The 114,322-nt window shown below is 61.8% G+C and carries 110 protein-coding genes, 1 tRNA gene and 1 pseudogene (1 of these 112 cut by a window edge); 66 read left to right on the top strand and 46 right to left on the bottom strand.

Annotation, left to right across the window (positions count from 1 at the left end; translation table 11 throughout):
• The 6 genes from PQQ52_RS17500 to PQQ52_RS17475 all read right to left on the bottom strand — a co-directional run.
• Positions 1–274, bottom strand: partial view of a fimbria/pilus outer membrane usher protein gene (locus PQQ52_RS17500; protein WP_408213651.1) — the 5' end (the start) only. 2,177 nt of this gene lie to the left of the window's left edge; 274 of the gene's 2,451 nt are visible here — the first part of the coding sequence; it begins with the start codon at positions 272–274; the stop codon falls past the left edge of the window.
• 181 nt (positions 275–455) lie between these two features.
• Positions 456–1,160 carry a fimbrial biogenesis chaperone gene (locus PQQ52_RS17495; protein WP_408213939.1) on the bottom strand — a complete coding sequence of 235 codons (705 nt, stop codon included), beginning with the start codon at positions 1,158–1,160 and terminating at the stop codon, positions 456–458.
• Positions 1,161–1,273: 113 nt separating this feature from the next.
• The gene (locus PQQ52_RS17490; RefSeq protein ID WP_408213936.1) at positions 1,274–1,759 is read right to left on the bottom strand and encodes a Csu type fimbrial protein; all 486 of its coding nucleotides are present in this window, start codon (positions 1,757–1,759) and stop codon (positions 1,274–1,276) included.
• Positions 1,760–2,283: 524 nt separating this feature from the next.
• Complete coding sequence (locus PQQ52_RS17485) at positions 2,284–3,492, bottom strand: MFS transporter (protein ID WP_408213649.1); 1,209 nt, start codon at positions 3,490–3,492, stop codon at positions 2,284–2,286.
• 128 nt (positions 3,493–3,620) lie between these two features.
• Positions 3,621–4,106, bottom strand: a complete 486-nt coding sequence (locus PQQ52_RS17480; protein ID WP_408213646.1) for a VOC family protein — start codon at positions 4,104–4,106, stop codon at positions 3,621–3,623.
• 192 nt (positions 4,107–4,298) lie between these two features.
• Positions 4,299–5,957 (bottom strand): SH3 domain-containing protein, encoded by a 1,659-nt coding sequence (locus PQQ52_RS17475; RefSeq protein WP_408213643.1) that lies wholly within the window; start codon positions 5,955–5,957, stop codon positions 4,299–4,301.
• A gap of 370 nt (positions 5,958–6,327) precedes the next feature.
• Here PQQ52_RS17475 and PQQ52_RS17470 point away from each other — a divergent pair, with 370 nt between their 5' ends.
• The 5 genes from PQQ52_RS17470 (at position 6,328) to PQQ52_RS17450 (ending at position 10,093) form a co-directional block, all read left to right on the top strand.
• Positions 6,328–6,750, top strand: coding sequence for a TOBE domain-containing protein (locus PQQ52_RS17470; protein ID WP_408213640.1), 423 nt, complete (start codon positions 6,328–6,330; stop codon positions 6,748–6,750).
• A 177-nt stretch (positions 6,751–6,927) separates the two neighbouring features.
• On the top strand, positions 6,928–7,428 hold the full coding sequence (gene msrC / locus PQQ52_RS17465) for a free L-methionine (R)-S-oxide reductase MsrC (protein WP_408213638.1): 501 nt from the start codon (positions 6,928–6,930) through the stop codon (positions 7,426–7,428).
• A 202-nt stretch (positions 7,429–7,630) separates the two neighbouring features.
• Positions 7,631–8,698, top strand: a complete 1,068-nt coding sequence (locus PQQ52_RS17460) for a Rieske 2Fe-2S domain-containing protein (RefSeq protein ID WP_408213636.1) — start codon at positions 7,631–7,633, stop codon at positions 8,696–8,698.
• Between the two features lie 46 nt (positions 8,699–8,744).
• Entirely contained in the window at positions 8,745–8,912 is a 168-nt protein-coding gene (locus PQQ52_RS17455) for a rubredoxin (protein ID WP_408213633.1), read from the top strand.
• On the top strand, positions 8,909–10,093 hold the full coding sequence (locus PQQ52_RS17450) for an NAD(P)/FAD-dependent oxidoreductase (RefSeq protein ID WP_408213630.1): 1,185 nt from the start codon (positions 8,909–8,911) through the stop codon (positions 10,091–10,093). Before PQQ52_RS17455 ends, PQQ52_RS17450 begins: the two co-directional genes overlap by 4 nt.
• 167 nt (positions 10,094–10,260) lie before the next feature.
• On the opposite strand, the gene PQQ52_RS17445 is transcribed toward PQQ52_RS17450, so the two are convergent.
• Complete coding sequence (locus tag PQQ52_RS17445) at positions 10,261–11,181, bottom strand: LysR family transcriptional regulator (RefSeq protein ID WP_408213627.1); 921 nt, start codon at positions 11,179–11,181, stop codon at positions 10,261–10,263.
• Between the two features lie 430 nt (positions 11,182–11,611).
• Between PQQ52_RS17445 and PQQ52_RS17440 the strand changes: the two genes are divergently transcribed.
• Both PQQ52_RS17440 and PQQ52_RS17435 read left to right on the top strand, forming a co-directional pair.
• Positions 11,612–13,321, top strand: coding sequence for a putative bifunctional diguanylate cyclase/phosphodiesterase (locus tag PQQ52_RS17440; RefSeq protein WP_408213625.1), 1,710 nt, complete (start codon positions 11,612–11,614; stop codon positions 13,319–13,321).
• A gap of 141 nt (positions 13,322–13,462) precedes the next feature.
• Positions 13,463–14,272, top strand: a complete 810-nt coding sequence (locus PQQ52_RS17435) for a mechanosensitive ion channel family protein (protein ID WP_408213623.1) — start codon at positions 13,463–13,465, stop codon at positions 14,270–14,272.
• A gap of 188 nt (positions 14,273–14,460) precedes the next feature.
• Here PQQ52_RS17435 and PQQ52_RS17430 read toward each other — a convergent pair whose 3' ends face one another.
• The 3 genes from PQQ52_RS17430 to PQQ52_RS17420 form a co-directional block, all read right to left on the bottom strand.
• Positions 14,461–14,973: a phasin family protein gene (locus PQQ52_RS17430; protein WP_408213621.1), complete on the bottom strand. Its 513-nt coding sequence runs from the start codon at positions 14,971–14,973 to the stop codon at positions 14,461–14,463.
• Between the two features lie 191 nt (positions 14,974–15,164).
• Positions 15,165–16,286, bottom strand: coding sequence for an extracellular catalytic domain type 1 short-chain-length polyhydroxyalkanoate depolymerase (locus PQQ52_RS17425; protein ID WP_408213619.1), 1,122 nt, complete (start codon positions 16,284–16,286; stop codon positions 15,165–15,167).
• Between the two features lie 119 nt (positions 16,287–16,405).
• A complete protein-coding gene (locus tag PQQ52_RS17420) occupies positions 16,406–16,831 on the bottom strand; it encodes a ribbon-helix-helix domain-containing protein (protein WP_408213616.1) in 426 nt (141 codons plus the stop codon).
• A 235-nt stretch (positions 16,832–17,066) separates the two neighbouring features.
• Between PQQ52_RS17420 and araD the strand changes: the two genes are divergently transcribed.
• From araD to PQQ52_RS17400, 4 genes are all read left to right on the top strand, one after another.
• The gene (gene araD / locus PQQ52_RS17415) at positions 17,067–18,872 is read left to right on the top strand and encodes an L-arabinonate dehydratase (RefSeq protein WP_408213614.1); all 1,806 of its coding nucleotides are present in this window, start codon (positions 17,067–17,069) and stop codon (positions 18,870–18,872) included.
• Positions 18,873–18,889: 17 nt separating this feature from the next.
• Positions 18,890–19,624 carry a ribonuclease activity regulator RraA gene (locus PQQ52_RS17410; protein WP_408213611.1) on the top strand — a complete coding sequence of 245 codons (735 nt, stop codon included), beginning with the start codon at positions 18,890–18,892 and terminating at the stop codon, positions 19,622–19,624.
• A gap of 69 nt (positions 19,625–19,693) precedes the next feature.
• Positions 19,694–21,019 (top strand): MFS transporter, encoded by a 1,326-nt coding sequence (locus PQQ52_RS17405; protein WP_408213608.1) that lies wholly within the window; start codon positions 19,694–19,696, stop codon positions 21,017–21,019.
• A gap of 114 nt (positions 21,020–21,133) precedes the next feature.
• Positions 21,134–22,201, top strand: coding sequence for a LacI family DNA-binding transcriptional regulator (locus PQQ52_RS17400; protein ID WP_408213606.1), 1,068 nt, complete (start codon positions 21,134–21,136; stop codon positions 22,199–22,201).
• Between the two features lie 62 nt (positions 22,202–22,263).
• Here PQQ52_RS17400 and rng read toward each other — a convergent pair whose 3' ends face one another.
• The 9 genes from rng to upp form a co-directional block, all read right to left on the bottom strand.
• Entirely contained in the window at positions 22,264–23,733 is a 1,470-nt protein-coding gene (gene rng, locus PQQ52_RS17395) for a ribonuclease G (protein ID WP_325044899.1), read from the bottom strand.
• Between the two features lie 9 nt (positions 23,734–23,742).
• Positions 23,743–24,372 (bottom strand): Maf family protein, encoded by a 630-nt coding sequence (locus tag PQQ52_RS17390; RefSeq protein ID WP_408213602.1) that lies wholly within the window; start codon positions 24,370–24,372, stop codon positions 23,743–23,745.
• A 212-nt stretch (positions 24,373–24,584) separates the two neighbouring features.
• Complete coding sequence (rlmH, locus tag PQQ52_RS17385; protein ID WP_063495252.1) at positions 24,585–25,055, bottom strand: 23S rRNA (pseudouridine(1915)-N(3))-methyltransferase RlmH; 471 nt, start codon at positions 25,053–25,055, stop codon at positions 24,585–24,587.
• A 55-nt stretch (positions 25,056–25,110) separates the two neighbouring features.
• Positions 25,111–25,566, bottom strand: coding sequence for a ribosome silencing factor (rsfS, locus tag PQQ52_RS17380; RefSeq protein ID WP_408213599.1), 456 nt, complete (start codon positions 25,564–25,566; stop codon positions 25,111–25,113).
• Between the two features lie 4 nt (positions 25,567–25,570).
• Positions 25,571–26,323, bottom strand: a complete 753-nt coding sequence (locus PQQ52_RS17375) for a nicotinate-nucleotide adenylyltransferase (RefSeq protein WP_408213596.1) — start codon at positions 26,321–26,323, stop codon at positions 25,571–25,573.
• A gap of 26 nt (positions 26,324–26,349) precedes the next feature.
• Positions 26,350–27,273 carry an oxygen-dependent coproporphyrinogen oxidase gene (gene hemF, locus PQQ52_RS17370; protein ID WP_408213593.1) on the bottom strand — a complete coding sequence of 308 codons (924 nt, stop codon included), beginning with the start codon at positions 27,271–27,273 and terminating at the stop codon, positions 26,350–26,352.
• A gap of 233 nt (positions 27,274–27,506) precedes the next feature.
• A complete protein-coding gene (purD, locus tag PQQ52_RS17365; protein WP_408213590.1) occupies positions 27,507–28,805 on the bottom strand; it encodes a phosphoribosylamine--glycine ligase in 1,299 nt (432 codons plus the stop codon).
• Positions 28,806–29,054: 249 nt separating this feature from the next.
• Entirely contained in the window at positions 29,055–29,783 is a 729-nt protein-coding gene (locus PQQ52_RS17360; RefSeq protein ID WP_408213587.1) for a YebC/PmpR family DNA-binding transcriptional regulator, read from the bottom strand.
• A gap of 436 nt (positions 29,784–30,219) precedes the next feature.
• Positions 30,220–30,870, bottom strand: a complete 651-nt coding sequence (gene upp / locus PQQ52_RS17355; protein ID WP_175052835.1) for a uracil phosphoribosyltransferase — start codon at positions 30,868–30,870, stop codon at positions 30,220–30,222.
• A 233-nt stretch (positions 30,871–31,103) separates the two neighbouring features.
• Between upp and PQQ52_RS17350 the strand changes: the two genes are divergently transcribed.
• The 3 genes from PQQ52_RS17350 (at position 31,104) to PQQ52_RS17340 (ending at position 33,388) form a co-directional block, all read left to right on the top strand.
• A complete protein-coding gene (locus PQQ52_RS17350; RefSeq protein WP_408213584.1) occupies positions 31,104–31,886 on the top strand; it encodes an SDR family oxidoreductase in 783 nt (260 codons plus the stop codon).
• Between the two features lie 88 nt (positions 31,887–31,974).
• The gene (locus PQQ52_RS17345) at positions 31,975–32,364 is read left to right on the top strand and encodes a methylglyoxal synthase (RefSeq protein ID WP_074284944.1); all 390 of its coding nucleotides are present in this window, start codon (positions 31,975–31,977) and stop codon (positions 32,362–32,364) included.
• Between the two features lie 49 nt (positions 32,365–32,413).
• The gene (locus PQQ52_RS17340; RefSeq protein WP_408213933.1) at positions 32,414–33,388 is read left to right on the top strand and encodes a quinone oxidoreductase family protein; all 975 of its coding nucleotides are present in this window, start codon (positions 32,414–32,416) and stop codon (positions 33,386–33,388) included.
• A gap of 82 nt (positions 33,389–33,470) precedes the next feature.
• On the opposite strand, the gene PQQ52_RS17335 is transcribed toward PQQ52_RS17340, so the two are convergent.
• Positions 33,471–34,616 (bottom strand): hypothetical protein, encoded by a 1,146-nt coding sequence (locus tag PQQ52_RS17335; protein ID WP_408213581.1) that lies wholly within the window; start codon positions 34,614–34,616, stop codon positions 33,471–33,473.
• A gap of 371 nt (positions 34,617–34,987) precedes the next feature.
• On the opposite strand from PQQ52_RS17335, the gene PQQ52_RS17330 reads away from it, so the two are divergent.
• The 12 genes from PQQ52_RS17330 to PQQ52_RS17275 all read left to right on the top strand — a co-directional run bounded on the left by PQQ52_RS17330 (position 34,988) and on the right by PQQ52_RS17275 (position 48,475).
• Positions 34,988–35,101, top strand: a complete 114-nt coding sequence (locus PQQ52_RS17330) for a potassium ABC transporter ATPase (RefSeq protein WP_120345708.1) — start codon at positions 34,988–34,990, stop codon at positions 35,099–35,101.
• Complete coding sequence (gene kdpF / locus PQQ52_RS17325) at positions 35,098–35,190, top strand: K(+)-transporting ATPase subunit F (RefSeq protein ID WP_011487462.1); 93 nt, start codon at positions 35,098–35,100, stop codon at positions 35,188–35,190. Before PQQ52_RS17330 ends, kdpF begins: the two co-directional genes overlap by 4 nt.
• Positions 35,187–36,992 (top strand): potassium-transporting ATPase subunit KdpA, encoded by a 1,806-nt coding sequence (gene kdpA, locus PQQ52_RS17320; protein ID WP_408213576.1) that lies wholly within the window; start codon positions 35,187–35,189, stop codon positions 36,990–36,992. Before kdpF ends, kdpA begins: the two co-directional genes overlap by 4 nt.
• 68 nt (positions 36,993–37,060) lie before the next feature.
• The gene (gene kdpB / locus PQQ52_RS17315) at positions 37,061–39,145 is read left to right on the top strand and encodes a potassium-transporting ATPase subunit KdpB (RefSeq protein ID WP_408213573.1); all 2,085 of its coding nucleotides are present in this window, start codon (positions 37,061–37,063) and stop codon (positions 39,143–39,145) included.
• Between the two features lie 30 nt (positions 39,146–39,175).
• The gene (gene kdpC, locus PQQ52_RS17310; protein ID WP_408213570.1) at positions 39,176–39,754 is read left to right on the top strand and encodes a potassium-transporting ATPase subunit KdpC; all 579 of its coding nucleotides are present in this window, start codon (positions 39,176–39,178) and stop codon (positions 39,752–39,754) included.
• 244 nt (positions 39,755–39,998) lie between these two features.
• Entirely contained in the window at positions 39,999–42,833 is a 2,835-nt protein-coding gene (locus PQQ52_RS17305) for a DUF4118 domain-containing protein (RefSeq protein ID WP_408213567.1), read from the top strand.
• Positions 42,826–43,524, top strand: a complete 699-nt coding sequence (gene kdpE, locus PQQ52_RS17300; RefSeq protein ID WP_408213565.1) for a two-component system response regulator KdpE — start codon at positions 42,826–42,828, stop codon at positions 43,522–43,524. Before PQQ52_RS17305 ends, kdpE begins: the two co-directional genes overlap by 8 nt.
• Positions 43,525–43,668: 144 nt before the next feature.
• Entirely contained in the window at positions 43,669–43,989 is a 321-nt protein-coding gene (gene sugE / locus PQQ52_RS17295) for a quaternary ammonium compound efflux SMR transporter SugE (RefSeq protein WP_054034983.1), read from the top strand.
• A gap of 260 nt (positions 43,990–44,249) precedes the next feature.
• Positions 44,250–44,861, top strand: a complete 612-nt coding sequence (locus PQQ52_RS17290) for a DUF4126 domain-containing protein (RefSeq protein WP_325045469.1) — start codon at positions 44,250–44,252, stop codon at positions 44,859–44,861.
• 56 nt (positions 44,862–44,917) lie between these two features.
• A complete protein-coding gene (locus PQQ52_RS17285) occupies positions 44,918–47,434 on the top strand; it encodes an ABC transporter permease (protein ID WP_408213930.1) in 2,517 nt (838 codons plus the stop codon).
• Positions 47,435–47,463: 29 nt separating this feature from the next.
• On the top strand, positions 47,464–47,877 hold the full coding sequence (locus tag PQQ52_RS17280; RefSeq protein ID WP_325043844.1) for a group II truncated hemoglobin: 414 nt from the start codon (positions 47,464–47,466) through the stop codon (positions 47,875–47,877).
• The gene (locus PQQ52_RS17275; RefSeq protein WP_408213561.1) at positions 47,870–48,475 is read left to right on the top strand and encodes a DUF924 family protein; all 606 of its coding nucleotides are present in this window, start codon (positions 47,870–47,872) and stop codon (positions 48,473–48,475) included. Before PQQ52_RS17280 ends, PQQ52_RS17275 begins: the two co-directional genes overlap by 8 nt.
• A gap of 50 nt (positions 48,476–48,525) precedes the next feature.
• Here the strand turns inward: PQQ52_RS17275 and PQQ52_RS17270 are convergent, their stop codons facing one another.
• The 11 genes from PQQ52_RS17270 to PQQ52_RS17220 all read right to left on the bottom strand — a co-directional run bounded on the left by PQQ52_RS17270 (position 48,526) and on the right by PQQ52_RS17220 (position 58,349).
• Positions 48,526–50,517, bottom strand: a complete 1,992-nt coding sequence (locus PQQ52_RS17270; protein WP_408213558.1) for an ArnT family glycosyltransferase — start codon at positions 50,515–50,517, stop codon at positions 48,526–48,528.
• 251 nt (positions 50,518–50,768) lie between these two features.
• Positions 50,769–51,515, bottom strand: a complete 747-nt coding sequence (locus PQQ52_RS17265) for an SDR family oxidoreductase (protein WP_408213556.1) — start codon at positions 51,513–51,515, stop codon at positions 50,769–50,771.
• An 81-nt stretch (positions 51,516–51,596) separates the two neighbouring features.
• Positions 51,597–52,181 carry an LOG family protein gene (locus PQQ52_RS17260; RefSeq protein WP_408213554.1) on the bottom strand — a complete coding sequence of 195 codons (585 nt, stop codon included), beginning with the start codon at positions 52,179–52,181 and terminating at the stop codon, positions 51,597–51,599.
• Between the two features lie 2 nt (positions 52,182–52,183).
• Entirely contained in the window at positions 52,184–52,909 is a 726-nt protein-coding gene (locus PQQ52_RS17255; RefSeq protein WP_325043839.1) for a TetR/AcrR family transcriptional regulator, read from the bottom strand.
• Positions 52,910–53,181: 272 nt separating this feature from the next.
• A complete protein-coding gene (locus PQQ52_RS17250) occupies positions 53,182–53,814 on the bottom strand; it encodes a diacylglycerol kinase (RefSeq protein WP_408213550.1) in 633 nt (210 codons plus the stop codon).
• Between the two features lie 20 nt (positions 53,815–53,834).
• Positions 53,835–54,866, bottom strand: coding sequence for a glycosyltransferase family 4 protein (locus PQQ52_RS17245; RefSeq protein ID WP_408213548.1), 1,032 nt, complete (start codon positions 54,864–54,866; stop codon positions 53,835–53,837).
• Positions 54,867–54,896: 30 nt separating this feature from the next.
• A complete protein-coding gene (locus PQQ52_RS17240) occupies positions 54,897–55,838 on the bottom strand; it encodes a UDP-2,3-diacylglucosamine diphosphatase (RefSeq protein WP_408213545.1) in 942 nt (313 codons plus the stop codon).
• A 212-nt stretch (positions 55,839–56,050) separates the two neighbouring features.
• Entirely contained in the window at positions 56,051–56,572 is a 522-nt protein-coding gene (locus PQQ52_RS17235; protein WP_408213542.1) for an RDD family protein, read from the bottom strand.
• A 13-nt stretch (positions 56,573–56,585) separates the two neighbouring features.
• The gene (locus PQQ52_RS17230; protein WP_408213928.1) at positions 56,586–57,344 is read right to left on the bottom strand and encodes a DUF3106 domain-containing protein; all 759 of its coding nucleotides are present in this window, start codon (positions 57,342–57,344) and stop codon (positions 56,586–56,588) included.
• A 16-nt stretch (positions 57,345–57,360) separates the two neighbouring features.
• Positions 57,361–57,789, bottom strand: a complete 429-nt coding sequence (locus tag PQQ52_RS17225; protein WP_408213539.1) for a DUF3619 family protein — start codon at positions 57,787–57,789, stop codon at positions 57,361–57,363.
• Positions 57,786–58,349, bottom strand: a complete 564-nt coding sequence (locus tag PQQ52_RS17220) for an RNA polymerase sigma factor (RefSeq protein ID WP_408213536.1) — start codon at positions 58,347–58,349, stop codon at positions 57,786–57,788. The genes PQQ52_RS17225 and PQQ52_RS17220 overlap by 4 nt, the downstream gene beginning before the upstream one ends.
• A gap of 351 nt (positions 58,350–58,700) precedes the next feature.
• On the opposite strand from PQQ52_RS17220, the gene PQQ52_RS17215 reads away from it, so the two are divergent.
• From PQQ52_RS17215 to PQQ52_RS17190, 6 genes are all read left to right on the top strand, one after another.
• Entirely contained in the window at positions 58,701–60,464 is a 1,764-nt protein-coding gene (locus tag PQQ52_RS17215) for an acetolactate synthase 3 catalytic subunit (protein ID WP_408213533.1), read from the top strand.
• Between the two features lie 111 nt (positions 60,465–60,575).
• Complete coding sequence (gene ilvN, locus PQQ52_RS17210) at positions 60,576–61,067, top strand: acetolactate synthase small subunit (protein WP_011487482.1); 492 nt, start codon at positions 60,576–60,578, stop codon at positions 61,065–61,067.
• 131 nt (positions 61,068–61,198) lie between these two features.
• The gene (ilvC, locus tag PQQ52_RS17205) at positions 61,199–62,215 is read left to right on the top strand and encodes a ketol-acid reductoisomerase (protein WP_035551801.1); all 1,017 of its coding nucleotides are present in this window, start codon (positions 61,199–61,201) and stop codon (positions 62,213–62,215) included.
• 135 nt (positions 62,216–62,350) lie between these two features.
• Positions 62,351–62,989 (top strand): phosphatidylserine decarboxylase, encoded by a 639-nt coding sequence (locus PQQ52_RS17200; RefSeq protein WP_325043831.1) that lies wholly within the window; start codon positions 62,351–62,353, stop codon positions 62,987–62,989.
• Between the two features lie 24 nt (positions 62,990–63,013).
• Entirely contained in the window at positions 63,014–63,883 is an 870-nt protein-coding gene (gene pssA, locus PQQ52_RS17195; protein WP_408213530.1) for a CDP-diacylglycerol--serine O-phosphatidyltransferase, read from the top strand.
• 359 nt (positions 63,884–64,242) lie between these two features.
• On the top strand, positions 64,243–65,790 hold the full coding sequence (locus PQQ52_RS17190; RefSeq protein WP_408213527.1) for a 2-isopropylmalate synthase: 1,548 nt from the start codon (positions 64,243–64,245) through the stop codon (positions 65,788–65,790).
• 175 nt (positions 65,791–65,965) lie between these two features.
• Here the strand turns inward: PQQ52_RS17190 and PQQ52_RS17185 are convergent, their stop codons facing one another.
• The 3 genes from PQQ52_RS17185 to PQQ52_RS17175 all read right to left on the bottom strand — a co-directional run bounded on the left by PQQ52_RS17185 (position 65,966) and on the right by PQQ52_RS17175 (position 69,042).
• Positions 65,966–67,546, bottom strand: coding sequence for a SulP family inorganic anion transporter (locus PQQ52_RS17185; protein ID WP_408213525.1), 1,581 nt, complete (start codon positions 67,544–67,546; stop codon positions 65,966–65,968).
• A 76-nt stretch (positions 67,547–67,622) separates the two neighbouring features.
• Positions 67,623–68,258 carry a carbonic anhydrase gene (locus PQQ52_RS17180; protein WP_408213522.1) on the bottom strand — a complete coding sequence of 212 codons (636 nt, stop codon included), beginning with the start codon at positions 68,256–68,258 and terminating at the stop codon, positions 67,623–67,625.
• Positions 68,259–68,484: 226 nt separating this feature from the next.
• Positions 68,485–69,042: a hypothetical protein gene (locus PQQ52_RS17175; protein WP_408213520.1), complete on the bottom strand. Its 558-nt coding sequence runs from the start codon at positions 69,040–69,042 to the stop codon at positions 68,485–68,487.
• Positions 69,043–69,226: 184 nt separating this feature from the next.
• Between PQQ52_RS17175 and PQQ52_RS17170 the strand changes: the two genes are divergently transcribed.
• The 30 genes from PQQ52_RS17170 (at position 69,227) to PQQ52_RS17025 (ending at position 97,608) form a co-directional block, all read left to right on the top strand.
• Positions 69,227–70,549 (top strand): branched-chain amino acid ABC transporter substrate-binding protein, encoded by a 1,323-nt coding sequence (locus tag PQQ52_RS17170; RefSeq protein WP_408213925.1) that lies wholly within the window; start codon positions 69,227–69,229, stop codon positions 70,547–70,549.
• Between the two features lie 196 nt (positions 70,550–70,745).
• Positions 70,746–71,018 (top strand): 30S ribosomal protein S15, encoded by a 273-nt coding sequence (gene rpsO / locus PQQ52_RS17165; RefSeq protein ID WP_011487489.1) that lies wholly within the window; start codon positions 70,746–70,748, stop codon positions 71,016–71,018.
• A 330-nt stretch (positions 71,019–71,348) separates the two neighbouring features.
• Complete coding sequence (gene pnp, locus PQQ52_RS17160) at positions 71,349–73,496, top strand: polyribonucleotide nucleotidyltransferase (protein WP_408213518.1); 2,148 nt, start codon at positions 71,349–71,351, stop codon at positions 73,494–73,496.
• Positions 73,497–73,716: 220 nt separating this feature from the next.
• Complete coding sequence (locus PQQ52_RS17155; protein ID WP_408213515.1) at positions 73,717–74,733, top strand: NAD(P)H-quinone oxidoreductase; 1,017 nt, start codon at positions 73,717–73,719, stop codon at positions 74,731–74,733.
• 135 nt (positions 74,734–74,868) lie between these two features.
• Positions 74,869–75,648, top strand: a complete 780-nt coding sequence (gene tpiA / locus PQQ52_RS17150) for a triose-phosphate isomerase (protein ID WP_408213513.1) — start codon at positions 74,869–74,871, stop codon at positions 75,646–75,648.
• 82 nt (positions 75,649–75,730) lie between these two features.
• On the top strand, positions 75,731–76,108 hold the full coding sequence (gene secG, locus PQQ52_RS17145; RefSeq protein ID WP_408213510.1) for a preprotein translocase subunit SecG: 378 nt from the start codon (positions 75,731–75,733) through the stop codon (positions 76,106–76,108).
• Positions 76,109–76,221: 113 nt separating this feature from the next.
• A tRNA-Leu gene (locus PQQ52_RS17140) sits at positions 76,222–76,306 on the top strand.
• Between the two features lie 150 nt (positions 76,307–76,456).
• Positions 76,457–76,816, top strand: coding sequence for an NADH-quinone oxidoreductase subunit A (locus PQQ52_RS17135; RefSeq protein WP_007175615.1), 360 nt, complete (start codon positions 76,457–76,459; stop codon positions 76,814–76,816).
• Positions 76,817–76,879: 63 nt separating this feature from the next.
• Positions 76,880–77,359, top strand: a complete 480-nt coding sequence (locus PQQ52_RS17130; protein ID WP_006052903.1) for a NuoB/complex I 20 kDa subunit family protein — start codon at positions 76,880–76,882, stop codon at positions 77,357–77,359.
• Positions 77,360–77,378: 19 nt separating this feature from the next.
• Positions 77,379–77,981, top strand: a complete 603-nt coding sequence (locus PQQ52_RS17125; RefSeq protein ID WP_154567534.1) for an NADH-quinone oxidoreductase subunit C — start codon at positions 77,379–77,381, stop codon at positions 77,979–77,981.
• 9 nt (positions 77,982–77,990) lie between these two features.
• Positions 77,991–79,244 carry an NADH-quinone oxidoreductase subunit D gene (locus PQQ52_RS17120; protein ID WP_325046509.1) on the top strand — a complete coding sequence of 418 codons (1,254 nt, stop codon included), beginning with the start codon at positions 77,991–77,993 and terminating at the stop codon, positions 79,242–79,244.
• A 131-nt stretch (positions 79,245–79,375) separates the two neighbouring features.
• Positions 79,376–79,861: an NADH-quinone oxidoreductase subunit NuoE gene (gene nuoE / locus PQQ52_RS17115; RefSeq protein WP_054034960.1), complete on the top strand. Its 486-nt coding sequence runs from the start codon at positions 79,376–79,378 to the stop codon at positions 79,859–79,861.
• A complete protein-coding gene (gene nuoF / locus PQQ52_RS17110; protein WP_408213508.1) occupies positions 79,858–81,186 on the top strand; it encodes an NADH-quinone oxidoreductase subunit NuoF in 1,329 nt (442 codons plus the stop codon). Before nuoE ends, nuoF begins: the two co-directional genes overlap by 4 nt.
• Before the next feature lie 110 nt (positions 81,187–81,296).
• The gene (gene nuoG, locus PQQ52_RS17105; protein ID WP_408213505.1) at positions 81,297–83,630 is read left to right on the top strand and encodes an NADH-quinone oxidoreductase subunit NuoG; all 2,334 of its coding nucleotides are present in this window, start codon (positions 81,297–81,299) and stop codon (positions 83,628–83,630) included.
• On the top strand, positions 83,631–84,695 hold the full coding sequence (gene nuoH / locus PQQ52_RS17100; protein ID WP_408213502.1) for an NADH-quinone oxidoreductase subunit NuoH: 1,065 nt from the start codon (positions 83,631–83,633) through the stop codon (positions 84,693–84,695). It begins immediately after the preceding gene.
• 15 nt (positions 84,696–84,710) lie between these two features.
• The gene (gene nuoI / locus PQQ52_RS17095) at positions 84,711–85,199 is read left to right on the top strand and encodes an NADH-quinone oxidoreductase subunit NuoI (RefSeq protein WP_408213499.1); all 489 of its coding nucleotides are present in this window, start codon (positions 84,711–84,713) and stop codon (positions 85,197–85,199) included.
• Between the two features lie 181 nt (positions 85,200–85,380).
• Positions 85,381–86,073 carry an NADH-quinone oxidoreductase subunit J gene (locus tag PQQ52_RS17090; protein ID WP_408213496.1) on the top strand — a complete coding sequence of 231 codons (693 nt, stop codon included), beginning with the start codon at positions 85,381–85,383 and terminating at the stop codon, positions 86,071–86,073.
• Between the two features lie 20 nt (positions 86,074–86,093).
• Positions 86,094–86,399 carry an NADH-quinone oxidoreductase subunit NuoK gene (nuoK, locus tag PQQ52_RS17085; RefSeq protein ID WP_027795463.1) on the top strand — a complete coding sequence of 102 codons (306 nt, stop codon included), beginning with the start codon at positions 86,094–86,096 and terminating at the stop codon, positions 86,397–86,399.
• 17 nt (positions 86,400–86,416) lie between these two features.
• Entirely contained in the window at positions 86,417–88,489 is a 2,073-nt protein-coding gene (gene nuoL, locus PQQ52_RS17080) for an NADH-quinone oxidoreductase subunit L (RefSeq protein WP_408213493.1), read from the top strand.
• A 14-nt stretch (positions 88,490–88,503) separates the two neighbouring features.
• Complete coding sequence (locus PQQ52_RS17075) at positions 88,504–89,994, top strand: NADH-quinone oxidoreductase subunit M (RefSeq protein ID WP_408213491.1); 1,491 nt, start codon at positions 88,504–88,506, stop codon at positions 89,992–89,994.
• Between the two features lie 25 nt (positions 89,995–90,019).
• A complete protein-coding gene (gene nuoN / locus PQQ52_RS17070) occupies positions 90,020–91,492 on the top strand; it encodes an NADH-quinone oxidoreductase subunit NuoN (RefSeq protein ID WP_408213488.1) in 1,473 nt (490 codons plus the stop codon).
• On the top strand, positions 91,492–91,788 hold the full coding sequence (locus PQQ52_RS17065; RefSeq protein WP_408213485.1) for a DUF2818 family protein: 297 nt from the start codon (positions 91,492–91,494) through the stop codon (positions 91,786–91,788). Before nuoN ends, PQQ52_RS17065 begins: the two co-directional genes overlap by 1 nt.
• 42 nt (positions 91,789–91,830) lie before the next feature.
• Entirely contained in the window at positions 91,831–92,415 is a 585-nt protein-coding gene (locus PQQ52_RS17060; RefSeq protein WP_408213482.1) for an NUDIX domain-containing protein, read from the top strand.
• Positions 92,416–92,754: 339 nt separating this feature from the next.
• Entirely contained in the window at positions 92,755–93,003 is a 249-nt protein-coding gene (locus PQQ52_RS17055) for a hypothetical protein (protein WP_408213480.1), read from the top strand.
• A gap of 50 nt (positions 93,004–93,053) precedes the next feature.
• Positions 93,054–93,578, top strand: a complete 525-nt coding sequence (locus PQQ52_RS17050; protein WP_408213477.1) for a helix-turn-helix transcriptional regulator — start codon at positions 93,054–93,056, stop codon at positions 93,576–93,578.
• A gap of 250 nt (positions 93,579–93,828) precedes the next feature.
• On the top strand, positions 93,829–94,254 hold the full coding sequence (locus tag PQQ52_RS17045) for a DUF1178 family protein (protein WP_408213474.1): 426 nt from the start codon (positions 93,829–93,831) through the stop codon (positions 94,252–94,254).
• A gap of 48 nt (positions 94,255–94,302) precedes the next feature.
• Positions 94,303–95,499 carry an acyl-CoA dehydrogenase family protein gene (locus tag PQQ52_RS17040; protein ID WP_408213471.1) on the top strand — a complete coding sequence of 399 codons (1,197 nt, stop codon included), beginning with the start codon at positions 94,303–94,305 and terminating at the stop codon, positions 95,497–95,499.
• Positions 95,500–95,509: 10 nt separating this feature from the next.
• On the top strand, positions 95,510–96,637 hold the full coding sequence (locus PQQ52_RS17035; protein WP_408213468.1) for an acyl-CoA dehydrogenase family protein: 1,128 nt from the start codon (positions 95,510–95,512) through the stop codon (positions 96,635–96,637).
• Positions 96,638–96,673: 36 nt separating this feature from the next.
• Positions 96,674–97,132 (top strand): MaoC family dehydratase, encoded by a 459-nt coding sequence (locus tag PQQ52_RS17030; RefSeq protein WP_408213465.1) that lies wholly within the window; start codon positions 96,674–96,676, stop codon positions 97,130–97,132.
• Complete coding sequence (locus tag PQQ52_RS17025) at positions 97,129–97,608, top strand: MaoC family dehydratase (RefSeq protein ID WP_408213462.1); 480 nt, start codon at positions 97,129–97,131, stop codon at positions 97,606–97,608. Before PQQ52_RS17030 ends, PQQ52_RS17025 begins: the two co-directional genes overlap by 4 nt.
• 145 nt (positions 97,609–97,753) lie before the next feature.
• On the opposite strand, the gene PQQ52_RS17020 is transcribed toward PQQ52_RS17025, so the two are convergent.
• From PQQ52_RS17020 to PQQ52_RS16995, 6 genes are all read right to left on the bottom strand, one after another.
• Positions 97,754–98,455, bottom strand: a complete 702-nt coding sequence (locus PQQ52_RS17020; protein WP_408213459.1) for a glutathione binding-like protein — start codon at positions 98,453–98,455, stop codon at positions 97,754–97,756.
• 183 nt (positions 98,456–98,638) lie between these two features.
• On the bottom strand, positions 98,639–99,898 hold the full coding sequence (locus PQQ52_RS17015) for an acyl-CoA dehydrogenase family protein (RefSeq protein WP_408213456.1): 1,260 nt from the start codon (positions 99,896–99,898) through the stop codon (positions 98,639–98,641).
• A gap of 62 nt (positions 99,899–99,960) precedes the next feature.
• Entirely contained in the window at positions 99,961–101,067 is a 1,107-nt protein-coding gene (locus tag PQQ52_RS17010; protein WP_408213453.1) for a phosphotransferase, read from the bottom strand.
• A gap of 20 nt (positions 101,068–101,087) precedes the next feature.
• Positions 101,088–101,804, bottom strand: coding sequence for a histidine phosphatase family protein (locus PQQ52_RS17005; RefSeq protein WP_408213450.1), 717 nt, complete (start codon positions 101,802–101,804; stop codon positions 101,088–101,090).
• A gap of 21 nt (positions 101,805–101,825) precedes the next feature.
• A complete protein-coding gene (locus PQQ52_RS17000; RefSeq protein ID WP_408213447.1) occupies positions 101,826–102,614 on the bottom strand; it encodes an oxepin-CoA hydrolase, alternative type in 789 nt (262 codons plus the stop codon).
• Positions 102,611–104,167, bottom strand: coding sequence for a 3-hydroxyacyl-CoA dehydrogenase (locus PQQ52_RS16995; protein WP_408213444.1), 1,557 nt, complete (start codon positions 104,165–104,167; stop codon positions 102,611–102,613). The genes PQQ52_RS17000 and PQQ52_RS16995 overlap by 4 nt, the downstream gene beginning before the upstream one ends.
• Before the next feature lie 126 nt (positions 104,168–104,293).
• On the opposite strand from PQQ52_RS16995, the gene PQQ52_RS16990 reads away from it, so the two are divergent.
• Positions 104,294–104,941, top strand: coding sequence for a glutathione S-transferase family protein (locus PQQ52_RS16990; RefSeq protein WP_408213442.1), 648 nt, complete (start codon positions 104,294–104,296; stop codon positions 104,939–104,941).
• A gap of 109 nt (positions 104,942–105,050) precedes the next feature.
• Here PQQ52_RS16990 and PQQ52_RS16985 read toward each other — a convergent pair whose 3' ends face one another.
• The gene (locus PQQ52_RS16985) at positions 105,051–106,223 is read right to left on the bottom strand and encodes a pyridoxal phosphate-dependent aminotransferase (RefSeq protein WP_408213440.1); all 1,173 of its coding nucleotides are present in this window, start codon (positions 106,221–106,223) and stop codon (positions 105,051–105,053) included.
• Positions 106,224–106,359: 136 nt separating this feature from the next.
• Positions 106,360–106,848, bottom strand: a complete 489-nt coding sequence (locus PQQ52_RS16980) for a putative toxin-antitoxin system toxin component, PIN family (RefSeq protein ID WP_408213437.1) — start codon at positions 106,846–106,848, stop codon at positions 106,360–106,362.
• A 57-nt stretch (positions 106,849–106,905) separates the two neighbouring features.
• Here PQQ52_RS16980 and yaaA point away from each other — a divergent pair, with 57 nt between their 5' ends.
• Both yaaA and PQQ52_RS16970 read left to right on the top strand, forming a co-directional pair.
• Entirely contained in the window at positions 106,906–107,688 is a 783-nt protein-coding gene (gene yaaA, locus PQQ52_RS16975) for a peroxide stress protein YaaA (RefSeq protein WP_408213434.1), read from the top strand.
• A gap of 34 nt (positions 107,689–107,722) precedes the next feature.
• Positions 107,723–108,877 carry a M14 family metallopeptidase gene (locus tag PQQ52_RS16970; protein WP_408213431.1) on the top strand — a complete coding sequence of 385 codons (1,155 nt, stop codon included), beginning with the start codon at positions 107,723–107,725 and terminating at the stop codon, positions 108,875–108,877.
• Positions 108,878–108,990: 113 nt separating this feature from the next.
• Here PQQ52_RS16970 and PQQ52_RS16965 read toward each other — a convergent pair whose 3' ends face one another.
• The 4 genes and pseudogenes from PQQ52_RS16965 to PQQ52_RS16950 form a co-directional block, all read right to left on the bottom strand.
• Complete coding sequence (locus PQQ52_RS16965; protein ID WP_408213428.1) at positions 108,991–109,656, bottom strand: BspC domain-containing protein; 666 nt, start codon at positions 109,654–109,656, stop codon at positions 108,991–108,993.
• Positions 109,657–109,823: 167 nt separating this feature from the next.
• Positions 109,824–110,498, bottom strand: coding sequence for an energy-coupling factor ABC transporter permease (locus tag PQQ52_RS16960; RefSeq protein ID WP_408213425.1), 675 nt, complete (start codon positions 110,496–110,498; stop codon positions 109,824–109,826).
• A 112-nt stretch (positions 110,499–110,610) separates the two neighbouring features.
• Positions 110,611–111,485, bottom strand: a pseudogene (locus tag PQQ52_RS16955) (LuxR C-terminal-related transcriptional regulator).
• A gap of 218 nt (positions 111,486–111,703) precedes the next feature.
• Positions 111,704–112,918 (bottom strand): DUF2863 family protein, encoded by a 1,215-nt coding sequence (locus PQQ52_RS16950; protein WP_408213422.1) that lies wholly within the window; start codon positions 112,916–112,918, stop codon positions 111,704–111,706.
• 271 nt (positions 112,919–113,189) lie between these two features.
• On the opposite strand from PQQ52_RS16950, the gene PQQ52_RS16945 reads away from it, so the two are divergent.
• The gene (locus tag PQQ52_RS16945) at positions 113,190–114,305 is read left to right on the top strand and encodes an AI-2E family transporter (protein WP_408213419.1); all 1,116 of its coding nucleotides are present in this window, start codon (positions 113,190–113,192) and stop codon (positions 114,303–114,305) included.
• Positions 114,306–114,322: the final 17 nt, after the last annotated feature.

Here is a 114,322-nt window from a genome sequence, read left to right as displayed (position 1 = left end):
CCTCGCGAAAGTGCGTGATCAACGAAGTGCGCTGGCCGTTGAGCATGACTTCCAGATAGAGATCACGGCCGGCGGCGATGGCCGGCGCGGGCTTCGCCGCAGCGCGCGGGCTGGACTCCAGCGCGGCGCTCGAACCGGTGCCCGAATCCGCACCCATGTTGACGCCTGGGCTGACACGCCTGTCGACGGGTGAATCGGCAGGCGCAGGCGTATCGACGCCTGTATCGGCGAACCGCAGCGGCGTCTGCGCGTCAGCCTGAGTCACGCTCAGCATGGCCAGCGTTGCCGTGAGCGCAATGATCTGCGGCCTCCATCCATGACGTTTTCGCCGTCGTGTCATTCTCATCGATTGCTTGGCGGTCCATCGTGTCCGTTCCCATTGACCCTGGCGCAATCACGGCCGGCTTTGCGTGCCTAAGGTCTGCACGTGTGGTGGCTCTTGTGCCCTCGTGTGCTCAATTGACATTCACGGTGGCTTCGGCCGGCAGCGAATTGACCGCGGCGCGCACTTTCAGCGGACCGTTCTGGGCGGCGTTGTCCGGCAACGTCACCGGCCACTGCCGTTCGCGCCCGGCCAGCGCGTAGCCAAGGAGTCCTTTGTTGACCACGTAGGCGTTACCTGCGTTGTCGATCAATTGCACAGCCGCGATTTGCGCGCGTTTTTTGCCCGCGTTGTCGACGCGCAGCAGCCAGCTTTGCGGGCCGCGTGACAGATGCCAGGACAGCTTCGGCAGGCCAATGTCGACAGGCGGCTCGACGAACACCGGCACCGAGTAGCGCAGACGGATTGTCACGCCGCTGGTGGGCGCGGCATCGGGCTCGGGCAACTCGTCGATCAGCACGCGATAGCCCTGCTCGGCGGCCGACGGCTGCGCAATCGTGCGCACCAGTCGCACCAGCTGATCGGCATGCGCGGCGATCTGGATCAGCGGTGGGCTTGCCACCAGGTCCTGAGTGGGCGTGAGCGTGTCTTCGCCGTTTGCCTGGTCCCAGCGGAACACGCGTACCTGGCCGAACAGCGGCTTCTCGCCGGGGTTCTTCAGCGTGATGCCGGTCGCATTGGCGTCCGCGGACATATCGACCATGACCGGCGAAATTTGCAGCGTCGCGGCTTGCGCGAGCGGCGCTGTCAGACACCACGCGAATGCGCTTGCCGTCAGTAGCCGGCGAGGTGCGCCGATAGCGTTCGCGACGCGCGCGCTTGCAGACCGCGTCCTCGTAGATTGCGTCCTTGCAGACCGCGCGCTTGCACGCCGCGTCCCTACAGACCGTCTCAAAAGTAGACCGTAGCAGTGACGGTGGTCTGATACGTATCAGGTTTCGGGGTAGTCTGCGCCGGCACCTGGCCGTACACGACAATCGATTGCGCCGAGCCAGTGCCTGTGCCGCTCGCCGTGTTGGTGCCCTGCGTGTTGCCCCACGGGGTAGTGTGGCCGGCGTCCTGATACAGCTGGAATCCGACTGTGGTGGCGGTATTGCCGGTGGCCGTGCCGGCCATCAGGCGGCTCGTTACGGTGGAGCCGGTAACCGTGCCTGCATCGAGCCCGACGTTATACGGCGTGGTGTTGGTGCAGGTCACAGCGACCGTGCTCTGCTGGTTGATCGCCGTGGCCAGCACGCCATTGCTGCCGAAGTTCAGCGGATTGGCGCTGATCGAGCAATTGGCGTTCAGCGTAAGCGTGACGGTGAACGTGGTGGTGGCGGTGCCATTCGAATAGGTGGCTGCGCTCGCGAGCTGTAGAGGCAAGCCGAACATCATGGCGACGATGAGGCTGGACGACAGCAGTTTTTGTTTCATCATGAGACCTCGCAAGCCGACGGGACGCGGATTTTTCAATTGCGCAGGCAGTTTGAAATTGTACCGGCCAGATAGTGAATCAATTCACTGGATATTCCGGGACGGCGTATTACGTTATGTAAAGGCGTTCGCAATTGATGAAATTCAGTCTACACCAGACTTTCTTCGTAATACAAATTCTTACGCCGAGAAATTTATTTTGAATACTGGCGCAGACGGCGTGACGTGGCGCGACAAAAACGAAAAAGTTGGGAAACTATTTCTATCTTCGGGTTCGGGAAAATACCTAATTCAGGTAGTTTTTTCTAATAAAATTGATTATTTTTTTAATTTTTATTGAAGTATGGATGTGCATGATTATGCTTGCCGAATAGGTCGAATAACGCCAATTGGTCCGTTTGAAATTCGTGTGTTTAAGTGTCAGGCCGATGTGAGTGTTGCAAACTCGCAATGTTAATCACGGCTTTCAGGCGTGGCGCGTGCCGTCATTCCCCAAGCGCAAACGGGCCCTTGCGCCGCGATAGCGCCGAGCCGATCGACACCGCCGCGCCAGTGCAGCCCATCGCCAGCGAGAGAACCACGATCAGCAAGCCGGTTTGAGTCCTTGCCGAAAACACGCTGACCAGCAAACCGGCGAGTGGTTGCGTCATGTTGTTCAACAGGATCACCACGCCGGTCGTCTTGCCATAGTCCTCCGGCGGAATGATTTTTTGCCGTGCACTGCGGATGTAGACATTGAACATCTTGTCGAAGCCGACGATCAGCAGAAAGCCGACCGCATAGCCCCAGGGCGCCGCACTCACACCGGCGATCACGCCACCGGCACAGATTGAAATGAACGCGACCCGGCCGAGTGTTTGCGCAGGCCAGGCGTTACGCGCGATCGTCAAAAGAATCAGCACCGTGGCCACGGCTCCGGCAGTCTGCAGACCTGCGTAGTAGCGGCTCGATTGCGCGTGAAAGCCGATCACCATCGCGGCGGAAGTAGCGAGGGTCACGCCGATCACCAGATTCTCGGCGGCGGCGAGCAGCACGATTTTTTTCAGGCCGGGCAGCATCAGCACATGGCGCAGCGCGATGCGCATGGGCATCGTCCAGTGACCCGGTGTAGCGGGAGAGGGATCGCCGGCGCGGAAGCCGCGGGTGCGTTGCCACAGCAGCAGCGCCGCATCGGCAAGCAGAAACAGCACACCGGTTGCGCCGACCACCCACTCCCAGTGCCACACGCCGAGCAGCAGTGCGGCCAGCATTGGGCCGAGGACGAGGCCCAACTGGTCGGCCAACTGCGAGTAGGCGAGCACACGCTGGAATTGCTGCGTGCTGAAGATTTGCGGCAACATCACTTCGCGCGCGACCAGGCCTTGGCTCGTCAGCACACCGCACAAAGCCGATAGCGCGATCAGCCAGCCGATGCCGCCGAACAGCGCATACGCCAGCACGCCGCCGAAACACACGAGTGCCCGCACGGTCTGGCTCACCCGCATCAGCTTGAGCGGTGAGATGCGGTCGCACAAGGCGCCGAAGAAGGGGAAGACCAGGTAGCGTGGCAGCGTTTCGATAAAGAACGCGAGACCTGACCACGATACCTGGTGTGTCGTCTGAAACACGACGAGCGGCACGAGGAACAGCAGGACCTGATCGGCGAGGCGCGCGACAAACAGCGAGCAAAAGAAAGCCTGATGGTTGACACGCACCGTTCATGTCCCGCCGTGTATGGGTCGAGACCGATCCTATCAAAGATTGCGTCAGCCGCCCCGATAAGCCTGTTCGAGCAGCGCGATATCGAGCATGACCATTTTCATCATAGCTTGCATCACCCGGCTTACTTCTTGCTGCACTCCGTCCCTTGCATCGCTTGCATTCCCTGTTGAATCTCTTCAGGACTCAGATCGCGCGTGTGCGTGGCGAGCGACCAGCTGTGGCCGAACGGGTCCTTCAACTGGCCGTAGCGGTCGCCCCAGAACATGTCGGCAAGCGGCATGACGACGGTCGCGCCGGCCTCGACGGCCTGCTTGAAACTGGCGTCGACGTCTTCCACGTAGTGGTGAATCGTGACCGGTGTGCCTTTTAGCGCGTTCGGTCCCAGCGCATTGTGATCAGGCCATTCATCGGTCAGCATCAGCATGGAGTCGCCGATCTTGAGGCAAGCGTGCATCACTTTGCCGCCCGGGCCGGGCATGCGGAACTGCTCGACCGCGTTGAAAGCCTTGCCGTAGAACGCGATGGCGTCTGCGGCGTTGGCGCAAATCAGATACGGGGTGAGCGAGTGCATCCCGTCGGGGATCGGTTTGACAGCGGGGCTGGACATGACGGCGACTCCTTGAAGTAACAGGTTCGTGATTTGAAAGACCCACTGCGTGAGTCAGGCCTTCAACGTTACGACGAGTGCAGCGCCTTTGAATCGACACTCCGGGAAAAATATTTTTTAAGCACGGGCGTGCGGTGCGAGTGCAGGCGCAGCGGTGACCGTGACCGTGCGACGCGAGCTCGGCTCGCGGGTTCAACCGGCCGGATTGTCGTCGTCCGCTGGCGTGGAAGGCGCCGCATCGCCGCCCGGCGCGCCGAGAATGCTGATCTGGAACGTCGGGGTCGCCGCGAGCGACTGTAACGTCGCGTCTTCCGGGATGTGTTCGAACAGCGGCAGGATTACCGAGCCGCCGATCACCGCGCGCCGGCTATTGTCGGTCGGACGCAAGCCCCACACGTCCTGGTAGACCACCGGCACCGCGCTGCCGTTGCGGGTCGTGTTGCCGATGTACAGCATCACATGGCCACCGATGTAGATCAGCGTGCGCAACGGTTGACCATGCTGGGCCAGGTAGTCGAGCCGTTGCGCCGGCGTCGACGCGGACAGATCGATCAGGCGTCCCGCGCTCATCTGCGTCGACGAATGGCGCGGCAGCCACACGCCGAACGCCGCGAAGATGCTTTGCAGTTCCGACGAACAGTCGTTGTAGAGGCCGCTATTGCCCCAGCCGTATGGCCGCCCGATCAGCGTTTTCATCAGCATCGCCAGATGTCGCGGGGTAGCCGCGAGCGGCATCGGGGCAATCTGCGCATCGCTTAGTTGCGCGCTACGAATGAGCGCCCGGCCGTCCACGTCGCGAGCCGGGACGAAGAGCTTGCGGGCGGCGGGTGCGTCAACTTCGGCAGCCCCACTTGCTTCACCCGCAAGTTTATTTGCCTGTGTTGCGGGCTGCGTGGCCTTGTCCGGGGCGAGCGGCAGCAGCGTGCCGGCGGGCGCATCGAAGCGGAACACGCCGCGGCTGTCGCGCACCGGCGCCGAGGCTACCGTCACCGCGCCTAGCGATTTTGCGGTGGCGGCGCGCCATGTGTCGACGAAAGTGTCGTCGGTCAGGCCGACGCCATCGCTGCGCACCCAGCCTTGCACGTCGGGCGTCTGCACGTAGCGCCACGCGCCGTCGACGCTGCTGCCCAGCACATACAGCGGCGTGCCGGGGCGGACGGCGGAAATCTGCAGGTTGTCGAACGGGTAGCCTTCGCCGGCCAGGTGGTGATCGTAGAACGATGGGTCCGTGGTCGGCAGTTCGCGCACCATCAGGTTGCTGGTGGCGATCGCGCGACGGTCGGGCTTGTAGACGGGCTCCTGCGCAAACTGGCCGACGTCCATGTTTTGCGCGATGGCGTCGATCCACGCCTTGTCGTGCGGCCGGAAATTCTCGCCGTAACCGACCGCCGCGCCGCGCTTGCCGGTGTTGTCGAATTTGCCGACGCGCCGCTGCTGGAGCGCGACAATGTCGGCGCCTTGCTGACGATAGACACGCATTGTCACGTAAGCGGAATTCCACGGCGACGGCGCGGTCGTGCCGGTGCCGAAATAGCGTGCGTACAGCGCTCTAAATTGCGCCTGCTGATCCGCGGGGCTCAGGAACGGCCGATCGTAGCCGGGGCTGTCCGGTTCGAGCCAGTGGTCGACATTCTGGTCGTAATTGGCGATCGGGAACAGCGTGACCGTATCGACGCTCGCGTGGCCATCGTGCGAGGGCGACGGATTGCTGCAGGCGGCGAAGGTAGCGGCCGCTGCGAGGGCGACGCATAACGTGGTGGCGCGGCGGCTCCGCGGCAATCGGCCGGCGAGGCGGATGGCAATACGCGTGACAAAACGCGTGGCAAAGCGGGGCAGGACGGCGACGGGCATGGAATTCGACGGTGATGGTCCAAGGGCACGATGATACGGTGTCGCGCGACGTGCAGGGCGGCGCATGCCTGCTGCACCGACGCGGAACGGACGAGCGTCGCTTTCTCACGCGTACGGCGCTCCTTGCGGGCATGAGCGCGACGTGTCACGACATGGCGGCAACATGAAGCCAACCGCGTGCGTTGTGTTTCGCAGCGTTATGAGTGTATTTACACAACGCTTATGTGTTTTCATTGGAGCTCGAATCGTCAATAGCGGCTGTGCCATACCGCGCTTCAGGCGCACACGACCGCGCACGGATAGCGTTTCGATACACTCGACACATCGCCTCGAATCGTCTTTCGCGAGGTTCAACAACCAGGAGAACACCATGCAAACCAGCGCACGCAATCAATTCGCCGGCGAAGTCGCCGAAGTCAAACACGGTGCCGTGAACGACGAAGTCACGTTGCGCACACCGGACGGCCTCGAGATCGTGGCGATCATCACGCACGGCAGCGCGAAGTCGCTCGGCCTCGCTGCCGGTAAGAAGGCGTTCGCACTGGTCAAGGCGTCGTCGGTGATCGTGATGGTCGACGTGGCGAAGAGCCAGGTGTCGGCGCGCAATTGCATCGCCGGTACGGTGTCGGCCGTCACCAAGGGCGCGGTGAATTCGGAAGTGACGATCAGCGCGGGTGGCGCGCAGATCGCCGCGATCATCACCAATGAAAGCGTCGACCGTCTCGGCCTCGCGAGCGGCAAAGCAGCGACGGCGATCTTCAAGGCATCGAGCGTGATCATCGGCGTCGAATAACGCTTGACGCATGGCGTTGTCCGCAGGCTTAGCGTCTGGATAAAGCCACCGGGCCGTACGCAGATCGGACGGAAAGAGGGCGGCACGCGCAGCAGGGCGTGCCGTGAAGGAAACGGCGGCTTGCTTTACACTGCACACCTCGCTGTTTCTCTTTCCGCTTTCATCACGGACGCCGTCATGTTCGAAGTCTCCTCCGCCTCGCATCTGCCCAAAGCCGCACACTACGAAGAACTGGCCGCCCAGGCCCGTTCGCTGCTCGCCGGCGAAACCGACTGGATCGCCAACGCCGCGAATTTCTCCGCGTTTGTGTTCCATTCGCTGAGCGATCTGAACTGGGCCGGTTTCTATTTCCACGACGGCCGCGAACTGGTGGTCGGGCCGTTCCAGGGCAAACCTGCTTGCGTGCGCATCGCGCTCGGCAAGGGCGTGTGCGGCACGGCAGCGCAAACCCGTCAGACGCAAGTGGTGCGCGACGTGCATGAATTTCCTGGCCATATCGCCTGTGATTCGGCATCGCAATCGGAAATAGTCGTGCCGCTCGTCGCACCGGACGGCACGCTGATCGGCGTGTGGGATGTGGATAGCCCGATCGCCGCGCGCTTCGACGAAGAAGACGCGAAGGGCATGGAAGCGCTGTGCGCGGTGTTTATCGAAGCCGCGCTGCCGCGTGCATCGTAGGCGTTTCAAGACGACGGGTCCAGCGGTGCGGCGGCACCCTATGCTTTTTCGTACATAGACTAGATGCGCTTCAGGGGATGGGTCGGCGGACCGCATCCCGCTATCGTTCTCTCCACGCGCTCATGACGCCCCGAAGGAAGTCCTCCTGGGGGACAGTACATGCATGAGCGCGACGAACCCCCATCAGGTTTTGGAGACATGCATGAGTTCCGCCACCGCTACTGCTACCGCTGCCCCGCTGACATTCCAACGCTCCCCCGCTTTACCCCGCAATTGCACTTTCGATAGCCACGACTGGGACATTCTCAGCCTCTACTGGCATCCGGTGGCGTTCGCCGCCGAGGTGACCGACAAACCCATCAGTGTGACGCTGCTCGACGAGCCGCTGGTCGTGTTCCGCTCGAACGATCAGCTGGTGAGCGCGCGCGATATCTGTCCTCATCGCGGGGCGCCGCTCAGCCAGGGGTGGGTCGATAACGGCAACATCGTGTGTCCGTATCACGGCCTCGCGTACGGTAGCGACGGCAAGTGCAAGCACATTCCGTCGCAAGCGGACGGGACCATTCCGGATCGTTTGCGCCTTGTCACGTACGCCACGCAGGAGGCCTACGGCCTCGTGTGGGTCTCGCTGGGTGGCGGCACCGAAGCGTTGCCCGCGTTTCCCAACTGGGACGATCCCGATTTCCAGCAGATCCTGCCGCCTTCGATCGACATTAATGCTTCGGCGGGACGTCAGACCGAAGGCTTCATCGACGTCGCGCATTTCGCGTGGATTCATCACGACAGCTTCGCCGACCGGCATAACCCGGTGGTGCCGCAGTATTCAGTTGAGCGGCGCGAACGCGGCATGCATGCGGAGTATGTGAGCACGGTCAGCAACTTCCCGAAATCGATGCAGCATCGCGCGCCGGAAGGTTATCTGTGGCGCCGCTTCTTCGACGTCGACGTGCCGTTCTTTGCGCGTCTGACGGTGCACTTTCCCGACAACGGCCGCCTGTCGATCCTGAATGCCGCGAGCCCCGTGTCCGCGCGCAAGACGCGTCTGTTCGTGCCGATCGTGCGCAACTTCGATAAGGATTTGCCGCTCGAGGACGTCTACGCGTTCAATCGTCAGGTGTTCGAAGAAGATCGCGCGATCGTCGAACTGCAGTGTCCGGAGGATTTGCCGATCGACCGCGCGGCGGAAGCGCCGATTCTCGCTGACCGTTCGTCGGGTGCCTATCGTCGAGCGTTGGCCGAGATCGGTCTCGGCCAGGCGTATGTGCGCTAGTTCGCGACGCGATGCGATGCGTGATTCGTGATTCGGGAGAGAAGCGATGAAAGTATGGGAATGCGTGATCTGCGGCTTTCGCTATGACGAAGCACTGGGTCTGCCGGAAGCTGGGATTGCACCGGGCACACGCTGGGAAGAGGTACCGGACGACTGGCTGTGCCCGGACTGCGCAACCGGTAAACACGATTTTGAAATGCAGGTGATCGCATGACGGCTGCTCAGCATGAGGACAAGGGACAACCGGTGGTGATCGTCGGCACCGGCATGGCGGGTTATACGGTCGCGCGTGAATTGCGCAAGCTCGATAGCACGGTGCCGATCGTCATGATCAGTCGCGACGACGGCAGCTTCTATTCGAAGCCGATGTTGTCGAATGCACTGGCGATGAAGAAAGAGCCGCAGACGCTGGCGAGTTTCGACGCCATAGCAATGGCGGCGCAACTGGGTGCGTGGATACGCGTGCATCAGCATGTCGAGCGCATTTTGCCGGCCGAGCGCACGCTCGTTGTCGACAACGCGTTGCTCGGCTACAGCAAGCTGGTGCTGGCCACGGGCGCGGACCCACGCCGCCTGAAAGTAGCGGGCGACGGCGCGGGCGACGTGATGTCGATCAACGATCTCGGCGACTACGCGCGTTTCAGGTTGGCGCTCACGCGTTGCCGTTCAGTGGCGATTCTGGGTGCGGGTCTGATCGGCTGCGAGTTTGCCAACGATCTGGCTGCCGCCGGTTATGCGGTCAGTCTGATCGATCCTGCTCCGACACCGCTGGCCCGCCTGCTTCCTCGGGACGTGGGCGAAATCTTCGCTCGCGCGCTTGACGATGGCGGCATCCGTTTTCATCCTGGCCGCAGTGTGAATCGTATCGACCGCTTGTCGGACGGGTATCGGTTGACGTTCGCCGAAGGTGAGCCGATCGACACGAATCTGGTCGTGTCGGCGGTTGGCCTCGCGCCGCGTACGACGCTCGCAGCCGCAGCGGGTCTCGAAATCGATCAGGGCATTCGAACTGATGCGTGGTGCCGCACCAGTGCGCCGGATATCTACGCACTCGGCGACTGTGCCGCGATAGACGGCAAAGTGCAGCCGTATGTTCTGCCGATCATGCACGCCGCGCGGGCGCTCGCGCGTACCCTGACCGGTCAGCCGACGCGTGTCGCTTTCCCGGTGATGCCGATTACCGTGAAGACGCCCGCGAGTCCCGCCGTCGTCGTGACGCCGGACGGCGAGGGCGCCTGGTCGAACGAAACCGCAGGCGATGCACCGAAACACGCAGCGCGCGCCGTGTGCCGGCATGCCACCAGCGAACGTCCGGTGGGCTTCGCACTGCTCGGCGCGGCGATCGAGGGCAAAGCCGCGCTGATCAAGGCCATTACCGAGGGGGCCATTAGCTGACCCTTAACCCATAACAATCTTCCGTCTGACCGACCTCACTTTGTGATCGCTTGGTGTTTTAAAGGGCCTGTCACCTGGAACACATCCGATGATCGCATTCGCGCCGCAAGCTCTGCTTGCGGCGTTTTTTTATCCGCTGAAATGATGGATGTGCGGGTGGCGAATGCTTAGGAAACCAGATCTTTGGCGACATTGGCGATCAACCGCCGCAGCCATACCGCCGCCACGCTGCGATGCGTGCGATCGTGCCAGAGTTGATAGTAGGTGAGCGCCTGCGGTTCGCCAGGCACCGGCTCGATGCGCAACGGCAGCATCCTGGCGTAGTGCGTGGCGAGTGCGCGGGTGGTGGTGAACAGCAGATTGGAACGCGCCAGAACGTAGGGCGCCATGCCGAAGTAAGGCAGTGTCGTGGTAACGGTGCGCGATAGGCCATTGCGGGCGAGTTCGACGTCGACGGTGCCCCATGCCGTCGTGTTGTAGGTCATCACGGCCAGGTGTTCCGCTTCTTCGTAGACGGGCTTGCTAAGCCGCCCCGGTTTGATCGGGTGGCCATTGCGCATCAGGCACACCAGTTCGTCCTTGCACAGCGGCTGCAAATGCAGATGATCCGGCGGCGTGCGCCAGTTACCGATCACCAGATCGAGAAAGCCGCTTTCCAGACCATGTTCATAGCCGCCGTCCACCATCATCAGATGTCTGAACTCGAGCTTCGCACCGGGCGCTTCGCGATGAAACGCATCGACCACGGCGGGGACGAAGAACGCATCGAGATAATCCGGCGAGCCGATCCGAAAAGTCTGGCTAGTGGTGGCCGGATTGAACGACGTAGTGGGATGCAGAATGGCCGCGATATTGTTCAGCGCTTGCGCCGCGGGTTCGATCAGCGTGAGGGCGTGCGCCGTGAGAACCATCCGGCTGCCACTGCGCACCAGCAGAGGATCGCCGGTCATGTCGCGCAGTTTGCGCAGCGCCACGCTAACGGTCGGCTGCGATTGTCCGAGCAACGTTGCCGTGCGCGACACGCTTGATTCGGTCAGAAGCGTGTGTAGCACCTTGAGAAGGTGCGAATCGATGATTTCCTTCGACATGAAAAGCGGGACCCTGTTTCGTGCGGATCCATGCTGTGGGGCGGTGTTTTTTAATGAAGGATCGCGAGCGAAATATATCTATAGATATAACGGTCGTCAATCCGTCGAAGCCCTGTGCGACGGCGTCAAAAGCCGGTGTGCGTTGAGTCATGAGGCGCGGAGCATGTCGGTCATAGCGATCGCTTTATGATGTGCACGATAACGGGCGTGTCGCCACCGGCACTCGGGAATATACCGAGGGAAACGATTGCTACGAAGAATGCGCGGCCGGCGCGGTGGATTCGGCCAGGAAAGCCGTTATCATACGGACGGTTACCCGGCGGATCGGACCCAATCTGCCAGCTTCACCGGTTGCGCCGTACGCGCCAGAAAAACGCTCACCGCTTTCCTCATTCGCTTCCAGTACCCAGGAAATTCAAAGGCCGGCGCGATGCAAGATCACCACTATGCCGAAGCGCGTCCACGCGACGCCGCGCTTGCGGCGGCGCCATACGGCATGTTCATTTGTACAGCCGACGGCACGTTTGACTCCGTCAACGTTGCTTTCGAAAAGCTGACCGGCTTTGGCGCCGAAGAATTGATCGGCCGGCGCACCTTTGAGTCCTTGCACGATCCGGCCGAACTCGCGAGGCGCCGTGCCGAACTGCCGCGGCTGTCGGCGATAAGCTCGCGCTATGAAGGCGAATGGACCTATGTGCGGCGCAACGGCACCCCGATTCGCGTGGTGTTCGCGCTCGCGCCGCTCGCCGCCGAGCCGGCGTATCCCGGCGGGGTCGCCACCGGGCCCGTGCGCTACGTCGGCATTGCCATCGACATGACGCGCTACGCGCAATCCGAGGCCCGGTTGTGGTACGTCGCGCATCACGACGGCGTGACCCGCCTGCCCAATCAGACGCTTTTCACCGAACGCCTCGAACTCACGATCGCGCGTTGCCAGCGAAGCGGCAATGGCTTTACCGTGCTGATTGCCGAACTCGATCATTTGCGCAAACTGCGCGATGCGCTTGGTTTGCATGCGGCCGAACTGGTGCTGCAGATCGTCGGCGAGCGCTTGCGCGGTCTGTTCCCCAACGACGGTACGATCGCCTCGATCGGCGGCACGCAATTCGCGCTGCTGATCAAGGAAACCGGCACGGCGGCCGACGCTTTCGCTGCAGAGGCATTGAGCCGCATCGCAGAGTCGATCGACTACGCGGGCACTGCGCTGAACATCACGGCGAGTATCGGCATCGTCGCCTATCCCGCCGACGGTGCCGATGCGCCGACGCTGATGCGCCGCGCGGGCGTGGCGTTGTCGGCGGCTTCGGCGGTGAACGGCAATGCGGTGCGGCGTTTTTCCACCGCGCTCGAAGGCCTGGCGGCGCGCCGCTTCGAACTGGAGACGATGCTGCGCGAAGCGCTCGAGCGTCAGCAACTGCATCTCGTGTATCAGCCGCAGGTGACGCTGTCCAATGGCCGTATCGCGCAAGTGGAGACGCTATTGCGCTGGAATCATCCGCAACGTGGGTTGATCAGTCCGGTCGAGTTCGTGCCGGTCGCAGAAGAGTCGGGCCTGATCGAACAGATCGGTGAGTGGGTGATCCGTACCGCGTGCCGCGACGCGGGCAAATTGCTGCGGCTGACCGGCACCTTGCCGCGGATCGCGGTGAACGTATCGCCGCAACAGTTCCAGCGCAACACTCTGTTCGAGACAATCCGCGGGGCGCTGGAGGATGCCGCGCTCGACCCTTCATACCTCGAAGTGGAAATTACCGAGGGCGTGCTGCTCGGCGACACGGAACTGGCATTGCAGACGCTGCATGCATTGCGCGAATTAGGCGTTGAAGTCGCGGTGGATGACTTCGGCACGGGCTACTCGAGTCTCGCGTATCTCACGCGTTTTCCGCTGAATCGCCTGAAAATCGATCGCTCGTTTGTGATGCGCATGAGTACGGATCCGCAATGCGAGGCGCTCGTCGGCGCGATTATCGCCATGGCCCACGCACTGAAACTGCGCGTGACGGCCGAAGGCGTAGAGACGGCCGAACAGGCCGCGCAACTGGAAGCACTCGGCTGCGACGAGGCGCAAGGATTCTGGTTCTCGCGACCCGTCACCATCGCGGCGTTGCGCAATTTGCTGAAACCGCTCGGCACCGGTTGATGAACCGGTTGACGCCGGCGATCCCGCTGCTAACCTGGTTTTAGCAAGCTATATGCCTCGGCTCCGGCGGTGCAAAACGCGGGAACGTATCCTGCTTCCTCGCGTCAAGAGAACATATACGCAACGGAGCGCAGGCAAATAATGAACGATCTCCCAACCCGTCTATTGCATTTCCAGCCGTCACTGCTTGTCACATTGACGCACGACGTTCTTCAGATCGTGCTGGCCGCGCTGATCCTGATTGTCGGCTGGTGGCTGTCGAACCGGGTCGGCTCCGTGTTCGAAAAAGCGCTAGCGCGCACGCGTGCTGATCCCACGCTCGCACCAATGTTAGCGGCGATGGGCACCTGGGCTGTGCGCGTGCTCGTCTTCATCGCGGCGCTTGGCGAAGTCGGCATCGCCACGGCGAGCGTACTGGCGGTGCTGGGTGCAGCCGGTCTCGCGATCGGCCTCGCCTTGCAAGGCACGCTGCAGAACATCGCGGCCGGCATGATGCTGCTGATGTTGCGGCCGTTTCGCGTCGGTGACGTGATCGAGGGTAGTGGGGCCGCTGCGGGCATCGTGCGCGAAGTGGGGCTGTTCACTACGCGCATCGAACGTGGCGACGGCAACGCGGTGTTTGTGCCGAACAGCCAGATCTGGAGCAATCCGGTGATCAACTACAGCAGCGGCGGCACGCAACGCATCGAGGTCGAAGTCGGACTCGCGCAGCGTAAAGACGTGGACGCGGCGATCGGCGAATTGAAGAAACTGGTCGCCGACGAACCGCGCGTTTTGAGCGGTTCGACGCTCGCGCCGGTCATCACCGTCGCGGACTATCCCGAGGACGGCGGCGCGACGCTGCGCATCGCCGCATGGGTGCGTTCGCCGGACGCGTCGCTCACGACAGACGATCTGCAGGACCATGCCCAGACCGCGCTCGAACAGGCCGGCTGTCCGGTGGCGGCATAGTGACTGGCTTGCGGCGCGCAGAGTAGGGGTGTGGTGCGGCAGAGGTATGCGTGCGTAGTGGTGCGCGCGGCAGTCGAGCCGGGCCGGATGCACCACACGCCGGACGCGTTTCGTCCCGATACGGAACACGGAAAAGAGAAAAGGGGCCGATTGGCCCCTTTTCGTCTGGTCACATTACTGCGTGGGACTTAGCGTGCTGCGTCGTCCGCGGCAGTGATCGCCGTACCGGCCATGGCACCAGATGCACGCTTGATGCTGTCCTGCATCACGTTGCCGGAATGAATCATCGAAGCCATCACGGATTGCATTGCGCCAAATGCGCTATCCGAACTGAACGGCGTGGTCTGGCCGAAGCCCGAGCCGAACTGCGCCACGCTGGCGCCGAACTCTTCGCGCAGCGATTCACCAGCCTTGGTCAACGCCGCGGTGAATTGCGCGTCGATTTCCTTAACGTGTTGAGCGTACGACAGGGTGCGTTGAACCAGTTGCTGCTGCGCTTCGGACGCGCCGGCGAACGGCGCCGCGGTGAACTGGGCGCCCGACAATGCGTTCTTGCTTTCGGTGACCGTTGCCTTCATTGCCGCGAGATTGAGTTCGCCGAGCTTTTGCAGACACGCCAGCCCATCGAGTTGCAAGGCGGAGAAGATGTTGAAAGTACGTTGGCCAAAGGCGGCGCTATGTTCGATCGCGGGGCTTTGCATGGTGATCTCCAAAGTGACCCGGCGCAGGCGCCCAAAGGATTTCGGAGGCCAGGTCTCACGCGAGACGGCAGGTCGACGCGGCGCAGTGATTTTGCTGCGCTGCAACATTGGCCACTCTATACCTTTACGGAAGGATGTACAGCGTTTTCGTCAAAATGATTCCTCAGTCAAAAGGCACTTGGTGAATGCCCTCAGTGAACGCCTGAAGTACGCGGATGCGCGAGGAAAAAACGCAGCATTTCGGCAGTCGCGTCGGGGCCGGATGGGTCCGTGTACGAGCCGCGCTGACTGCCGCCTGCCCATGCGTGGCCCGCGCCATGAATCGACCAGGACTCGGCTTCGGCGCCATTCGGCGCCGTAAGCCGATGCACCGTGCAATCGCGCCGGCCGCTGGCCGTGCCCGCGGCGTGTGACGGCGCGCTGACTGTCGTGACGCCGGCATCGAAACCCGCTACGAGCGCTGCGGCGTTCGAGGGATGCACTGTCGTGTCCGCATCGCCATGAAACACAATGAGCGGGCGTTGCGGTTCGACGCGTGAGCGGTCGCGATGCGCTTTGCCGCCCCTCATCGCGGCGAGTGCCGAGGGCAGATCCGTCGCGCTTCCGTAGGCAAGGCCGGAATGCACGCAGGCTGCCGCATACAGCTCGGGCGAGGTCTTCAACATGATGTCGGCCATTGCGCCGCCCGCTGACAGTCCCGCCACGTACACCCGAGCCGGATCGAAGCGGTAGCGCGCCATCACCTCATGAGTGATGCCCGCGATCAACGACGGTTCGCCCTGATCGCGCTGCTGGTCGGCAGGCTTGAACCAGTTCCAGCATGTCGAATGATTGGCTGCCTGCGATTGATTCGGATACACGACGAGGAAGCCGTGACGCTCGGCCATTTCGTTCATGCGTGTGCCGGCCGCGAAGTCGTCGGCGTTTTGCGTGCAACCGTGCAGCATCACGATTAGCGGCAACGGTTCGTTGTGGTAGGCAGCGGGCACGTAGAGCTTGTACTGGCGTTGGCCCGCGTTATTGGTGAAGGTGTGGGTGCTGAAGGTGCCGGGTGTGTCCGCGTCGAAAGTGTGCCCGGCAGGCGTATGCGGCGCGGTATCGGCGCGTGATTGCGCCTGACCTTGCGCCTGGGTCCACGCTTGCGCCCATTCGTTGACACTCTGCGGCATGTGCGGTGTTTGCGCATGGCCTGCTTCGGCCGCGTTGCCGGCGAGCGCGCGCTGAACCGCAGCGGTTGCTTCCTTCGGTCCCTTCGTGCGCAGCAAGTCGAAGGCTTCTTTCATCGACTTCAGGAAATCTTCATTTATTTTCATGACGGTAAGCGGTTACGTTGACTTGCATGGAGCGCGGCTGGATCAGGCGATGAGCTTCAGGGGTTCAAACACGGGTTTAAGCACGTGTTCAACCATCGGATCCGCCAGGCCCGGCGTGCCTACCTGATGCGGCCGGCCAGCGCTGCCTTGACTGCGGGCGACGCGTGAAATGCACCGAGTACCGCCACCGACGCGATCGTGGCCGCCGCGAGTTCCGGCGGCACATCCGCTGCAATGCTGGCGAGGCCGAGCACATGAATGTCCAGTCGTTCGTTCGCGGCCTGAATGGCTTCGAGGTCCTGCCTCGAGAAGTGCTGCAAGCCGAGCACCATCGCGCGCCGGGTCACCGTTTCCGTGACGACTTGCGCGTGTACCGCGAGCTGATTGCGGATCGCAGTACGGATCAGATCGGTACGGTTCGAATAAAAACCTTCTTCGACGAGTAAATCGATCTGACCGAGGTCGATTGGGCCGAGGTTGATGGTGATTTTTTCGGTCTCCCCGCCTTTTGGGCGGGAGGTGTCGATAAGTTTGAGGTTGGCCATTTCTATTCCGTGCGGTACCTGGTTTGGAATCCACATACCATCCAAATAACATCCAATGGGATGGTTATACGTGCCTGGCTCGAAGGGCGTCAATGAGGAAAATGAGGGTCGGTAGTGGCGAGGTCGCTTCGCGTCAGTGGAATCCCTTAACGACACGTCGCGATGGTATCGCTACCATCGGCGGCAATGAAGCACTCGACGGCATGCGTTTGTCGAATGTAATGGTAGCGCTACCATGGAGATATCTGTGTCATCGAACCGCAAAACATCTGAGCAGCTTCGCAGCTATCGTTGGTATGGGGTGAACGATCTGCGCTCGTTCGGCCACCGTTCGCGCACGGCGCAAATGGGTTACCACCCGTCGGATTACATGGGCAAGCCGGTGATCGCCGTGGTCAACACGTGGAGCGAGATCAACTCGTGCCACACGCACTTCAAGCAGCGCGTGGAAGAAGTGAAGCGCGGTGTCTGGCAGGCCGGTGGCTTTCCGGTCGAAATGCCGGTAATGACGCTCGCCGAGCCATTCCAGAAGCCGACCACGATGCTGTATCGCAACTTCCTCGCGATGGAAACCGAGGAGTTGCTGAAGTCCTATCCGTTCGACGGCTGCGTGCTGATGGGCGGTTGCGACAAGACCACGCCCGGCCTGCTGATGGGTGCGATCAGCATGAACCTGCCGGCCATCTATCTGCCGGCGGGGCCGATGTTGCGCGGCAACTGGAACGGCCGCACGCTCGGCAGCGGCTCGGACACGTGGAAGTACTGGGCTGAGTTGCGCGCCGGCAAGATCACGGAAGAGGAGTGGAAGGGCATCGAGAGCGGCATCGCTCGCTCGCCGGGCCATTGCATGACGATGGGTACGGCGTCGACCATGACCAGCGCCACCGAAGCGCTCGGTCTGACGCTGTCCGGCTTCTCGTCGATTCCTGCTGTCGACTCACGGCACGCGCAGTTCGCCTCATTGACAGGACAACGCGTCGTCGAGATGGTATGGACCGATCAGAAACCGTCAGACATCCTGACGGCCAGATCTTTCGACAACGCGGTGACCACCGTGCTGGCGATGTCCGGGTCGACGAACGCGATCGTCCACCTCGTTGCCGTGGCGCGCCGCGCCGGCATCGATCTGACGACGGCACGCTTTGACGAACTGGCGCGCATCACACCAGTACTCGCCAATCTGCGCCCTGCGGGCCAGTACCTGATGGAAGATTTTTTCTATGCCGGTGGCCTGCGTGCGCTGCTGGTCGAGTTGGGCGAACTCATTGACGGTTCGCAGATGACGGTCAATGGCGCGACGCTCGGCGAGAACATTGCAGGTGCCGAGACTTTCAACGACGACGTGATCCGCAAGCGCGGCAATCCGCTCGTCGCCAGCGACGGTCTCGCGGTGCTCACCGGCAATCTCGCGCCGGATGGCGCGGTGATCAAACCGGCCGCGATGGAAGCGCATCTGCGGAAACACCGCGGACCGGCGGTGGTGTTCAAGGACTACGCCGACATGGCCGCGCGGATCGACTCGGAAGCGCTGGACGTTACCGCCGATTCGGTGATCGTGCTGCAACACGCGGGGCCGGTGGGCGCGCCCGGCATGCCCGAGTGGGGCCAGCTGCCGATTCCGCAAAAACTGCTGAAGCAGGGTGTACGTGACATGGTGCGCATTTCCGACGCACGCATGAGCGGCACCAGTTACGGCGCGTGCGTGCTGCACGTTGCGCCTGAATCGTTCGTCGGCGGTCCGCTCGCGCTCGTCAAGGATGGCGACATGATCGTGCTGGACGTGCCGGCCCGGCGTTTGCATGTCGAAGTCAGCGATGCTGAACTCGTGGCGCGCAAGGCTGCGTGGCAACCGCCCAAGCGGCCGTTCGAGCGCGGCTTCGGCGTGATGCATCAACTGCACGTGACGCAGGCCAATAAGGGCTGTGACTTCGACTTCCTCGAAGAACCGCTGAGCGCAGGTGCGCAGCAGACCCCGGCGCCCGTCACGCAGACGGAGCAAACCTCGCCGGCCACGGCGCGTACCGAGCCCGACATTCACTAACTCAATCCATGCCTCTCATGACCGCATCCCACATCACCATCAGCGACGCGACACTCGAGCAGTTGCGGCACGTCAGCACGGCAACGCTGACCACACAACTTTTCAAGCGCGGCTTGCGCAACGTGTTCCTGCAAGGCGTCGCGCCGCTCGTCAAACCGGCACCCGGCGCACCGAACCTTGTCGGCCCGGCGTTCACGCTGCGCAACATCCCGGCACGCGAGGATCTCGATCACGTCGGCGTGTTTCAGGACCCGGACCATCCGCAGCGCAAAGCTGTTGAAACGGCACCGCCTGGCAGCGTGCTGGTGCAGGACTGCCGTGGCGAACGCGCGGTTGCGTCGGTCGGTTCGATTCTCGCGCTGCGTCTCGCGAAGCGCGGTGTGGCCGGCATGGTCTCGGATGGCCCGGTGCGCGATAGCGGCACGATCTCGGAACTGGGCTTGCCGCTCTGGTGTGCCGGCGCGAGCGCGCCGCTGAATCTGGCAAAACATCATGCGGTCGATATGAATGTGCCGATCGCCTGTGGCGGTGTGCCGGTCTATCCCGGCGATATCGTCGTCGCCGATGTGGACGGCGTGGTCATCGTGCCGCGCGAAATGGCGACCGAAGTCGCGCACGACGCCACCGAGCAGGAGCAGCTCGAAGTGTTCATCACGCAGCGTATCGAAGAAGGCCGGCCGCTGCGCGGCACGTATCCTCCGAACGAGGAAACGCTCGCTGCTTACGCGCAATGGCGGGCACAAAAACAATAATGCGTTGAGGCTGTTTCGATCCATCGCCTGGCCATTGTTCGCGCGAACGGCGCGAGCGCAGGAGACTCAGTGAATATCACGACCCCGGCGATCGACGAATCGCGTCTGATCAACCGCCTGGCACTCCGTTTGATGCCGCTGCTCGGCTTGCTCTATCTCGTTGCCTACATCGACCGCTCCAATATCAGTTTTGCCAAGCTGCAGATGCTCGGCAGCCTCGGGCTTTCTGAAGTCGCGTACGGGCTCGGTGCGTCGTTGTTCTTTATCGGCTATCTGTTGTTCGAAGTGCCGAGCAACGTGTTGCTGCACAAGTACGGCGCACCACGCTGGATGGCGCGCATCATGTTCACGTGGGGCGTCGTCACTATACTTCTCGCGTTCACGCAGAATGCGACGATGTTTTACGTGCTGCGTTTTCTGCTCGGCGCGTCGGAAGCGGGCTTATATCCGGGCGTGATCTACTACCTGACGTTGTGGTTTCCGTCACGGCACCGCGTGCGGATGCTCGGCTACTTCACCGTCGGCAGCAGTTTGGGAAACATGGTGGGTGCGCCGATCTGCGGGTGGCTGCTCGACAAGGGCGGCCTCGCGGGATTGCACGGCTGGCAGCTCGTGTTCATCGTCACCGGCTTGCCGTCGATTCTGTTGACCTTCGTCGTGCTGTTCCTGCTGCCGGCGTCACCGGCACAGGCAACGTTTCTCTCCGCCGATGAAAAACAATGGCTCACCGGCACGCTCGACGCAGAACGCGCACAGATGAAGCGAAATTACACCGGTCATTCCTCGCTACTGAGCGTGCTGACGGAGCCACGCGTGATCGGCATGGCGCTGTACTACATGATGCTGTCGATATCCGTCTACGGTGTGAGCTACTGGCTGCCAACGCTGGTGAAGGGCTTCGGCGTCAGCAATACGACCAACGGTTTGCTGAACATCATTCCATGGCTGATGGCGACGATCGTACTCGCGTGGCTGCCGTCGAAGCTGCGCGGCGGCAATCGCGCAATCGTCGCGATGCTGGTAGCCGCGTTGCTCGGTGTCGCATGCTTCCTGAGCGCCGTGTTTCTGCCGACCAACACGCTGCGTTTTGCCGCGCTCTGTTTCGGCGCCCCCTGCATGTATTTGCTGATCCCGTGTTTCTGGACGCTGCCGCCGAAGTTCCTGTTCGGCGCGCGTGCCGCAGCCGGGATTGCGGCGATCAATTCGCTCGGCAATATCGGCGGCTTCATTGCGCAGAATCTGGTGCCGTGGGTGCGTCAGACCACGGGCAGCGTGAAGGCGCCGATGCTGATTCCGGCGACTTGCCTGCTGGTATTTGCCGTCGTCACGTTGCTGATCCTGCGCCGCAATCGAAATGCTCACATTGCGCAAAGCCATGTGCCCGTGACCGAGTGAATCTCGTCCTTTTTGCCATGGATTCGGGTCGCTTGAATCGCAGGTCGTCTACCCGCAGCGGATGGCGGGCCGCAGTCTACAATAAGCGCGATACATTACTCCAGCCACCGAGCCATGCCGAATCACAAGCCGACCGCCGCCAGCCCTGACGTGCCGGAAGCGGCGACGGCGCCAGCGAAACGCTTGCGAGGCGGCCCCAAGGGCTTGCGCATCACGGACGTTGCCGCGCAGGCGGGCGTCGCGCCGATTACGGTGTCGCGGGTCTTCAATAGTCCGGAGACGGTTGCGCCTGAGACGCTCGAACGGGTGCGGCAGGTGGTGCGAAAGCTCGGCTATGTGCCCAATCGTCTCGCGGGCGGCTTGTCGTCGTCACGCTCGCGTCTGATTGCCGCGATCGTGCCCACCATCGCTCACTCACTGTTTTCCGAAACGATTCAGGTGTTCAGCGAGACGATGTCGCGTGCCGGTTATCAGGTGCTGCTGGCTCTGAGCGGCTACAGCGATTCGAGCGAGGAGGCGGTGCTCGACGCGGTGCTGAGCCGGCGTCCGGAAGGCGTGCTGCTGACCGGCGTTGCGCACGCCGATTCGTTGCGCGAGCGCTTGCTTAACGTAGGCATGCCGATCGTCGAAACCTGGGACATGACCGAGACGCCGATCGATATGCTGGTGGGTTTTTCGCACTATCAGGTCGGCGTGGCGGTGGCTGAGCATTTTCTGGCGCGTAACGTGCGCGCGCCGGGCCTTGTCTCAGCAAACGACGACCGTGCGCTTGCGCGCCGGGACGGTTTTCGCGAGCGTCTTGCGCAAGCGGGTATCGATAGGATCGCCGAGGTGCTGGTGTCGCCCCCGAGCTCGGTTGCTACCGGCAAGGCTGCATTGCCGACGCTGATCGAACAGGCGCCGAACCTCGACGCGGTGTTCTGCGGCTCGGATCTGCTCGCTATCGGCGTGCTCGGCGCGGCCAAACACATGGGGATGGACGTGCCGTCGCAACTTTCTATTTGCGGTTTCGGCGACCTCGAATTCGCGACTGAAACCACGCCGCAATTGACCACTGTGCGAGTCGACGGTACGCGCATTGGCCTCACGGCCGCGCGATGTCTGCTTGACCGGTTAGCCGGCGTCGACAAGACCAGGGTAACCGACGTTGGGTTTCATATCGTTGAGCGCGAGACGAGCTGACGCTGTTGCCGTTGCTGGATAAACCGGAGCAGGCACGCGGAGAAGGGTAAGTATTCTGCCGATTACATCAACACGATGTCGTACTGCTCCTGGCTCAAATTCGACTCCACCTGCAACGACACTGGCTTGCCGATGAAATCCATCAGCATCGCCAGATGCTGCGACTCCTCTTCAAGAAACAGATCGATCACTTGCTGCGACGCCACGACGCGGAACTCGCGCGGATTGAACTGCCGTGATTCACGCAGAATTTCGCGCAGCACGTCATAGCACACCGTGCGCGACGTCTTGACCTGCCCCTTGCCCTGGCAAACCGGGCAGGGCTCGCACAGCACATGCGCCAACGATTCGCGCGTGCGCTTGCGCGTCATCTCCACCAGGCCCAACTGCGAGAAACCATTCACCGTCACGCGCGTGCGATCGCGCGACAACGCCTTCTTCAACTCGCCGAGCACCTGGTCGCGATGCTCGACGTTTTCCATATCGATGAAGTCGATGATGATCACGCCGCCCAGATTGCGCAGCCGCAATTGCCGCGCGATCGTGTGCGCGGCTTCGAGATTGGTCTTGAAGATCGTATCGTCGAAGTTGCGCGCGCCGACGTAGCCGCCGGTGTTCACGTCGATGGTGGTCATCGCTTCGGTCTGGTCGATCACCAGATAGCCACCCGACTTCAGATCGACCCGGCGTGACAATGCGCGCTGGATTTCCGCCTCGATGTTGTACAGATCGAAGAGTGGGCGCTCGCCCGTGTAGTGATGCAGCTTCGACGACACCGCCGGCGTGAACTCCGCCGCGAAATCGGCAAGCATCTGATAGGTCTCGCGCGAGTCGACCTGAATGCGCGAGGTCTCGTCATTGACGAAATCGCGCAGCACACGTTGAGCGAGATTCAGATCCTGATAGAGCAGGCTGGTCGGCGGCATGCGCTGACCTTGCGAGATAATCGTTGCCCATGTCTTGCGCAGATACGCGACATCTCCGGCCAACTCTTCGCTGCTCGCATCTTCAGCGATGGTGCGCACGATATAGCCGCCTTTTTCATCAGCGGGCAACACCGCGGTGAGACGCGCGCGCACTGCCTCCCGCTCGGCTTCGCTCTCGATCTTCTGCGAGATACCGATGTGCGGCTCCTGCGGCAGATACACGAGCGTGCGCCCGGCGATGCTCACTTGCGTGGACAGCCTTGCGCCCTTGGTGCCGATCGGATCCTTCACGACCTGAACCATCAGCGTCTGACCTTCGAAGACGATCTTTTCAATCGGCTGATGCGGTGTCTGATGCTGCGGCTCGCCGGCAATGCGCGGATGCCAGATATCCGCGACGTGCAGGAATGCGGCGCGTTCCAGACCGATATCGATGAAGGCGGATTGCATGCCCGGCAACACGCGGACGACTTTGCCGAGATAGACATTGCCGACGCGTCCTCGCGACAGCGTTCGTTCGACGTGAAGTTCCTGGACGGCGCCTTGCTGGACTAGCGCGACTCGCGTTTCCTGCGGCGTGACATTGATCAGGATTTCTTCATTCATGGTGTTATTTTAGAAGTCGATGCTCGCTGCACGCAGGAGGGCAGCGGTTTCAAAAAGCGGCAAACCCATGATACCTGAATAGGACCCGTCGATATGTTCGACAAACTCCGCGGCGCGTCCCTGCACACCATACGCGCCCGCCTTGCCGAGCGGCTCACCGCTTGCGGCATAGCGGCGCACGGCGTCCGCGTGCAGTGCAGCAAAACGTACCTTCGATACCGATAGCACGGCAGGCAGCAACGTGCCTTCTGCATCGACCACCGCGACGGCTGTCAACACTTCGTGATCGCGGCCCGCGAGACGCGTGAGCATTGCGACGGCATCGTCGGCGTCGATGGGTTTGCCGAGGATCGCGTCGTCGATCGTGACGGTTGTGTCGGCAACCAGGATTGGCCGTGCAGCATGTCCGCCTGCTACGAGACGCGCACGTGCGGCGTGTGCCTTGGCGATGCAAACACGCTGCACGTAGTCGCGAGCGCGCTCGCCGGGCAGTTCGACTTCGAGCGCTTCGGCGTCTTCATCGGGACGCGGCAGCAGCAATTCGAAACGCACGCCGAGCTGTTGCAACAGCTCCTGGCGGCGTGGACTCTGGGAGGCGAGGTAGACGAATGGATGGCGCGAAGCGGCGGGCGTTGGCATGAACAGATCTCGATGAGGCGGATTGCATCAATGCGTGACGAGCGCGCGATGAGCTTGTCAGTCGAGCGTCGATCAGCGCGGCAAAGAACACGACGAAAGGCGCGTCGATCAGCGTGTGAATAAACGCGCCTACAGGCGCATCAATCGGCGCAGGCGACGAGACCAGAAGCCGCAATTCCACAAACGCGTGACCTGTCGGCCGCCTCGTTCGCTCACGCGCGGTGATAGGGGTGATTTTGCGTGATGGTCCACGCGCGGTAAAGCTGTTCGGCGAGCAGCACGCGGACCATGGCGTGCGGCAGCGTCAGGCTGGAGACACGCAACAGCATATCGGCACGCGCTTTCAGATCAGGATCGAGCCCGTCGGCGCCGCCGATCAGAAACGCCACGTCGCGGCCGTCCTGCTGCCAGCCGGGCAGGGCGCCGGCGAGCTGCATGGTGGTCCAGTCCTTGCCGCGTTCATCGAGCGCGACAATGCGCGCGTTCTTCGGCAACGCGGCTTCGATTTTCTGCCGCTCGGCAGCCATCACGCTTTCCGCCGGCCGCCCCGACGAACGCTGCTCGGGCTTGATCTCGCGCAGCTCGATGCGCAGCTCCGGCGGCATGCGTTTCGCGTATTCGTCGAAGCCCGTGGCGATCCAGTCCGGCATCTTGTGGCCGACGGCGAGGATGTGCAGTTTCATTGCGGATGTAATCGCGGACTACGTCTCAGACTGAAGCGATTGGCCGGCGAGGCGCTTACTTGCGGCGTGCCGGCGTCTTGCGTGCAGGCTTCTTTGCGGCCGGCGCTTCGTCTTCTTCTTCCTCGTCGTCCGGTTCGCTCGCGCTGGCGCCGCCGAACGGATTCGGCGTTGACAGCTTGATGCGCACGGGCTTGTCGCCCCAGATTTCTTCGAGGTTGTAATACTGGCGCAGCGCCGGTTGCAGGATGTGCACGATCGCGTCGCCGCAATCGACCAGCACCCATTCGCCGACGTCCTCGCCTTCGGTGCTGATCACGTCGCCGCCGTTTTCCTTGACGCTCTCGCGCACGCTCGAAGCGAGCGCCTTGGTCTGGCGGTTCGAGGTGCCGGAGGCGACGATCACGCGATCGAACAGGGCGGTCAGGTGGCTGGTGTTGAACACCTTGATGTCTTGCGCTTTGACGTCTTCGAGAGCGTCGACGATCACGCGTTGCAGTTTGCGAATATCCATGGGGTTACCGGTGGTACAGATGATGTTGAAGAATATAGTCCCACACCGCGGTGGGGACATGGCTTGCGGCCCGGGCCTGGCTCTTGTCCTGCTGTTCAACGCCCGCGAGGGCAAGCCGCCGGGTCACCTGTTCGCGCAGATGCGCGCGAATGTCGGTGGCCGAGACGTTGAACGCAAGCGTCGTATCGATCAGCAAGTGGCCGCAGGGGGTGGCTTGCAGAACGTCGGCGCGGGCACGGCGCGCGTCGATTTCTTTGGCAACCACGGGCGGAATCGACGCGAGGTCGAAACCGGGGCGCGTGGCCGCGCAAATATGGGCGAAGTCGAACAGGCGCCGCCAGTCGCGCCATGTGTCGAGATGCACCAGTTGATCCGCGCCGATCAGAAGCGCAATCGACGCATCCTGACCTTCGCGTTCACGCCACACCTGCAGCGTGTTGATGGTGTACGTCGGACCGTCGTGTTCAATTTCGTCGGTCGCAACCCGCACGGTTACACCCGGCAGCACCAATGCGCCGGCGGCGGCCCGGGTCATGGCCAGCCGGTGTTCAGCGGCTGACACGTCGGTTTTTTGCCACGGCTGGCCGGCCGGCAGCAGCACCAGTTCGGTCAGATTCAGCACTTCGGCAAAACGCCGCGCGAGCGCGAGATGGCCGTCGTGGATCGGATCGAAAGTGCCGCCGAGCAGTCCGATCCGGCGGGGCAGGGCGACAGGATGAGCGTTCGGCTTCAGGTGAAGATCCTTTGTCGTGGTCACGTGCAGTGCGGTGCGGGCCTGAGGCCTCACACCCACTCGCGCGGCACGAGAAAATCGCTGTAGAGACGCGCTTCCGGCGTGCCCGGTTCGGGCTGCCAGTTGTAGCGCCAGTTCACCACAGGCGGCATCGACATCAGAATCGATTCGGTGCGTCCGCCGCTTTGCAGCCCAAACAGTGTGCCACGGTCGAAGACCAGATTGAATTCGACGTAGCGGCCGCGCCGGTATGCCTGAAACTCCCGCTCAGCTTCGCCGTACGGAATGTTGCGGCGCTTTTCGATGATCGGCATATACGCTTTGAGGAATCCTTCGCCGACGCTTTTCAGCATCGCAAAGGATTGATCGAAGCCCGGCGCCGAGAAATCGTCGAAGAAAATCCCGCCGATGCCACGCGCTTCGTTGCGGTGCTTGAGGAAGAAATACTCGTCGCACCAGCGCTTGAAACTCGGGTACAGGTCTGCGCCATAAGGCTGCAACGCGTCGCGGCACACCCGATGGAAATGCCGCGCGTCTTCCTCGTAGCCATAGTATGGCGTCAGATCCATGCCGCCGCCGAACCAGAACACCGGTTCTTCGCCAGCCTTGGTCGCGATCAGCAGACGCACGTTCATATGCACGGTGGGACAGTGCGGATTGTGCGGGTGCAGCACGAGCGAGACGCCCATGGCTTCGAAACCACGGCCGGCCAGTTGCGGGCGCGCGGCGCTCGCCGAACCCGGCAACGCATCGCCGGCTACGTCCGAGAAGCCAATGCCAGCCCGTTCGAAGAAGTTGCCGCCTTCCAGAATCCGCGTATAGCCGCCGCCGCGCAGTTTTTCGCCGGGGGCGCGCTGCCATGCGTCGGTCGCGAACGGCTTACCGTCGAACGCGCCGAGCGTGTCCGCGATATGCGTTTGCAGGCCTTGCAGCCAGCTGCGCACGGCCTGTGCGTCATAGCTCGAATCGGTCATGAGTGCAGATGCTGAGGGCGGCACGCTCGTCGTGCCGCGGGTTCTTCGTGAAGGGCGAGGGCCGGGCCTTCGCTCAGGATGTTCCTGCGAAGGCGCGGCGCTACAGTCATTCGCGCCGGATGAAATACCCATCAACCGGGGCAAGCCCGCATGGTGCGATGGGCGCCGCAACAGCCGCGAAAACCCGCAGTGTAGCGCCGTTGGCGCCGCACGCGGACAAGTGGGGGTATGGCTTACTGCTTGCCTTCGCTCTTGGCGTCGTGCTTGCGGTTCAATGCACGGTAGCCAATGTCGCGGCGATATTGCATGCCGTCGAACGAGATCTGGTTGATCGTTTCGTATGCCACCGATTGCGCGCTGCGCACCGAATCCGCCAGACCGACCACGCACAACACGCGGCCGCCCGAGGTGGTCAGCTTGCCATCCGACAGCGTAGTGCCCGCGTGGAACGTGACCGAATCCACGGTTTCGGCCGGAATATCGCTGATCCGGTCACCCTTGCGCGGGGTGTCCGGATAGTTGTGCGCGGCGAGCACCACGCCAAGCGCGGTGCGGCGGTCCCATTCCAGTTCGATCGTGTTGAGCGTGCCGGCGATGGCCTGCTCGACCACCTTCGAAAAGTCGCCCTTCAGGCGCGCCATGATCGGCTGCGTCTCCGGGTCGCCCATCCGGCAGTTGAATTCGAGCGTCTTCGGGTTGCCTTGCGCGTCGATCATCAGACCGGCGTACAAGAAGCCGGTGAAGCGGATGCCTTCTTTCTCCATGCCACGCACGGTCGGCTGGATGATTTCGCGCATCACCCGCGCATGCAGTTGCGGCGTGACGATCGGCGCGGGTGAGTAGGCACCCATCCCGCCGGTGTTCGGACCCTGATCTGCGTCGAGCAGACGCTTGTGGTCCTGGCTCGAGGCGAGCGCCAGCACGTGCTTGCCGTCCACCATGACGATGAAGCTGGCTTCTTCGCCGGCGAGGAATTCCTCGATCACGACGCGCGCGCCGGCATCGCCCAGCTTGTTGTCCGACAGCATCATGTCGACAGCGGCGTGCGCTTCTTCCAGCGTTTGTGCAACGACGACGCCCTTGCCGGCGGCGAGGCCATCAGCCTTGATCACGATCGGCGCACCCTTGGCGTCCAGGTACGCGTGCGCGGCGGCGACGTCGGCGAAGGTTTCGTACTCGGCGGTCGGGATCGCGTGGCGCTTCATGAACGCCTTGGCAAAATCTTTCGAACTTTCGAGCTGCGCGGCTTCCTTGCTCGGCCCGAAAATCTTCAGGCCGCGCGAGCGGAACAGGTTGACGATACCCGCGGCGAGTGGCCCTTCCGGCCCGACCAGCGTGAACGCGATCTGTTCTTTCTCGACGAAATCGGCGAGTTCAGCCGGATCGGTGATGTCGATGTTGCGCAGACGCTCGTCCTGGGCGGTGCCGCCATTGCCGGGAGCAACGTAGACGAGCTGGACCCGTGGCGATTGCGCGAGCTTCCATGCGAGCGCATGTTCGCGACCGCCGGAACCGACGACGAGTAACTTCATGTGAATCCCCGAGACTTAAAAACCATAAACGGCTGAAGCAGCGCGCTCAGCCGTGAAATAACAGTGAGGTTTGCAATGAACCCGCAGCCAGCTAGCGGCGCAGGGCACATAGCGAACCCGAGTGGAGGCAGTGCGGAAGGGCCTAATCCAACGCTCAACCAACGCCCGCTCAACAGCAACGCGAGGGCCAACCGGCGGCGCGGGCGTGGTTCGATGGAACTCCACGCGCAAGGCGCCGCCGGAGCACGCTCATTCGTCGGCGATCGCGGCGTTTGTATAGACTTCCTGCACGTCGTCCAGATTTTCCAGCGCGTCGAGCAGCTTCTGCATTTTTACCGCGTCGTCGCCCGTGAATTCGACTTCTGTCTGAGGTTTCATCGTCACCTCGGCCAGTTCGGCCTTGAAGCCCGCGGCTTCCAGTGCGGTCTTCACCTTCGGGAAATCGTTCGGCGGGCACAGCACTTCGATACTGCCATCTTCGTTCGTGACGACGTCGTCGGCGCCCGCTTCGAGCGCGGCTTCCATCAATTTGTCTTCCGGCGTGCCGGGCGCGAACAGGAACTGGCCGACGTGATCGAACATGAACGACACCGAGCCGTCCGTGCCCATGTTGCCGCCGTTCTTCGAGAACGCGTGCCGCACGTCCGCCACCGTGCGGGTGCGGTTGTCGGTCATCGTGTCCACGATCACCGCTGCGCCGCCGATGCCGTAGCCTTCGTAGCGGATTTCTTCGTAGCTTGCGCCGTCGACGCCGCCCACGCCACGCTGGATCGCGCGGTTGACGTTATCTTTCGGCATGTTGGCGTCGTACGACTTTTCGACGGCGAGCCGCAGACGCGGATTCGAGTCGATGTCGCCGCCGCCCATGCGGGCCGCCACCTGAATTTCCTTGATGAGCCGCGTCCAGACCTTGCCGCGCTTGGCGTCGGCCGCTGCTTTTTTATGCTTGATGTTGGCCCATTTCGAATGACCCGCCATACTTTTCTCCGTCGCGCGCGCCAATGGGGCGCACGCATTGTGCAATTGTCGTTGCGATGTCGGGCGCGCGGCGCTGCTGATCGCGACCTTGCGCTCGATGTCAAAGCGCTCGGCGCCAGACCGCCTGGTGTCAGACTTGCCTCAGCTTGATCGTGTCCAGCAAGGCGTTGCCGGGGATCGAAAGTCGCCAGCGCGGGGGCCAAGGCAGTGCGGTTTGGGGCGGCACGGTGACGCCCCAAACCGCGCCGGTCCCTGCAGACCCCGCGTAAAGGCGCGATGCGCCTGGCGGCAGTGCAAGTTGAGCGGCGCTTTGAGCGGACTCGAATTTTATCACGCCACGAGGGTGCGGCAGGGCAGAGCGTAGCCGGAAACTGCGTGGAAATTGAGCGGCGGCGGCCTTTTGCGCGCGCCGCCACCGCCTTTTTTCAGTCCGCTGTCAGTTTTTCGTGCCGAACAGGCGGTCGCCGGCGTCGCCGAGACCCGGCACGATGTACGCGTGCTCGTTCAGGTGCGAATCGAGCGAAGCCACGTACAGCTTGACGTCCGGATGCGCGTCCTGGAACACCTGCACGCCTTCCGGGGCCGCCACCAGGGCGAGGAACATGATGTTCTCGCCGCTCACGTTGCGGCGCTTGAGCACGTCCACCGCGTGCACGGCGGAGTAACCGGTCGCGACCATCGGATCGCACAGAATGAACACGCGGTCTTCCAGATCCGGCAGGCGGACCAGATACTCGACCGGACGATGGTCCTCGGCGCGATACACGCCGATATGGCCCACGCGTGCAGACGGCACCAGCTCCAACAGGCCGTCCGACATGCCGATGCCGGCACGCAGCACCGGCACGATCGCCAGTTTCTTGCCGGCGATCACCGGCGCGTCGATTTCGACCAGCGGCGTGGTGAGGCGGCGCGTGGTCATCGGCAGGTTGCGGGTGATTTCGTAGCCCATCAGCAGCGTGATCTCGCGCAGCAGTTCGCGAAACGTACGGGTCGAGGTGTCCCGGTCGCGCATATGCGAAAGCTTGTGCTGGATCAGCGGGTGATCGAGGATGAAAAGATTGGGAAAACGGCTGTCCTGGGTCATGGCGGGGGCGCAAGCGGCGGCTAGAGGGATCGGTTTGACGGTCCGCACGGCCTGAAACCGGCGGGCGGACGCGCCACGGCGCAAGTTTACCGAAAGAGTGGCGCCGGAAGATACCGGAGATTGCAGTGGCCCGGCACAGTCCGGCACCGATTCTTCTAGAATCGGGGGAAACATTGCAACGATTGGGCAACCGCGGGGTCCCCCGCGCCACGACTACGCCAGAGGATACACACATGGACATGGGAATCGCAGGACGCACCGCGCTGGTTTGCGCGGCCAGCAAGGGTCTGGGGCGCGGCTGCGCGGAAGCGCTCGCCGCCGAAGGCGTCAACCTGACGATCGTCGCGCGCACGGCCGAGACGCTGGAGGCGACCGCCGCGGAGATTCGCAAGCAGAGCGGCGTGGACGTGAAGACGGTGGCGTGCGACATCACCACGCCCGAAGGACGCGCCGCGGCGCTCGCCGCCTGTCCGCAGCCGGACATTCTGGTCAATAACGCGGGCGGCCCGCCGCCGGGCGATTTTCGCAACTTCACGCACGAAGACTGGATCCGCGCGTTGGAGAGCAACATGCTGACGCCGATCGAGCTGATCCGCGCGACCATCGACGGGATGAGCGAGCGCGGCTATGGGCGCATCGTCAATATCACGAGCTCGGCGGTCAAGGCGCCGATCGACGTGCTCGGCCTGTCCAATGGGGCGCGCTCGGGGCTGACTGGCTTCGTGGCGGGGCTGGCGCGCAGCAAGGTGGCTTCCGTGGGCGTGACGATCAACAATCTGCTGCCTGGCCTGTTCGACACCGACCGCATCGCTACCACCTTCGCGGCGCAAGCCAAGGTGCAAGACATTTCCGTCGACGACGCGCGCAAGCAGCGCATGAAGACGATCCCCGCCGGCCGTTTCGGCAATCGTGATGAATTCGGCCGCGCCTGTGCATTTCTGTGCAGCGTGCATGCGGGCTACATCACCGGCCAGAACTGGCTGATCGACGGCGGCGCCTACCCCGGTACGTTCTGAGCGGCCACGCATTGAAACACGGGCAGAAGCACTGGCATCACCCTCACTACAACAACGACATTCACAACGGTTTCAGGAGTCTTACGTCATGAGCACCCGCATTGCGCTGATCGCGCACGATCACAAGAAAGACGACATCGTCAAACTGGCCGGCGAATACGTCGATACGCTCAGGCGCTGCGAGATCGTCGCGACCGGTACGACCGGCACGCGCATTGGTGACGCGCACGGTCTCACGGTCGAACGCATGTTGTCCGGCCCGCATGGCGGCGACTTGCAGATCGGCGCGCAACTCGCGGAAGGGCGGGTGGACATGGTGATCTTCCTGCGCGACCCGATGACGCCACAGCCGCACGAACCGGATATCAACGCGCTGGTGCGTGCCTGCGACGTTCATAACATTCCGTGCGCCACCAATATTTCGACCGCGCGAATGATTCTCGACGTGCTGACCTTGCGCCTCACGCAGCAGGTCTGAACGCGCGCATGCTGTGCGAGCGATCAACATCACAAACCAAGGAGACATGATGGTCAAAGCAATCCGATTCGACAAAACCGGCGGCCCTGAGGTGATGAAATGGGTGGACGTCGAAGTGGGCGAGCCGGGTGCGGGCGAGATTCGCATCAGGCAGACCGCGGTGGGCCTGAACTATATCGACGTGTATTTCCGCACGGGTTTGTATCCGCTGCCGTTGCCAGGCGGTCTCGGGATGGAAGCGGCGGGTGAAGTCACCGCGGTCGGCGCAGGCGTGACCGGTCTTAAAGCCGGTGATCGCGTGGCGTACGTGGCGCGTCCGCCTGGTGCATACACCCAGGAGCGTGTGCTGCCGGCTGCGCAAGTCGTCAAGGTGCCGGACGCGGTGAGCGATGAGCAGGCGGCCTCCGTCATGCTGCAAGGCTTGACCGCGCAATACCTGCTGCGCCGTACCTATCCGGTGAAAGCCGGCGACACGATTTTGATCCAGGCCGCGGCCGGCGGCGTCGGCCTGCTGGCTTGCCAATGGGCGAAAGCGTTGGGCGCGACGGTGATCGGCACGGTCGGCTCCGACGAGAAAGCCGAGATCGCCAAGGCACACGGTTGCGATCACGCCATCGTCTACACGCGCGAAAACTTCACCAAGCGTGTGCGCGAGATCACCAACGGCGCGGGTGTGCCGGTGGTGTACGACTCGATCGGTAAAGACACGTTTACGGGCTCGCTCGACTGCCTCGCGCCGCTCGGCATGTTCGTGAGTTTCGGTAACGCATCGGGACCCTTGCCGCCGATCGATTCATCGGAATTCGCCGGACGCGGTTCGCTGTTCTTTACGCGCCCCACGCTCTTTACCTATATCGCCAAACGCAGCGACTACGAGGCGATGTCGGCCGAACTGTTCGATGTGCTGGTGTCGGGCAAGGTGAAGGCGAGCATCAATCAACGCTACGCGCTGGCCGATGTCGGCAAGGCGCACGCCGATCTCGAAGGGCGTCGCACCACGGGCTCGACGATTCTGCTGCCGTAAGGCATTGCCGGCCGGTGGCTCGCACCGGCCGCGCGCAGTGCCGCCGCCGCGCTGCGCGTGCCTCGGCGGGCGTGCCGGCCGGTTAATTCGATGCTTCGCTGGCCGCGACGGGTGGCGTCGGCTTGAGCTTGGCCATGCGCCCCGCGACGATCGCGGTCATGAACGTTTTCGGGAAGTCGTCGGTCATTGTCCAGCCGGTGCTGCTCTTCACGAACACGAAATCGCTATGCAGTTGAATGACCGGCGATGCGCCGATTGCCGACAGCAGATCGTCCCGATAGTCGATGGTCACCGGGCACGATTGGCGTCCATCGGCAAGCTGCCGGCAGTTCGCGCTCGGGATGACGTTCAATATGCTGTCCGCGAGCGATGCCGGTTGGTCATCGTCAGTCGCGGGCTTGGGAGAGAGTGCGGCCGGTCCATGGATCTGCGCATCGAGATGGGTCAGTGCCGCCTTCATCGCCGTTTCCATGTTGTCCCTCCCGACCGGCGCGCCGAGCGTGTTGTTCAGCGTGGCCGCGTCGTAGCGCGACGTGATGTATTCGGGCGGGAAAGCCTGCACGGCGAACTTGTTCTTGTCGTCCGCAGTGCGCAGCACGGCATAGCCGATCTGCGTCTTGTCCTCGCCGATGGTCAGGTCGGCGACGCAGCCGCGCGAATGATCCTTGCTGTCATACCCGATTTCGCGATGATTCCGCGTGTTCGGCAGGCCATTTTTCTGCACCATCTGCAAGCCGGTCATGCTTTTCATTTCGCCGTCGTAGATGAGCGAATTGAGCGCCGTGGTGGTCGACGATGCGCCGCACATCGGCGTTGAATCGGGCATCAGCATATAAATGCCGAAGCCGATCAATACCACCAGCACGCCGCCGACCTGGAGCAGGAAGGACGTTTTCGCTTTTTTTCGTCGAAGCTCGAGTAAGGCCTGCAAGCGCGCATTCAATCGGGGATCGACGTTGCTGATATAAAGCAGCAATGCAATGCGCTGATCGAGCGGAACCGTCTCGCCTTCCGACCATTGAAGATTCTGCAGCGTGGCATTTTCTTCGTCGTCCCGATCCATATATTTTTCAGCGATCAGCCAATCCAGCAACTGTCTCGCGGTGCACGTCTCGAACTGGATATCCGGGTTGTCCAGCAAGCGCTGGCGTGCCTCATCGCAGCGATCGTCGGCGATGTAATGGGCGACGGACAGCACCGCGAGTACCGTTACCCGATCGTCGTCCATGAGTTCGGTTGTCGTTCCGCTTTCTGAATCAATTGGCATATTAAGAGCGCTATCGGAAGGTTGAATGGGCTATTTTTGTTAAATCCGGTGCGTGTTTAAGCGCATTGAATAATCACGGCCATCCAGATGGATATCGCGCGCCATTATGAGCGATGATTTCGTGTTCTGGCCAGGATTAAATGGCCGGCCGTTTATGGTTTATCTTTCTAATGGAGTGCGTGTCGTCCCGGTTTAATCGGTTTAATCGCCGTGCGTCTGGCCGTTGCCGCCGTTTACACGATTTTTACGCCCCATCTCAAATCTTTGACCTGCCCTTTACGCGCTTCGGCATACCGTTGCACCTATCCAAAGTCCGTGAATGGAGAACAAAAATGGATGTGCTGTATGTCGGGGGGCTGGTGCTGTTTTCCGCGCTGACCTTTGCATTGATTGCCGGCTGCGAGAAGTTGATGCAGTTCCGGCGCGGCCAGGGAGCGCGCTCATGAACTGGATTCTCTGGTTGTCGGGCGCGGCTACCGCGCTGCTGTTTGTGTACCTGGTCTATGCGCTGTTGCGCGCGGAGGACATTGAATGAACTCGAACAATGTCCTGCAAGCGGGCCTCTTCATCGTCGTGCTGCTGGCAGCCGCGGTGCCGATGTCCCGCTACCTGAGCAACGTGATGGACGGCACCTCGCGCGTGGTCCGCTTCGGCGGCCCGATCGAGCGCTTGCTGTATCGCATTGCGGGCGTCGATCCGTCGAAGGAAATGGGCTGGAAGCACTACGCCATCGCCACGATTGCGTTCAACGTGCTCGGCGCGCTGTTCCTTTACGTCTTGCTGCGCGTGCAAGGCTGGCTGCCGGGCAACCCGCAGCAGTTCGGTCCGATGACGGTCGACGGCGCGTTCAATACGGCGGTCAGTTTCGTGACCAACACGAACTGGCAGGATTACACGCCTGAGCAGACCGTTGGCTATCTGGCGCAGATGCTCGGCTTGACCGTCCAGAACTTCTTCTCGGCCGCCACCGGCATCGTGGTGGTGATCGCACTGATTCGCGGCTTCGCGCGTCACACCGCGCAAACCATTGGTAACTTCTGGGTGGACCTCACGCGTGTGACGCTTTACGTGTTGCTGCCGATGTCGGCGATCATCGCGGCAATCCTGATGAGCCAGGGCGTGATCCAGAACTTCAAGTCGTATCAGGATGTGCCCACGCTGCAAACCACCACGTACGCCGCACCGAAGCTCGATGCACAAGGCAATCCGGTGAAGGACGCGAAGGGTAATCCGGTTACGGTCGATACGCCGGTGAAGACGCAAACCCTCGCCATGGGCCCGGTTGCATCACAGGAAGCGATCAAGATGCTCGGCACCAACGGTGGTGGCTTCTTTAACGGCAACTCGGCGCATCCGTACGAAAACCCGACGCCGTTCTCGAACTTCCTGCAGATCTTCTCGATCCTGATTATTCCTGCAGCCCTGGCACTCGTGTTCGGCCGGATGATCATGGACCGCAAGCAGGGCGTGGCCGTGCTCGCGGCTATGACGATCGCATTTGGCGTGTGCGTGTTCGGCGAAATCAGCGCGGAACAGACGGGCAACCCAGCGTTCACCGCATTGCACGTCGATCAATCGGCGAATGCGTTGCAGTCGGGCGGTAACGCGGAAGGCAAGGAAACGCGCTTCGGTATCGCGCAGTCGGGCATCTTCACGGTCGCGACCACGGCAGCTTCGTGCGGCGCAGTCGCCAATACGCACGACTCGCTGACGCCGATTGGCGGCCTTTATCCGATGCTGTTGATGCAGCTTGGCGAAGTGATCTTCGGCGGTGTCGGTTCCGGTATGTACGGCATGCTCGTGTTCGCGCTGCTGGCTGTGTTCGTGGCGGGCCTGATGATCGGCCGCACGCCTGAATACGTCGGCAAGAAGATCGAAGCATACGAGATGAAGATGGTGTCGATCGTGGTGCTGCTTACGCCGCTGCTGGTGCTGGTGGGCACGTCGATCGCGGTGCTGACCGATGCGGGCAAAGCCGGTATCGCCAACCCCGGCGCGCACGGTTTCTCCGAAATCCTCTACGCGTTCAGTTCGGCCGCTAATAACAACGGCAGCGCGTTTGCGGGGCTGACGGTGGGCACGCCGTTCTATAACTGGCTCACGGCGATTGCGATGTGGTTCGGCCGCTTCGGCACGATCGTTCCGGTGCTGGCGATTGCTGGTTCGCTCGCATCGAAGAAACGCATCGGCGTGACTGGCGGCACGTTGCCGACTCACGGCCCGCTGTTCGTCGTGCTGCTGCTCGGCACGGTGCTGCTGGTTGGTGCGCTGACTTATGTGCCCGCGCTCGCGCTCGGACCGGGTGTCGAACATCTGATGATGATGGGCGCCCATTGAGGCGGCCCGTTGACATGACACCAGCGACCAACGAGTGAACAGGCGCAAACGGGAAATTCGAGGATTCAATGACTGAACATAATGCAACCAGGTCCATGTTCGACCCGGCGCTGGTGCGCCCGGCGATCGTGGACTCCTTCAAAAAGCTCACGCCGCGCACGCAGTTCCGTAATCCGGTGATGTTCTGCGTGTACGTCGGCAGTATTCTGACGACCATTTTGTGGATCGCCGCGCTCGGCGGCCAGGCCGAGGCGCCCGCGGGTTTTATTCTTGCGGTCACCTTGTGGCTGTGGTTCACCGTGCTGTTCGCGAACTTCGCGGAGGCGCTCGCCGAAGGCCGTTCCAAGGCCCAGGCCGCGTCGCTGCGCAGCGCGAAGAAAGACGTGATGGCCAAGAAGCTCAACGAGCCGCATCCGAAGTCGCCGATCCGTATTCTGACAGCGTCCGATCTGCGTAAAGGCGACGTCGTGCTGGTCGAAACGGGTGACGTGATTCCGGCCGACGGCGAAGTGATCGACGGTGTGGCGTCGGTCGACGAATCGGCGATCACGGGCGAATCGGCACCGGTGATCCGCGAGTCGGGCGGTGACTTCTCGTCGGTGACGGGCGGCACGCGCGTGCTGTCGGACTGGATCGTCGTGCGCGTCACGGCTAATCCTGGTGAAGCCTTCCTTGACCGCATGATCGCGATGGTCGAAGGTGCGAAGCGTCAAAAGACGCCGAACGAAATCGCGCTGACGATTCTGCTGGTCGCGCTGACGATCGTGATGTTGCTCGCAACAGCCACGCTGCTGCCGTTCTCGATGTTTTCCGTCGAGGCTGCAAAAGCCGGTCACGTCGTGACGATTACCGCGCTGGTTGCACTGCTGGTGTGTCTGATTCCGACCACCATCGGCGGCTTGTTGTCGGCGATCGGTGTGGCCGGGATGAGCCGGATGATGCAGGCGAACGTGATCGCCACCTCGGGCCGTGCGGTTGAAGCGGCTGGCGACGTCGACGTGCTGTTGCTCGACAAGACCGGCACGATCACGCTCGGTAATCGTCAGGCATCGCAGTTCGTGCCGGCACCCGGCTTGACTGAAGAAGCCCTCGCCGACGCGGCGCAGCTTTCGTCGCTCGCCGACGAAACGCCGGAAGGCCGCAGCATCGTCGTGCTGGCCAAGCAGCGTTTCAATATCCGTCAACGCGATATGGCTTCGCTGAAGGCGGAATTCCTCGCCTTCACGGCGCAAACGCGGATGAGCGGTGTCGATCTGCCTGGCCGAGAAATCCGCAAGGGCGCCTCCGACGCGGTGAAGAACTACGTCGAAGCGAATGGCGGCCGTTTCCCGAACGAAGTCAGCACCGCCGTCGCCGAAGTCGCACGTCGCGGCAGCACGCCGCTGGTGGTCGCCGAGAAAGGCGAGCAGGGCGCACGCGTGCTCGGCGTGATCGAACTGAAGGACGTGGTGAAGGGCGGCATCAAGGAACGCTTCGCCGAACTGCGCAAGATGGGTATCAAGACCATCATGGTGACCGGCGACAACCGGTTGACGGCAGCAGCGATTGCCGCAGAGGCAGGCGTCGACGATTTCCTCGCCGAAGCCACGCCGGAAGCGAAGCTCGCCACCATCCGCGCGCACCAGGCCGAAGGCAGGCTTGTGGCGATGACGGGCGACGGCACCAACGACGCCCCGGCGCTCGCGCAGGCCGACGTAGCGGTGGCAATGAACACCGGCACGCAGGCCGCGAAGGAAGCCGGCAACATGGTCGACCTCGATTCGAATCCGACCAAGCTGATCGAGATCGTCGAGATCGGCAAGCAGATGCTGATGACGCGCGGCTCGCTCACCACGTTTTCGATTGCTAACGACGTCGCCAAATACTTCGCGATTATCCCGGCTGCGTTCGCGACCACCTATCCGGCACTGAACGCGCTGAACGTAATGCATCTGGCTACGCCGGCCTCCGCCATTATGTCGGCGGTGATTTTCAATGCGCTGATCATCGTGATGCTGATCCCGCTGGCGCTCAAAGGCGTGAAGTACCGGGCGCTGGGCGCGGCGATCCTGCTGCGCCGCAATCTGCTGGTCTACGGTCTGGGCGGGATCATCGTGCCGTTCATTGGCATCAAGTTGATCGATATGGTGCTGGCCGCATTCGGCTGGGTTTGAGAAGCGGCAGCTTAAGAGGAGTTACTCATCATGAAAAATCTGTTCCGTCCGTTGATCGTGATTTTCGCGGTACTGACCGCCGTCACCGGACTTGCTTATCCCGCCGTGATGACCGCGGTCGGTCAGGCGGCCTTCAACAACCAGGCCAACGGCAGCCTGCTCCAGCAGGATGGCAAGGTAGTCGGCTCGAAACTGATCGGCCAGCAGTTCGATGCGCCGCAGTACTTCTGGGGCCGTCTGTCGGCTACCAGCCCGATGCCCTACAACCCGCAGAGCTCGGGCGGTTCGAACCTCGGGCCGACCAACCCGGCGCTGCTCGACGAAGTCAAAGGCCGTATCGATGCGTTGAAAGCGGCCGGCACGGATATGTCGCAGCCGGTGCCGGTCGATCTGGTGACGTCCTCCGGCAGCGGTCTCGATCCTGAGATCAGCCCGGCGGCCGCCGCGTATCAGATCGAACGCGTCGCCAAAGCGCGTAAGCTCGCTGCTAACGATGTGCAGGCGCTGATCGATCGCTATACGAGCGGCCGTCAGTTCGGCATTCTCGGTGAGCCGCGCGTGAACGTGCTGCAACTGAACCTGGCACTGGATGAGATGAAACACGGTTGAGCGTGGCTCGACGCCGATAAGCGTCGCTCAGCACCGTTGAGCACCGTGGTTTGAGGAGGCGGCGCCCATTCGGCGCCGCTTTCGCCATTTGTTCGCGGTCGTTATTACAGTGGGCCGCGCGGAGCACGCCATGCATCGCTGTGCAATCGACGCTCGGTGTAGCCGCCATTGCCATTTGCGGCGCGGCCACTGCCGTGCCACCATGCATGCACTATCGCTCGTCTTACTATGAAAACCATTGAGCATGAACCGCCCCGATCCTGACGAACTGCTCGACAAGCTGCAACGCGACGAAGAGAAAGGTCAGCGGGGCCGGCTGAAGATTTTCTTCGGCGCGTCGGCAGGCGTCGGCAAGACCTATGCGATGTTGCAGGCCGCGCGGCGCCGCGCCGATGACGGTGCTGACGTAGTGGTCGGCATCGCCGAAACGCATGGCCGCAGCGAGACCGCTGCGCTGCTCGACGGCCTCGACGTGCTGCCGCTCGCGCATATCGAGTATCGCGGCCGTAAGCTCGGCGAGTTCGATCTTGACGCCGCGCTCGCCCGCAAACCGCAACTGATTCTCGTCGACGAGCTCGCGCATTCGAACGTGCAGGGTGCGCGGCATCTGAAGCGCTGGCAGGACGTCTACGAACTGCTCGATGCGGGCATCGACGTCTACACCACGGTCAACGTTCAGCACCTCGAAAGCCTGAACGACGTGGTCGGCCAGATCACCGGCATCCGTGTCTGGGAGACGGTGCCCGACCGCGTGTTCGATCGTGCCGACGAAGTCACATTGGTCGATCTGCCCGCGGAGGAACTGCTTGATCGAATGCGCGACGGCAAGGTGTATTTGCCGCAGCAGGCCGAGCGCGCGGTGCGCAACTTCTTTCGCAAGGGCAACCTGATCGCGCTGCGCGAGCTGGCATTGCGCCGTACCGCGGACCGGGTCGACGCGCAGATGCGGGAATATCGCGCTGATCGTTCGATCCAGCGGATCTGGCAGGCGCGTGAGCGCTTGCTGGTGTGCGTGGGTCCCGGCCCGGAAGCGCCGATGCTGGTGCGCGCGGCGGCACGTCTCGCCGCCAGCCTGAAGGCCGACTGGATCGCCGTCTATGTGGAAACACCCGCGTTGCAGCGCCTGCCCGACGCGCGCCGCGAACGCACGCTGAATGCCTTGAAGCTCGCCGCCGAACTCGGCGCCGAAACCGCGACGCTCGCGGGCACCGATGCGGTCGCCGCACTGATCGGTTACGCGCAGGCTCGCAACGTCTCGAAGCTGGTAGCCGGTGCGTCGGCGCGCACCGGTCTCAAGCGCTGGTTGCGCCGGCCGCTCGGTGAGCGCATCGCCGAACGGGCGGGCGATCTCGATCTCACGCTGATTCGCGCGTCGTCGGAGCGTGATGGCGCTGAACATCGCCGCTTGCTGAACACCACCGCCAACGCGTGGCGCGAGGCGCTGAGCGCGGCGCGCGAACGCCGTTCGCCGCCGCGCGCCTACGGCATCGCATTGGCGATTTGCGCGGCCATTACGCTGCTGTCGAGCCAGTTGATCGATCATATCGACCTGACCAACCTCGTCATGCTGTACCTGCTCGGCGTGATCTTTACGGCCGTGAAGCTGGGGCGCGGACCGGGCGTCGTGCTGTCGTTCATGAGCGTGGCCGCGTTCGATTTCTTCTTCGTGCCGCCGCGCATGTCGCTGTCGGTGTCCGATACGCAGTATCTGCTGACCTTCATCGGCATGCTGCTGACTTCACTCGTCATCAGCCATCTCACGTCAAGCTTGCGCCGCGAGGCGAGCGTGGCGCGGCGTCGCGAACAGCGCACCGGCGCGATGTACGCGATGGCGCGTGAATTGGCGGCGGCGCTCACCACTGAGCAGATCGTCGGCATCGGCAGCCGGCATGTGAGCGAAGTGTTCGGCGCGCGTGTCGCGATTCTGTTGCCGGACAGCGCCGATCAGGTGAAGCAGAAGATAGAAGACCCCGATGCGGCGATCACGCTGGAAGGCGAGACGCTCGATATCGACGTCGGTCAGTGGGTCTACGATCAGCAGAAGCCGGCGGGGCAAGGCACCGATACGCTGCCGGCCGCCGCCGCGCTATACCTGCCGCTGAAGGCGCCGATGCGCACGCGCGGTGTGCTCGCGGTCGTGATGCGCGATGAGCGCGAACTGGATGTGCCCGAGCAGCAACGCATGCTCGACGCATTCGCCGCGCAAATCGCGCTGGCTCTCGAGCGGGTGCACTACGTCGACATCGCGCGCGATGCGCTCGTCAACATGGAATCGGAGCGTTTGCGCAATTCGCTGTTGTCCGCGATTTCGCACGACCTGCGTACGCCGTTGACCACGATCGTTGGTTTTTCGTCGATGCTGGCGCAATCGCGCGAGGCGCATCCCGGTGCGCAACCCGGTGACGATCTCGTCGAAGCGATTCACGAAGAAGCGCTGCGCATGACCGGCATCGTCACCAATCTGCTCGATATGGCGCGCTTGCAGGCAGGCAGCCTGCAACTGAACCAGCAGTGGACGCTGCTCGAAGAAACGGTGGGCGCCGCGCTGCGCGCATGCAAACGCGTGCTGGCGAATCATCCGGTGCAGGTGAAGCTGCCCGCGGATTTGCCGCTGCTGCACCTCGATGCGGTGCTGATGGAGCGGCTCTTTTCGAATCTGTTTGAGAACGCGGCCAAATACACCGCGCCGGACACGCCTTTGACGATCGGCGCGCAACGTCTCGACGCGGACGGCAAGTCGTTCGTACGCGTCGCTGTCGACGATAACGGCCCCGGTCTGCCGGCCGGCATGGAAGCGCGTGTGTTCGAGAAATTCACGCGCGGTGAGAAAGAGTCGGCCAAGCCTGGCATCGGCCTCGGCCTCGCGATCTGCCGCGCGATCGTGGAAGCGCACGGCGGTACAATCGGCGCGCTCAATCGTGTGTCCGCGGACGGCCGCGTCGAAGGCGCGCGGTTCTGGTTCACGCTCCCGGTGGAAACGCCGCCCGAAGCACCGGACGCGCTGGAAGACGAAGGCGCCGACGCGTTGCCCGACTTCGATTCAACTCCTAACCCGCTTTCCAAGCCCAGCCATGAGTGACCCGAGCATCACTGTCGTCCTGATTGAAGACGAAAAGCAGATTCGCCGCTTCGTGCGAGCCGCGCTGGAAGGCGAGGGCATCGTCGTGCACGACGCCGAGACCGGCAAGCAAGGTCTCGTCGAGGCCGCGACGCGCAAGCCCGATCTCGTCATCGTCGATCTCGGCCTGCCCGACACCGACGGTCTCGACGTGATTCGCGAGTTGCGTGGCTGGAGCGAATTGCCAGTCATCGTCCTGTCGGCCCGTACCCAGGAAACCGAGAAAGTCGCCGCGCTTGATGCCGGCGCGGACGACTACCTCACCAAGCCGTTCGGCGTCTCCGAATTGCTGGCGCGGATCCGCGCGCATATGCGGCGCCGCAATCAGGGCGGCGCGAATGAATCGCCGGTGGTGCGCTTTGGCGCGGTGACGGTCGATCTGGCGTTGCGGCAGGTGAGCCGCGACGGCGCCGCCATTCATCTCACACCGATCGAATACCGCCTGCTCGCGACGCTGGTGCGCCACGCCGGCCGCGTGCTGACGCACCGGCAATTGCTGCGTGACGTGTGGGGGCCGTCGCATGTCGAGAGCCATCACTATCTGCGTATCTATATGGCGCATCTGCGCGGCAAACTGGAGCGCGATCCGGCGCAACCGGAGCATATCGTCACGGAAACGGGCGTGGGATACCGGCTGGTGGGCGCGGTTTGAGCCTGCCCGAGGCGTCTGCCGTGCCCCTCCGACTGCTCGCCACAGCAAGGCGACGCCCTATTTTGGTATAATTACAGTTCGTAAGGACGACCTTGCGCATCTGTTACGAACGGGGACGGCCCCATCTGACCATGGAGTTGTCTCATGTCATGGATTCTTCTGTTGATTGCCGGTTTGCTCGAAGTCGCGTGGGCGGCCGGTCTCAAGACCTCCGAAGGTTTCACCCGGCTCTGGCCGTCCGTGTTCACGATCGTGACCGCGCTCGGCAGCTTCGTGCTGCTTGCAATGGCCATGCGCCAGTTGCCGCTCGGCACGGCCTACGCCGTGTGGACGGGGATCGGCGCGGTGGGCGCGTTTATCTTCGGCATCGTCATGATGGGCGAGGCTTTGACGGTCGCGCGGGTGGCGAGTGCGGCGCTGATTGTGATCGGATTGATCGGTTTGAAGCTGTCGTCAGGGCATTGAGCCCTTGCTGCCGGGCCCGAATATCGTGTCCGCGTACGCTCAAACAGTGCGCGAATACCCTGCCATTAGAGTCCGCCATTTGTTAGCCGCTCTGCGTTCTGCGAATTAACGTGGCTATAATGGGATTGAATCCAACCTGAAATTGCCCGCGTCCTATTTGGCGCGGCCGGCTTGGCGCGGGTCTGACGACTTCGGTGTGGCGGTTCCCTTTCCTTTGCCCGTCGAAGCGCCCGGCACGCACAGCGCGCCTGGAGGCGGCCATGCTTGAATCACTTTCGCTCGCTGCGGGCCTCTCATGGGGCAGCGGTCTGCGCCTCTATCTGACAGTCCTGCTGGCCGGCGTGTTTGCACGTCTCGGCTTCATCCATCTCCCCGATACGCTGTCCGCACTGTCTTCGCCATGGGTGATCGGCGTAGCCGGCGTGCTGACGGTCACTGAATTTCTCGCCGACAAAATCCCCGCGTTCGATTCCTTATGGGACGCGATCCATACCTTTATCCGCATTCCCGCCGGTGCAGTTCTGGCGGCCGGCGCGCTCGGCCATGCCGATCCTGCGCTGCTGACTGTCGCGGCACTCGCGGGCGGCACGTTGGCGGGCACAGCACATCTGGCGAAAGCGGGCACGCGCGCGCTGATCAACCTATCGCCGGAACCGGTGTCGAATGTCGTGACGTCGACCGCTGAAGACGGTCTCGTGTTCGGCGGCATGCTGCTCGCGTTGTTCGTGCCGGTTCTCTTTCTGGTATTGATGGTGGGTTTCCTGATGCTGGCCGGCTGGGCATTGCCGCGGCTGTGGCGCGGGGTGCAGGGCGGTTTTCGCGGGATGGCGACGCACATGGTGTCGCGCTTTGCGAGGAGCAGGCACGATTGAGCGATACGGCACGAGGTGTGACGGCGCGCGCCGATGCAGCGCGCCGGTTGGGCGGTATGGGTCTGCTGCGCCAGGCCATCCGCATGACGGCGCGCGACTGGCGCGCCGGCGAACTGACGATGCTGCTGCTGGCGCTGGTGCTGGCCGTCGCGGCATTGTCGAGTGTCGGCTTTCTGGCTGACCGCTTGCATCAGGGGCTCGAGCGTGACGCGCGGCGCATGATTGCCGCGGATTTCATCGTGCGCGCCGATCATCCTGTCGATCCGCAGTTCGCGCAGCAAGCCAGGGCACTCGGTCTGGATACCGCCAGCACGGCGATCTTCCCTAGCATGATCAACTCGACCGGCGCGCAGCCGGTCTCGCGGCTGGCGGCCATCAAGGCGGTGTCGCCGGGTTATCCGTTGCGCGGCGCGTTGCGGATTGCTTCAGCGCCGGGCACGGCGGACCATCCCACTCAATCGATTCCGGCGCCGGGCACGGTATGGGTCGACCAGGCACTGCTCGATGCATTGAAGCTGCATGTTGGCGACGCCGTGAAAGTGGGCAATCGCAGCTTTACGATCGGCGCGATCATTACCCGCGAGCTCGACCGCGGTTTTTCGTTCATCAATTTTTCGCCGCGTTTGATGCTGCGCGCCGACGACGTCCAGTCGACCGGCCTCATCACCTTCGGCAGCCGCGTGACTTACCGCTTGCTGGTGGCGGGCGCGGACGCATCGGTGGCGCGTTTCGCCCAATTCGCGCATGACAAGGTGGACGGCGGCAAGATGCGCGGCGTCGCGCTCGAATCGTTGCAGGACGGCCAGCCGCAAGTGCGTCAGACGCTCGACCGCGCGAGTCACTTCCTCACGCTGGTTTCACTGCTCACCGCCTTGCTCGCGGCGGTGGCGATCGCGATGGCCGCCCATCGGTATATGCGCCGGCATCTGGACGGCTGCGCGGCGATGCGCTGTCTTGGCGTCAGCCAGGTCACGCTGCGCACGTTGTTCACGCTTGAATTCGTAGGGCTGGGTTTGATCGGCGGCGCGCTCGGTGTGGCGCTCGGTTACCTGGGGCACCTCGCGTTGCTGACGTGGCTCGGCAGTCTGATCGACGTCGCGTTGCCGTATCCGACCGTGTGGCCCGCGCTCGAAGGGATTGCTGCCGGTCTCGTGCTGTTGCTCGGTTTCGCGTTGCCTCCGCTATTGCCGCTGACGCGCGTGCCGCCGGTGCGTGTGCTGCGTCGCGAATGGGGCGACGCGGGGCGTACAGCGTGGGCCGCCTACGCGCTCGGTATCGTGCTATTCGCTGCACTCCTGATCGTCGCAGCAGGCGAGTTGAAGCTCGGCGGCATCGTGGCGGGCGGCTTCGCCGGCGGACTGCTGGTGTTCGCGTGCATCGCGCGGCTGGCGTTGTGGGGCGCGTCGCGTCTCGTGCGCAGCGAGCGCGTCAATGCGGGCATCGGCTGGCGCTACGCGTTGGCGTCGCTGGAGCGGCGCAGCGGTGCGAGTGCGTTGCAAATCACCGCGCTCGGCATCGGCCTGATGTGCCTGCTGCTGATCGCGATGACGCGTAACGACCTGGTGGCCGGCTGGCGCAAATCGACGCCGCCCGATGCGCCGAACGAATTCATCATCGACATCCAGCCCGACCAGCGCGACGCCGTCACGCACTATCTGAACACGCACGGCGTGCCCGGCACGGTGCTCGCGCCGATGGTGCGCGGCCGGCTGATCGCCATCAACGGCAAACCGGTCAATCCGGATTCGTTCAAGGGTGACGACGCGAAGCGGCTCGTCGATCGCGAATTCAATCTCTCGTATACGACCGAGCTCCCCGACGACAACCGCCTTTCTGCCGGCACATGGTATGGCGACACGAAGACACCGCAGATTTCGATCGAGCAGGGGCTCGCGAAGCTGATCAACGTGAAGCCCGGTGATACGCTGCGCTTCGACGTGACGGGCTTGCAAATCGACGCGCCGGTGACGAGCGTGCGCAAGCTCGACTGGGGCTCGTTCAAGGTCAACTTTTTCGTGTTGATGCCGCCGGCCGCCTTGCAGGATTTCCCGGCGACGTTTATCACGAGCTTCCATTTACCATCGGAAAAACAGTCGACCATCGACGGACTGATCGCCGCCTATCCGAACCTCACGGCGATCGACACCGGTCCGATTCTCGCGCAGGTGCAGCGTGTGTTGCAGCAGGTGATCGGCGCGGTGCAATTCCTGTTCGCGTTCACGCTCGCGGCCGGCGTGCTGGTGCTCTATGCGGCGCTGGCCGGCACCCGCGATGAGCGTATGCGAGAATCCGCGCTGCTGCGTGCGCTGGGGGCCTCGCATCGGCAGGTGCGCGCGGTGCAGATTGCCGAATTCGTGGCGGTTGGCGCGTTGGCGGGTTTGATGGCGGCGCTCGGCGCGCAGGTGATCGGCTGGCAACTGGCGACGCGCGTGTTCGAGTTTTATCTGACGTTCGATCCGTGGTTGTTGCCGGCGGGCATCGCAGCCGGAATCGCCTGTGCGGGCGTGGGTGGCTGGCTAAGCTTGCGGCATGTGCTGGCGCGGCCGGCGCTGCAATCGCTGCGGGACGCGTGACTTTTTCTTTCCTGTTTGTGTGATTGGGTATGAGCGAACTTAACGACGAAGTGTCCGCCGCACAGCCGACGGCCTTCGAACTGGTGGGCGGCGAAGCGCGTGTGCGCGAACTGGTCGACCGGTTTTATGACTTGATGGATCTCGAAGCGGAATTCGCCGGGATTCGAGCCTTGCATCCGGAGTCGCTTGATGGCTCGCGCGATAAGTTTTTCTGGTTCTTGTGTGGATGGATGGGCGGGCCCGATCACTACATCAGCCGCTTCGGCCATCCCAGGCTGAGGGCCAGGCATATGCCGTTTCCGATCGCTTCCAGCGAGCGGGATCAGTGGCTTCGGTGCATGGCATGGGCCATGGAGGATGTCGGACTTGCCGAGCCGTTGAGAGAGCGCTTGCTGGCGTCGTTCTTCGAGACTGCGGATTGGATGCGCAATCGCAATGGTTGAGCGGGGAGCGGGGCTGGAGGGCTCAGAGGCGGGTGCGGTTCTGGACTGCTGGTTCGGTGCCCCGAAGACGCCCACCTTCGGTCAGGCGCGCAAGCTCTGGTTCTCGCGCGACAAAGTCTTCGATGCGACGCTGCTGGAGCGCTTCGGGACACTAATCGACGCGGCGCGCGAAGGTGCGCTCGACAGCTGGACGGCAACACCGCTCGGCGCGTTAGCGCTGGTCATCGTGCTGGACCAGTTTTCCCGCAATTGCTACCGCGATACACCGCGTGCTTTCGCTGCCGATCACAAAGCGCTGTGCGTCGCGCAACAGATGATCGCAAGCGGCGCCGATTTTCTATTGCCGACCGCGCATCACCGCGCGTTCGCGTATCTGCCGTTCGAGCACGATGAAACGCTTGCCAGCCAGCACGAATCGCTGCGGCTGTTCACGCAGCTGAAGGCCGAGCCGGGCGGCGCGTCGTACTACTCCTCCGCGGTCAGGCACGCCAGAGTCATCGAGCGTTTCGGACGCTTTCCCCATCGTAATGCACAGCTCGGGCGGCCTTCGACGGCTGAAGAAACCGCTTTCCTGAAAGGACCCGGCTCGTCGTTCTAGGTGCAAGGGAACCGCGTAGGCACTGACCAGGCACCGTCTGGCACGACGTTCTACTCGCCGCGATCAGGCACAGCCGGTGTTCGCACGAACACCCGCAGCAGTTCGTCGGTGTCGCCCGGACGCGCGCCGGACCAGAACAGTCGCCAATCGCCTGCCGGTGCGCGGGCATTGTCGCGGCGGCTTTCGTCGATCAGCCAGGTGCATTCGGTCGTCGCCGTATTCGCGGTCGGTTGATGCTCGATGCCGGTGTAGTAGTACAGCATCGGCGCTTCGGATTCGCCGAGCCCCGTGCTGGCCATGCAATCACCATCGTTCCATTCGATATTCATGCGGGCGCCGAGGTTTTCGAACACGGAGCGGTAACTCTTCGCATAGTCGAGCCATGGCAGCAGCAGCGTGCTGACCAGTCCCCATGTGAGAATCGCGCCCGCGCACCAGCTCAGGACGCCGCGCCATTTGCCGGTGTACTTGAATACCGGTAGCAGCCACAGCCAGCCGAGCGTCATCAGCAACGCGGCCGCGATCATTGCGGGCTTGACCGGCAGTACCCAGTCGAGCGGCAACCAGCGACCGAGCCGATGCAGCGACGCATGCATATTGGCCGGATCGCTCATGATCGACCAGATGATCCACGCAAGCGCGGCCGCGCTGCCAAACAGGACACGGCTCGTCATGTCCCAGCTCGCGTGCATTCGCCGCGGCAACTTTTCGATGCATTGCATCGCCACCAGAGCGAGCGGGGCGATGAACGGCAGGATGTACAGCTCGCGCACCGTTGCCGAGCTTTGCAGCACGGCGAACCCCGTCCCCGCGAAGATCACCGGCAGCGCCACGCGCGGATCGCGCCAACGGCGCCAACTGCCGCCGGCGAGTGCGGCCAGCGCCAGCGGTACGACTGGAAAACCGACGCTCAGCACGGTGCGCAGCACGAACAGACGGCTCTCGTTTTCAGAGCCGAGCTCCGCCACCGAAAACCCGAAGAAGCGGCCGATGTTGTTGTCCCACAGCCAGACCTTGAAGAGTGCTTCGGAGCGCAGATAGAAACAGATCGGCCAGATCAGCGCGAAAGGCGCGCAGACGAGCGCGGCGATCCCGAGCGCCCCAGCAAAGCTGCGAGTACGGCAGGCGGGATACAGCACCAGCACCGCGACGGTGGTCGCGCCGAACACGAGCGGCACGAAGAGGCCCTTCGCCAGCAACGACACGCCCACGCCCGCACCGAACATTGCCGCGGCACTCAGAATCGCGTGGCGCCGGCGGCGTGCGTCGACCGGCAGCAGGCGCGCTTCATCGCGCAGGTGCACCAGCACCAGTTCGAATAGTCCGCAGAAGCCGATCGCGGCGCCGGCCATCAGCGCGACGTCGGTCATCATGTCGTGCACGTGCTTGATGACGACGAGCGTGCTCGCGAATAACGCAAGCGTGCCGATCACGCGGATGTCCAGCCAGCTCGACGCGGCCACCGCGCGGCGGGCGATGCGAGCCGTGTAGTAGACGGTGAGTCCGGCGAAGAGCGCGCTCGCGAGGCGCGCGGCGTCATGCAAAGGCAGGTAGCGGCCGAACATCCACGCGAGGCCGGCGGCGACCCAATCGTAAATAGGCGGTTTTTCGACGAAGGGCTGGCCGGCATTGGTCGGCACGACCAGATCGCCGGTATCGAGCATGTGCTGGATGATGCCGAAGGTGTAGGTTTCGTCCTGCTTCCACGGTTCGTGGCCGAGGATGCCCGGCAAAAGCCAGGCACACAGGATCGCCAGCGCGACCAGCCATCGCATCGGACGGGCAGTCGTGAGCGCGCGCAAGCGCTGGACGCCGCGCGAGGCGGCAGGCGCAGCAGCGGTCCCCGCGGGACCGGCCGGAGCGGTGGGTCTTGCGGGCGCCGCGGCTGCGGCGGTGTGGCCGGAAGGCAAAGCCGTGCCGGATCCGGTAACGTGTGCCGAGTCGGGGCGCGTGTCCGGCGCGCCGTCGGCAGGACCGGCAAGTGCAGGCGCCGCAGCCGCGACGTTCCGCGCGCGCCAGGGCGCGGATGGGTTTTCGTACATGAGAATCTCTGGTCGCCGTACGCGGCGACGTGGGCCGCGGACTTATGCTCTGGCTGTGCGTCGCATGCGGTTGCATGCGAATGCTGCGATTGTAGTCCCAGTTTATTACTGTGGATTACAGATAATGTGGGGAATATCGCAGTTAATCAGATAGATTGTGCTGATTCCTCGCCATATCGACGGGAATTCGGAATCGGAAAGGGAGAGGTCGGCCGTCGGGAACCGTCGGCCGTGGGAACTGAAGAGGGGATTCAGCGTCCGCCGGCAACGTCGAGCAGCGCGCCCGTTACATATGAGGCGGCGTCGCTCAGCAACCAGACGATCGATTCGGCGACTTCGTCGGCCCTGCCAGGGCGCCCCAGTGGGGTTGTCGCGCCGAGCTGGGCGGCGCGCTCGGGCTTGCCGCCGCTGACGTGGATTTCGGTATCGATCAGGCCGGGCCGTACCGCGTTCACGCGCACGCCCTGTGGGCCGAGTTCCTTGGCGAGACCGATGGTCATGGTGTCGACAGCGCCCTTGGAGCCGGCATAGTCGACGTATTCGTTCGGCGAACCTAAACGCGCGGCCGCCGACGAGATATTCACGATTACGCCGCCCGCGCCGCCGCGGCTTGTCGACATCCGGCGCGCGCCTTCGCGTGCGCACAGATACGCGCCGAGCACGTTGACATCGAACATGCGTTTCAGCCGCGCGAGGTCCATATCCGCGAGCTGGCTCGACGGCCCGACGATCCCGGCATTGTTGACGAGCGCATCGAGCCGGCCGAACTTTTGCTGGACCGCGTCGAACATCGCGATCACATCGGTTTCGCTGGCCACGTCGCCGGCAATCGACAATGCACGGCCGCCGGCGCGTTCCACTTCAGCAACGGTGTCCTGCGCGGCCGCCAGGTTCTGCGCGTAATTTACGCCGACCGACCAGCCGCGTGCGCCCAGCAAACGTGCGGTTGCGCGGCCAATGCCGCGGCTGCCGCCGGTGATCAGAACGGTTTTCGTCATCGCAACCTCCTCGCTCGGGGGTGTTCCGCAGGGACAGCGCGGCGGGTGTTCAGAAGGCCGGAGAAGCGCAGCAAGCAGCGTTCAAACGGCGTCGCGTTTGACGGCCCATTTGTCGCTGGCAGGCGGTTGATAGCGTTGCAGCTTGTCGATCAGCGCGACGGGATCGGCGTCCCTTTGCAGGATGTCGAAGTAGGTTTGCCGCATGAAGCCTTCGTCTACCGTGTGCTTGAGCAGCGCGATCAGCGGATCGTAGAAGCCGTCGATATTCAGCAGCGCCACCGGCTTCTGGTGATAGCCGAGTTGCGCCCACGTGTAGACCTCGAACAGCTCTTCGAGCGTGCCCGCGCCGCCCGGCATCGCGACGAATGCGTCGGACAGATCGGCCATCATCTTCTTGCGATGATGCATGTCGGGCACCACATGCAGCTCGGTCAGGCCGTTATGGCCGACTTCCTTGTTGACCAGCAATTCGGGAATCACGCCGATTGCGCGGCCGCCTTCGGCCATCACCGTATCGGCGATCACACCCATCAGGCCGACCTTGCCGCCGCCATAGACCAGCGCGAGATCGGCCTGCACCAGCGCGCGGCCGAACGCGCGCGCGGCTTCGGCATATAACGGTCTGGCTCCGTCGGAGGAGCCGCAATACACACACACCGACTTCATACTCAAACGTCCTTCGGTTCGTTACGGGGCGCGGCACCTTCCTTCGGCGGCAGGTAGTCGTAGAACTCGCGCTTGGGCAGCTTGCCCGACACGAGGTCGTCGAAAATCTGCCGCGAGCGGCCGCGCAGATAAGGCGCCATCAGCGAAACGATCTGCACGCTCACCTGATGCAATTCGGCGCGAATGGTTTCCTGCTCGTTGTACTTGCGCGGGTTCATCACGAACTGATACGACAGCCAGTACGTCGCGATCACGCCGATGTTGGTCGCGATCACGTTCAGCTCTTCGGGCGTCGCGACCATTTCGCCGTCCGCCACGAGTTGCTCGCAGAACTGGCTCGCAAAGCGCACCTTGTGGCTGATGATCTGCTTGAAGTGTGTTTCGAGCGTGCGATTGCGCGCCAGCAGATCGTTCAGATCACGATACAGGAAACGATAGCGCCAGGTGAAATCGACCATGTACTGCAGGTACGACCACATCTCGTCGATAGTCGCGCGGTGATCGTCGGGAAAGCGCAGACGCTTTTCGATCTCCTGCTCGAACTGGCTGAAGATGCTGTTGATAATGTCGTCTTTGTTGCGGAAGTGGTAGTACAGATTGCCTGGACTGATTTCCATTTCCTCGGCGATCGTCGTCGTCGTGACGTTCGGTTCGCCGATCTCGTTGAACAGTTTCAACGAGAGCTCGAGGATCCGTTCGCGGGTGCGGCGGGGAGGTTTGGCTTCCATGTAGTCCGGCCCTGGTTACGCCGGGCTGGGCGCGTGGCGGCATGCCGCTGTTGCGTGATCCACCCGGACGCGGTTGGTATAGTCGAGCGCCCCCAAACCTGCCGCTGCGCGACAGGCCCCCCGTGGGGGCAGGAAAACTTGGGGCGGCCCAGCATTTTCCTGTGAGACTATCAGCCGATTATAAACCGACCGTTCTTATACCAAACGGATACTCAGGGTTTTCATTCACTGGAACGCCGGACAAGGCGCGGGGCCATGCTGCACGGCGGGTTTCATAGCCACGCTTGAACCCAGCGCACGACGAGCGGCCCGACGATCAGCCCCCACGTCATCAGACACATGCCGAGTGCGACCATGACCGCCGCGCTGCCGAGATCTTTGGCCCGGCGCGACAACTCGTGGCGTTCAAGCGAAATACGGTCGATGGCCGCCTCGACGCTCGAATTCAGCAACTCGACGATCAGCACCAGCAGCACCGAGCCGAGCAGCAACACGCGTGACACCGGATCCACCGGCACCAGCACGCCGCATGGAATCAGGATGGCGGCGAGCGTGAGTTCCTGGCGAAACGCGCTTTCCTCACGGATCGCCACGCGAAACCCGGCGAGCGAATTTTTCATCGCGTGCCATGCGCGGGTCAGCCCGCGATTGCCCTTGTACGGATTGAAGGGTAACGGTGCGAGCGGATCGTCGGGGCTGAGCGGTTCGTGATGGGAATCGCTCTCCGGGCTGTCGATCCTCGTGCTGTTCACGTCGTGGAAACCATTCGCGTGATTGGCATGATTCGGCGTGTCGTGCTCACTCACATCGTCGAACGGTTCGATGCCGGCGGCGTCGGTGCCGGCATCGACAGCGCGCAATGCGCCGTTCGATGCGCGTGCCGCGGTGGAGTTTCGGGTTGGCATAAACGGCTCGGCACGTCGCGTCATGCGGCGGCGCTTTCCTCGCTGTACGACGTGCGAGGCAGCGGCTTCAGATGCGCCGCGAACTGCTCGGACGCCGCGGCCCACGAGAAGCGTTCGGCCCACGCGCGGGCATGGCTGCGTTCGATCTTCAGCGCTTCGAGGCAAGCCTCACGCAAATCTTCGTGCATCGCACCCGCGCCACCGTCGCCGAGCACGTCGATCGGGCCGGTCACCGGATACGCCGCGACCGGCGTGCCGCAGGCCAGCGCTTCGAGCAGTACGAGTCCGAAGGTATCGGTGCGGCTCGGGAACACGAATACGTCGGCGGCCGCGTAGACCTTGGCCAGTTCGGCTTGCGTCAGCACGCCCAGGTAATTGGCTTGCGGATAGCGCGATTTCAGTTCGGCGAGCGCTGGGCCTTCGCCCGCCACCCACTTCGAGCCGGGCAGGTCGAGTTTCAGGAACGCCTCGACGTTTTTCTCGACCGCGACGCGCCCCACGTACAGAAAGATCGGCCGCGCGGTGTTGAGGACCTTCGAGTCCATCTGGTGAAAGATGTCGAGGTCGACGCCGCGGGTCCACAACACCACGTTGGTGAAGCCGAATTTTTCGAGGTCGGTCTTGACCACGGGTGTGGGCGCCATCACCGCCAGCGACGCCTTGTGGAACCAGTGCAGAAACTTGTAGGTGAGCGCGATCGGAATGCCGAAGCGCGCCTGCACGTATTCGGGAAAGCGCGTGTGATAAGCGGTCGTGAACGGCAGCTTATGCTGGATCGCATAGGCTCGCGCGGCTATGCCGAGCGGGCCTTCGGTGGCGATGTGCAGCGCATCGGGCGCGAATTCGTCGATACGCTGACGCAGCTTGCGGCGCGGCATCAGCGACAGGCGAATCTCGGGATAGGTCGGGCACGGAATCGTCTTGAATTCGAGCGGCGTCAGCAGATCGACGTTGTGGCCGAGTGCGGTGAGCTCGCGCGTGGTGTTTTTCAGCGTGCGCACGACGCCATTGACCTGCGGTTCCCATGCGTCGGTGACGATCATGATCTTCATCGGTTTTGGCCCAATAGAAGTGGAGAGGGACTACGCGGTCGCCCGGGCCGTTTGCACGCCGACTTCCGGTGCGCGCATCACGGTCCAGTAGATCACCTTGAGTTCGCCTTCATACGTCTCGACGAGTGCCGACAGGCTTTCGACCCAATCGCCGTCGTTGCAATACAGCACGCCATCGATCTCGCGGATCTCGGCTTTGTGAATGTGTCCGCAGACCACACCGTCGCAGCCGCGGCGGCGCGCTTCGTCCGTCATCACGCGCTCGAACGACGAGATGAAATTCACCGCGTTCTTTACCTGATGCTTCAGGTATTGCGACAGTGACCAGTAAGGGAAGCCGAGGCGGCTGCGGATCCGGTTGAACCAGCGGTTCAGGATCAGGATCATCGTGTAGAGCGTGTCGCCGAGATACGCGAGCCACTTGGCGTGCTGGATCACGCCGTCGAACAGATCGCCGTGCACGATCCAGAGGCGCTTGCCGGCGAGCGTCGTGTGGAATGCTTCGCCGCGCACGTGGATGTCACCGAAGGCGAGGTCGCAGAACTGGCGCGCGGCTTCGTCGTGATTGCCCGGGACATAGATGACCTGGGTGCCTTTGCGCGCTTTGCGCAGCACCTTTTGCACGACGTCGTTATGCGCCTGCGGCCAGTACCAGCCTTTTTTCAACTGCCAGCCGTCGATGATGTCGCCCACGAGGTACAGGTATTCCGACTCGTTGTGCCTCAGGAAGTCGAGCAGATACGGCGCCTGACAACCGCTCGAACCGAGGTGGATGTCGGACAGCCAGATGGTGCGATAGCGGTGCGGCTCGGCGTGGTCGTCGTCGTGATGAGCGGCGTGCGCGTCGAGTGGCTGCGACGGCGCAGGCAACGGCAGTCCGTGACTAGGGTTGGGTTCCGGGCGGAACGCGACAGGGTCGACGCTCGGGCCGGTCTGGCGGAACAGGGAAGTCGCGGACGTTTTGGGGTCCATGGCTCACGCGTCGAGTTGCGGTGCCCGTATTGCGCCAGCCGCGCGTGACCCTGCCGTGACAGTCACGAGAAGTTCTTATTACTGTGTGGGGAGAGGGAAGCGGCGGTAAGGGAACGGCGGGGCGCGGAGAAGGCTGCGGCGAGAGGCAACCCGCCATCAAGCGAACGCGAACCGCGGGCGCGGTGGCGTGAAGTGCAGGGAGGTCGGTTTGTTCAGTTCGCGACGCTGATGACGCGCGTGCCGGCGAGTCGGTCGTGCAGAAATTGACGCTGCGGATCGAAGCGGCCGGTTGCGGCCCACAGCACGAACCAGATCGCGGCGATCAGCAGCGTCTGCGGCACGGCGAGGCCCAGCAACGGATGCAGCGCGAGCGGCGGTAAAAACCATAGCCACGCCAGCACGTAACGTACGATCGCGCGACCTGTGGACAGCGGCGCGCCGTCAGCGGCGACGACGCGCAAGCGCCACGTTTTCATTGGCAGCGTCTGGCCGCTGTGGGTCCAGAACCAGACGAAATACAGACCGACCACGAAGCCGATCCACGCTGCGAGCAGGTTGTGATGGGTGAGACCGTTGCGCTGCTGCGTCAACGTGCTGAACAGATAGCCCGCGATGAACACGACGCCGAACAGGATCACGGCTTCGTAGAGCAGTGCCGCGAGGCGCCGGCGAACGGTAGGCACGATGCCGGATGAATCGGCGGGCAGTGTCGAGGTGGCGAGCGGTTGGGACACAGTTGGACCCGGATCAGGAGCCGTTGAAGATCGACGGCGCCTCGGCCGGCGAAACCGGCAGCGGCGTGGCGGGTACGAAGCTGCCCGCAGCGGGAATCGCCGGCGTGACGGCGGGGCTCGGCAATGGAGCGGCAGCCGCGGCACTCACCGCTGCGGCACCGCTGGCGCCATGCTCCCGGGCATTGACCAGACGGTCGAGGCCCTTGATCTCAGTTTTGCCGGAGGGCGGCGCGCTGACGACGCTCGGCCGCCGCTTACGCTCGCTCGCGGCGAGCCGCTCCTTCTGCTCTTCCGGCAATTGCTGATAAGCCTTCCATGCGTTCTGGCGGGTTTCGCGCGGCAATTCCTTCGATACCTGGTAGTTTTCGCGCGCAACGCGCCGCTGATCGGGGGTCATGCGCACCCATTCAGTCATTCGGTCGTGCAGGCGTTTTTGCGCATCGGGCGATAACTTCGGATAACGCGACGCGATTTTGATCCATTTCCGCTTGCGTTCGTCGCTAAAGGAATCCCATTGGCTGGCGAACGGCGCGAGCGCAACGTGCTCGGCGGCGCTCAGGCGCGCCCATGCCATCGGGCTATTGCTGTTGGACAGGGTGGGCAGATCGACGGCGAGGGTCGGCGCGGGCGCTTTTGCGGTCGCGTTGCCGCCAGCAGCGGGCGCACTGACGGTCGACGGGCTCGGATAAAAGCGCGGATACGTCGCGGCAAACGACACCAAAGCCGCGATCGCGCATCCGAAAACAACGGCCAAGCCGCGCTTGTAACTCACCCGAAGAATCTCCCGCTCAGTGGGCGCGTGATAGGTACGCGTTGAAACCGTGGTCGAGATAGGCATTGAGCGGCAAGTCGTCGCTTAGCATGGCTGCATCGATATCGGCGAGTTCGGCGGTGCGCTGCTGGTCTTCCCAGTAGGCGATGCCCACGAGGCTGACGACCAGCGCGACGAGCGGCCAGGCGAGCGCAAAGCGGCGCAGCGGCGAACGGCGGCGCTGCGGCATGTCGAGTTGCGGCATACCGGCCGCCATGCCGGCACCGGCGAAGGCGGGTACGAACACTGGCACGCTCACGGTTTCGGGCTTCTTGCGAGCAAGCGCGGCGTGGCGCGCCACGGCGAGCCGGTCGACGGTGGCGACCGGCATGCTGGCGGTGGTTTCGTCGAGCGCGCGGCGCACCTGGCGGGCGAACTCGAGTTCTTTGGTTTCTAGGGAGCTCATAGCGTGATTCCTTTAGCCTTGAGCGCTTGCGCCAGCGTGTGGGTAGCCCGCGAGCAGTGCGTTTTCACACTGCCTTCGGAGCAGCCCATCGCGGCGGCAGTCTCGGCGACATCCATATCTTCCCAATAACGCATGAGAAACGCCTCCCGTTGACGTGCCGGTAACTTTTGGATCTCGTCGTCGATTAACTGCAAGACCTGTTCGCGCTCAAGTTTCTGCTCGTTGCTCTCTGAGCCCGCTGAACCTTGCTGTGCCTCGAATGTTTCGAGTGGGTCGAATTCGTCGTCGTCGGCGTTGCCGAGCGACGAAAACAGACTAACCCAAGTATTGCGCACTTTGGCACGACGGAAATAGTCGTGCATCGCATTCTGGAGAATACGCTGAAACAGGAGCGGAAGTTCGGCCGGAGGACGGTCGCCATATTTTTCGGCGAGGTTGATCATCGCGTCCTGCACGATATCGAGCGAGGCGTCGTCGTCCCGCACGGCGTAGACCGTCTGCTTGAATGCGCGCCTTTCGACGCCCGCCAGAAAATCGGCGAGTTCCTTGTCTGATGCCATCCGTTTGGGGTCGGCGCAGCGTGCGTGCGCGTAATCGGTCGAAAAATGTCGTAAAACTCGCGGATGCTAACAAACTTTCGCCCCGCTGGGGTGAAACCCGCCCAACCTTGCATCTCTATAACAAGGTTTCGGTCAATATTGGGATTTGAGGAAGGCCGCCAAGGCAATATTTGCTTGACCGCGCGGACATCTGCAGATATCGTCGCTGGTTCGCAACATAAGTGACTTGTCTCAATTGAGGTGTGGCCCAAGAAGCTCGCCTGTCAACTGGACGCGCCGCTTGAACCCGAGCCACAAGCCCGGCAGAGAGCACCCGATCAATTTTTTGCCGAAAATTCGAAAGGTGAATAAATGAATATGCCCAGCGCGGAATTCTCCACGTCGGATACGACCCCCCATCCCGAAGCTGAATCTATCGGCGCCACCGTGCTCATGCGCGCTTTGGCCGACGAAGACGTCGAGTTTGTGTGGGGATATCCCGGCGGCTCGGTGCTCTACATTTACGACGAGCTGTACAAGCAGGACAAATTCCAGCACATCCTCGTGCGCCACGAACAAGCCGCAGTCCACGCCGCTGACGCCTATGCGCGTTCCACCGGCAAAGTGGGTGTGTGCCTCGTGACCTCTGGTCCCGGCGTCACCAATGCGGTGACCGGCATTGCCACCGCTTACATGGATTCGATTCCGATGGTGGTGATCAGCGGCCAGGTGCCGACCGCCGCGATCGGTCAGGATGCATTCCAGGAGTGCGATACGGTCGGCATCACGCGTCCTTGCGTGAAGCACAACTTCCTCGTGAAGGACGTGCGCGACCTCGCCGCTACCGTCAAAAAAGCTTTCTATATCGCCCGTACCGGTCGTCCCGGCCCCGTGCTGATCGACATTCCGAAAGACGTGTCGAAGACGCCGTGCCAGTACGAACCGCTCAAGACCGTTTCGCTGCGATCGTACAACCCGGTGACGAAAGGGCACTCCGGCCAGATTCGCAAGGCTGTGGCCTTGCTGCTGTCGGCCAAGCGTCCTTACATCTACACCGGCGGCGGTATCATCCTCGCGGATGCATCGCGTGAGCTGAACCAGTTCGCCGATCTGCTCGGCTATCCCGTCACCAATACGTTGATGGGTCTGGGCGGCTACCGCGCGAGCGACAAGAAATTCCTCGGCATGCTCGGCATGCACGGCACGTACGAAGCCAACATGGCGATGCAGCACTGTGACGTGCTGATCGCGATCGGCGCGCGCTTTGACGACCGTGTGATCGGCGACCCGGCGCACTTCGCGTCGCGCCCGCGCAAGATCATTCATATCGACATCGATCCTTCTTCCATTTCCAAGCGCGTCAAGGTCGACATTCCGATCGTCGGCGACGTGAAGGAAGTGCTGAAAGAGTTGATCGAGCAGCTGCAAACCGCCGAACATGGCCCCGACACCGCGGCACTCGCCGACTGGTGGAAGGACATCGAAGCCTGGCGCGCCAAAGACTGCCTGAAGTTCGACCGCAAGAGCGACATCATCAAGCCGCAGTACGTGGTGGAAAAGGCGTGGGAACTGACCGACGGCAATGCCTTCGTGTGTTCGGACGTCGGTCAGCACCAGATGTGGGCGGCGCAGTTCTATCGCTTCAACAAGCCGCGCCGCTGGATCAATTCCGGTGGCCTCGGCACGATGGGCTTCGGCCTGCCGGCGGCGATGGGCGTGAAGATGGCGCACCCGGACGACGATGTGCTCTGTATCACGGGCGAAGGCTCGATCCAGATGTGTATTCAGGAACTCTCGACCTGCAAGCAGTACGAGACCCCGATCAAGATCATTTCGCTGAACAACCGCTATCTGGGCATGGTGCGCCAGTGGCAGCAGATCGAATACAGCAAGCGCTATTCGCATTCGTACATGGATGCGCTGCCGGATTTCGTGAAGCTCGCCGAAGCGTACGGTCACGTCGGCATGCGTATTGAACGCACGGCCGATGTCGAGCCGGCGCTGAAGGAAGCGCTGCGCCTGAAAGATCGCACCGTGTTTCTCGATTTCCAGACCGATCCGACCGAAAACGTCTGGCCGATGGTCCAGGCCGGCAAGGGCATCACTGAGATGCTCATGGGTTCGGAAGATCTATAACGACGGCTTTGCCGCCGGCTTCGTCATGCGCGCCTTCACAAAGGGTGAATGCGGACGAAGCGGCGCGAACCTGCTCGCATACATCGACAAAACATCTGGAAGAAGCGAAACATGAGACACATTATTTCTGTCCTGCTGGAAAACGAACCGGGCGCGTTATCACGCGTGGTGGGGCTGTTCTCCGCACGTGGCTACAACATTGAAACCTTGACGGTGGCTCCGACCGAAGACCGTTCGCTGTCGCGCATGACCATCGTCTCCATTGGCTCGGACGACGTGATCGAACAGATCACGAAGCATCTGAACCGCCTGATCGAGGTGGTGAAAGTGGTCGACCTTACCGAGGGCGCCCACATCGAGCGCGAGCTGATGTTGATCAAGGTGAGGGCGGTCGGCAAGGAGCGTGAGGAAATGAAACGGATGTCGGATATTTTCCGCGGCCGGATCATCGACGTCACCGAAAAGACCTACACGATCGAACTGACGGGCGCGAGCGACAAGCTCGATGCCTTCATCGAAGGGATCGACGCGACTGCGATTCTTGAAACCGTCCGTACGGGCAGTTCGGGCATCGGCCGCGGCGAGCGCATTCTGAAGGTTTGAGTCGCGCCTATCGACGATTCGCAACCGTCTCGATCGAAGCCGGGCAGTGTGTTTAAGAACCCGGTCAAGCAACACACCATTCGCAGTATTTGTATTTCACTGATTTCACCGAATTTAGCCAAGGAACCGACATGAAAGTTTTCTACGACAAGGACGCCGACCTCTCCCTTATCAAGGGCAAGCAAGTCACGATCATCGGCTATGGCTCGCAAGGCCATGCTCACGCGCTGAACCTGAAGGAAAGCGGCGTGAACATCACGGTCGGTCTGCGCAAGGGCGGCGCATCGTGGAGCAAGGCTGAGAACGCCGGCCTGCAAGTCAAGGAAGTGGCGGAAGCCGTGAAGGGCGCAGACGTCGTCATGATGCTGCTGCCGGACGAGCAGATCGCTGAAGTCTACGCAAAGGAAGTGCACGGTAACGCCAAGCAAGGCGCGGCGCTCGCCTTCGCGCACGGTTTCAACGTGCATTACGGTCAAGTGATCCCGCGTGCCGACCTCGACGTGATCATGATCGCGCCGAAGGCGCCGGGCCACACGGTTCGCGGTACGTACTCGCAAGGTGGCGGCGTGCCCCACCTCATCGCGGTTGCGCAAGACAAGTCGGGCGCAGCACGTGACATCGCGCTGTCGTACGCGGCAGCGAACGGCGGCGGCCGTGCCGGCATCATCGAAACGAACTTCCGCGAAGAAACGGAAACCGACCTGTTCGGCGAACAAGCCGTGCTGTGCGGCGGTACGGTCGACCTGATCAAGGCCGGCTTCGAAACGCTGGTGGAAGCGGGTTACGCGCCGGAAATGGCGTACTTCGAGTGCCTGCACGAACTGAAGCTGATCGTCGACCTGATCTACGAAGGCGGCATCGCGAACATGAACTACTCGATCTCGAACAACGCCGAATACGGCGAGTACGTGACGGGTCCGCGTATCGTGACGGCTGAAACGAAGAAGGCAATGAAGGCTGTGCTGACGGACATCCAGACCGGCGAGTACGCGAAGAGCTTCATCATCGAAAACAAGGCTGGCGCACCGACGCTGCAATCGCGCCGCCGTCTGACGGCTGAGCACCAGATCGAAACGGTTGGCGCGAAGCTGCGTTCGATGATGCCGTGGATCGCTGCGAACAAGCTGGTCGACCAGTCGAAGAACTAAGAAGCCAGCTTTATGGCATCTTGACCGGCGCGGCGCCTCGTCGCAGCGGCCGGTAATGCAAAAAGCCGTCCAAGGGTGCTGAACCCTGGGCGGCTTTTGCTATCCTACGGTTTTACAAAAATACAGAAGCCATCCATGAATTACCCTCATCCGATCATCGCGCGAGAAGGCTGGCCGTTTATCGCCATCGCGGCCGTCGTTGCATTACTGGTTCATGCCTTCGCGGGATTCGGCTTTGCATGGCTGTTCTGGCTGATCCTGATCTTCGTCGTGCAGTTCTTCCGCGATCCGGCACGCCCGATTCCGACTCAGGCAAACGCCGTACTGTGTCCGGCCGACGGCCGCATCGTCGCAGTCGAAACAGCGCATGATCCGTATGCCAACCGTGAAGCGCTGAAGATCAGCGTGTTCATGAACGTTTTCAACGTCCACTCGCAACGCTCGCCGGTGGACGGTGCGATCTCCAAGGTCGAATATTTCCCGGGTGCCTATCTGAATGCCGCCGTGGACAAGGCTTCGACCGAAAACGAACGCAATGCGGTGGTGATCGAAATGGCCGGGGGCCAGACGGTGACCTCGGTGCAGATCGCCGGTCTGATCGCGCGGCGCATTCTTTGCTACGTACGAGCCGGTGAGCCGCTCACGCGTGGGCAACGTTATGGATTTATCCGTTTTGGCTCACGCGTTGACGTGTATCTGCCGGTTGGCAGCCGCCCGCGTGTGTCGATCGGCGAGAAGGTTTCCGCGTCGTCCACGATCCTCGCTGAACTATAAAGCGGCACCAAGGAGGTTTTCCGAATGGCCGCATTCAAACCGCGTCGACCCCGCAACAGCGGACCGCTACCGCGTCCGTTCCGCCGTAACAAGCCGGTCGCGGCGGAGTCGCCAGTAGTCGAAAGCCGGCGCGCCCAGCGTCAGCAGTTCCTGAGGAAACGCGGTATTTACCTGCTGCCGAACGCGTTTACCACCGCCGCGCTCTTTTGCGGCTTCTTCGCCGTGGTGCAGGCAATGAACGTGCGCTTCGAAATCGCGGCGATCGCGATCTTCGTGGCGATGGTGCTGGACGGCATGGACGGCCGGGTCGCGCGTATGACCCATACGCAAAGCGCGTTTGGCGAGCAGTTCGATAGCCTCTCGGACATGGTGTCGTTCGGTGTTGCACCGGCGCTCGTCATGTACGAGTGGATTCTGAAAGATCTCGGCCGTTGGGGCTGGCTCGCGGCGTTCGTCTACTGTTCGGGTGCGGCATTGCGCCTCGCGCGCTTCAACACGAACATTGGCGTGGTCGACAAGCGCTTCTTCCAGGGTATGCCCAGTCCGGCGGCTGCCGCGCTGATCGCCGGTTTCGTGTGGCTCGCCACCGACAACCGTGTGCCGCTCAAGCTGGTGTGGCTGCCGTGGGTCGCTTTCGTGCTGACCATCTACGCCGGTGTGACGATGGTGTCGAACGCGCCGTTCTACAGCGGTAAGGCGCTCGACGTGCGGCACCGCGTGCCGTTCGGCGTGATTCTGCTGGTGGTGGTGGCGTTCGTGCTGGTGTCGTCCGATCCACCGTTGATGCTGTTCGGCCTGTTCGTGCTGTACGGTCTGTCGGGCTACGTGTTCTGGGGCTACCAGGCGCTGCGGGGCAGGGCGAATCCGGCCCGGTCGGTGGCGCGGGACAGGTAATTGCGCATTTCCTTTGCACGGGAGTGACACGAGAAAACGGCAGCCTTCCGAGGCTGCCGTTTTTCGTTTTCAGACCCGTCCGGTGGCGCGCGGCAGGCAGGTCGGACGCTAATTGCACGTTGACGGGAATGCCGCTATAGTCGTTCGATAAATGCGTTCATGTTCCCATTTGAGCTGCAACGCGAGCCTCAACAAGCCGGGGCACGCCTAAGCGCACTCGTGCTGGCGCGTCTAACGCGCTGATTGTTTCAGCCCTCCGTCTGCCTCGTCTGCGGTTGATAGCGTCGCCAGCGGTGGCGCAAACGCCCGAATTCCAATATCCGATCCCCACAATTGAACGACTCCTCAGGAGACCCGACATGGCCGACAAACTGATCATATTCGACACCACGTTGCGTGACGGCGAGCAATCGCCCGGCGCGTCGATGACGAAGGAAGAAAAAATCCGTATCGCGAAGCAGCTCGAGCGGATGAAGGTCGACGTGATCGAAGCGGGCTTCGCGGCCAGTTCGAATGGCGACTTCGATTCGATTCACACAATCGCGGGCCTGATCAAGGACAGCACGGTCTGCTCGCTGGCCCGTGCTAACGACAAAGACATTCAACGCGCTGCTGACGCGCTCAAGCCGGCCGATCACTTCCGTATCCACACGTTCATTGCAACGTCGCCGCTGCATATGGAAAAGAAGCTGCGCATGACGCCGGATCAGGTGTTCGAACAGGCAAAGCTGGCGGTCCGTTTTGCCCGCAAGTTCACGGACGACGTCGAGTTTTCGCCCGAAGACGGCAGCCGTTCAGACATGGATTTCCTGTGCCGTGTGCTGGAAGCCGTGATCGCGGAGGGCGCGACCACCATCAACATCGCGGACACGGTCGGCTATGGCGTGCCGGAACTGTACGGCCAGCTCGTGAAGACGCTGCGTGAGCGTATTCCGAACTCGCACAAGGCTGTGTTCTCGGTGCATTGCCATAACGACCTCGGCATGGCGGTGGCGAACTCGCTGGCCGGAGTGCAGATCGGCGGCGCGCGTCAGGTCGAGTGCACGATCAACGGTCTCGGCGAGCGCGCGGGTAATACCTCGCTCGAAGAAATCGTGATGGCGGTGAAGACGCGCAAGGATTACTTCGGCCTCGAAGTCGGTCTCGATACGACGCAGATCGTGCCCGCATCGAAGCTGGTATCGCAGATCACTGGTTTTGTCGTGCAGCCGAACAAGGCGGTGGTCGGCGCGAACGCCTTTGCGCACGCGTCCGGCATTCACCAGGACGGCGTGCTGAAAGCGCGTGACACGTACGAAATCATGCGAGCCGAAGATGTGGGCTGGAGCGCGAACAAGATCGTGCTCGGCAAGTTGTCGGGCCGGAATGCATTCAAGCAGCGTCTGCAGGAATTGGGTATCGCGCTCGATAGCGAAGGCGAGTTGAATACCGCGTTCGCACGCTTCAAGGAATTGGCCGACCGTAAGTCGGAAATCTTCGACGAAGACATCATCGCGATCGTCACGGAGGAATCGGCTGAAGCGCAGCAGAAGGAGCACTATAAGTTTCTGTCGCTGTCGCAGCATTCGGAAACCGGTGAGCAGCCGCACGCGAAGATCGTGTTCTCGGTTGAAGGCAAGGAAGTGACCGGCGAAGCGCGCGGCAACGGTCCGGTGGATGCCACGCTCAATGCGATCGAAACGGAAGTGGGTAGCGGTTCGGAACTGCTGCTGTATTCGGTAAACGCCATCACAACCGGTACGCAGGCGCAAGGTGAAGTAACTGTGCGGCTGTCGAAGAGCGGGCGCATCGTGAACGGCGTGGGCACCGATCCGGATATCGTCGCGGCTTCCGCGAAGGCGTATATTTCGGCGCTCAACAAGCTGTATTCGAACGTCAATAAGTTGAATCCGCAACGTTCGGAGTGACGGAGAAGCGGAGCGCTGACGGCGTGCCTGCTGAACCAGATTGACGAGAAGCCCCGCGCCCTGAAAAGCGCGGGGCTTCGCATTTTTGCGGTGCTTTCTTGCGTGCCCGGTGCCCACAATAGGCGCAGGCCTTCCCGCCTTCGCAGTGCGCTTTTACGCGCTACGTGAGTTAAAACTACTCCGCAGCAGCGCGCCGTATCGACCACCCGCGCGCCGCGCGTGCCTGCGCCTGCACCTGATGCCGCACTTCCACCGCGATCTCGCGGCGCGGCGCATCGGCGACAAACGCGTCGAGTAGTTCGCGCACATCGTGATCGACGAAGTCGGCACGCGTTGCGTCGACGATCAAGGTTGCGCCGTCGGGGATCTGCTGCAGATAGTGCTTGAGCGCCACCTTGCCAAGAAACGACACGTCCTTGCGAAACGACAGCAGATAGTGATCGCCGTGCTGTGCGAGGACGATCGGGCTGCGCAGGTTCGCATACAATGCGAGCAACACGCTGCACAGAATGCCGAGCACGATCCCGATGAGCAGGTCGGTGGCGAGTACGCCGACCAGCGTGACGATGAAGGGTGCAAAGGGCGCGAAACCTTGTTTGGCGACGGCGACGAACAACGACGGCTTGGCGAGCTTCACGCCGGTGAAAATCAGAATCGCTGCAAGACAGGCAAGCGGAATCAGGTTGATAACGCTGGTCAACGCGAACACGCTTACCAGTAACAACACACCATGAATAACCGCGGACAGCCGGCTCTGCGCGCCCGCATGCACATTGGCGGAACTACGCACGATAACCGAGGTGATCGGCAGGCCACCGATTGCGCCGGCGATCAGATTGCCCACGCCCTGCGCCTTCAATTCGCGATCGGGCGGCGCGGCGCGTCGGGCGGGGTCGATCTGCTCCACCGCTTCGAGGCTCAACAGCGTTTCGAGACTCGCGACGATCGCCAGTGTGATGGCCACGCGCCAGACGTCAGGATTGATCAGCTGCGTGAAGCGCGGTCCGAAGTCGGCCCATGCGAGGGCGAGTTGTAATTCGGCGAACGATTCGAGCGACGGCAGCGCGACACGATGCTCGGCAGGCGGCGCGAACGAGGGGCCGAGCAGACTGAGTAGCAGCGTCGCGCCGATACCCAGCAGCACCACCGCGAGCGGCGCCGGCACGAGCCGCACCAGCGCAAAGCGGCGCAGCGCGCGCGTTTCCCAACCCACCAGAATCGCTAGCGACAGCAACGTGATCACGCAGGCCGCGAGCGAAATCGTGCCGAACGGTGTCGTTACACTACCGGCCAGTTGGGCAGCAGCTTGCGATCCATTCGACGCATTCGAGCTGAACAGCCCGAGCGCAAGCGGGAATTGTTTGACGATCAGCAGCACGCCGATCGCCGCAAGCATGCCTTTGATTACCGGCGACGGCACATAGGCGGCAAATCTGCCGGCCTTCAGCATGCCGAAGCCGAACTGAATTGCACCGGACAGCAACACGGCAAGCAGGAACGCGGAGAAGCTGCCGAGTTGCGCGATTCCGTCGACGACGATCACGACGAGGCCCGCGGCCGGTCCGCTTACGCTCAACCGTGAGCCGCTCAGCACGGCAACCACCAGGCCGCCGACGATGCCCGACACAAGGCCGGCAAATGGCTCGACGCCCGACGCGTTAGCGATGCCCAGACAGAGCGGTAGCGCCACCAGAAAAACGACCGTGCCGGCAAACAGATCGCGCTGAAACGTGGAAAGGAAGGCTCGAAGGTTCATGGGGTCCGTGCGGTAGTGTTTGGAGTTGCGTGTGCGGCGAAGGCCAGGTCGAGGCCGGTTCGAGAGCAGCGATGCACTACGCGGCGCTATGGGCGGCCGTCGCGCAGGTCATCGCGTCGTCGGCTTCGTAGCCGGACGTGAGCACCTTGATGCGGCCGTCCTCGAGCGCGAAGATCCAGCCGTGAATGAGCGGTGCCGGGTCAGCGTCCCGCACGATTGGACTCGCGCGTAACTGGCGCACCTGTTCGAGCACGTTCAATTCCGCGAGACGGTCGATACGCTCACGCTCGCTTGCATGGCTTTCGAGCGCGTCGCCATGCGCTTTTGCCAGCGCGCACAAAGGTGCGATCCGGCGATTCACGTGCGGCAGCGTCGGTTCCGGCGGCAACAGGGCAGCGCGTACACCGCCGCAGCCGTAATGGCCGCAGACGATCACGTGCGCCACCTTTAGCACCCGCACCGCATATTCGAGGACGCTCGCGGAGTTGTCGTCGTCGGGATGAAAGAGGTTGGCGATGTTGCGGTGAACGAACAGATCGCCAGGCTCGCAATGCGTGATGGTTTCCGCGGGCACACGGCTGTCCGAGCAGCCGACCCACAGCACATGCGGATTCTGGCCCCGCACCAGATCACGAAAAAAAGCGGGGTTGCGCGCGGCGGTTTCGTGCGCCCATGCGACATTGGCGACCAGCAGGCGTTTGGGACGGTTCATGAATAGCGGCTCCGTAAGTGGGGTGCACAGACTTGCAGCCGAATCCCGGCTGTGCGCGGCAGCGCAATACGCACGGGCAACGCGAGTCAATGCTTACGAAAACCTTTCTATCAAAAAATAAATCTGCTGTGCGCGAAATAAAATTCGCCGGCATGCGCCATAAATAAAAAAAAGCCGCCTGAAGAGGCGGCTTCGCGGGCCATGCGCAATGGGTTCGAGCGGGTGCTCAGAACAGGCTGCGACGATCCGGATCGTGTAGCGGATCAGGGGTTTTCTGCGTGAGCCGCACAATGCCCTGACCGTCAAAATAAAAGCTGTACATCATGTACCAGACGTTGTCTTCCATATAGCGATACGTCCAGACCTCGCGCTTCATCAACGGGAAGTAAGATGTTTCGACCGGGCGGCCGAAGTTCACCAGCACGTCGCTCTTTGTCCACTTGCCGATTTCCGCCCGGTAGAACTCGTTGGGCTGAAGCACCTGGCGCACAGTGACGATCTTGCCGGATGCGTCGATGTCGGCGGCGGTGGTGGTCTCGCCCATCGGCTGGGTCGGCCACATCAGCCGCTTGCCGCCGTTGGGCAGGTCGTAGCTTTCACGCGGTGCGCCGAGGCGGGCGACGATGGTCGATTCGTCCGCGCCTTGGCTGTATTGCTGCCATGGCTGCACGCAGCCGGCGAGCGCCACCGTGAGCGCGCTCACGCAGATGAGCGCGGCGCGGCGCAGGCGCGCTGCGGATGGCGCGTCGATCGAGGCCGCCGTGGATGGGTGGCGGTTGAGCATGAATTCCTCCGATGGCATTTGAGTAGCGGTTTTTATCATCGAGACGCATTATTTTGACATGGGCGGCAGCAAAAGATTTGCGCTTCGCGCGAGGCGTCGCCGGAAGCAGAGTAACGGATTCGCCAGCTTGCTTATTCCGTCTGGAACGCCCTATGATCCGCGCTTCGACGAATCAAGCGGGGCAATGACGATGGCGAAGTGGCAACGGGCGGCAGCAGCGGCAGTTGTGGCGCTGGCGGCGATTTCGATAGCCGCGGCGGCTTGCGCCGCGGGCGACGCGGCGTCTGGTCCGGCAAGCAAACCGGTGAATAAGCCCACGGGTACGCCGATCCAGCTGGCGCTGATCGAAGGCATGTCCGGTCCGTTTGCGAACGCGGGCGCGGCGGTGGAGCGCAATCTGCGCTTCGGTGTCGAACAGGTGAACGCGCAAGGCGGCGTGAAGCTTGCCGACGGCGCGCATCCGCTCGAGCTGGTCGTGCTCGACAGCAAGGGCAGTACGGAAGAGGCGTTGGTGCAACTGCGCGCGGCCGCGGACCGGCACATCGGTTACATCATGCAGGGCAACAGTTCGGCCGTGGCGGCCGCGCTGATCGGCGCGATCGAGAAACAGAACAGCCGCGAGCCGGCTAATCGCGAACTGTTCCTCAATTACTCCGCTGACGATCCCGCCCTGACCAACGCCAATTGCAGTTTCTGGCACTTCCGCTTCGACGCGCACGCGGGCATGCGCATGGATGCGCTGGCTGACGTGATCCAGCGCGAAAAAGCGGTGAAGAAGGTTTATCTGCTGAACCAGGACTATAGCTTCGGCCACGACGTCAGCAGTCTTGCGCGTTCGACGCTGGCGACAAAGCGCCCGGATATTGCGGTCGTCGGCGACGAATTTCATCCGATCGGCCGCGTGAAGGATTTCGCGCCGTACATCGCGAAGATCCGCACGAGCGGCGCGGACGCGGTTATCACCGGTAACTGGGGCAACGACCTGACGCTTCTGGTCAAGGCGGCGCGAGAGCAGGGCCTGGACACCAGGTTCTACACGTTTTACGGCAACAGTCTCGGCGCGCCTGCGGCGCTAGGTGACGCCGGCGTCAAGCACGTGATCGCGGTAGCCGATTGGCACCCGAACGCCGGCGGTGCGGCCTCGGATGCGTGGTACGCAGCATTTCGCGCCCGTTTCCCGGCTGCCCAGGACGACTACCCGGTGCTCCGTATGCCGTTGATGATCGAAACCCTCGCCGCGGCGATGAACCGCGCCGGCAGTGCCGACCCGACAACTGTCGCCCGGGCGCTGGAGGGGATCAGGTTCGACAACGGCTTTCACGCCTCGTGGATGCGAGCGGAGGATCATCAACTGATCCAACCCCTTTACGTGATGGAAATGGACAAGGCCGGCGCGCCGGGTGTCAAGTTCGACAACGAAGGTTCCGGCTACGGTTTCCGCACGGTCCTCGCTTTGCCGCCCGAGCGCACGGTGCCGGCGACCGTGTGCAAGATGAAGCGGCCGTAAAGCGGGCCCGGGCAAACGCAAGCTGGCCAAGATCCCGCCCGGTACAGCGGGGTTCGCGGCCGGATTGGGCTGTGCTACAATACGGGTCCCGTTGTGAGGCATGTTGCATGGTTGTAATTTGCGAATGCGCATACGGAGTAATCCACGGCACGGCCTTTCTTCCGTGACCGCCTGTCTAGTTCTCAAGGAAATCGACATGTCCGCAGTTGAAACAAGCAAGAAGTCCGAAGTCGTTGCGCAATTCGCACGCGCAGCTAACGACACCGGCTCCCCCGAAGTTCAGGTCGCGCTGCTCACGACCCGCATCAACGAACTGACCGTTCACTTCAAGGCTCACACGAAAGATCACCACAGCCGCCGCGGTCTGCTGCGCATGGTGAGCCGCCGTCGCAAGCTGCTCGACTACCTGAAGGGTAAGGACGCGGATCGTTACCGCGCACTGATCGAGAAGCTGGGTCTGCGTAAGTAATCGGCCAGTCGTTCAGCAAGATGCCTGTGTCAGTTCCACTGATACAGGCATTTTGTTTTTGCACGGTGCGCTTCATGTGATGCGCACTGCCTGTTGGACGCGGTAGCGTGACGATTCATGCGGCGACTAGCAGGAAAACAGCAGTAAAAAAAGCAGCAAAAGAGCAGAAATACGGCCGGGCTTCAGGGCAGAGCTTTGTGTCATTCCAGCGGTTCGCGCGCGTAGAGCGTGGTTCTCTGGAATGGCATAACACTACTCTTTCCCTGCGGCGCCGGTCCTGGCGTTGCCGCGCCGCTTCTGGTCCGCGCGGCATTACGAAGAGGAAAAGCAATGACTATGTTCAATAAGATCGTCAAAGAATTTCAGTGGGGCCAACATAAGGTTCGCCTCGAAACGGGCGAAGTCGCCCGTCAGGCAGGCGGCGCGGTGATTGTGGACATCGAAGACACCGTCGTGCTGGCTACTGTGGTCGGCGCCAAGACCGCCAAGCCGGGCCAGGACTTCTTCCCGCTGACCGTCGATTACCTCGAAAAGACCTACGCTGCAGGCAAGATCCCCGGTGGTTTCTTCCGCCGTGAAGGCCGCCCGTCGGAAGGCGAAACGCTGACCTCGCGCCTGATCGACCGTCCGCTGCGTCCGCTGTTCCCGGAAGGCTTCTACAACGAAGTCCAGGTCGTGATTCACGTCCTGTCGCTGAACCCCGAAATCCCCGCTGACATCCCCGCGCTGATCGGCGCGTCGGCGGCGCTTGCTATTTCCGGTCTGCCGTTCAACGGCCCGGTCGGCGCAGCACGCGTGGCCTACATCAACAACGAATACGTGTTGAACCCGACGCGTCCGCAGATGAAGGAATCGGCACTCGACCTGATCGTCGCCGGTACGGAACGCGCGGTGCTGATGGTGGAATCGGAAGCGCAACAACTGTCCGAAGAAATCATGCTCGGCGCAGTGGTGTTTGGCCACGAACAAATGCAGGTCGCGATCGACGTGATCCATGAGATGGTTCGCGAAGGCGGCAAGCCGGAATGGGACTGGAAGCCGGCCGCCAAGAACGAGCCGCTGATCGCACGCGTGTCGGAACTGGCGCAAGCCGATCTGCTCGCCGCCTATCAGATTCGCGACAAGCAGGCGCGTTCGGCCAAGCTGAAGGAAGTCTACGCAGCGACGTCGGCCAAGCTGGAAGAAGAAGCCGCCGCAGCTGGCACCGTCGCAGCCGACAAGGCTAGCGTCGGCAATGTGCTGTTCGACATCGAGGCGAAGATCGTCCGTACCCAGATCCTGAACGGCGAGCCGCGTATCGACGGCCGCGACACGCGCACCGTGCGTCCGATCGAAATCCGTACCGGCGTGCTGCCGCGTACGCACGGCTCGGCCTTGTTCACGCGTGGCGAAACGCAGGCCATGGTGGTCGCAACGCTGGGCACGAAGGGCGATGAGCAGAACATCGACGCGCTCGAAGGCGAGTACCGCGAACGCTTCATGCTTCACTACAACATGCCTCCGTTCGCGACCGGCGAAACGGGCCGCGTCGGTTCGCCGAAGCGCCGTGAAATCGGTCACGGCCGTCTGGCCAAGCGCGCGCTGGCTGCGTGCCTGCCGAGCGCCGACGAATTCGGCTACTCGATTCGCGTGGTGTCGGAAATCACCGAGTCGAACGGTTCGTCGTCGATGGCTTCGGTGTGCGGCGGCTGCCTCGCACTGATGGATGCCGGCGTGCCGATGAAGGCGCACGTCGCCGGCATCGCGATGGGCCTGATCCTGGAAGGCAACAAGTTTGCTGTGCTGACCGACATCCTCGGCGACGAAGATCACCTCGGCGACATGGACTTCAAGGTGGCGGGTACTGAGCAAGGCGTGACCGCGCTGCAGATGGACATCAAGATCCAGGGCATCACCAAGGAAATCATGCAGGTCGCCCTCGCGCAAGCGAAGGAAGGCCGTATGCACATCCTCGGCAAGATGACCTCGGCTGTGTCGGGCGCGAATACAGTGCTGTCGGACTACGCACCGCGCATGATCACCATCAAGATCAATCCGGAAAAGATCCGCGACGTGATCGGCAAGGGTGGTTCGGTGATCCGCGCGCTGACCGAAGAAACCGGCACGACGATCGATATTTCGGACGACGGCGTCGTCACCATCGCCAGCACGAGCAGCGAAGGGATGGCCGAAGCGAAGAAGCGTATCGAGAACATCACGCTGGAAGTCGAAGTGGGCCAGGTGTACGAAGGTACTGTGCTCAAGCTGCTCGACTTCGGCGCGATCGTGAACATCCTGCCGGGCAAGGACGGTCTGTTGCACATCTCCGAAATCGCCAACGAGCGTATCAAGGACATCAACGACTACCTGAAGGACGGCCAGCAGGTGAAGGTCAAGGTCATCCAGACGGACGAAAAGGGCCGCGTGCGTTTGTCGGCCAAGGCGTTGTTGAACGACGCCTCGAATGGCGCGCCGCAAGGCGAACCGACACCGCAGTAATGCGGTAGAAGGGCGACGGCCGGCAGCGCGAATGCGCGCCGGCCGTTTTTCATGAAGGGTGCAGGGTGGATTGCGTTGCAAGCAGGTGCGAGCAGACGCAAGCAGATGCAAACCGGTATAAGCGGGTACTCTGTTTGCATGAAGCGCTTCGTCGCGGTTCAGGCGATTTTCGCCATTTCGTTCCAGTAGGCAACGCAATCCAATCTTGGAGTTGACGCAGATGAAAGCGATCGAAATCACCGAATTCGGCGCACCGGAAGTCCTCAAGCTGGCGGAGCGGCCCACGCCGCAGCCGAAAGCGGGCGAGGTGCTGATCAAGGTGGCGGCATCCGGCATCAACCGTCCGGACGTGTTCCAGCGCAAAGGCGGCTATGCGCCGCCGCCGGGTGCATCGGATCTGCCGGGGCTGGAGGTGGCGGGTGAGATCGTCGGCGGCACTATCGACGAGAAGAACAACCCGTTCGGCCTGAAAGTGGGCGACCGCGTGTGCGCATTGCTCGCAGGCGGTGGTTACGCGGAATATGCGACCGCGCCGCTGTTGCAGTGCTTGCCGGTGCCAGGTGGTTTGTCGGACGTCGAGGCGGCTTCGCTGCCGGAAACATTCTTCACGGTGTGGAGCAATGTGTTCGACCGTGCGCAGCTGGGCAAGGGCGAAGGCGCCCCGAACGAGACGCTGCTCGTGCAGGGCGGCTCGAGCGGCATCGGTGTGACGGCGATCCAGATCGCGCACGCGCTGGGTTTTCGCGTGTTCGCCACGGCCGGGTCGGACGAAAAGTGCCGCGCCTGCGAGGCGCTCGGCGCCGAACGTGCGATCAACTACAAGACTGAAGATTTCGTCGAAGTCATCAAATCGCTGACAAACGATCGCGGTGTCGACGTGATCCTCGACATGGTGGCGGGCAGTTATGTGCCGCGTGAGCTGACGGCATTGGCCGACGGCGGCCGTATCGTGCTGATCGCGTTGCTGGGCGGCGCGAAAGCGGAACTGAATCTGAACGAGGTGCTGCGCCGCCGTTTGACGGTGACGGGTTCGACGTTGCGCCCGCGGCCGATCGAGTTCAAGGCGAAGATCGCCGCGCAATTGAAAGAGCGCGTGTGGCCACACCTCGAAGATGGCGGCATCAAGCCGGTGGTGCACCGTGTGTTTCCTGCCGCGCAGGCCGCTGAGGCGCACGCGCTGATGGAAAGCAGCACGCACGTTGGCAAGATCGTGCTGACTTGGGGTCAGGACGCTTGACACAGTCGGTTTGACGCGGTCGGTTTGACCCGATCCACCCCACGCAGTAAAATTGCGCGTTTTGCGCACGCCGCATGAATCCGAAAGGCGGGCTATAGGCGCAAACCAGGTCCGCCGCCAAGACAAGACGAGACGATGTCGAAACAACGAGCCAAGCTGGTAGTCGGTAACTGGAAGATGCACGGGCGCCTTGCTGAGAACGCAACGCTGTTGCAGGCGGTGGCGCAAGGCGCGGGCGAATTGCCGGCCGATGTTCGCGTCGGTGTCTGTGTGCCGAGCCCTTATCTCGCGCAGACTCAATCGTTGCTGGAAGGCAGCAAGGTCGTGTGGGGCGTGCAGGATGTCTCCGCGTTCACGCATGGGGCTTATACCGGCGAAGTGGCAGCGCAGATGGTGGTGGATTTCGGCGCCACGCTTGCGATCGTTGGGCACTCGGAGCGCCGTGCCTACCATCGTGAAAGCGCAGAGTTGGTTGCGGTGAAGACACAACGTGTGCTGGAAGCGGGTTTGACCCCGATCGTGTGTGTCGGCGAAACGCTTGAAGAGCGTGAAGCCGGCTCGACCGAGCAGGTGGTCGGCACGCAACTGGATGAAGTGCTGGCGAAATTGTCGGCGGAAGAGGCGGCGCGCATTGTTGTCGCATACGAACCGGTTTGGGCGATCGGCACAGGTAAGAGTGCCACCTCGGACCAGGCGCAAGCGGTGCATGCGTTCCTGCGTTCGCGTCTTGCGGTGAAGGGCGCGGCGGTAGCGGATGTGCCGGTGTTGTATGGCGGCAGCGTGAAGCCGGAGAACGCGGAAGAATTGTTCCGCCAGCCGGATATCGACGGCGGCCTGATCGGCGGCGCGTCGTTGAAAGACCAGGATTTCCTGGCGATCTGCAAGGCGGCCGGCGCGATCAGCGTCGCCAGTTAAGCAGGGCGCCTCGGCGAGGATGACCCAATCCCGCGTGGCACACTTTGTGTGGCGCGGTTAAATAAAGACTCAGGTGAGTGTGATGCTGTATTTGAAAACATTGATTATCGTCGTTCAGCTATTGTCGGCACTCGGGGTCATCGGCCTTGTGTTGCTGCAACACGGCAAAGGCGCCGATATGGGCGCTGCTTTTGGTAGCGGCGCATCGGGCAGCCTGTTCGGCGCGACCGGTTCGGCAAACTTTTTGTCGCGTACCACGGCCGTCCTCGCAGCCGTGTTTTTTGTAACAACATTGACGCTCACATACCTCGGCGCGTATCGTGCAAAACCGTCCGCAGGCTTGCTGGGTGCGGCTGTAACTGCTCCGATTGCGGCTTCCGCTGCGTCCGCTCCGGCGGGCGGTTCGGCTGTCTTGCCAGCATCCGCAGCATCGGTCCCCGCGACGGATGTGCCGAAATAAATTTTTCGTTCAAAGTGCTTTTGTGCGTTGAACAAACTGTTTAGACCAGTTACAATCTTAGTCTTGAAGCGATTCGCGGGTTTTATAAGTTGTTTTCCCGGATTGCATACAGTGCCGACGTGGTGAAATTGGTAGACACGCTATCTTGAGGGGGTAGTGGCGAAAGCTGTGCGAGTTCGAGTCTCGCCGTCGGCACCAAATGTTATCTAAATGCCAGCCGCTTGCTTCGCTTCGGCTGGCATTTTCACTTCTGACGCGCGGCTTGCGGTATGTGCGTTGCCGAAGTGATTTCGCGTCAGGAGTGCTATGCTCTTGGCGGCATTCAGAACCAACCGATAGAGGATAGTCTTGAACCTCGCAGCCTATTTCCCCGTCTTGTTGTTCCTCATTGTGGGCACCGGTTTAGGCGTAGCACTGGTCAGCATTGGCAAGATCCTCGGTCCCAATAAGCCCGATACCGAGAAAAACGCACCATACGAGTGCGGCTTCGAAGCATTCGAAGATGCGCGTATGAAGTTCGATGTGCGCTACTACCTCGTCGCCATTCTCTTCATCATTTTCGACCTTGAAACCGCGTTCCTGTTCCCGTGGGGTGTGGCCCTGCGCGACATCGGCTGGCCTGGCTTCATGGCGATGATGATTTTCCTGCTCGAATTCCTGTTGGGCTTTGCCTATATCTGGAAGAAAGGCGGCCTCGACTGGGAATGATGGATTAATCGCCGGTTTGCGTGGGTGGCCAAGGCTTGCCGCCCCGTCTGGAGTGGAAAGCAAATGAGTATCGAAGGGGTCTTGAAGGAAGGGTTTGTCACCACTACGGCAGACAAACTGATCAACTGGACGCGCACCGGCTCCTTATGGCCGATGACGTTCGGTCTCGCGTGCTGTGCGGTTGAGATGATGCATGCGGGCGCTGCCCGTTATGACCTTGACCGTTTCGGCGTGGTGTTTCGTCCGAGTCCGCGTCAGTCGGACGTGATGATCGTCGCCGGCACGCTGTGCAACAAGATGGCACCGGCTCTGCGCAAGGTTTACGATCAGATGGCCGAGCCGCGCTGGGTGATCTCGATGGGTTCGTGCGCGAACGGCGGCGGTTACTACCACTATTCCTATTCGGTAGTGCGCGGCTGCGATCGGATTGTACCGGTCGACGTCTACGTGCCAGGTTGCCCGCCTACTGCGGAAGCGCTGGTGTATGGCGTGATCCAGTTGCAGGCCAAGATCCGCCGCACCAATACAATCGCCCGTCAATAAGGCAACGCCTCCCCACAATATGGCAAGCAAACTCGAGACCCTGAAAGCGAACCTCGAGGCGGCCTTTGGCGGCCTCCTGTTGAGCACCACCGAAGCAGTCGGTGAGTTGACGATCGTCGTGAAGGCGAGCGATTACATCCACGTTGCAACGCGTCTGCGCGACGATCGCTCGCTCGGCTTCGAGCAACTGATGGATCTGTGCGGCGTCGACTATCAGACTTACGCCGATGGCGCATACGACGGCCCGCGTTTCGCGGCCGTGCTGCATTTGTTGTCCGTGCAGAACAACTGGCGTCTGCGCTTGCGCGTGTTCGCACCGGACGACGAGGTGCCGATCGTTGCATCGGTCGTCGATATCTGGAGTTCGGCCAACTGGTACGAGCGCGAAGCATTCGACCTGTACGGCATCGTCTTCGAGGGTCACCCGGACCTGCGCCGCATCCTGACCGATTACGGTTTCATTGGTCACCCGTTCCGTAAAGATTTCCCTGTCTCCGGTTACGTCGAAATGCGTTACGACCCGGAAGAGAAGCGCGTCGTCTATCAGCCTGTGACGATCGAGCCGCGGGAAATTACGCCGCGCGTGATCCGCGAGGATCGCTATGGCGGTCTGAAACACTAAGAGAACGCCATGGCAGAGATCAAGAACTACACGCTCAACTTCGGCCCTCAGCATCCGGCAGCGCACGGTGTGCTGCGCCTCGTGCTCGAGCTCGACGGCGAAGTCATCCAGCGCGCCGATCCGCACATCGGTCTGCTGCATCGCGCGACCGAGAAACTCGCGGAAACCAAAACCTTCATCCAGTCCGTGCCGTATATGGACCGTCTCGACTACGTGTCGATGATGGTCAACGAGCACGGCTACGTGATGGCGATCGAAAAGCTGCTCGGTATCGAAGTGCCGATTCGCGCACAGTACATCCGAGTGATGTTCGACGAAGTGACGCGCGTGCTGAATCACCTGATGTGGATCGGCGCACACGCGCTGGACGTCGGCGCGATGGCGGTGTTTCTGTATGCGTTCCGCGAACGCGAAGACCTGATGGACGTGTACGAAGCAGTGTCCGGCGCACGGATGCACGCGGCTTACTATCGTCCGGGCGGTGTCTATCGCGATCTGCCTGACGCAATGCCGCAATACAAGGCGTCGAAGATTCGCAATGCGAAGGCCTTGTCGAGGATGAACGAGAACCGTCAAGGTTCGCTGCTCGACTTCATCGACGATTTCTTCACGCGTTTCCCGAAGTGCGTCGACGAATACGAAACGCTGCTCACCGACAACCGGATCTGGAAGCAACGTCTGGTCGGCATCGGCGTGGTCACCCCGGAGCGGGCGCTGAACCTCGGTATGACCGGCGCGATGTTGCGCGGCTCGGGTATCGAGTGGGATCTGCGCAAGAAGCAGCCGTACGAAGTCTACGACAAGATGGATTTCGACATTCCGGTCGGCGTTAATGGCGATTGTTATGACCGATATCTGGTTCGCGTCGAAGAAATGCGCCAGTCCACGCGGATTGTGAAACAGTGCATTGAGTGGTTGCGTAAGAATCCAGGTCCGGTGATGGTCGACAATCACAAGGTTGCGCCGCCGTCGCGTGTCGGCATGAAGTCGAACATGGAAGAGCTGATTCACCACTTCAAGCTCTTCACGGAAGGCTTCCACGTACCGGAAGGCGAAGCGTATGCGGCCGTCGAACATCCGAAGGGCGAGTTCGGTATCTACCTGATCTCGGACGGCGCGAACAAGCCGTATCGCCTGAAGATTCGCGCGCCGGGCTATGCGCACCTGTCCACGCTCGATGAAATGGCGCGCGGTCACATGATCGCCGACGCTGTGACGATCATCGGTACGCAGGACATCGTGTTCGGCGAAGTGGATCGCTAGGACGTATTCATCGGCGCGCGTCTTCAGCTTGCACCGAAGCACGCGTCAAGCACAGGAACGCCGGGTCTGTCGCAGCATGATGTAAGCGACGGGTTTTCGTTCGGTAGGAATTGAAAGAGTCGTGTCTGAAAATGATCTCAGCTGAAGGCCTGAAAGAAATCGATCGTGCGATCGCGAAGTATCCCGCCGATCAGAAACAGTCCGCCGTGATGTCGGCGCTGGCTACTGCTCAGGAAGAGCATGGCTGGCTGTCGCCCGAACTCATGCAGTTCGTCGCGGACTATCTCGGCATGCCGGCGGTCGCCGTGCAGGAGGTGGCTACCTTCTACACGATGTACGAGACCTCACCGGTCGGCAAGTACAAGATCACGCTCTGCACGAACCTGCCGTGCCAGCTCGGCCCGGACGGCGGTTCAGACAGTGCCGCTGAATATCTGAAGCAGAAGCTCGGCATCGACTTCGGCGAAACCACGGCTGACGGCAAGTTCACCTTGAAAGAAGGTGAGTGCATGGGTTCGTGCGGCGATGCGCCGGTGATGCTGGTGAACAACCATCGCATGTGCAGCTTCATGAGCCGCGCGAAGATCGACCAGCTGCTCGAGGAACTTTCGAAATGACGTCTTTACACGATCGTCACATCAAACCGCTGATTCTCGCCGGCCTGAACGGCGACAACTGGCGTCTCGAAGACTATGTGGCGCGCGGCGGTTACGCCCAGCTGCGCCGCATTCTGGAAGAAAAAATTCCGCCCGAGCAGGTGATCGCCGACGTCAAGGCGTCGGGTCTGCGCGGCCGCGGCGGTGCGGGCTTCCCGACCGGGCTGAAGTGGAGCTTCATGCCGCGTCAGTTCCCGGGGCAGAAGTACCTCGTCTGCAATTCGGACGAAGGCGAACCGGGCACGTTCAAAGACCGCGACATCCTGCGCTTCAATCCGCACTCGCTGATCGAAGGCATGGCCATTGGCGCGTACGCAATGGGCATCACGGTCGGCTACAACTATATCCACGGCGAAATCTGGGAAGTCTACAAGCGCTTTGAAGAAGCGTTGGACGAAGCCCGTCGCGCCGGGTTCCTCGGCGACAACATCATGGGTTCGGGCTTCTCGTTCGAACTGCATGCGCACCACGGTTACGGCGCCTACATTTGCGGCGAAGAAACCGCGCTGCTCGAATCGCTCGAAGGCAAGAAGGGTCAGCCGCGCTTCAAGCCGCCGTTCCCGGCGAGCTTCGGCGTGTATGGCAAGCCGACCACGATCAACAACACTGAGACGTTCGCCGCGGTGCCGTTCCTGCTCGCGATCGGTCCGCAGAATTACCTCGAAATCGGCAAGCCGAACAACGGCGGCACGAAGATTTTCTCGGTCGCAGGCGACGTCGAGCGTCCGGGCAATTATGAAGTTCCGCTCGGCACACCGTTCGCCACACTGATGGAACTGGCCGGCGGCATGCGCGGCGGCAAGAAGATCAAGGCCGTGATTCCTGGCGGCTCGTCGGCACCGGTGATTCCGGGCGACATCATGATGCAGACCGACATGGACTACGACTCGATCGCGAAGGCTGGTTCGATGCTCGGTTCCGGCGCGGTCATCGTGATGGACGAGACGCGTTGTATGGTCCGTTCGCTGCTGCGTCTGTCGTATTTCTATTACGAAGAGTCGTGCGGCCAGTGCACGCCGTGCCGCGAAGGCACGGGTTGGCTCTATCGCGTTGTGCATCGTATCGAACACGGGCTTGGCCGTCCGGAAGATCTGGATCTGCTGAACTCGGTTGCTGAGAACATCATGGGCCGCACGATTTGCGCGCTCGGCGATGCAGCGGCCATGCCGGTTCGCGGCATGCTCAAGCACTACTGGGACGAATTCGAATATCACGTCGCCCACAAGCATTGTCTCGTCGGCGGTCACGCGGGTGCGGCAGCGGCGTCGGAAACAGTGGCTGCCTAAGTACGCCAGATAGCGCACCAGAACACGTCATCCGCGGGATTCATCGCCTGAAACGGGCGATGAGAACGGCGAACGGTTGAGCGGTAACAGGTTAAGGAAGATTGACCATCATGGTTGAACTTGAAATAGACGGCAAGAAAGTAGAGGTGCCTGAAGGCAGCATGGTGATCCAGGCTGCGCATAAGGTCGACACGTACATTCCGCACTTCTGCTATCACAAGAAGCTGTCGATTGCGGCCAACTGCCGGATGTGTCTGGTCGATGTCGAAAAGATGCCGAAGGCCGTGCCCGCATGCGCCACGCCGGTGTCGGCCGGCATGATCGTGCGCACCAAGTCCGAGAAGGCGGTGAAGGGCCAGCAAGCTGTGATGGAATTCCTGCTGATCAACCACCCGCTGGATTGCCCGATCTGCGATCAGGGCGGTGAGTGTCAGTTGCAGGATCTGGCCGTGGGCTACGGCAAGTCGGCATCGCGCTATAGCGAAGAAAAGCGCGTGGTGTTCCACAAGAACGTCGGCCCGCTGATCTCGATGGAAGAAATGTCGCGCTGCATCCATTGCACGCGTTGCGTCCGTTTCGGCCAGGAAGTGGCCGGCGTGATGGAACTCGGCATGTTGGGCCGCGGTGAACATTCGGAAATCACGTCGTTCGTCGGCAAGACGGTCGACTCCGAACTGTCGGGCAACATGATCGATCTGTGCCCGGTCGGCGCGTTGACCAGCAAACCGTTCCGTTACAGTGCCCGGACGTGGGAATTGTCGCGCCGCAAATCGGTGAGCCCGCACGATTCCGTCGGCGCAAACCTCGTGGTGCAAGTGAAGAACAACCGCGTGATGCGTGTTCTGCCGTTCGAAAACGAGTCCATCAACGAATGCTGGATTTCGGACAAGGACCGCTTCTCGTATGAAGGCTTGAACAGCCCGGAACGTCTCACACAGCCGATGCTCAAGCAAGACGGCAAGTGGATCGAGACCGACTGGCAAACCGCGCTGGAATATGTGGTCAAGGGTTTGAAGGGCATCAAGGGCGACCACGGCGCGAACGCGCTGGCTGCGCTCGGCACCGCCCACAGCACCGTCGAAGAACTATTCCTGCTGAAGCAGCTCGCACAAGCGGTTGGTACGCCTAACGTCGACTTCCGTCTGCGCCAGTCGGATTTCTCCGCACCCGTCAACGGTGCACCATGGCTCGGCACGACGATCGCCGACCTCTCGAACGTCGACGCCGCACTGGTGATCGGTTCGGATCTGCGCCGCGACCATCCGCTGTTCGCCGCGCGTCTGCGCCAAGCCGCCAAGAGCGGTACGAAACTCACGCTCGTCCAGGCCACCAATGACGACGCGCTGATCCCGCAAGCGCAACGTGTCGTTGCCGCGCCGTCGGCATGGCTCGACGCACTGGCTGGTATCGCCGGCGCGGTATCGGAAGCAAACGGCGTTGCACTGCCGGAAGCGTTCACCGGCACGCAGCCGACGGATGCCAACAAACAAGTCGCGAAGTCGCTCGCCACGGGCGAACTCCGCGTGGTGCTGCTCGGCAACGGCGCGGTCCGTCATCCGGACTTCGCCGCGATTCACGCCGCGGCGCAATGGATCGCAGACGCGACCGGCGCAACGTTGGGCTTCCTCACCGAAGCCGCCAACACGGTCGGCGCGCATCTCGTGAACGCATTGCCGGGCGAGGGCGGTTTGAACGCTCGGGAAGTGTTCGAGCAACCGCGCAAGGGTTATGTGCTGCTGAACGTCGAACCTGAGTTCGACACGGCCAATCCGGCACAGGCTTTGGCCGCGCTGAAGCAGGCTGAAATGGTTGTTGTCATGTCGCCGTTCCAGACGGGCGCCGACTATGCAGACGTGCTGCTGCCGATCGCGCCGTTCACGGAAACGGCCGGCACGTTCGTCAACGCCGAAGGTACCGTGCAGACATTCAACGGCGTCGTGCGTCCGCTTGGCGATACGCGTCCGGCATGGAAAGTTTTGCGTGTATTGGGCAGCCTGCTGGGCGTGCCTGGCTTCGAATTCGACACGTCGGAAGAAGTGCGCACGGCAGCCCTTGGCGATGGCGATCTTGGCCCGCGTCTGTCGAATAGGACGGCCGCCACGGTTGCACGCGGCAAGGCAGCGAAGGCAGCGGAAGGCAAGTTCGAGCGTATCGCCAACGTGCCGATTTATCATGCCGACGCGCTGGTGCGTCGTGCTGAATCGCTGCATCTGACGGCAGCGGCGCGTGCAGCGAATTCGGTTGGTCTGCCGGCTGCGCTGTTCGACAAACTGGGTTTGAAGGAAGGCGACGCAGTGCGCGTGCGCCAGGGCGAGCAATCGGTGCAGTTGCCGGCCGTGCGCGACGCAAATCTTGCGGAGACGGTCGTCCGCGTATCGGCGGCTACGCCTGCCGGTGCAGCGCTGGGCAGCCTGTTCGGTGAACTGGTGGTGGAGAAGGCGTAAATGAGCTTGTTCGATACGATCAACTCGGGCGGCACACAGCTTCTCGGTGTGGCATGGCCCACGGTGTGGGCACTGGTGCGCATCCTGGTGGTGGCCGTCGTGATCCTGCTGTGCGTGGCTTACCTGATTCTGTGGGAGCGTAAGCTGATCGGCTGGATGCACGTGCGTCTCGGTCCTAATCGCGTTGGCCCCGCAGGTTTGCTGCAGCCAATCGCCGACGTGCTGAAACTGTTGCTGAAAGAAGTGATTCAGCCGGCGCAGGCTAGCCGCTGGATCTATATGATCGCGCCGATCATGGTGGTGGTGCCGGCCTTCGCGGTCTGGGCGGTGATTCCGTTCCAGGCTGGCGCGGTCCTCGGTGACATCAACGCGGGTCTGCTGTACGCAATGGCGATCTCGTCGATCGGCGTGTACGGCGTGATTCTGGCGGGCTGGGCGTCGAACTCGAAATACGCGTTCCTCGGCGCCATGCGCGCGGCCGCTCAAATGGTCTCGTACGAAATTTCGATGGGTTTCGCCCTCGTCGTCGTGCTGATGACCTCGGGCAGCCTGAATCTGTCGGACATCGTCGGTTCGCAAGAGCGCGGTATTTTCGCCAGCTACGGTCTGAATTTCCTGTCTTGGAACTGGCTGCCGCTGCTGCCCATGTTCGTTGTGTACTTCATCTCGGGCATCGCCGAAACGAACCGTCACCCGTTCGACGTGGTGGAAGGTGAGTCGGAAATCGTGGCGGGCCACATGATCGATTACTCGGGGATGGCGTTCGCGCTGTTCTTCCTCGCCGAGTACATCAACATGATCGTGATCTCGGCATTGGCTGCAACACTGTTCCTCGGCGGCTGGAGTGCACCGTTCGGTTTCCTGTCGTTTATCCCGGGCATCTTCTGGCTGGTGCTGAAGGTTTTCTTCCTGTTGTCGGTATTCATCTGGGCGCGTGCCACGTTCCCGCGCTATCGCTATGACCAGATCATGCGTCTGGGCTGGAAAATTTTCATTCCGGTTTGCGTGGTGTGGCTCATCGTGGTCGGCTTCTGGATCATGTCGCCGTTGAATATCTGGAAATAAAGGGCGGATGAACCTATGACCGCAATTCAAAACTTTTTCAAGACCTTCTTCCTGACGGAACTGCTCAAAGGCCTTGCATTGACTGGACGTTACACGTTCAAGCGCAAGGTGACGGTGCAGTTCCCGGAAGAGAAGACTCCGATTTCGCCGCGTTTCCGCGGCCTGCATGCGCTGCGCCGCTATGAAAACGGCGAAGAACGCTGCATCGCCTGCAAGCTGTGTGAGGCGGTGTGTCCGGCGCTGGCTATTACGATCGAATCGGAAACCCGCGCGGATAACACGCGCCGCACGACGCGTTACGACATCGACCTGACCAAGTGCATCTTCTGCGGTTTCTGCGAAGAGAGCTGCCCGGTCGATTCGATCGTCGAAACGCACATTCTCGAATATCACGGCGAAAAGCGCGGTGACCTGTATTTCACGAAGGACATGCTGCTGGCCGTGGGCGATCGCTACGAAGCGGAGATCGCTGCGAGTAAGGCAGCCGACGCGCCGTATCGTTGAAGCGCTTCAGTTAAAGCGGTAAATGCAGCAGTAACACGGCCTGTTGTCGGGCCGAGCGCCGCGGCCTGATTGCCGCGGCACGGCGCACCTGTGCGGTTGTTCTGGCGGTTTCGGCCGCTTTTGCCCGCTACACGTGCCAAAGAACAATGCCTGACGATGGCCTAACGATGAATCGGTAATCATGGAATTCACGACCGTACTGTTCTACATCTTCGCACTGCTCCTGGTGGTTTCAGGGCTGAAGGTGATCACCTCGCGCAACCCGGTTTCGTCCGCACTGTTTCTGGTGCTGGCGTTCTTCAACGCAGCCGCGATCTGGATGCTGCTGCAGGCCGAGTTTCTCGCGATCCTGCTGGTGCTGGTGTATGTCGGCGCGGTGATGGTGCTGTTCCTGTTCGTCGTGATGATGCTGGACATCAACATCGACGTGCTGCGCAAAGACTTCAAACGCTTTGTGCCAATGGCCACGCTGGTCGGCGCGATCATCGTGATCGAGACCGCGCTGATCCTGTGGCACGGCTACGGCGCGACCGCCACGGCGCTGCGAGACACCACGGCTGCCGCGAACGGTATGGCCGACTGGTCGAACACCCGCCTGATCGGCAAGGTCATCTACACCGACTACATTTTCGCGTTCGAAGTCGCCGGCCTTGTGCTGCTGGTGGCGATCATCGCGGCGATTGCGCTGACCACGAGTCACAAGAAAGATAGCAAGCGTCAGAACGTCAGCGAACAGGTCAAGGTGCGTGCTCAGGACCGCGTGCGTATCGTGAAGATGGCATCTGAAAAGACCGCGGCAACTGTCGCGGCGGAAGAAGCCGCCGCGACTGCGGCGGCAGCAGCGGCCGACTCGGCACCCGCTAAGAACAGCTGAGCGGACAGGAGATAGAAATCATGTTGACCCTTGCTCATTACCTTGTCCTCGGTGCGATCCTGTTTGCGATCAGCATCGTCGGCATTTTCCTGAACCGTCGCAACGTCATCATCATCCTGATGGCGATCGAACTGATGCTACTGGCGGTGAACACCAATTTCGTCGCGTTTTCGCATTACCTCGGCGACATCCATGGCCAGATCTTCGTCTTCTTCGTGCTGACGGTTGCAGCAGCGGAAGCGGCGATCGGCCTGGCGATTCTGGTGACCCTGTTCCGTAGCCTCGACACGATCAATGTCGAGGACCTCGATCAGCTCAAAGGTTAATTTCAGGTAAAGCGGTTATGTCAACGACACTCAATGAAAACCTGCTGCTGGCGATCCCGCTGGCACCGCTGGCCGGCTCCCTGATTGCGGGGCTGTTTGGGAAAGCGGTAGGGCGAGCCGGCGCGCACTCGGTTACGATCCTCGGCGTCGCGATCTCGTTCATCCTTTCGGCCATCGTCTTCTTCCAGGTGATGGACGGCGCGAGCTTCAACGCCACCGTATATAACTGGATGCAAATCGGCCAGACGAAGTTCGAGGTCGGCTTCCTGGTCGACTCGCTGACGGCGATGATGATGTGCGTGGTGACCTTCGTGTCGCTCATGGTGCACATCTACACGATCGGCTACATGGCCGACGACGACGGCTACCAGCGCTTCTTCTCGTACATCTCGCTGTTCACGTTCTCGATGTTGATGCTCGTGATGAGCAACAACTTCCTGCAACTGTTCTTCGGTTGGGAAGCGGTGGGCCTGGTGTCGTACCTGCTGATCGGCTTCTACTTCACGCGTCCGACGGCGATTTACGCGAACATGAAAGCGTTTATCGTGAACCGCATCGGAGACTTCGGTTTCCTGCTCGGTATCGGCCTGCTGTTTGCGTTCGCCGGTTCGATGAACTACGGCGATGTGTTCGCGAAGCGTACCGAACTCGCCGCATTGAGCTTCCCGGGCACGGACTGGGGTCTGCTGACGGTTGCCTGCATTTGCCTCTTCATCGGCGCGATGGGTAAGTCGGCGCAGTTCCCGCTGCACGTCTGGCTGCCGGATTCGATGGAAGGCCCGACGCCGATCTCCGCACTGATTCACGCGGCAACCATGGTGACGGCCGGTATCTTCATGGTGACGCGCATGTCGCCGCTGTTCGAACTGTCGGATACGGCGTTGTCGTTCGTGATGGTGATTGGTGCGATCACGGCGTTGTTCATGGGCTTCCTCGGGATTATCCAGAACGACATCAAGCGCGTGGTGGCTTACTCGACGCTGTCGCAGCTTGGTTACATGACGGTCGCACTCGGCGCATCGGCCTACTCGGTCGCTGTGTTCCACCTGATGACGCACGCGTTCTTCAAGGCGCTGCTGTTCCTCGGCGCGGGTTCCGTGATTATCGGCATGCACCACGATCAGGACATCCGCAACATGGGCGGCCTGCGCAAGTACATGCCGATCACCTGGATCACGTCGCTGGTCGGTTCGCTGGCGCTGATCGGTACGCCGTTCTTCTCTGGCTTCTACTCGAAAGACTCGATCATCGACGCAGTGAAGCTGTCGAATCTGCCGGGTTCAGGTTTCGCCTACTTCGCGGTGGTGGCGAGCGTGTTCGTCACTGCGCTGTACTCGTTCCGTATGTACTTCCTGGTGTTCCACGGCAAGGAGCGCTTCCGCGATCCGAAGCATCCGGAATCGCCGATGGGCATCGAAGCGGCCGCGCACGCGCATGACGGTCACGGCCATGACGCGCACGGCCACGGCCACGGTCACGACGACCACGCTCACGAGCCGCATGAAACGCCGTGGGTGGTGTGGTTGCCGCTGGTGCTGCTGGCGATTCCGTCGGTGGTGATCGGTGCGATCGGTGTCGGCCCGATGCTGTTCGGTGACTTCTTCCAGCATGGCGTGGCGTTCGACAAGGTGATCTTCATCGGCGCAAACCATCCGGCGCTGCAAGAGATGACTGAGGAATTCCACGGCTGGGCGTCAATGGGTCTGCATTCCGTCTCGGGTCTGCCGGTCTGGCTGGCGCTCGCGGGTGTGGTAGTCGCGTGGTTCCTGTACCTGGTTCGTCCTGATCTGCCGGCTGTCATCAAGCGCGCGTTCGGTCCGATCTACACGCTGCTCGACAACAAGTACTACATGGACAAGATCAACGAAGTCGTGTTCGCGCGGGGCGCCGTGGCAATTGGCCGTGGTCTCTGGAAGGAAGGCGACGTCGTGGTCATCGACGGTATCGTCAACGGTAGCGCGCGCTTTATCGCCTGGTTTGCCGGCGTGATCCGCTTCCTCCAATCCGGTTACATCTACCACTACGCGTTTGCCATGATTATCGGCATGTTGGGGCTCCTGACCCTGTTTGTAACGCTCGGCGGCAAATAAGGCGAGGGACACTAATGCACGCTTATCCGATTCTCAGTATTGCGATCTGGTTACCGATCCTCGTAGGTCTCCTGGTCCTGGCTATCGGTTCCGACCGGAACCCGGCTCCGGCGCGCTGGATTGCGCTGATCGGCTCGGTCGTCAGCTTCATCGTGACGATCCCGCTGATTACTGGTTTTGATTCGAGCACCGCCGATCTGCAGTTCGTCGAAAAGGCGAACTGGATCGAGCGCTTCAATATCACGTACCACCTGGGTGTCGACGGCATCTCGATGTGGTTCGTCGTGTTGACCGCATTGATTACGGTGATCGTCGTGATCGCCGGGTGGGAAGTGATCACGAAGAACGTGGCGCAGTACCTCGCTTCGTTCCTGATCCTGTCCGGCATCATGGTCGGTGTGTTCAGTGCAGCCGACGGCATGTTGTTCTACGTGTTCTTCGAAGCGACGCTGATTCCGATGTACATCATCATCGGGGTGTGGGGTGGGGCGAACCGCGTGTATGCGGCGTTCAAGTTCTTCCTGTACACGCTGATGGGCTCGCTGCTGATGCTGGTCGCGCTGCTTTACCTGTACATCCAGACCGGCACGTTCGATCTGGCTACATGGCAGAACGCGCAGATCGGCATGACGCCGCAGATATTGATATTTATAGCGTTCTTCATGGCCTTCGCCGTGAAGGTGCCGATGTGGCCGGTTCACACGTGGTTGCCTGACGCGCACGTGGAAGCGCCGACCGGCGGCTCGGTCGTGCTGGCCGCGATCATGCTGAAGCTGGGCGCCTATGGTTTCGTGCGCTTCTCGCTGCCGATCGCACCGGACGCGAGCCACTTCCTCGCGCCAGTCGTTATCACGCTGTCGCTGATCGCGGTGATCTACATCGGCCTGGTTGCGATGGTGCAGGCCGACATGAAGAAGCTGGTCGCGTATTCGTCGATCGCGCACATGGGTTTTGTGACGCTCGGCTTCTTCATCTTCAACCAGCTCGGCATGGAAGGCGCGATCGTGCAGATGATCTCGCACGGCTTCGTGTCGGGCGCGATGTTCCTGAGCATCGGCGTACTGTATGACCGCATGCACTCGCGTCAGATCGCCGATTACGGTGGCGTTGTCAACGTGATGCCGAAGTTCGCGGCATTCGTGATGCTGTTCTCCATGGCCAATTGCGGCTTGCCGGGTACCTCCGGTTTCGTCGGCGAGTTCATGGTGATTCTGGCTGCTGTCCAGTACAACTTCTGGATCGCAGGCGGTGCGGCTGTCACGCTGATTCTCGGTGCGGCCTACACGCTGTGGATGTACAAGCGGGTGTACTTCGGCGCGATCGCCAACGATCACGTGAAGGGCCTTATCGATATCAACCGTCGCGAGTTTTTCATGCTGGCAGTGCTTGCTGCACTGACGCTGTTCATGGGCCTGTATCCGAAGCCCTTTACCGATGTGATGCACGTATCCGTGGAAAACCTCCTCTCCCACGTCGCGCAGTCCAAACTGCCGTTGCCACAGTAATGCAGAGCGGAGGAATTTAAAGATCATGCAAAACGCCCCTATGACTGTTCTGTTACCCGACGCACTGGTGATGCTCGCCGTTGTGCTCGCGTGGCTCAACGACACGTTCGTCGGCCAGGCCGGTCGCCGCACCACGTATTTCATCGCGTTCTTCTCGACGCTGATTGCTGGCATCTGGTTCGCGGTGAACGCGTTCGACCCTCAGGTGCACTACTTCTTCGGTCACATGTATGTGGTGGATTCGTTCGCCAGCGTGATGAAAGCAGTGGTGACGCTCGGCTATGCCGTGTCGATCGTTTATTCGCGCCGGTACCTCGAGGATCGCGGGCTGTTTCGCGGCGAATTCTTCCTGTTGGGCATGTTCTCGTTGCTCGGCCAGCTCGTGATGATCTCGGGCAACAACTTCCTGACGCTGTACCTCGGTCTGGAGCTGATGTCGCTGTCGTTGTACGGCGCGATCGCACTGCGTCGCGACGCGGCGCCGTCGAACGAAGCGGCAATGAAGTACTACGTACTTGGCGCGCTGGCTTCCGGCTTCCTGCTGTACGGCATTTCGATGCTTTATGGCGCGACCGGTTCGCTCGACCTGAACGAAGTGTTCAAGGCGATCGGCACGAGCCACTACGATCCGAGCGTGCTGCTGTTCGGCGTGATCTTCATCGTGGCAGGCGTGGCGTTCAAGATGGGCGCGGTGCCGTTCCACATGTGGGTGCCAGACGTGTATCAGGGCGCTCCGACGGCCATGACGCTGATGGTCGGCGGCGGTCCGAAGGTGGCGGCATTCGCGTGGGGCCTGCGCTTCCTCGTGATGGGCCTGTTGCCGCTGGCGGTCGAATGGCAGGAAATGCTGGTGATTCTGGCGGCGTTGTCGCTGATCGTCGGTAACATCACCGGTATCGTGCAACGCAACGTCAAGCGGATGCTCGCGTATTCGGCGATCTCGAACATGGGCTTCGTGCTGCTGGGCCTGCTGGCCGGCGTGGTTGACCACAAGACCACGGGCGCAGCCAATGCGTACGGTTCGGCGATGTACTACAGCATCGTCTACCTGATTACGACGATGGGCACCTTCGGCATCATCATGCTGCTGGCACGCCGCGATTTTGAAGCCGATACGCTCGAAGACTTCAAGGGCCTGAATCAACGCAGCCCGGTGTTTGCGTTCGTCATGATGGTGATGATGTTCTCGCTCGCCGGCATCCCGCCTGCGGTCGGCTTCTACGCCAAACTCGCGGTGCTGCAGGCAACCATGAATGCCGGTTTGACCTGGCTGACTGTGCTGGCTGTGATTACGTCGCTGTTCGGTGCGTTCTACTACCTGCGTATCGTCAAGCTGATGTACTTCGACGAACCGCAAGACAAGTCGCCGATCCTTGCCGACACGAGCACGCGTGCCTTGCTGGCGCTCAATGGGGTTGCCGTGCTGGTGCTCGGTATCGTGCCGGATCCGCTGTTGAAGGCCTGCCTGCAGGCTATCCAGCACACGCTGCTGCTCTGATGTCGGCTGCGGGTTGGTTTATCGTGTTGTTGGCGCTGGTCGGCGCCAACCTGCCGTTCCTGAATCAGCGTCTCTTCGCCGCCGTGCCGTTGAAAGCGGCGAAGAAGAGCCTCTGGATCCGGATTGCCGAATTGATCATGCTGTACTTTGTGGTCGGCGCGCTCGGTTTTCTGCTGGAAGCACGGGCGGGTAATCGCTTCGAACAGGGGTGGCAGTTTTACGCGATCACATTCGCGTTGTTCATCGTGTTTTCATTCCCAGGCTTTACCTTCCAGTATCTCGTCAAACGTCGCTGACGGCGCCCCGCCGTCGCGCACCACGCTGTCCTGAGGTCGCATATGGCTGAACTTCCCGATCACGATGCCGCGCTCACCGAGACCTGTCTCGAGAGCAAAACGATCCATCAAGGGCCGTTCCTGACGCTCAAGTGCGATACCGTCCGCTTGCCCGACGGTAAGCAGGCCACTCGCGAGTATGTTCAGCATCCTGGCGCCGTGATGGTGATTCCGCTATTCGACGACGGCCGCGTGTTGCTGGAAAGCCAGTACCGCTATCCGATGGGTAAGGTCATGGTCGAGTATCCGGCGGGCAAGCTCGATCCGAACGAAGGCGCGCTGGCCTGCGCGAAACGTGAACTGCAGGAAGAGACCGGCTATACGGCGCGCGAATATGTTTATCTGACGCGCATCCATCCGATCATTTCCTATTCGACCGAATTCATCGATATTTACCTGGCGCGCGGGCTGACTGCCGGCGAGCGCAAACTCGACGACGGTGAGTTTCTCGAACTGTTCACCGCCAGCGTCGCCGATATGTTGGAATGGGTACGGTCGGGCAAGGTGACGGACGTGAAAACCATCATCGGCACGTTCTGGCTAGAGAAGGTGTTGTCGGGTGCCTGGCCAATGGCCGAGCCGCAATAGCGCATTCGGTTCAGAACGCAGAACGGGCGGGAGTCAGGCGCCGACTGCAAAATCTGACAAAGCCCCTGTCGGTCTATGACCGGCAGGGGCTTTGTCATGTGCGGTCATGATATCGACTCAAAACGTCACCCCTATGTCTGAAAAATGGGTTCCGTCCTATGCCATCTGACAGTCTCGCCCCACGGCCATTGCCGCTCTAGTATCGACGTCTGGCAGTCGGGTTTGTTATCCCACTTATTTTGGATAACGAAGGGTATGAGATGAATTCGATTGTGGTCGCAGGCGCACTTGGTTGTCACTTGACAACCAAGTGCGCCTGCCCTAAATTGGAGGCTATAGATGGTTCGTGGGATCCATTCCAAGAAAGAGGTCGAGGCCGCGCTGACTTACGCGAAAAGAAACGGCTGGCGTGTCCTGGGCGGCGCTAAAGGTCACGCTTGGGGAAAGATGTACTGTCCTTACAACGACGCGGAATGTCGTTGTGGCGAGTTCTGTATTTCGAGTGTGTGGAGTACGCCGAAAAATCCCGGCAATCACGCAAAGCACCTCAGGCGCATCGTCGACAACTGCACGACGCGTCGGCAGTAAAAGTGTTCGAAGGGCAAAAGCCCGAAGCTGAATGAAGGTAGGAGTAGCTTATGGAATATGTGTTCACCTTGAAGTACCGGCTCGTTGCGGAAGACTGCGATCTTGACGAGATCGTTGAGCGATTGGGCGCAGCCGGATGCGACGACGCGACTATCGGCGTGGGGCAACCGGGACGCATTGCGCTGGTTTTTGCTCGCGAAGGCGCGTCGGCGTTTGAAGCGCTTGTCAGCGCACTCAAAGATATCAAGCAGGCAGTGCCGTCTGCGTGTCTTGTCGAGGCGGGGCCGGATTTCGTCGGCCTCACTGATGTCGCAGAGGTAGCGGGCGTGTCGCGGCAAAACATGCGCAAGCTGATGCTGAGCCACGCAATCGACTTTCCGCCGCCGGTTCACGAGGGCAGTGCGTCGGTGTGGCATCTGTCGGACATTTTGGACTGGCTGACTGCGCGCGGCGGGTATGACATCAAGTCGGACATATTCGACGTCGCGAAATCGGCCAAGCAGATCAACCTCGCCAAAGAGGCGCTCAAACTCGAGCCGCGGCTTAACCGCCAACTCGAATTCCTTGTGGCATAAAAGGGGCGCAACGGCAAGCGCGCCAACCCATGAACTCCATCCAATCGGCCCACCCTTTCATCTGTGGGTTTGGTGTGCCGTTTGCCGGTTGAGCCACGTTCGGCAGTCCGTTGCGCAAAGCGTTAAAATCGCCCACCGCGTTTGATTTATCGGCGACGCTTGGCGTCAACGCGCCGTCCGTAAAAATTTACGAACGACCGTTCACAAATTTCCATTTTGCGCTAAACTGGCACGCAAGCCCTGATTCCACATGAAGGTCCTCGATTTACAGTGCCCGCATGGCCATCGGTTCGAAGGCTGGTTTGCTTCGGCTGATGACTTCGAGTCGCAGCAGTCCCGCAAGCTCGTCGAATGTCCGATCTGCGGTGCGAACGAAGTGAGCCGTCTGCCGTCGGCACCCCGACTGAATCTGTCGGGAGCGACTGACACGAAAGTCCCCGCAAGCTCGGGGGACATGCAGGCGCGTGTAATGCGTGCATTGCGCGAGGTACTTGAAAAGACCGAGAACGTGGGCGACCGCTTCGCTGAGGAAGCACGGCGCATTCACTACAACGAAGCGCCTGCACGCAATATTCGCGGTGTCACGACACCGGAAGACGCGAAAGCCTTGGTCGAAGAAGGCATCGAAGTGATGCCGCTGCCGGTCCCGGCTGCCTTGAAGGAACCGCTGCAATAGCGCAGTGGCTCACTGGCAGCGGGTGGTTGCGGCCAGGAGACACGACGCATGAATCTGGACTATTCCCCCGCTGACGACGCGTTCCGCGCCGACATCCGCGCTTGGCTCGAAGCGAATCTGCCTCGCGAGCTGAGCGACAAAGTACTCAACCACAAACGTCTGAACCGCGAAGACTTCGCGGGCTGGCATAAGCTGCTCGGCACGCGCGGCTGGTCGGTTATCGCGTGGCCGAAAGAATACGGTGGCCCAGGCTGGGACGCGACCCAACGGCACATCTGGGACGAAGAGTGCGCGCGTATCGGCGCGCCGTCCGTGTTGCCGTTCGGCGTCTCAATGGTGGCACCGGTGCTGATGAAGTACGGCAATGAGGCGCAGAAGCGCCACTATCTGCCGCGCATTCTCGACGGTACGGACTGGTGGTGTCAGGGCTATTCTGAACCGGGCTCCGGTTCAGATCTGGCCTCGCTGCGCACGCGTGCCGAGCGCGCTGGCGATCACTATGTGGTCAACGGTCAGAAGACCTGGACCACGTTGGGCCAGTACGCCGACATGATGTTCTGCCTCGTGCGCACCGACAGCGGCGCGAAAAAGCAGGAGGGCATCTCGTTCCTGCTGATCGATATGAAAACGCCGGGCATCACTGTGCGCCCAATCATCACGCTCGACGAAGACCACGAAGTCAACGAAGTGTTCTTCGAGGGCGTAAAGGTGCCGGTCGAAAATCTGGTCGGCGAAGAGAATCGTGGCTGGACGTATGCGAAGTACCTGCTCGGGCACGAGCGCACCGGTATTGCGCGTGTCGGGCAATCGAAGCGCGAACTCGTATTTCTGAAGCGCCTCGCGCTGGATCAGCGCAAGAACGGCAAGCCGTTGCTGCAAGATCCTGTGTTCGCCGCGAAAGTCGCGAGCCTTGAGATCGAACTGATGGCGCTCGAAGTCACCGTGCAACGCGTAGTCGCCAATGAAACGGGGGGACGTGGGCCGGGACCGGAAGCCTCGATGCTCAAGATTAAGGGCACGGAAGTGCAGCAAGCGCTGACCGAACTGATGTTCGAGGCAGTCGGGCCGCTCGCCGCACCGTTCGACGTGCCATTCCTTGAAGGCGAACGCGAACATAGCCTCGCCGGTGACGACGACGCCGCGCCGTTGGCCGCGTATTACTTCAACTTCCGGAAGACGTCGATTTACGGCGGCTCGAACGAAATTCAAAAGAACATCATCGCGCAGATGATTCTGGGACTCTGAGGAGCGGCGCATGGACTTCACTTTCAACGACGAACAACAGCAATTCGCTGACGCGCTGCGCCGTTATCTGGACAAGAGCTACGGGTTCGAAGCGCGGCAGGCGATCGTGCGTTCGGAATCCGGTGTGTCGGATACGCACTGGACAGCTTTCACCGAACTGGGGCTGACCGCGTTGCCGGTGCCGGAAGTGCAGGGTGGCTTCAACGGCAGCCCGATCGACATGCTGGTGGTCATGCAGGAACTCGGCCGTGCTTTGGTGGTCGAGCCGTATTGGGCGACCGCGGTGGGTATCGAAGCGCTACGGCTTGCGGGCACCGGGCAGGGCGAAGACGCATCGCTGCTTGAACGCGCGGCTCAGGGCGAAATCAAGCTGGCAGTGGCATTTCACGAACCCCACGCACGCTACGACCTGTTCGAGGTCGAAACAGCCGCGAGCGGGCAGGGCGAACAGCAGACATTGACGGGCACGAAATCGGTTGTGCTGCACGGCGCACAGGCGGATTACTGGATCGTGCCGGCCCGGCTGAATGGCGAGATTGCGCTTTTTGTCGTCGCCCGCGATGCGGTCGGCGTCAAAGTCACCGACTACCGCACAATCGATGGCCAGCGCGCCGCAACGCTCAATTTCGTTGGCACGCCGGCACGCCAGCTCACCGGCAAATACGCGGGTGCCGCCGCGCTCGAGCACATCGCAGACTACGGCACGGTATTGCTGTGTGCGGAAGCGGTCGGCGCGCTCGACGCACTGAACCACGCCACGGTTGAGTACACGAAGACGCGCCAGCAGTTCGGTCAACCGATCGCGCGTTTTCAGGCGTTGCAGCATCGCATGGTCGAAATGTTGATTCATGCCGAGCAGGCGCGTTCGGTCACCTATCTGGCGGCCATGCGCTACACCAGCGTGGACGCCGACGAACGTCGCCGCGCGGTCTCGGCGGCGAAGGCGCGCGTCGGTCAGGCCGCGCGTTTCGTCGGTCAGCAGGCGGTCCAATTGCACGGCGGCATGGGCGTCACGAACGAAGTCGCGGCGGCACATCTTTTCAAACGTCTTGCTATCATCGAAACCACATTGGGCGATGTCGATCACCATCTCGCGCGGTTCGCCGCGCTGCCCGGTTTTGTCTCTGCCGAAGCTTGATCAGCCGGTCGAATCGGATAAGAAAGAGGTGTGACGATGGGTCTGAGTTACGAGGACATGGTAGTTGGCACGACTACCGAAATCGGTAAGCATACTTTTGCGCGTGAAGAGATTGTCGAGTTCGCGGAGAAGTTTGATCCGCAGCCGTTTCACCTGGACGAAGCTGCAGCCGCTGAGTCGCCGTTTCGTGGACTGGTCGCGAGCGGCTGGCACACCTGTTCGGTCATGATGGGCATGCTGGTGCGCAATGCGATCGCGGGTTCCACGTCGATGGGCTCGCCCGGTATCGACGAGATCCGCTGGTTGAAGCCGGTGCGCGTTGGCGACACGATCACGATGATGAACGCCGTACTCGACAAGCGCGTTTCGGAGAGCAAACCGGATCGCGGCATCGTTTCGACGCAATGGGAAGGCATCAACCAGCACGGCGAAACGGTGATCACGGTGCGCTCCAAGGGCTTGTTCGGACTGCGCAATCCGGGAGTCGTGTCATGACGGGCAGCAGCGCGGTGCCTGTTACAACCTTTGGCGACGCAACGGCGCTGCGTGCGTTGGTTGGCGCTGAGCCGCTCGTTAGCGACTGGCTGACAATCGATCAGGCAAGCGTCGAACGTTTCGCCGAAGCCACCGGCGATCATCAATGGATTCACGTCGACCCCGAACGGGCACGGCGTGAGTCGCCGTTCGGTGGTCCGGTCGCGCATGGGTTCATGACGCTGTCGTTGATTCCGGCGCTGCTGGGCAAGACGGTGGCGCTCGAGCAGCGCATGGGCGTCAATTACGGATTGAATCGCGTGCGGTTCACGTCGCCGGTGCTGGTGGGCTCGCAGTTGCGTGCCCGGTTTGCAGTGAAATCCGTCACCGACGTCGAAAACGCCGGCGTGCAGGTTGAGTGGAATGTGACACTGGAGCGGCAGGGCAGTGAGCGGCCGGTATGTGTCGCGGAGTTCATCACGCGGCATTACTTCTAACCGTTCACAACCGGGCGGTTGGCAAAAAGCGCGAGTGGCAGTGATGCCGTCTCGCGCTTTTTCATGTCGGCATTTCTACGGATGGTAATGCTGCAGTTGCGGTCATTGTTAATGGAGGCGAGCGCCGATGCGATCGGCGGCACGATTACCGCTTGGCGTACTGCGTTGCACCGAACAGCATCTCTTTAGCCTTGTCGTCCATGAGCGGCTTGCGGGCTGACGCCAGCACCTCGACGCCGCGCACCACCGCCGGACGTGCGGCAATTTCCTCGTGCCAGCGCTTCACGTTCGGAAGCGTGTCGAGTTCGATCCCCTGGTTTTGCCACGAACGGGTCCACGGAAACGCGGCGATGTCGGCGATCGTATAGTCGTTGCCGGCCAGATACTGTGTCTTGCCGAGCTGCGTATCCATCACGCCATAGAGACGCCGTGTTTCATTCGTGTAGCGATTGATCGCGTATTCGATCGGCTCCGGCGCGTAGATGCGGAAGTGGTGCGTTTGCCCGAGCATCGGACCTAATCCGCCCATCTGGAACATCAGCCACTGCAGCGTGGCATAGCGTGCGGCCGGATCGGTCGGCAGGAACTTGCCGGTTTTCTCGGCGAGATAAATCAGAATCGCGCCTGACTCGAATAGCGCAAACGGCTTGCCGTCGGCCCCCGTGGGACCCTCGGAGTCGACGATCGCCGGAATCTTGTTGTTCGGACTGATAGCGAGGAATTCGGGTTTGAACTGATCCCCCGCGCCGATATCCACTGCATGCGCGGTGTACGCGAGGCCCGTCTCCTCGAGCATGATGTGAACCTTATGGCCGTTCGGGGTTGCCCAGCTGTAGAGGTCGATCATCCTGGCTCCTTCGTTTCGTGGAAGCGGCGCCACAAAGGGCGCCGCAGTTGACGAAAATTAGAGCACAGATCGGACGATGCTGCTGGCGCGCGGCGCCGCGGACTCGTTTCGACTTCGCGGCGCCGCCCACCGCCGTGCAAGCTAACCTGGAACACGCGTTCAGGCGAACAAACACTCAAACGCTCAAACCCGCGTAATCGGCGTCTCCACGCGAGCCGCAGCATCCGCATCCATATAGCGCGCCAGTTCGAGCTTGGCGATCGCGTTGCGGTGCACTTCGTCGGGACCATCGGCGAAGCGTAAGGTCCGCGCGGATGCGTACGCATACGCCAGCGGGAAATCGTCACTGACGCCGCCGCCGCCGTGCGCCTGGATCGCCCAGTCGATCACCTGGCATGCCATATTCGGCGCAACCACCTTGATCATGGCAATCTCGCCGCGTGCGCCTTTGTTGCCGACGGTGTCCATCATGTACGCGGTCTTCAGCGTCAGCAGACGCGCCTGTTCAATCATGCAACGTGCTTCGGCCATGCGCTCCTGTGTGACGCCTTGCGCGGCAATTGGCTTACCGAAAGCGACGCGCTGCATGGAGCGTTTAGCCATGAGTTCGAGTGCGCGCTCGGCAAGGCCGATCAAGCGCATGCAGTGGTGGATGCGTCCCGGTCCGAGGCGGCCTTGGGCGATTTCGAAGCCGCGTCCTTCGCCGAGCAGCATGTTGGTGGCCGGCACGCGCACGTTTTCGAGCGTGATTTCCATGTGACCATGCGGCGCGTCGTCGTAGCCGAATACGGTGAGAGGGCGGTGCACGGTGATGCCGGTGGCATCGGCCGGGATCAGGATCATCGACTGCTGCGCATGGCGTGGCGCCTCAGGGTCGGTCTTGCCCATCACGATGTAGATCTTGCAGCGCGGATCCCCCGCACCGGACGACCACCACTTGTGGCCATTGATCACGTAGTAGTCGCCGTCGCGCACGATGCTCGTCTGGATGTTGGTCGCGTCCGACGACGCCACTTCCGGCTCGGTCATCAGAAACGCCGAACGGATGTGTCCCTGCAGTAGCGGTTCAAGCCATTCGCGCTTGTTCTCGTCGCTACCGTAGCGCTCGATCGTCTCCATGTTGCCGGTGTCGGGCGCGTTGCAGTTGAACACCTCCGGCGCCCAGGGCACGCGGCCCATGATCTCGCACAGCGGCGCGTATTCGAGGTTCGTCAGCCCGGCGCCGCGTACCGATTCAGGCAGGAACAGGTTCCACAGGCCGGCGTCGCGGGCCTTCTGTTTCAGTTGTTCGATCAGTTCGGTCGGGAGCCACGCGTTGCCGTTCTGGCGATTGCGCGCGATTTCGGCGTAGAACGCATGCTCGTTCGGATAGATTTGCTCGTCGAAGAAGGCGAGCAGTTTCTCGCGCAGCGCCTGAACCTTCGGGGTGTAATCGAAATTCATGTATGACCTCGCGGATGACGAATGACGTTTGTTCGGGGGCGCAACTGGAAGTGACGATCTGCTTAGCGCACCTTCTGTGCGTAACGCCAGGCAAGTTCGGCCATTGGCTTCGCGCGACGGCCGGCATCGAGCGCCTGAGCGCTGGCCGCGGTACCGTCGACCACGCGTTTCATGATCCCCTGCAGGATCGCGGCGATGCGGAACATGTTGTACGCCAGATAGAAATTCCAGTCGCCGTGGATCTCGAAGCCGGTGCGCTTGCAATAGCGCTCGACGTACTGCGCTTCGTCGGGAATGCCGAGGGCCGCCCAGTCCAGACCCGCAATGCCACGGAATTGCGCCGGATCGACGTGCCACGCCATGCAGTGATAGGCGAAGTCGGCGAGCGGATCGCCGAGCGTGGACAACTCCCAGTCGAGCACGGCAAGTACGCGAGGCTCGGTGGGATGGAAGATCAGATTGTCGAGCCGGTAGTCGCCATGCACGACCGAGGCGCGTTCGCTCGTTTCCGCCGGCATATGTTGCGGCAGCCATTCGATCAGGCGCTGCATCGCGTCGATCGATTCGGTTTCGGACGCGATGTACTGCTTGCTCCAGCGGCCGATCTGGCGCGCAAAGTAGTTACCCGGTTTGCCGTAGTCGGCAAGACCGACTGCCGTGACGTCGACGCTATGGAGTGCGGCGATCACGCGATTCATTTCGTCGTAAACCGCCGTGCGCTCCGCAGGCGTCATGCCGGGCAAAGACTGGTCCCACAGCACGCGACCTTCGACGAACTCCATCACGTAGAACGCCCGGCCGATCACGTTTTCGTCTTCGCATAGGGCGAGCATGTTCGCGACCGGCACGTCGGTGTCAGCCAGCGCGTGCATCACGCGGTATTCGCGTTCCACAGCGTGCGCGGAGGGCAGCAGCTTCGCGGCCGGTCCGGGCTTTGCTCGCATCACATACGAGCGCGACGGTGTGACCAGTTTGAAGGTGGGATTGGACTGGCCGCCGGCGAATTGCTCCAACGTGAGCGGTCCGGAGAATCCGTCGACATGCTGGACTAGCCACGCGGCGAGCGCGTCACTGTCGAAGCGTTGCCGCTCGTTGACCGGACGCGTGCCCTCAAAGGCCGAATAATCCGGTTTGTGTTCTGGTTCGCCGGTCTGTGTGGCTTGCACCATGTGTCTCCTCCAGTTTGGGGTCAGCTACGCTTGTATTGAATGAATTGTGCGTAGAGCATTTCCATCGTGGTATTGCGAACGTCGCGATGGAGCGGCGACGGCGGTGAATAGTTGATCGTGCGCAGCACCCAGTCGCGCGGCTCGGCGCCGACGTCGAGCGCGTTGATGCAACCGGTGGCCTGCGCCAGATGGCCGAAGAAAGTGCGGCCGCCGGCGGTAAGCGCGTGCGACAGAATCGCGCGATTCACGCCGCCGTGCAGCACCAGCAGCACGGTGTCCCACGAGGTGTCCTCGCGCAACGCCGCCACTGCGGGCAACACGCGGTCGAACAACGCGCCGATGGTTTCGCCGTCGAGAAAGCGCGTGCTTTCCGGCACGATGCCGTCGAATACGCCGAGAAATGCCGCTTCGATATCCTGCAGCGGAATGTTGCTGAGTTTGCCGCCGCGAATTTCCTGCCATGCGGGTTCGATTTCCAGCTCGACCTGTTGGCCGGTTTCGGCCAATACGCGCCGCGCGGTTTCGACCGTGCGCGGCAAACCGCTCACGATCACCCGATCGAACCGGACTTGCTGTTCGGCAAACACACGGCCTGCCGCGCTTGCCTGCTCGCGGCCGTTAGCGTTCAACGGCACGGTCTCAGGATCGATCGCACGGCCGCTGTCGTCGAAGTAGGTCACGTCGCCGTGACGCATCAGGAAGATGCGGCGGCGCTTGGGGAGTTGGTATTCAGGCATCGTCCCTTGGTTCGCTTATGTTCATTTGTAGACTGGAGCGCGTTTTTCGAGGAACGCGGAAATCCCTTCGAGACCGTCGCGATGATGCAGGGATGCGACGAAGCCGTCGCGTTCGGCAACCAGATGTTCAGCGAGCGGTTGCGTGCCGGCCGCGCTGATGAGCCCTTTGATGCGTGCGACCGAATTCGGCGAAATCTTGCCGAGCTCGTCAGCCCAGGCGACAGCGGTGTCGCGCACTGCGCCCGTCTTCGCCAGTTTATTGACGACACCGAGATCATGCAGACGCGCGGCGCCGATTGGTTTGCCTTCAATCAGCACTTCGGTCGCCAATTGACGTGGCAACGCTTGCGCGAGAAACCACGAACCACCGCCATCGGGCGTGAGACCAACACGCGCATACGACATCACGAACTTGGCGTCTTCCGCGGCGACGATCAGATCGCACGCGAGCGCGAGTGAAAACCCCGCACCGGCTGCGGCACCGTCAACGGCTGCGATCACCGGTTTCGATGACAGACGCAGCGCCGAAATCCATTCGCCGAGCAGATCGATGCTCTCCGCCTGCACCGACGGATCTTTCGCGCGGTTCTCCAGCAGGCGATTCAGATTGCCGCCGGCACAAAAGAAGTTGTCCGCGCCGGCAATCACGACGGCGCGTATAGAAGGATCGCGCTCCACCGATTCGAGCGCTTCGATGCCCGCGGCATACATGTCCGGATGCAGCGCATTGCGCGCGCCGGGGTTCGACAGCGTGAGGACTAGCGTTGATTCGCTTTCGGTCGGGCGCGAGGTCAGCAGTTCGGCGCTCATTGTTGCGTCTCCGTTTGAATGTCGGCAGCGTCGCGTTGTGTCAGCGACAGACCAAGTTGCGCTCGCCTTGCAAGCCAGGGTGACGGACGGTAGCGCGGATCGCCGAGCACGCTGAAGATATTGCGCAAGATCGTGAGGATCGTTTTCGCGCCGAGCGCGTCGCCGAGTGCAAGCGGCCCGCGTGGGTAGCCGAGGCCTAGCGTCACGGCGAGGTCGATATCGTCCGGCGTCGCGATCTGCTTTTGTGCGATGTCGCAGCCAATATTGACGATGGTCGCCACGACGCGTTGTGCGACGAAGCCGGTCGAGTCGCGGATCACCGTGACGGGAACGCCGTCGGCGGCAAACAGTGCGTGCGCGGTCTCGCGTGCGGCGGGGCGGGTGGCGGGTGTCGTCATCAGCGTGCGACGCGGCACGACGGCTAGCGGGAACAGGGTATCGATAGCGACAACGCGAGTTGCATCGAGTGCTTCGTCGACGGCAGCGGTGGTCGCGTCATGACCGAACGGTGTCACGATGATCAGCGAGTCCGCTGCGGGTGTGGCACCCTCGTCAAGCTTTACACCGGCCTTGGAGATGAGTTGCACGACGGCTTCATGCGCTTGCGGATAGCGCTTGCTGACCCACACGCTTTGGGGCAGTTCAGTCGGCGCGGGCGCTTCTGCGGGCACCTGCTGCTTACCGTCTTCGTAGCGGTAAAAACCTTCGCCCGTTTTGCGGCCGATCAATCCGCCCGCGAGCCGCGTGCCCGTGATTGGCGACGGCGTGAAGCGCGGCTCTTCGTAGAACTGATGATAGATCGACTCCATCACTGGATGCGATACGTCGAGCGCCGTCAGATCGAGCAGTTCGAATGGCCCGAGGCGAAAGCCCGCCTGCTCGCGCATGATTCGGTCGATGTCAGCAAAGCTCGCAACGCCTTCGCCAGCGACGCGCAGGCCTTCTGTATTCATGCCGCGGCCGGCGTGATTGACGATGAAGCCGGGCATGTCTTTCGCGCGCACCGGCGTGTGGCCCATGCGGCGCGCGAGTTCCATCAGCGCGTCGCCGACGGCGGGATCGCTGCGCAGGCCGTCGATCACTTCGACGACCTTCATCAACGGAACCGGATTGAAGAAGTGATAACCGGCCACCCGCGACGGATTCGTGCAGCCCGCTGCAATCGCCGTAATCGACAACGATGACGTGTTCGACGCCAGCACGCAACGGCCGCTCACTACCGTTTCGAGTTCGCGAAAGAGCGCCTGCTTCACATCGAGCTTTTCGACGATCGCTTCAAGGACCAGATCACAATCGGCCAGATCGCCGATGACCTGCGCACCGCTCACGTTCGCCAAGGCGGCGAGCGAGCGGGCCTGATCGAGCTTGCCTTTGGCGGTCAATTTGGCGAAAGTCTCGGCAAGGTAGTCGCGCGCGGCGCCGATCGCGGCGGGATTCGTGTCGTAAAGACGCACCGTGAGACCCGCCAGCGCCGCAATCTGGGCGATGCCACGGCCCATTGCACCGGTTCCGACAATGCCGATAGTCTCGATACTGAAATTGCGAGAGGTCATTGTGATGCTCGACTCCATGGTTATTTTAGAATAGCACGATCGTGCAATTTAATGGATGATTGATCGAAGGCCGCTGCGTTGATTTTAACGAGCGGTCTCAAACAACCCGAAGAAAGGAGACACCCGATGATCAAGCTGTGCGGTTTCGCGCTCTCTAACTATTACAACAAGGTGAAGTTCGTGCTTCTCGAACACGGCATTCCGTTTGAGGAAGTCTTCGTGATGCCGAACCAGGAAGAGACCATGCTCGAGCATTCTCCGCTCGGCAAGGTGCCCTATATCCAGACCGAACACGGCGATCTGTGCGAATCGCAGAGCATTGTCGAGTATCTGGCCGCGCGCTTTCCCGACAAGGCCATTTTTTCCGCCGACCCGTGGGAAGCGGCCAAGGAGCGCGAGTTGATCACATTCGTGGATGTGCACCTCGAACTCACCGCCCGCAATCTCTACAAGGAAGCGTTCTTCGGCGGCACCGTGACTGACGCGACCAAGGGGCGCGTCGAGAAGCTGCTTGCGCATCACATTGCCGGCTTCAAGCGGATCGCGAAGTTCGGACCGTATTTGCGCGGTGAGCGTTTCAGTGTCGCCGACGCAGCAGGTTTTGTGAGCTTGCCGCTGGTGGGCATGGCGACGCAGACCATCTACGGCCGCGATTTGCTGCTCGACGCCGGCGTGGACTGGAAAAGCTATGTGAAGGCAATCAACGCCCGGCCAGCCGCGCAGCGCGTGACCGACGATCGCAAGGCGTATATCGCGGCCTCGCGTCCGGCCTGAAGTGCAGCAGGTTTGCGGGTGAAGGGAACTCGGGCGTGCGACGCACGCGTGGGCCGCTACGCGCGATGGCGAGGAACGTGGGTTCGTTCGCGGCATCGCGCGGGGCGCCCTAGAGCCGCGCCAGCCGGTCGAGCGCGGTGGCGAGGGTGGTTTCCTGCTTGGCGAAGCAGAAGCGCACCACGCCCGATTCATGGGCCTCGTGATAGAAGGCCGACACCGGAATCGCCGCCACGCCGATCTCACCGGTCAGCCATTGCGCGAATTCGGCTTCGGGCAGATCGCTGATCGCCGAATAGTCGACGCACTGAAAGTACGTGCCCGTGCACGGCAGCAGCTTGAAGCGTGAATTCGCGAGGCCGGCGCGGAAGAAATCGCGTTTCTTCTGATAAAACGCGGGCAGATCCAGATACGGTGCCGGATCCTTCATGTAGTCCGCGAGACCGATTTGCATCGGTGTGTTGACCGTGAATACGTTGAACTGGTGCACTTTTCGGAATTCCGCCGTGAGCGCTGCGGGTGCGGCTACGTAGCCGATTTTCCAGCCGGTGACGTGATAGGTCTTGCCGAAGCTCGACACCACGAAACTGCGCTGCGCCAGTTCCGGATAGCGCGCCACGCTTTCGTGCGGTGCGCCGTCGTACACCATGTGTTCGTAGACTTCGTCCGACAGAATCAGCACATTGGTGCCGCGCACGATTTCTTCGAGCTTGCGCATGTCTTCCGCGCGCCAGACCGTACCGGTCGGATTGTGCGGTGTATTGATCAGCAGAAGCCGCGTTTTCGGCGTGATCGCGGCAGCGAGCTTGTCGAACGGGATTGCGTAGTCGGGCGCGTCGAGCGTGACGAATACCGGCTTGCCGCCGGCCAGCTCGATCGACGGCAGGTAGCTGTCGTAGGTCGGCTCGACCACGATCACTTCGTCGCCCGGATGCACCGTGCAGAGAATCGCGGTCAGCAGCGCCTGCGTGGCGCCGGCCGTCACGGTGATCTCGCTGGTGGCGTCGTAGCGGCGGCCGTACAGGTTCGCGATCTTGTCCGAGATTGCCTGACGCAGCGGCGCGGCGCCGGCCATCGGCGGGTATTGATTGTGGCCGTCGCGCATTGCGTTCGCGACCGCGTCGACAATGCGGGGATCACAGCCGAAGTCGGGAAAGCCCTGGCCGAGGTTCACCGCGCCTTTTTCGGCAGCGAGCGCACTCATTACAGTGAAAATCGTGGTGCCGACGTCCGGCAGGCGGGACGGGAACGAGGGACTCATGGGTGTGTCGTGCGGTGCATTCATGGCGCTGTCCGGAGCGTGGTCGAGCGAGTTGGCGAAATTGACAGGGGGCGTCGTTCGAAAAGGACGAAGCCCGATTGTAGGGAATCGCGGCGCTGCGTGCGCGGAGTCGCCCCGACGTTGGCCATCCGGCCAGGGTTCATACCGGTGCGGGCTCGTCCGCGATTGTCATGCAGGCGCTGACGAACGGAGCCGGCTGTGCAATCTGGAAACCGAAATCACGCGCAATCCGTTTGGCGAGTTTCAATACCGCGCGATCTTTCGACACCAGCCAGTCGGCCTGCGCGGCGTGCGCGAGCTCGAGGAATTTCTGGTCGTCGCGGTCTTTGCATTTGGGCAACGGCCGGACATCTTCCGCGGGGGCCGCGGGCTCGATCAACTGCGCAAGACGTGCGACGACGGCAAGCGCCGCCGCCTTGTCGACATTGCGATGCACGAATTGCGGGTAGTCGAGCACGTAGGTGAGTTCGGCGAGGCAGCGCGCGTCGATCAGCGCGGCGAGCGCGCCACTTTCGAGCGCGGCGCGAATAGGCCGCGTGTGCGGATCGTCGAACACGAGAATATCGATCCAGACATTGGAATCGAGGACGACGCGCAAAGCGCCGTGTGAGGCATGGGAACCGGGCATTCGTTACAATCTGGCTTTCGTCTTTGACCGCCAGGCACGGCGTGCCTGCAAGCCTCTATGATAATCGTTCTGTCGCCGGCGAAATCGCTCGACTACGAAACCCCCCCGCATGTCAAAAAGCACACGATCCCCGATTTCGTCGACGATGCGGCCGAATTGATCGGCGGATTGCGTCTTTTGTCGCCGCAGCAGATCGGCTCGTTGATGAGCATTTCCGATCAGCTTGCGCATCTCAACTTCCAGCGTTACGCAGATTGGTCGCCCAGCTTCGGCACGCACAACGCCAAGCAGGCGGTGTTCGCGTTCAACGGCGACGTGTACGAAGGTTTCGGCGCCAGAACGTTGTCCTCGGCCGATCTGGATTACGCGCAGAATCACGTGCGCGTGCTTTCCGGCCTGTACGGATTGCTGCGCCCGCTCGATCTGCTGCAACCGTACCGGCTCGAAATGGGTACGCGCTTCGCCAATACGCGCGGCAAGGATCTGTACGCGTTCTGGGGCGAACGGATCACACAGGCTTTGAACGCGCAATTGAAGAAGCGCGCTGCCGCCTCGCGCGTGCTGGTCAACTGTGCTTCGGGTGAGTACTTCAAGTCGGTCAGGCCCAAGCTGCTCGACGCGCCGATCGTCACGCCGGTGTTCCAAGACTGGAAGGGCGGCCGCTACAAGATCATCAGTTTCCACGCAAAACGCGCGCGCGGTCTGATGGCGCGCTACGCGGTCGAAAACCGTCTCGACAAGCCCGAGCAGTTGAGAGACTTCAACTCTGAAGGCTACGCATTCGACGCCGAAGCCTCGAACGATTCCACTTACGTATTCCGCCGCCGCATTGCTGACTAAGCAATTGCCGCGCACACAGGCAGGGGAAAACATCATGACGTTATCGATTACGAGCAACTTCGACGCAGGCGCGATCGAAGTGCTGGCTTGCGAAGACGCCGGCAACATCCGTCTGCGCGTGCGGCCCGACAGCCACGCCGAGTTCGCGCAGTGGTTCTATTTCAGGCTGTCCGGTGCGGCCGGCGAGCGCTGTGTGATGACATTCGAAAATGCCGCGGCGTGCGCGTTTGCCGAAGGCTGGCGCGACTATCTGGCGGTGGCAAGCTATGACCGGGTGAACTGGTTCCGCGTGCCGACTTCTTACGACGGCCGCGTGCTGACGATCGACCACACGCCGGATTTCGACCGCATTTACTACGCGTATTTCGAACCGTATAGCGAGGAGCGTCACTCGGAGTTTCTCGGTGCGGTCCAGCAGATGCCGCAGGCCACGCTCACGGAGTTGGGCAAGACGGTCGAAGGCCGGCCGATGTCGCTACTGACGCTGGGCACGCCGCAAACCGGCGACACACCCAAGAAAAAGATCTGGCTGATCGCGCGCCAGCATCCTGGCGAGACGATGGCCGAATGGTTTATCGAAGGTCTGGTAAAGCGTCTCGCGGGTTGGGGCGATTGGGCGGGCGATCCCGTGGCGCGCAAGCTCTACGATCACGCAGTCTTCTACATCGTGCCGAACATGAATCCGGACGGCAGCGTGCACGGCAATCTTCGCACCAACGCGACGGGCGCGAACCTGAACCGCGAATGGATGGAGCCGGACGCCGCGCGTAGTCCTGAGGTGCTGGTGGTGCGCGACGCAATTCACGCGACCGGTTGTGATCTCTTTTTCGATATCCATGGCGACGAAGCGCTGCCGTACGTGTTCGTGGCCGGCTCCGAAATGTTGCCGGGTTTCACCGAGCGGCAGGGAGAGGAGCAGAAAGCGTTCATCGAAGCGTTCAAGCATGCGAGTCCGGACTTCCAGGACAAGTACGGCTACGCAGCGAGCAAGTATCGCGAGGACGCGCTCAAGCTGGCTTCGAAGTACATCGGCAACGAATTCGGCTGTTTGTCGTTGACGCTGGAGATGCCGTTCAAGGACAACGCCAATCTGCCGGACGAGCGGGTGGGGTGGAACGGCGAACGTAGCGCGTCGCTGGGCGCCGCCATGCTGCAGGCGATTTGGCGGCACGTGGAGACGTTCGCGTAACCGGATACTGTATAAAAAACGGGGCACACACTTTGAAAGTGTGTGCCCCGTTTCTTTAGTGCCGGCATGGCGCCATGGCGCGGATCAGTTAAAACGGCCGCGGCTCTTGCCCGTTATTGAGTCTTTTTCGCCGGGGATTTTTTCGCGGTCGATTTGCCCGAAGACTTGCTGGAGGTCGTTCGCGATGATTTCCCCGAACTTGCCTTTGAGGACTTGCCGGTCGCTTTCTTCGTGGTTTTACCGCTGGCGGAGTGCTTGCCCTTCACACTCTTATGCTTGCCTGAGGAGGCGCGCGATCCGGTAGATCCGGAACTATGTGCGCGGGCTGGCGGCACCGGATCGTTCCAGCTGAATGCCAGCATCTGGGCGCCCACATAGCCGCAGCGGAACTTGAGATCGGCTGGATCTCCGTCGCCGCTCTGGCGGATACCGAGACCCTCGACGGTGACGATGTTGTCCACTTTGACGCGCTGCTTGCCCTCGTCGAACGAATCGTTCCAGGGGGTGACCGACGCATGCGCGCTGTCGAAAGAGCTGGGTGGAAATTCGACATGGTCGAAGGCGGTCGATGTGCTTGCAACAAAATTGCCGTGCGCAGCGCAGTCCGCGACTAGCGGGTCTGCATGCATGTCATTGACAAATTTGTTGACGAGATCGTTGTGCTGTTCGAGTTGATCGGCGTATGCGGGAGCAGTGCAAATGAGCGAGAGACCCGCTGCAAATGTTGCTAACCGGCCGACCAACCGCAGCAATCGGCGCGGTACGTTGGTGCTATCCATCTAGTTCGTTAGACGCTAATGAGACGTGAGGCACGTAAGATGCACGGCGGGAGGGAGGAGTTCAATCCTGACACAAATATTTTGTCCTGTCGTGGTGCGTGGACTCGGGCGCTTGATGTGCCGAGACGGCCGATTGCCGCAGATACGTGCTTGGTGCCGCGCCCGTGTCAGGTACGTGGCCCGCCCAATCGATACCGACGCACATCATAAGTGGTGACCCACGCCGGACGATAGACCGCGATCAATGCCGTCGACATGCCCGTGAACCAGGACTCGCCGGTGGCAAGCAGAAGCACGCTGAACGCGTAGCCAACAGGCACCACGGTCATCGAACCGTCGGCGAGCGCAATGTGAACGCCGAGCGCCGCGGCCGCCGTGAGCGACACGGCGATGGCGGGTGAGACAAAACCCTGGCCGAAGATAAACATAAAGAGATTACGCGGCAACCAGGCGATGCTGGCGCGCTGGATCAAGGCAGAGATGCCGACGGGCAGTGCACCGAACACGATGAACGTCAGCGCAATGCCCTGCCAGGGGGCGTCGAAGACGACAGCGGCGAGACCGGTAACGATCGCCATGGCGATCAGCGCCAGCGCCCAATCGAATAATGTGAGGACCAGCGTGGCGCCGAGCAGATGCATAACGGTGCCGTCGTCGAGCCACGCGTTGCTCGCCCACAGGACCGACACCGCGACGATGAGCGCGAGCCAGACATGCTGGAGTGTGCCGTCCTGAAGTCGTTTGAAAGGATTTTTCCACAGCGCGAGCGCGACCACTATCGCAGTGGCGATCCAGCCACCGACAGCGACCCAGAACGGAAGCGGTGTGTAGAGGAAACCCATGTATCTCATATTACTCGTTGGACGAGAAAAGGTGTGAGCGGATTCCATGCCAGCCGGCGCGAACGCTGCCAGAAAATGCGCGTTCCGATTCTGGCGCGCGCGCCGGCTGACGTTATGCCGAACCTTGCGTGACCTGCTCCGTCGCCGGCCCGGCGGCCGTATCGCCGTAAGTCGTGTTCGGTTCGGCAGCCATTGGCAGCGTGTCGGCCGTGTCGTTCGCGGGCAACGGATACTGGAAGCGCTGCGGCATGCGGCGCCGCAACGGCACCACGCCGGCTTGTCCCATTACCGGACGAACCTGTCGCTCGGCATCGTTGCGCAGTACTTGCAAATGAGCCGACAGCCAGCCGTTGTAGAGCGCGACAGCCGCGGCGCGGTTGGGCGCTCCGAGTTGCTGGAATATGCTGGTCAGATGGATCTTGACGGTGCCTTCACTGATGCCGAGCGTGCGCGCGATCATCTTGTTAGTGCTGCCCATGTGAACGCAGCGCATGATCTGCTCCTGGCGGGGCGACAGGCCGTTGGACAGTTTGGTCCGGCGCGGCGGTGGGCTCTTTTCATCGAACGGCCGGATGGTGGCATCCGGCGGTAGCGGAGGATTGAGCGCCAGTGCGCCGGCCGGCACGTAGTGACCACCGAGCAGGACCATTTCGAAAGCGCGCACGATCAGGCACGGATCGGTTTCGCGGGGGACCACGCCGAGCACGCCTTCGTCCATGAGGTTCCGCACGGCAGTTGGCGAGACCTCGTCGGTCAGCACTGCGATGCGCAAGTCCGGGTAATGGCTGAGCAGATGACGAGTATCGTCCACCGACATCCAGTCCTGCCAATCGATCACAAGCAGGTCGGGCCGCAGGCGCTTGAGCGTACGTTCAACCTGACGCCAATCCTGTGCTTCGTTAAAGCGCGCCAGGCGGTCGATTTGCCGCAGCAGTGCTTTGAGTCCATCGCGACGTTCCCGTCTGAGTTGAGTATTGAGAATCGCATGCCATGTCTCCAGATGAATCGGGCGTGGTGGCGCGATGCATGCGGGCCGGCGAAAGTGCCGGGCGCGTTACGATGCACCACCGGCACTATCATGACAAATTCCTTCCGTTTTGACGGCCTGTCCAAAAGGCATAGGAGGAATGACATAAAAAAACCCCGCGCGCGGCGGGGTTTCCTGAGGTCGGCCGGTGCGGCGCAATGACGCCGACGCCGATGCGTCAGTGGAAATGCGGTTGCGCGGGCTCCGCGTCCTCCGGCATTTCGGCGTGGACGATTTCGCCGAGCGGGTCCGCATAAAGCGGGACACCGCAGTCATCACAATATTCCGGCTCGAAGCGGCCTGAGTGGCGGCGCACGTCTGTCACGCCGGTTTCCTTGAGTAATGCGACGATTTCTTCGAGGGGGTCGTCTGACGCAGCGGTTTCTTGCGGTTCTTCATCAATGCCGGGTTCGCCGTTCTCGCGGCCGTAAAGTGGCCACACGACGCCGTAGATCACGTCGTTGCTGCCCCGACGTGTAAAGCCGACCCGGTATTCGTCGATACGGCGCTCGCCGAAGCCCGCGACAACCGCGCGCAACTCCTGGGGCGCCGCGCCGATTGTGTCGAACAGATAGCGCACGGCGGTACGTACCGTGTGAGGGCGCACGCGTTCGTCGGCGTCGCGGCAGGCTGAATAATAGGCATCCGGCAGCAGACATTCGAATTCACATCCGGGCAGTGCCAGCGACAGGTTGGCGCCGCCTTGCGTTGCCCATTGTTCGAGACATTGGCCACGCTCGATCCGAGTGCCGTTTTCTTCTTCCTGCCAGCGAAACGCCGGCTCACCCACCGGCGCCGCGACCACAGCCAGTAGAAAGCGTGGGTCGGCCAGGATTGGCGAGGTTTCCGGCAATTCGCCGAAATTGAGCTTGGCGTGGGCGCCAGCCATCGCTGCTTGAGCGAGTTGCTGGGCAATGCGCCAGGTTTCGACGTGGTGACGCGGCAGTTGATCGATGCTGTACAGGAACGGCACCATAGCGACACGCGTATTGGCCGCGAGCACATGCGCCTGCAGGTGCGCGCGCAGCGCGTCGGCTGCATCCGGTTTGAGCGGGCCGGAAGGAATCATGTAGCGAGTCCAGGCCAGCACGGGTGCGGCAATCAGCAGCGCTTCATAAGGAACGCCTTCATGTTCAACGATGAACGACTCACTGTGCGTTTCCGCCATGTCGGCGAGCGCGCCGTAAGCATCAGGATGATTCTGCTGCAGATGATCGAGCGCGGCGTCCAGCGTAGTCTGGTTGGCGTTGCGGACGATCTTGGCCAGCAACGCATCGAGCTTCGCTTCCCAGAAGCGGTCTTCGGTGCGGCTGCCCGACGCGAAAAGCGCGAGCGAGAGACCGACGAGCTTGTCGGCATCGGGAGGGAGACGTTTGGCGATTCGCGAGCGCATAAATCCAGAAATTTGGGGGCACAGAACCTTATATTCTAGTCTTTTCTATGCCGCCATATTATTTGGCTGACTATGCCGGATGGATCGGGACGTTTCCGCATTAAAAATAAGCCTGCTGCGGGCGCTGCCAGATGCGTTGCGCGGTGTCCTGGCCGGATGATATAAGACAGGCCCGGGGGCGTGGCTCGCTTCTATACTGACTGCCTTCAGTGGGCGCCTCGCAAGCGTATGTCTATTCGTCGCTGTGGTCTGGCACAACAGGAGATTCATAGTGAAATCGGACCAACTGATTGAACGTCTCGCCGCAGTGTTCGCGTTGATCATATTGGTGGGCGGGTCTCTGCTGGTGCTTGCGCCTTTTACGACCGCGCTGTTGTGGGGTGCCATTCTCAGTTATAGCTCGTGGGGCTTGTACCGGCGGCTTACTACGGCAGTTGGTGGGCGGCGGAAGCTGGCTGCGACGCTGATCGTGTTCATCATTCTGGTCGTGGTGCTTGGCCCGTTCGTCTATGCGGGCTTTGCTTTCGGTGCGCACGTTCACGACATCGTCGCGTTGGTACAAAGGCTCTTCGAGGCTGGCTTGCCGGATTTGCCGCCGTGGGTTGGGCGAATTCCGCTAGTTGGCTCGAACATCGAGGCATTTTGGGCGAATGTAACGAGCAGCAACTCTGAACTGATCGCGCAAATGCGTGCGCTTGCGGCGCCGGCCGGCAAGTGGATTCTGGCTGCTGCGATTGCTGTTACGCACGGTTTGGGTTTGTTGGCGCTGAGTATCGTGCTTGCATTCTTCTTTTATACCGGAGGGGAGGGCGCGGCAGCCTGGCTGAGGGCGGGCATGCGGCGCATTGCCGGCGAGCGCGCCGATTATTTGCTGGCGCTGGCGGGCAGCACGGTGAAGGGCGTGGTCTACGGGATTCTCGGCACGGCGCTTGTACAAGGCATTCTCGCTGGCTTCGGTTGCTGGATTGCAGGCGTCCCGGCGCCGGCGCTGCTTGGGCTGGCGACATTCTTCCTGTCGGTGATACCGGGCGGCCCGGTTGTCGTCTGGTTGCCCGCGGCGATCTGGCTGTATCACGGCGGTGCAACGGGTTGGGCAATCTTTCTGGTCGTGTGGGGCGTGTTGGTCGTGGGGATGTCCGACAATGTCATCAAGCCGATCCTGATCGGCAAAAGTAGTGACATGCCGCTAATCCTTGTGATGCTGGGTATCCTGGGCGGCGCCTTCGCTTTTGGCTTCCTTGGTGTTTTCATCGGCCCAACGTTGCTGGCGGTTGCCTATACCGTGTTACACGACTGGACGATCGGTGCCCCGGCTGCGCGCGCTTCGGCCCCCGACGTGCAAGCATCGGTTGTTGATGAACCGAGCCGCGTAGAAAAGGCGCCTTAAAATAAATTCCAGATACT

The sequence above is a fragment of the Paraburkholderia sediminicola genome (assembly GCF_046030555.1).
GTDB classification, from domain to species: Bacteria; Pseudomonadota; Gammaproteobacteria; order Burkholderiales; family Burkholderiaceae; genus Paraburkholderia; species Paraburkholderia sediminicola_E.
This window is presented reverse-complemented; position numbering and strand designations above follow the sequence as displayed.

Coding starts and splice junctions, on each gene's coding strand:
- PQQ52_RS16960 (WP_408213425.1), bottom strand. CDS start 110,498: ATGGGTTTCCTCTACACACCGCTTCCGTTCTGGGTCGCTGTCGGTGGC.
- PQQ52_RS17225 (WP_408213539.1), bottom strand. CDS start 57,789: ATGAGCTCCCTAGAAACCAAAGAACTCGAGTTCGCCCGCCAGGTGCGC.
- PQQ52_RS17335 (WP_408213581.1), bottom strand. CDS start 34,616: ATGGACGACGATCGGGTAACGGTACTCGCGGTGCTGTCCGTCGCCCAT.
- PQQ52_RS17265 (WP_408213556.1), bottom strand. CDS start 51,515: ATGACGAAAACCGTTCTGATCACCGGCGGCAGCCGCGGCATTGGCCGC.
- PQQ52_RS16990 (WP_408213442.1), top strand. CDS start 104,294: ATGATCAAGCTGTGCGGTTTCGCGCTCTCTAACTATTACAACAAGGTG.
- PQQ52_RS17305 (WP_408213567.1), top strand. CDS start 39,999: ATGAACCGCCCCGATCCTGACGAACTGCTCGACAAGCTGCAACGCGAC.
- PQQ52_RS17255 (WP_325043839.1), bottom strand. CDS start 52,909: ATGGAAGCCAAACCTCCCCGCCGCACCCGCGAACGGATCCTCGAGCTC.
- nuoG (WP_408213505.1), top strand. CDS start 81,297: ATGGTTGAACTTGAAATAGACGGCAAGAAAGTAGAGGTGCCTGAAGGC.
- PQQ52_RS17250 (WP_408213550.1), bottom strand. CDS start 53,814: ATGCCAACCCGAAACTCCACCGCGGCACGCGCATCGAACGGCGCATTG.
- PQQ52_RS17055 (WP_408213480.1), top strand. CDS start 92,755: ATGGTTCGTGGGATCCATTCCAAGAAAGAGGTCGAGGCCGCGCTGACT.
- tpiA (WP_408213513.1), top strand. CDS start 74,869: ATGTCGAAACAACGAGCCAAGCTGGTAGTCGGTAACTGGAAGATGCAC.
- yaaA (WP_408213434.1), top strand. CDS start 106,906: ATGATAATCGTTCTGTCGCCGGCGAAATCGCTCGACTACGAAACCCCC.
- PQQ52_RS16950 (WP_408213422.1), bottom strand. CDS start 112,918: ATGCGCTCGCGAATCGCCAAACGTCTCCCTCCCGATGCCGACAAGCTC.
- kdpA (WP_408213576.1), top strand. CDS start 35,187: ATGAACTCGAACAATGTCCTGCAAGCGGGCCTCTTCATCGTCGTGCTG.
- nuoF (WP_408213508.1), top strand. CDS start 79,858: ATGACGTCTTTACACGATCGTCACATCAAACCGCTGATTCTCGCCGGC.
- PQQ52_RS17345 (WP_074284944.1), top strand. CDS start 31,975: ATGAGCACCCGCATTGCGCTGATCGCGCACGATCACAAGAAAGACGAC.
- PQQ52_RS17190 (WP_408213527.1), top strand. CDS start 64,243: ATGGCCGACAAACTGATCATATTCGACACCACGTTGCGTGACGGCGAG.
- hemF (WP_408213593.1), bottom strand. CDS start 27,273: ATGACCGATTCGAGCTATGACGCACAGGCCGTGCGCAGCTGGCTGCAA.
- nuoN (WP_408213488.1), top strand. CDS start 90,020: ATGCAAAACGCCCCTATGACTGTTCTGTTACCCGACGCACTGGTGATG.
- PQQ52_RS17040 (WP_408213471.1), top strand. CDS start 94,303: ATGAATCTGGACTATTCCCCCGCTGACGACGCGTTCCGCGCCGACATC.
- PQQ52_RS17330 (WP_120345708.1), top strand. CDS start 34,988: ATGGATGTGCTGTATGTCGGGGGGCTGGTGCTGTTTTCCGCGCTGACC.
- PQQ52_RS17455 (WP_408213633.1), top strand. CDS start 8,745: ATGAAAGTATGGGAATGCGTGATCTGCGGCTTTCGCTATGACGAAGCA.
- rlmH (WP_063495252.1), bottom strand. CDS start 25,055: ATGAAACTGCACATCCTCGCCGTCGGCCACAAGATGCCGGACTGGATC.
- PQQ52_RS17000 (WP_408213447.1), bottom strand. CDS start 102,614: ATGAGCGCCGAACTGCTGACCTCGCGCCCGACCGAAAGCGAATCAACG.
- nuoI (WP_408213499.1), top strand. CDS start 84,711: ATGACCGCAATTCAAAACTTTTTCAAGACCTTCTTCCTGACGGAACTG.
- PQQ52_RS17260 (WP_408213554.1), bottom strand. CDS start 52,181: ATGAAGTCGGTGTGTGTGTATTGCGGCTCCTCCGACGGAGCCAGACCG.
- nuoE (WP_054034960.1), top strand. CDS start 79,376: ATGATCTCAGCTGAAGGCCTGAAAGAAATCGATCGTGCGATCGCGAAG.
- PQQ52_RS17440 (WP_408213625.1), top strand. CDS start 11,612: ATGCAAGATCACCACTATGCCGAAGCGCGTCCACGCGACGCCGCGCTT.
- PQQ52_RS17075 (WP_408213491.1), top strand. CDS start 88,504: ATGCACGCTTATCCGATTCTCAGTATTGCGATCTGGTTACCGATCCTC.
- PQQ52_RS17460 (WP_408213636.1), top strand. CDS start 7,631: ATGAGTTCCGCCACCGCTACTGCTACCGCTGCCCCGCTGACATTCCAA.
- PQQ52_RS17290 (WP_325045469.1), top strand. CDS start 44,250: ATGCTTGAATCACTTTCGCTCGCTGCGGGCCTCTCATGGGGCAGCGGT.
- ilvC (WP_035551801.1), top strand. CDS start 61,199: ATGAAAGTTTTCTACGACAAGGACGCCGACCTCTCCCTTATCAAGGGC.
- PQQ52_RS17050 (WP_408213477.1), top strand. CDS start 93,054: ATGGAATATGTGTTCACCTTGAAGTACCGGCTCGTTGCGGAAGACTGC.
- PQQ52_RS17390 (WP_408213602.1), bottom strand. CDS start 24,372: ATGCCAACGCCCGCCGCTTCGCGCCATCCATTCGTCTACCTCGCCTCC.
- PQQ52_RS16980 (WP_408213437.1), bottom strand. CDS start 106,848: ATGCCCGGTTCCCATGCCTCACACGGCGCTTTGCGCGTCGTCCTCGAT.
- PQQ52_RS17170 (WP_408213925.1), top strand. CDS start 69,227: ATGACGATGGCGAAGTGGCAACGGGCGGCAGCAGCGGCAGTTGTGGCG.
- PQQ52_RS17435 (WP_408213623.1), top strand. CDS start 13,463: ATGAACGATCTCCCAACCCGTCTATTGCATTTCCAGCCGTCACTGCTT.
- PQQ52_RS17010 (WP_408213453.1), bottom strand. CDS start 101,067: ATGGTGCAAGCCACACAGACCGGCGAACCAGAACACAAACCGGATTAT.
- PQQ52_RS17400 (WP_408213606.1), top strand. CDS start 21,134: ATGCCGAATCACAAGCCGACCGCCGCCAGCCCTGACGTGCCGGAAGCG.
- PQQ52_RS17030 (WP_408213465.1), top strand. CDS start 96,674: ATGGGTCTGAGTTACGAGGACATGGTAGTTGGCACGACTACCGAAATC.
- PQQ52_RS16970 (WP_408213431.1), top strand. CDS start 107,723: ATGACGTTATCGATTACGAGCAACTTCGACGCAGGCGCGATCGAAGTG.
- kdpB (WP_408213573.1), top strand. CDS start 37,061: ATGACTGAACATAATGCAACCAGGTCCATGTTCGACCCGGCGCTGGTG.
- PQQ52_RS17445 (WP_408213627.1), bottom strand. CDS start 11,181: ATGTCGAAGGAAATCATCGATTCGCACCTTCTCAAGGTGCTACACACG.
- kdpC (WP_408213570.1), top strand. CDS start 39,176: ATGAAAAATCTGTTCCGTCCGTTGATCGTGATTTTCGCGGTACTGACC.
- rng (WP_325044899.1), bottom strand. CDS start 23,733: ATGAATGAAGAAATCCTGATCAATGTCACGCCGCAGGAAACGCGAGTC.
- PQQ52_RS17425 (WP_408213619.1), bottom strand. CDS start 16,286: ATGAAAATAAATGAAGATTTCCTGAAGTCGATGAAAGAAGCCTTCGAC.
- PQQ52_RS17025 (WP_408213462.1), top strand. CDS start 97,129: ATGACGGGCAGCAGCGCGGTGCCTGTTACAACCTTTGGCGACGCAACG.
- PQQ52_RS17060 (WP_408213482.1), top strand. CDS start 91,831: ATGGCTGAACTTCCCGATCACGATGCCGCGCTCACCGAGACCTGTCTC.
- PQQ52_RS17285 (WP_408213930.1), top strand. CDS start 44,918: ATGGGTCTGCTGCGCCAGGCCATCCGCATGACGGCGCGCGACTGGCGC.
- PQQ52_RS17180 (WP_408213522.1), bottom strand. CDS start 68,258: ATGAACCGTCCCAAACGCCTGCTGGTCGCCAATGTCGCATGGGCGCAC.
- PQQ52_RS16985 (WP_408213440.1), bottom strand. CDS start 106,223: ATGAATGCACCGCACGACACACCCATGAGTCCCTCGTTCCCGTCCCGC.
- PQQ52_RS17220 (WP_408213536.1), bottom strand. CDS start 58,349: ATGGCATCAGACAAGGAACTCGCCGATTTTCTGGCGGGCGTCGAAAGG.
- nuoH (WP_408213502.1), top strand. CDS start 83,631: ATGAGCTTGTTCGATACGATCAACTCGGGCGGCACACAGCTTCTCGGT.
- kdpE (WP_408213565.1), top strand. CDS start 42,826: ATGAGTGACCCGAGCATCACTGTCGTCCTGATTGAAGACGAAAAGCAG.
- PQQ52_RS17185 (WP_408213525.1), bottom strand. CDS start 67,546: ATGAACCTTCGAGCCTTCCTTTCCACGTTTCAGCGCGATCTGTTTGCC.
- PQQ52_RS17130 (WP_006052903.1), top strand. CDS start 76,880: ATGAGTATCGAAGGGGTCTTGAAGGAAGGGTTTGTCACCACTACGGCA.
- PQQ52_RS17215 (WP_408213533.1), top strand. CDS start 58,701: ATGAATATGCCCAGCGCGGAATTCTCCACGTCGGATACGACCCCCCAT.
- purD (WP_408213590.1), bottom strand. CDS start 28,805: ATGAAGTTACTCGTCGTCGGTTCCGGCGGTCGCGAACATGCGCTCGCA.
- PQQ52_RS16995 (WP_408213444.1), bottom strand. CDS start 104,167: ATGACCTCTCGCAATTTCAGTATCGAGACTATCGGCATTGTCGGAACC.
- PQQ52_RS17015 (WP_408213456.1), bottom strand. CDS start 99,898: ATGAATTTCGATTACACCCCGAAGGTTCAGGCGCTGCGCGAGAAACTG.
- PQQ52_RS17480 (WP_408213646.1), bottom strand. CDS start 4,106: ATGTCCAGCCCCGCTGTCAAACCGATCCCCGACGGGATGCACTCGCTC.
- PQQ52_RS17045 (WP_408213474.1), top strand. CDS start 93,829: ATGAAGGTCCTCGATTTACAGTGCCCGCATGGCCATCGGTTCGAAGGC.
- PQQ52_RS17475 (WP_408213643.1), bottom strand. CDS start 5,957: ATGCCCGTCGCCGTCCTGCCCCGCTTTGCCACGCGTTTTGTCACGCGT.
- PQQ52_RS17175 (WP_408213520.1), bottom strand. CDS start 69,042: ATGCTCAACCGCCACCCATCCACGGCGGCCTCGATCGACGCGCCATCC.
- PQQ52_RS17200 (WP_325043831.1), top strand. CDS start 62,351: ATGAATTACCCTCATCCGATCATCGCGCGAGAAGGCTGGCCGTTTATC.
- secG (WP_408213510.1), top strand. CDS start 75,731: ATGCTGTATTTGAAAACATTGATTATCGTCGTTCAGCTATTGTCGGCA.
- PQQ52_RS17005 (WP_408213450.1), bottom strand. CDS start 101,804: ATGCCTGAATACCAACTCCCCAAGCGCCGCCGCATCTTCCTGATGCGT.
- PQQ52_RS17120 (WP_325046509.1), top strand. CDS start 77,991: ATGGCAGAGATCAAGAACTACACGCTCAACTTCGGCCCTCAGCATCCG.
- rpsO (WP_011487489.1), top strand. CDS start 70,746: ATGTCCGCAGTTGAAACAAGCAAGAAGTCCGAAGTCGTTGCGCAATTC.
- nuoK (WP_027795463.1), top strand. CDS start 86,094: ATGTTGACCCTTGCTCATTACCTTGTCCTCGGTGCGATCCTGTTTGCG.
- araD (WP_408213614.1), top strand. CDS start 17,067: ATGGAGATATCTGTGTCATCGAACCGCAAAACATCTGAGCAGCTTCGC.
- nuoL (WP_408213493.1), top strand. CDS start 86,417: ATGTCAACGACACTCAATGAAAACCTGCTGCTGGCGATCCCGCTGGCA.
- PQQ52_RS17340 (WP_408213933.1), top strand. CDS start 32,414: ATGGTCAAAGCAATCCGATTCGACAAAACCGGCGGCCCTGAGGTGATG.
- pnp (WP_408213518.1), top strand. CDS start 71,349: ATGACTATGTTCAATAAGATCGTCAAAGAATTTCAGTGGGGCCAACAT.
- ilvN (WP_011487482.1), top strand. CDS start 60,576: ATGAGACACATTATTTCTGTCCTGCTGGAAAACGAACCGGGCGCGTTA.
- PQQ52_RS17240 (WP_408213545.1), bottom strand. CDS start 55,838: ATGGACCCCAAAACGTCCGCGACTTCCCTGTTCCGCCAGACCGGCCCG.
- kdpF (WP_011487462.1), top strand. CDS start 35,098: ATGAACTGGATTCTCTGGTTGTCGGGCGCGGCTACCGCGCTGCTGTTT.
- PQQ52_RS17350 (WP_408213584.1), top strand. CDS start 31,104: ATGGACATGGGAATCGCAGGACGCACCGCGCTGGTTTGCGCGGCCAGC.
- PQQ52_RS17020 (WP_408213459.1), bottom strand. CDS start 98,455: ATGATCGACCTCTACAGCTGGGCAACCCCGAACGGCCATAAGGTTCAC.
- PQQ52_RS17035 (WP_408213468.1), top strand. CDS start 95,510: ATGGACTTCACTTTCAACGACGAACAACAGCAATTCGCTGACGCGCTG.
- PQQ52_RS17090 (WP_408213496.1), top strand. CDS start 85,381: ATGGAATTCACGACCGTACTGTTCTACATCTTCGCACTGCTCCTGGTG.
- PQQ52_RS17275 (WP_408213561.1), top strand. CDS start 47,870: ATGGTTGAGCGGGGAGCGGGGCTGGAGGGCTCAGAGGCGGGTGCGGTT.
- PQQ52_RS17470 (WP_408213640.1), top strand. CDS start 6,328: ATGCAAACCAGCGCACGCAATCAATTCGCCGGCGAAGTCGCCGAAGTC.
- PQQ52_RS17245 (WP_408213548.1), bottom strand. CDS start 54,866: ATGAAGATCATGATCGTCACCGACGCATGGGAACCGCAGGTCAATGGC.
- pssA (WP_408213530.1), top strand. CDS start 63,014: ATGGCCGCATTCAAACCGCGTCGACCCCGCAACAGCGGACCGCTACCG.
- PQQ52_RS17430 (WP_408213621.1), bottom strand. CDS start 14,973: ATGCAAAGCCCCGCGATCGAACATAGCGCCGCCTTTGGCCAACGTACT.
- PQQ52_RS17360 (WP_408213587.1), bottom strand. CDS start 29,783: ATGGCGGGTCATTCGAAATGGGCCAACATCAAGCATAAAAAAGCAGCG.
- PQQ52_RS17065 (WP_408213485.1), top strand. CDS start 91,492: ATGTCGGCTGCGGGTTGGTTTATCGTGTTGTTGGCGCTGGTCGGCGCC.
- rsfS (WP_408213599.1), bottom strand. CDS start 25,566: ATGGATATTCGCAAACTGCAACGCGTGATCGTCGACGCTCTCGAAGAC.
- sugE (WP_054034983.1), top strand. CDS start 43,669: ATGTCATGGATTCTTCTGTTGATTGCCGGTTTGCTCGAAGTCGCGTGG.
- PQQ52_RS17155 (WP_408213515.1), top strand. CDS start 73,717: ATGAAAGCGATCGAAATCACCGAATTCGGCGCACCGGAAGTCCTCAAG.
- PQQ52_RS17125 (WP_154567534.1), top strand. CDS start 77,379: ATGGCAAGCAAACTCGAGACCCTGAAAGCGAACCTCGAGGCGGCCTTT.
- PQQ52_RS17410 (WP_408213611.1), top strand. CDS start 18,890: ATGACCGCATCCCACATCACCATCAGCGACGCGACACTCGAGCAGTTG.
- PQQ52_RS17270 (WP_408213558.1), bottom strand. CDS start 50,517: ATGTACGAAAACCCATCCGCGCCCTGGCGCGCGCGGAACGTCGCGGCT.
- PQQ52_RS17450 (WP_408213630.1), top strand. CDS start 8,909: ATGACGGCTGCTCAGCATGAGGACAAGGGACAACCGGTGGTGATCGTC.
- PQQ52_RS17420 (WP_408213616.1), bottom strand. CDS start 16,831: ATGGCCAACCTCAAACTTATCGACACCTCCCGCCCAAAAGGCGGGGAG.
- upp (WP_175052835.1), bottom strand. CDS start 30,870: ATGACCCAGGACAGCCGTTTTCCCAATCTTTTCATCCTCGATCACCCG.
- PQQ52_RS17490 (WP_408213936.1), bottom strand. CDS start 1,759: ATGATGTTCGGCTTGCCTCTACAGCTCGCGAGCGCAGCCACCTATTCG.
- PQQ52_RS17280 (WP_325043844.1), top strand. CDS start 47,464: ATGAGCGAACTTAACGACGAAGTGTCCGCCGCACAGCCGACGGCCTTC.
- PQQ52_RS16965 (WP_408213428.1), bottom strand. CDS start 109,656: ATGGATAGCACCAACGTACCGCGCCGATTGCTGCGGTTGGTCGGCCGG.
- msrC (WP_408213638.1), top strand. CDS start 6,928: ATGTTCGAAGTCTCCTCCGCCTCGCATCTGCCCAAAGCCGCACACTAC.